The following is a 115343-nucleotide window of genomic DNA, read 5'->3' as shown; positions in this document are numbered from 1 at the left end:
ACCGATGCGGTGCGGTTCTATTTCGACTTCCACCGCCACTACGACCAGGGCTATCTCGCGCATATGCACGACCCGTTCGCAGCCGCCGTAGCGCTCGATCCCGCGCTGGCGCGCCTGCGGCCCGCGACGGTCGATGTCGAACTGACCGGCGCCCTGACCCGCGCGACCACGGTCGCGGACTGGGCGGGCATGTGGGGCCGGGAACCTAACGCGGACATAGTGATCGGCACCGATCCAGCTGAATTCTTCGACCGGATGATCACCAGAGTCGGCGACTTCGCCATGGAAGTCTACCCACCAGCGGCACCAAAGGATGCGTGAATGACCAGCACCAACATAGACGACAACAGCTACCTCGCCGACTTCCGGACGCGACTCGAGCTGCCCGGAATCATCGACGTACACACACACTTCATGCCGGATCAGGTGATGCGCAAGGTGTGGGCGTACTTCGATTCCGCCGGCCCGCTGATCGGCAGGTCCTGGCCGATCGCCTACCGCGAGGATGAGCAGGTCCGGCTGAAGACATTGCGCGACTTCGGTGTTCGCGCCTTCACCTCTCTGGTCTATCCACACAAGCCGGACATGGCGGCCTGGCTCAATGAATGGACCGCCGAGTTCGCCGAGCGCACGCCGGAGTGCCTGCATACCGCGACCTTCTACCCCGAGCCACACGCCGCGAGTTATGTCGAGGCGGCGATCGAGCGGGGCGCCCGGATCTTCAAGGTGCACATTCAGGTCGGTGGCTTCCATCCCGGAAACCCGCTACTCGACTCGGTGTGGGGGATGATCGAGGACGCGCAGATCCCCGTCGTCATCCACTGCGGGTCGGGTCCGGCACCCGGCGAATACACCGGCCCTGAGCCCATTGCCGCTCTGCTGCAACGCTTCCCGCGCTTGCAACTCGTCATCGCGCACATGGGCACCCCTGAATACTCCCAATTCCTCGATCTCACACAGGCCCACGACGGAGTCCGTCTCGACACCACTATGGTGTGGACCGACTTCAGCGAGGCCGACGCACCCTTTCCCACCACCGAGTACGCCAGACTGATCGACCTCGGCGACCGCATACTCTTCGGCAGCGATTTCCCGAATATCCCGTACTCCTATGGTCATTCGATCCAAGCCTTGGAACGGCTCGAACTCGGTGACGCCTGGTTACGCCAGGTCTGCTATCACAATGCCGCACGGCTGTTCGATATTGGATAACGGCTCCCGCAGTCACACCGAGTCGGATCGGCCAGCGCCCGGTCGATCCGCTCATTGGAACGGCGAGAAGATTCGCGGCACCTCACATGGCCACTATCGCGGGTGTACGACTCGCACTGACCGGTCTGCGACATCGTCGTGGGGTGGAGCCCACGACGATATCGGCTCAGTTGTCGTCGAAGGCGCGCAACAGTTCTTCCGCGGCCAGCGCCGCGGTCAGCGTGCCTTCACGAACCTGCTTTTCCACCTGCGCGCGAATAGCTTTCACGTTCGGGTTGTCGGCGAGACGGCGCAACAACTGATCGTGAACCATGGTCCAGGTCCAGTCGATCTGCTGACGGCGGCGCTTCTCGTCGAATTCACCCGCGTCGGTGAGGACTCGGCGATGTTCGAGGACCGTGTCCCAAAACTTGTCCAGGCCATGGCCTTCCAGCCCGCTCATGGTGAGAACCGGTGGGCGCCACAGCGCGTCGCGCGGATGGATGAGGCGCAAGGCACCGGCCAGTTCACGGGCCGCGGCCTTGGCCTCGATCTCGTACTTGCCGTCGGCCTTGTTCACCGCGACCAGATCCGCCAGCTCGAGCACACCCTTTTTGATGCCCTGCAGTTGATCTCCGGTGCGGGCCAGGGTGAGGAAGCAGAAGACATCGACCATATCGGCGACCGTCACCTCGGACTGGCCGACGCCGACGGTCTCCACCAGGATTACGTCGTAGCCCGCGGCCTCGAGCAGCACCATGGTTTCGCGAGTCGCCTTGGCGACCCCGCCCAGCGTGCCCGCGGTCGGAGACGGCCGGATAAAAGCATTGCGCTCCAAGGACAGTCGCGCCATACGGGTCTTGTCGCCGAGGATCGAGCCGCCGGTTCGCGTGGAGGACGGGTCCACGGCGAGTACCGCGACGCGATGCCCATTGCGGAGCAGATCCATGCCTAGCGCGTCGATGAATGTCGACTTGCCGACACCCGGAACACCGGTTATCCCAACACGATTAGACACCGTGGCGTTGTCGGTGTCCGCATCGGGAGTCAGCCGGAGCAACAGTTGCTGCGCCAGGTCCCGATGGTCGGCCCGGGTCGACTCGACCAGCGTGATCGCCCGCGCCAAGGCGGCCCGCTCGTTCTTGCGGACCGACTCGGCGAGCGCGTCTACATCGATGACGCGTTTGTTCATTCGGCGCTGGCTGCATCCACCGTGCCGACGCCGATCTCGTGACCGAGGTCGGAGGCCAGCTTCTTCAGCAAATCGATCGCCGCGTCGGCGATGACAGTGCCGGGCGGGAAGATCGCCGCCGCGCCCGCCGCGTAGAGCTCGTCGAAGTCACCGGGCGGGACGACACCGCCCACGATGACCATGATGTCGGGTCGTCCGACATCGGCCAGCGCCTGCCGAAGGGCGGGCACCAGCGTGAGGTGACCCGCCGCCAGCGAGGACACACCGACAACATGCACGTCGTTGTCGGCCGCCTGCTGCGCCACCTCTTCCGGGGTCTGGAACAGCGGGCCCACGTCCACGTCGAAGCCGAGGTCGGCGAAGGCCGTGGCGATCACCTTCTGTCCTCGGTCGTGACCGTCCTGGCCCATCTTGGCGACGAGGATGCGGGGACGACGGCCTTCCGCGTCGGCGAATTCCTCGACGAGATCGATCGCCTTGCTGATGTTGGTCACCTTCCCGGCCTCATCGCGGTACACACCGGACAGCGTACGGATCTCGGCCTGGTGGCGGCCGTACACCTTCTCCAGCGCGGCGGAGATCTCGCCGACAGTGGCCTTGGCGCGCGCGGCATCGATGGCGAGCGCGAGCAGATTGTTCTGCATCCCACCCTCCGAAGAGGCTGCGGCGCGGGTCAATTCGGCGAGCGCGCGTTCGACCTCGGCCGAATCACGTTCGGCGCGAAGCCTTTGCAGCTTCTCGATCTGCTCGGCGCGCACGCGCGAGTTCTCGACCTTGAGAACCTCGACCTGCTGGTCCTCTTCGACCTGGTACTTGTTGACGCCGATGACCGGCTGCTGGCCGGTATCGATGCGCGCCTGGGTACGGGCGGCGGCCTCCTCGATGCGCAGCTTCGGGATGCCCTCGCCGATCGCCTGCGCCATACCGCCGTGGGCTTCCACCTCGGCGATGTGCGCGCGAGCGCGGTTGGCCAGCTGGTGGGTAAGCCATTCGACGTAGTAGGAACCGCCCCACGGGTCGATCGGCCGGGTCGTATTGGACTCCTGCTGAATCAGCAGCTGGGTGTTGCGCGCGATGCGGGCGGAGAAGTCGGTCGGCAGTGCGAGCGCTTCGTCGAGGGCATTGGTGTGCAACGACTGAGTGTGGCCCTGAGTCGCCGCCATCGCCTCGATGCAGGTACGCGCCACGTTGTTATAGGCGTCCTGCGCGGTGAGCGACCAGCCTGACGTCTGTGAATGGGTACGCAGCGACAGCGATTTCGCGCTCTTGGGCTCGAACTTCGCGACCAGCTCACTCCAGAGCAGCCTGCCCGCTCGCAGTTTCGCGACCTCCATGAAGAAGTTCATGCCGATCGCCCAGAAGAACGACAGCCGCGGCGCGAACTTGTCGACCTCCATACCCGCGTCGATGCCGGCGCGAATGTACTCGACACCATCGGCGAGGGTGTAGGCCAGCTCCAGGTCGGCGGTCGCACCGGCTTCCTGAATGTGGTAGCCGGAGATGGAGATCGAGTTGAACTTCGGCATCTTCGAGCTGGTGTAGGCGAAAATGTCGGAGATGATCCGCATCGAAGGCTTGGGCGGATAGATGTAGGTATTGCGGACCATGAACTCTTTCAGAATGTCATTCTGAATGGTTCCGGCCAGCTGCTCCGGCGCGACGCCCTGCTCTTCTGCCGCAACGACATACAGCGCGAGGATCGGCAGCACCGCGCCGTTCATCGTCATCGACACGCTGACCTGGTCGAGCGGGATGTGGTCGAACAGTTGGCGCATATCGAGAATGGAATCGATGGCGACACCGGCCATTCCGACGTCACCCTGCACGCGCGGATGATCGGAATCGTAGCCGCGGTGGGTGGCCAGGTCGAAGGCGACCGAGAGTCCCTTCTGGCCGGCCTGCAGGTTGCGGCGGTAGAAGGCATTCGAGTCCGCGGCCGTGGAGAAGCCCGCGTACTGGCGAATCGTCCACGGCTGGTTGACATACATCGTCGGGTACGGGCCGCGCACGAACGGCGCGATACCCGGCACGCTGTCGAGCGGATACCCTTCGGCGGCAACGGCATCCCGGTCAGCCTTGGTGAATACCGGTGGCACGTCGATGCCTTCGGGCGTCGACCAGACCAGCTGCTCAGGTGTGTAGGTATTGGCCTCGGCGGCCGCGCGCACATAGGCGTCGACCTGCGCGGCATCCACCGCGGCGGGTTCCGCCGGACGCTCGGCCAGCGGCACGTCGGCGAAACTGCCGATCACGTGCTCGGTTTCCTGGCGTTCGATTCCACTCAATGTCATCAGGCTCCCACCTTCTCCAGCAGGCCGGACAGGGCAGCGACCGCGTCGATGCGGGCCGCGAGATAACCGTCCGGGCGCTGCGCGCCACTCAACTCCGCGACCGCCTGCTCCGATCCGGCCAGCAGAACCGTCTCGATTCCGGCGGCGCGCAATGCGTCGACGGCCGCGCCCGCGTCGGTGCCGTAACGCTTGTCCGAGCCACACAGCACCGCGATAGTGGCACCGGATTCCGTTGCCGCCGTGCCGATCCCGGCCGCCTCCAGCGGACCGAGATTGATCGATTCGATACCACCGGACGCCAGCAGGTTGGCGATAAAAGTGACCCGCACATTGTGCTCGGCCACCGACCCCAGCGGCACCAGCAGCGCACGCGGCCGCGCGCCCTTTGCGGCCAGGTACGCGTCCGATCGATTGCGCAATGCCTCGAACCGCGCTCCGTAGCGCGCGATCGCCGCCTCCTGTCGCGCGGCTTCCGACAGCGGCGCTTCGGCCAGGTTCGGAAACTCGTTCACGCCGGTAACGGCCGTCTTGCGGTGTGCGACATCGGAATCCCGGGCCGCCCTGGTGGCAGCAATACGCTCGGCGAGCAGACCGGACTCCAGCGCCGACCGGTAGCCGCCCGCAGACTCGATCTCCTGCATGAACTCCCACGCCTTCACGGCGAGCGCGGCGGTGAGGTCTTCGACGTACCAGGAACCGGCGCCCGGGTCCTGAACGTGACCGAGGTGCGATTCCTCGAGCAGCAGCAATTGGGTGTTGCGAGCCATGCGGTCGGAGAAGGACTTCGAGACGTCGAGCTCACCCGCGGGCAGCGCCGAATCGAACGGCAGAACCGTCACCGTGTCCGCGCCGCCGACACCGGCGCCGAATGCCGCGAGGGTGGTGCGCAGCATGTTCACCCACGGGTCGCGCTGGGTCATCATGGCGGCCGAGGTCACGGCGTGCTGTGGCGCCCCGCCGAATGCGGGTGCACCGCACACGTGCGCGACGCGGGCCCAGAGTTGCCGGGCCGCACGGAATTTGGCGATGGTGGCGAACTGGTCGTCGGTCGCGGCGAAGCGGAACTCCACCTGTCCCAGCGCATCCGCGATATCGCGGCCGTCCTCGGTCAAAGCCCGCAGGTAGGCCAGTCCGGCGGCGACCGCCGCACCGAGCTCCTGGGCATCGGAGGCGCCGGCGTCATGGAAGACGGTGCCGTCCACAGTGATTGCCCGCACCGTCTCGGCCCGTGCGATCGCCGCTGCGGCGAGCGCGAGTGTTTGCGTCAGGTCGATGTCGTCGGCACCGGAGAAGCCGCTGGTGAACGGGGCCGCACCGAGCCCGACCTGAATATCCTTACGCACCGGCAGTTGATATCTGTCGAGGACGCCGAAAACCTGAGCCGCGGCCGCGGTGACGTCGCTACCCGCGTCCACCGTCAGCGGCGCCAACTCGAATAGCAGCCCGTTCAGCGCCGTGGGCACCTCGGCCACGGGGACACCTCGCGCACCTACGCCGAGCCGGACCGCGCTGATCCCGCTGTCCAGACCCGCCAGGATCTCCCGGTTCGCCGCCGCACCGTCGCTCGCGCCGACCGTGGCGCTCACATACCAGCCTTGGTGGACGTCGCGGGTCGCGTCACGACCCCGCACGAATGGAAAGGCGCCGGGCAGCGGCTGCTCGGGCCGCTCGTCGCGCCGGGTGTAGAGCGGGGCGATGGTCAGCCCGTCATACGTGGTTTCCGCGAGCAGCGTCTCGGGCTCCTCCGGAAGATCGGCCGCGTCGACCTTGCGGGCCTTCGCAAGCACCCCGGCCACACCTTTGCGCCACGCGGCGTACTCGGGCACCGGGCTCGCACCCGCGGGTCGCTCCGCGGGCTGCGCTCCGGCCGCCGTATCTGAAGCAATCTGCATAGCCGCTTGTCCTCTTCCACTCGATAGCCGTCGCATTCGCCCAGGTCAGCAAGCACTTAGGTTAACGAGCATTCGTCCCGTTTTCTTTTGATGCTAGCGGGAGGCCAATAGCTGGTTGCCCCTGGCCGCCACTACCAACCGGTAACCTGTCGCGGGTGACCAAGCTGATCCGTGACCCGCGTATCGTCGCCCTGCTCGTCGGCGGCGCGGCGCTGTTCGCCGTGGCCATGGTGGTCCCGCTGCCCAGCCCACAACAGACGCAGCAGTGGGCGATTTCGGTCGGCCCGCTCTTTCCGTTGCTGTTCTTCGTGATTCACGCGCTGGTCACGGTCGCGCCGGTGCCACGAACGGTGCTGACAGTGAGCGCGGGCGTGCTGTTCGGCCCGGCACTCGGGATCGCCCTCGCGGTATCGGCAACCACGGTCAGCGCGGCATTGGCGATCGCGCTCGTGCGCATGCTCGATCGAGACAAAGTCGCCGCGCACCTCACCCATCCTGCCGTGCGCTCGATCGACGAGCGACTCGAACGGCGAGGGTGGTTGGCGGTCGGATCGCTGCGCTTGATCGCGTTCGCGCCGTTCTCGGTGATCAACTACTGCTGCGGGCTGTCCTCGATTCGATTCTGGCCCTACCTCATCGCCACGATATTCGGCGTTCTGCCCGGCACCGTCGGGACGGTCATCCTTGGTGACGCGCTGACCGGAGGCACCCATCCGGGGATGCTGGTCGTGTCGGGTGTGTGCATCGCTGTCGGCATCATCGGCCTCGTCGTGGACGCGCGGTGGAGCCAGCAGCGGCCCGAACCGGCGACGGCCACTCCCGTCGCGTAGGTCATCAGCTCCCGGGTAGCCGCATTCGACCAACGAACAGCCGCTGCTCGGCGCCTGTCAGCTCGGAGCGTGTCAGCTCGGAGCGTCGGCCAGGTCGTCTTCGACAGCGGTGGCCGCGCGAGTGCTCGCGTACACGGCCAGCGCGCACATTGCCCCGAGCACGATCCATCGTGTCGGCACGGTCCCTACCGTGGCGAGCAGGTAGCCCGCGCCCAGCGCGCCCAGCGCGACCGCGCCGTCACACACCAGCGTCATGGTCGCGATCGCGCGCAGCAGTGTCTGTTCGGGGATCACCTCTACCCGGTAGATCGTCATCGCCACATTGGTCACAACACCGACCCCGCCGACTCCGCACCAGCACGCGGCCAGCACAAAGGGATTGTCGCTCAACGCAATAGGCGCGAGCAGCGCCGTCCACGCCCACAGCGCTCCCCGATAGACCAGCCGGGGCGAGACACGAGCGGTGAGCCACGACGCCGCCGCCGCGCCGAATAGTCCGCCGACCCCGGCCGCACCGAGCACAGCTCCCACGGTCCACGTGGGGTATCCACTGCCATCGAGCTCCACCAGGATCAGCAGCAGCACAACTTGAATGACGATGTTCGACAATCCGCTGATCATCGTCGACATCCGCAGGAACGGCTCGGCCCACACGACGCGCACGCCGTCGGAGACATCGCGTCGACCGGTTGCCTGTGTGGACGCCTGCGCATCAACCACATTCGAACGGATCAGCAATAGCGTGACCAGGCAATACAGGTAGGACACGGCGTTCGCGACGAAGGGCAGCCAGCGGGCCGCGCCGTAGATCGCCGCGCCGGTGGCTCGCCCGATCAGGATGGCGATCGGCTGCTCGGCTTCGAGGAACGAAAATGCCGCAGGCCGGTGCTCGGGTGCAACGACATCGCGGATAACGCCCAACTCGCACAATCCACCGAAGACGAACACGCTGCCCTCGATGAACGCCGCGGCCATGAGTATCAGCCACAGGCTCGGCAACTGCGCCGCGACCGCGATGGCCACCACACCGGTCGCGGCAAGCCCGAGGTACTGGCAGCGAATCAATGTCCGTACGCGGTGCGGGCCATCGGCGACCACGCCGGCGGGCAGTTGGAAGATCAACCCCGGCAGGCTCAGCGCGAACCCGATCCAACCGGCCGCGGCGGGCGAACCGGTGACCGCGAGAACCAGCAGCGGGTAGGCGATCCGCACGCCATGGAATCCGACCAGCGAGGTGGCGTTCCCCGACCACAGCAATAGGAAATTCCGGTTGGCATGCAGGCCGGAATTACTCATCGCGCCCCGAGGCGCTCAACAATTCGATATCCGCCCGGACGCGGACCTCGATATGCTGGATCAGTTTCAGCAGGTCGGCGCAATACACCGACGGATTGCGGAAGCCATTGTCCTCGCTGTAACGGTGGGCATAGTGCCCGCCACCGCATACGGTCCGCACCGGGCAGGCGAGGCAGGTGTCGCTCAGCGCGTCCGCGCCGATCTGCCTGGCCGCCATCCCGGGTTCCCGCAGGGCCAGGTCCAGGGGGTTCCCCTCCCCCTCCGTCCGAAGTTTGGTCGCGCCCGCGAAGGTCGACTTCAGTTCGTCGACCTGCTCGAGAGTGCCATCGGTCTCGATGACGGCCAGTCGAATGGGGCCGAGCCCAACGGTCTCAGAGGTAGGTTCGCCGCCGAGGATCAAATCGATGATGTCGCCGAAGAGCCGTACGTTGGTTTCCGAAACGGGTGCGTTGTACCAGCGATCGAAAACCGCGATCAGCCAATCGGCGTGCGGTGTGGTGCCGTCGTGGATGCCCGAAGCGGGCGGTGGAGTCGTCCAATTCCCGTGCGGCAGTAAGAAATCCACGGCCGGTGGCGCGAACTTCGCGAGTGCCTCGTAGGTTTGCACCGGGTCGTTGTCCACGTCGATCGTGCACAGCAGACCGGAGAACAGGTGACGGTGCTCGTCGGTGGTCAGCCGCGCCAGGCCCTCCGCGACTCGCGCGTAGCTGCCCATCCCACGCCGATCGCGCCGATGACGATCGTTCCCGGTTTCGTCGCCATCGATGCTGACGCCGACTTGAATGTTCCATTGATCGCAGATGCGCAGAAATTCATCGTCGAGCAGCACACCATTGGTCTGCATACCCAGGCCGACCTCGACGATGGGCTCGAGCAATTCTCTGGCCCGGCGGGCGAAATACTCCAGGTCTCGATGCCCGACCATCAGCGGCTCACCACCGTGGAATACGAGATCGACGGCGGGCAGCGCGAAGATGCGGGCATGGTCGCCGATCATTCGGCAGGCGTCGTCAAAAACATTGCGGCTCATTGTTTTCGGCTGATCGCGCCAACTCTGGTCGGCCATTTCGTAGATGTAACAGTAATCACATGCCAGATTGCATCGGCTGTGGATCTTGACAATAAATTCCGTGAAGGGCAGCGGTTCCCAGCCGCCGCGACGCAATTCGGCGACATCCAATCCAACCGCAGGCCAGGAGATCGGCTCGCGGAAGCGACCCAACGACAGCGAAACCGGTTCCATATTCCCGCTCCCTAGAGCTGTGCGAAACCACGGGTGACCCCATCCCGGCAGCCACCCGTGGTCGATACTTTTCGCGCCCGATTACTTACCGGAGGCGATGAACGAGTTGAAGTTGTTTCGGTTACGTCCGGCCCCATCGAGCCGACGCTCGAGTGCCGCGCGCAGTGCCGGGCTCACGTCCGCCAGCTGCTGCGGGCCCATCGTGGCGAATTCGGGAAGATTACTCATACTGATACCTCCTGATATCTCGGATCGGATTACTTACCGGAGCTGATAAACGAGTTGAAGTTGTTTCGGTTACGTCCGGCGTGCTCCAGCCGACGCTGGAGCGCGGCGCGCAGCGCGGGGCTCACGTCCGCCAACTGCTGCGGACTCATCGTGGCGAATTGCGGAAGATTACTCATGAAGGTACCTCCTGATTTCCCTCCCGTGATGAGCCCACGCAGCACCCCGCCGCAGTGCCGAATCGGCGTACGACAGTTTCTGAGTATTGGCTCGGGAGATTCTCTGTACCGTGTGACACGTCGTCACTGCGGCCCCTGAAGTGTATTGCGACACAACACAATTCCTCCTCTCAAACATCCCCAAAAATGGGAAACGCGAGCTCGCTCGGCGCGTCGCAGAAGCTAGTGCCGCGTCCAGATAGGTTGCTGCTGTAACCGGGTGTCGGCTCGCCCTCGCGTCCGGTGGCATCGATGCGTGAGCAGGCCACCGAAGACCGATCGAGCGACGCGTGATCGGATCTGTCAGATCGCCGGGTGCTGCCCCCGCATCCTGGCGCGGTCGATTTCGTCGAACGATCGATTCGCTGGTCGAGCCGAACGGTTCAATCTGTCCGAGGGGCAATGATGTTGGCGGCTATAGCTGGCTGAGTTCGCGGATATCGTCGGCGAGCAGGCAACTGAGGCCAGAACGTCACCGGCCTATTGGCCATGACTACGGTTGCTCGATGCCAGGCTATGGTTCGCACGGCCGAGAGGCCGGAGGTTTCGAGCCACTGCGCCAAGTGGACTTCGCGAGCTGCGGTTGTGTGCCGGCCGAGACGTCCGATCCGGTCGACAACCCGGCCGGCAGTGTATAAATGGCTTTCTCGCTGAACCGCAAGTGATGCGTACTATTTTGACCGAAGTCAGGTCCGCTTCGCCTGTAACGCGGCGCGGTGTAGCGGCAGCATCCAGGCGTACAGCACCATCTCCAACACGAAACCGGCGTAGCCAAGCATCTCCAGCTGAGGCCAATGAACGATAACGAACCCGAGAGTCCCGCCCACTGCCGCACCGAGGATCGGCCAGAAGCGGCGGCCTATGAGGAGAATCTGGGCGCCAGCCATGAGGAGTATCGCGCTGAACGCAAAGCCTTTCATTGCAGCCTGCTTATGATCCGGATCAAATATCGCCCAGCTGCTGACAACAAGCAATCCGAAACCGGATGCTGCCAAAACCTCAGCGGCGTGAACCAGAAAGGCATTGACCAGTCCGGTGCGGTAGCGAATTGCCGAACGACCATGCTTCGCCTCGGCCTGCCGCTCACTCTGTTTCGCTCGTGCCGAGCTATCGGCCTGCCGCAGCAGCCGTGCCATCGTGGCGACCTCAACAATGGCATCTGCGGAATCGCGGACGCGCGGGGACGGACCGCCATCATCGGTGTACGTATCGCCCTCGCGATACCTGGTGAACTGGTCGAGGCCGTAGGACAGGTCTTCTCGCTCGGCTTCGGAGAGCAGCCAGGACACACCGGTCACGATCAGGAGAACTATTCCGCTTCCGTTACCCCATTGCACGCGAATGTCGTCGTCGCCGACCTTACCGTGGACGGCCCCACCGAACACCTCCTGCACGAGGTGGTTGATCACGACCCCTTCACTCCGCATCGCCGCGGCCGCCTGCACCAAGACGGAATGAGGGGCTTCCTGCCCAGCGACCAGACACAGCCGAACTACCGGCTGCCCCGCGTCCTCGCCGAGGAACCACTGACGCATGATCTCCGACGGGTGCGGCAGATCGCCGGTGAAAGTCCGCCATAGTCGGCTTAGCCTCACTGCGGCATCGTGCTCGATACTCTCGAGTGTCGGCATCACTTCCCTCCCGATGTGCATGAAAATATACGGGGCACGGTGGAAATCCGCAGTGCTACTGGATAACTGGGACTCGGCCAGAGCTCGCACCTCCGGGCGTATTCATCGACTCGATGACGGGGGGTGACTGCGACACGGCTGGCCAGTGCCTCGTCACGCAGCGTTCGGTAGGTAATCGGGATAGCGGATCTCGGAGCCGGCGGCGAAGTCGCGGACCGGGCCAGCGTGCAGGTTGCGCCAGCGGATGTAGCCGGCGATGGCGGCGTCCTGCTGGCCGTGGCTGCGGTGGCCGGTGCCGTTGAGTGCGAAGTACCGCAGCGTCGCGAACTCGCACTCGCACTCGATGCGGTTGAGCCAGGATAAATACGTCGGCAGGAACACCAGTTCCACCTCATGGGCACCGCACCAGTCACGGACCTCGCGGCGCTTGCGGACGGAGTAGTGCCCCGCTCCATTTTAGGTCCGACGCACCGAACCCGATCTCGTTGAAGTCGTGAACCACTTGCCGCACATAGCTTTCGGATATCTGCATCAGCTTCGCGACCAACCCCACCGGCTGGCGCTGCGCCGAGGCCCATCACCACGATCGCCCGCCGCATCCGCACCGGCCGCGTGCCGATCTTCGTCGCGATCTGCCGGACACGACGTCCCTCTTCCGGGGACAACCGCCGCACGAACACATCCAGCTTCCGAGCCACACGGCACTAGCCGGACGATCGAGCTTCGCGATTCGGTCACCCAGGCCCGCTCACCCACCCGAACGGCTACCGTGGAGTAGCAAAGAGAGACCTGCGAGAATGTGGTGCGGTAGTGAGACTGTTACTCACCGGAGCGTTCGGCAATATCGGCTCGCATGTGCTCGCCGAATTGTTACGGCGCAAACATGAGGTTCGGTGCCTCGCGGCCCGGACACCCGCCGACGAACGCCGCGCGGCGCGGTTCACGTCGGTGACGGATGTCCGCTGGGCCGACATACGTGACGCGGACGCCGTCGCCGACGCGGTGTCAGGTGTCGAGACGGTGCTGCATTTCGCGGCGGTGATTCCCCCGGCAAGCGATGACGATCCCGACTACGCCAGGCAGGTGAACGTCGACGGCACGGCGAACGTGATCGCCGCCTGCCGAGCCCAGCCGCAGCCGCCCCGGTTGATCTTCGCATCCACCTTCGACGTACACGGTCGCACCCTGGACAAGCCGCCGCCGCGTCGGATCGGCGATCCACTCGAGGCCATCGATGCCTACAGCCGCCATAAGATCGAGGGCGAGGCGCTGGTGCGACGCAGCGAATTGAGCTGGTTCATCCCACGTTTCGCCGATGTGCCGATCATCGGCCTGCGCCGGGCGGAGCCGATCATGTTCGAAATCGGCCTGGACAATCGTATCGAGGTGCTCCATCCCGCCGATGCCGCGCTTGCCATGGCCAACGCGCTGGAAACCGAATTAGTTTGGGGCACCACGATGTTCATCGGTGGCGGTAGTTCATGCCAGGTCACCTACCGGGAATTCGTCGCCGGACTACTCGGCGCGATGGGACTGCGAATGCTGCCGGATAACGCGTTCAGTGACAAGGTCTACGCCACCGACTGGCTCGATACCGAAGAAAGCCAGCGACTGCTCTGGTACCAGCGCTGCGAGTTCGACACCATTACCGCCGACATCGCGGCAACCCTCGGCTGGCGGCGACACCTGCTCCCGTTGACCCGCCCATTCGTGGAGCGCGCGATGCTGCGCCTGTCGCCGTATTACGCGAACGCCGCACGGTGACCGCTACGCCACCCACTACCTCGGATTACATACGCTCGTCGCCGCATTGACCTGCTCCAGTATGTGTGTTGCCTCGATTCGCTCCGCCAGCCGGACGAACGGTGCCCACTCCCCCACCTCGAACGTGGACGGCGGCGCCGGGTTGTGCCCAGGTGCTCCAGCGCGGCGGCGAGCTGAACGAGACTGGCGCCACTCGGTTTACGGCGACACTGAAGCACGATCGTCCGCTTCTGAACGAGGTGTTCTGGCTCAATTTGATTGAGGTGCTCGCCGAGATCACAGCGCCCACCCTGATCGTCCACGGGAAGGCTGACTCTTTGGTCACCTGAAATCTGGAAGAACAACCCGGACGCTACTGCCCGTTGATCCGCCATCGGAGACCGTTTGTACGTGCTGCCGAATCGCGCCTCGAACAAGTGTGTCCGGGGCACGATTCGGCAGCACTGCGACGCTGAGGCGAGTGGCCCTTGACGCCCCGTCAGATACTCGGTCCGGCGACGTAGGTGAAACCACCTGTGGCGGTGACGCTTCCGCCGCTTGTGGTGACCACGATGTCGACCGCACCAGCGGCACCCGGCGGGGTAACTGCGACAACCTGCGTGTCGGAGACGACTGTGAACGACGCCACGACACCACCGAACGTGACCGACTGAGTGGTCGTCAGACCGGTGCCGGTGAGGGTGACGCTGGTGCCGCCCACCAATGGACCGGCAGTCGGATTGACCGAGATCAGGGTAGGGACCGCGATGTAGCTGTAGAACAGCCCATTGCTGGTACCACCCACCGTAGTGACAGTGACCTGCACTGTTCCCGTCCCAGCCGGAGCCACCGCGGTAATCTGCGTAGCAGAATTCACCGTAAACGACGTCGCCGCCGTCGCACCGAACAAAACCGCAGTAGCGCCAGTGAGATTGGTGCCGATAAGAGTCACCGTGGTCCCACCAGCCAACGGGCCGGCAGTTGGACTGATCAAGATCAGAGCAGGGACCGCGATGTAATCGTAGAGGACCCCGTTACTCGTACCACCGGGCCCAACAACAGTAACCAAAACCGTACCCACCCCAGCCGGAACCACCGCAGTAATCTGCGTACCAGAATTCACCGTAAACGACGACGCCGCCACCCCACCAAACAAAACCGCAGTAACCCCCGTGAGATTAGCACCAGTAAGAACCACCGTATTCCCACCAGCCGCCGGCCCCGAAGCCGGACTAACCGAAACCAAACTAGGCACCGCAATATACGTGTAAGAAACCCCATTACTCGTACCACCCGCTGTAGAAACAGTGACCTGCACCGTTCCTGTTCCCGGCGGGGCGATAGCCGTAATCTGCGTAGCAGAATTCACCGTAAACGACGACGCCGCCACCCCACCGAACGAAACCGCAGTGGCCCCAGCAAGATTAGTACCAGTAAGAACCACCGTGGTCCCACCAGCGGCGGACCCTTGATTCGGGCTGACCGAGGTCAACGTCGGGACCGCGGAGTAGGTGTAAGAAACCCCGTTACTCGTACCACCCGCTGTAGAAACAGTGACCTGCACCGTTCCTGTTCCCGGCGGGGCGATAGCCGTAATCTGCGTAGCAGAGTTCACCGTGAACGACGTCGCCACCGCGCCGAACTTCACGTTTGTGACACCAACGAACCCGGTCCCGGTGAGGATGACCGTGGTACCTCCCGCTGCGGGCCCTTGATTGGGGCTGACCGAGGTCAACGTCGGGATCACGATATAGGTGTAGGAAACCCCGTTACTCGTACCACCCGGAGTGGTGACAGTGACCTGCACCGTTCCCGCCCCGGCCGGAGCCACAGCCGTAATCTGCGTAGCAGAGTTCACCGTAAAAGACGTCGCAGCGGTCGCACCGAACGAAACCGCAGTGGCCCCGGCGAGATTGGTACCGGTGAGAGTCACCGTGTTCCCTCCGGTGGAAGTCCCTTGATTGGGACTCACGCTGCTCAGAACAGGAACCGCCTGGTAGGTATAGGGAACCCCGTTGCTGGTACCACTCGTGGCACTCACGGTGACCTGCACCGTTCCCGTGCCCGGCGGAGCGATAGCCGTAATCTGCGTGGGCGAGTGCACCGTGAACGACGCCGCCACCGCGCCGAACTTCACGTTTGTGACGATGCTGACGAACCCCGTCCCGGTGATCGTGACGCTGGTATTCCCGGAGACGGGCCCCGAGGTCGGTGAGATCGAAGTGATGGTCGGGCTCATGCGCATGCTCCTTTGAAAGTAGGTCGGAGCCCCGGATCGACCGTGGGATAAGACCGGGGCAGGTTTGTGACGCTGCGGGGCGCCGGACCCGGGCAGGGAAACGAGTTACCTGCCCGAGACCCGGCGCGGCATCATTCGGTCACCGGGCGTCACCCGCCCGGTCGCCCGATCAGATACCCGGTCCAGCGATGTAGGTGAAACCACCGACGGAGGTGACACTTCCGCCGCTGGTGGTGACCACGATGTCGACCGCACCAGCAACCCCCGGCGGAGTAACCGCGACAACCTCCGTGTCGGAGATGACCGCGAACGGCGCCACGACACCACCGAAGGTGACGAACGCAGTGGTCGCCAGACCGGTACCGGGGAGGGTCACCGAGGTGCCGCCGGAAGCCGGGCCGGAGGCAGGCGTCGGGGTGCCGAGGGTGGGCACGTCGACGTAGGCGTAGGACAGGCCGTTGCTGGTGCCGCCCGCTGTGGTGACGCTTACGCCCACCGACCCCGCTGCCGCACCCGCGGGCACGACAACGGTCAGCACGCCGTCGTTGACCACGGTCGGTATCGCGGAGTTGGCACCGAAGGAAACCGAGGTGGCGGTGGACAGACCGGTTCCGGTGACGGTCACAGTATTGCCGCCGGCGGTGGCACCCGAGACCGGGGACAGGCCGGTCTTGAACGGCGGGCCGACGTAGAAGAACGACAGCGGGTTACTGGTCCCGCCCACGGTGGTCACGGTGACATCGACCACGCCGGCCCCGGACGGGGAAATGGTCGTGACCGACGTGGCCGTGTTGCCCGTGATGGTGGCCAGCTTGGAACCGAAGTGCACAGCGGTGGCGCCGCCGAGGTTCGTGCCGGTGATCACGACGGTCGTCCCGCCTCCGGTCGACCCTTGGTTGGGAGAGATTGGCATAGTTCTTTCTCCTTGTTGATGTAATGCGGGCATGACAAATCGAGGCCGGGCGGCCACGTGTGCCGCCGAGCGCGAAGTGGTTGTCCGGTGGAGTCCTCGGTCGATGCGTCTGCCGGTGGTAGCCGGGCCGTCAGCAGTGCGGCCGACGCCGCTGTCTTGAAGCGACGCGGTCGCCCGAGGTGCTGTTTGCCGTACAGGCATGCGGGCACGCCGCTGAAGTCGGCGTGGATGCCGCCGTCAATTGCAGCTTGCTCATTGACGATGCCGGGCGGTCGGTAATGCGATCACTATCTCCGGTGATCGAGCGGTATTTCGAGTAGCGACGTCGCAGGTTTCGCTCTGTCGGCTACCTCATGAGCGAGTCGAATCTTCTACATTGTGCCTCACAGAATTTCGCCGGAATTGAACCCGTCTCCAAAGATACGTCGCCGAAAACACTTGCGCCATAACGTATCCGAATTGCAATCACAAGTCGCGACGGAACAAACATCCAGACCAGACGGCTTTTCGTGAATTCCGACAGCATTCTTTCATGAATTTCGACGGCGTTTATCGCAAATTCCGACGGCGTTTTTCCATGAATTCCGACAGCGCTCCCGGGCCGAGTTGCTCGTGAATTACTACAACGGCATCGGAGAGGGGCCTTATATGGATTCGGGACGTCGGCTCCAGTCGCACACGATCCGAGCCACCCGATGGACCGGAAGTGGCCGGTCCCAATGAATAAGACCGATCGGTATTAGAGTCCTGTTGGCCATGACCAGGGCCGGAAGCGACGATAGCGATCATCGCTGGTCGACAGCGGCATTCCGCAGAGGAGATCGTGCGGAAGCTACGCCGCGCAGACGAGCTCGCCGCAGCAGGCAGCACCGGAGAACAGATCGCCGCGCAGCTGGGAGTGTCGACGGCGCCGCTGTACAACTGGCTCCGACAGTTCGGTGGGATCGACACCGACGCCGCGAAGGAGCTCGAGGGACCGCGCGAGCAGAACGCGCGTTTGAAGCGGCTGCTGGCCGACAATGTAAGTGGCTGACGTATCGCCAAGCGCAGCCACCACATGCCCGCCCTCGGTGTACCCGATCCGGTGCGCGGATTCGGCCGAATCCGCTGCGGCGAAACGCTTTTCCCAGTCGCTACCGGTCGGCCACGCCGACGTCACTCGCGATCTCCGCGGCGTGTCGGTCAGGCACATGACGCGGCTATCTTGTCGCCGACGCGGTGTTTGATTCGTGGACTGTCCCTGCGTAGCGCCTGGTGAACGACGTGCCGTCGTCAGCCGTGACGACGACGTCATAGCGGCCCTGCGCGGTGGGCCATCGGACGCTCACTCGTCGGTCCGGTCCGACCTCGCAGAGACGCGATTCCCCACCGAAGTCATATGGTGCGATCGCGAAAGACAGCGGTGTGGCACCGTGGTTCGCCAGCACCAGCTCGACCCACGCATCCGTCGGCCCGCTGCCGTGCAGCACCGCCCTGACATCGGGTACGGCCGCGTGGTCGGTCAGTGGCAGGGTGCCCGCGGCGTGACAGAGGAATCCGTCGGCGCCGTAGACGGTGTAGTCGTAGCGACCGGCCGTGCGGACAGTGTCCCACTCGTAGACGGCCGTGTCGTGTGGCTCGACTGTGAACGGAGTCCCGGCGAATGGCCGGTTCGTGTTCGGGAACACCGTGTAATGGAACGCCACGCTCCCCTCGTTCGTCAGCTCAGCTCGGACCCTGCCGGTGGCGCGATCCACCACGACGTCGGCCCAGGGCCGGTACTGCAACGGGCGGTGTGGACGATTCCGTGGCTCCTGGGTCGGCATGATTTGGTCGCCCGGGCCGGGGAGCGGCACCGGGGGCAGGTCCACGGCCGCGTCGGCGGCTGCCATCAGCACGTTCGTGTCCGGCAGTTCGGGGACGGAGTAGTCGGGGTTGCCGAAGTCGAAGCAGCTCGTCAGATCGCCGCAGACCGCTCGTCGCCACGCACTGATGTTGGGCTCGTGCACCCCGGTGACCAGTTCCAGGAAGCGCAGCACCGAGGTGTGGTCGAACACCTGGGAGTTCACCCAGCCGCCGCGCGACCACGGGGAGACCACCAGCAAAGGCACCCGGTTGCCGAGCCCGATCGGCTGACCATCGACGAACTCCTCGGGCGTCCCCTGCGGCGGGAAGGGCGGTACGACGTGGTCGAAGTAGCCATCGTTCTCGTCGTACATGAGGAGAAACGCGGTGTGCCGCCACACGTTTGGGTTGGCGAACAGCGATTGGAGGGCGGTGTCGACCCAGTGGGCGCCGTACGCGGGGCTGGCGTTCGGGTGCTCGCAGAACAGGTACGGCGACACGAGCCAGGACACCGTGGGCAGCGTCCCATCCTTGCAGTGTGCGTCGAAGTCCGTCAGGTCCCACCTGGTCATCGCGTTGATGTACCGGGGATCGTCCCGATCGAAGCCGTGGAACTGGGGGAAGTACTCGAGGGCGTTGTCCTCGTAGTTGCCGTCCCGCTCGTCCAGTCCGGGTGTGTGGTACACGCGCCAGGAGACGCCGGCGTCGGAGAGACGCTCGGCATACGTCGTCCAGTCGCACACCGGGCTCTCCGGTAGCGGCGTGTTGTCGATCCACGGCCCGGTCGTGCCGTCGCGGCCCGGTCCTACTGTCCCGGTCCAGAGGTAGAGCCGGTTGGGGCTGGTAGGGCCGGCCATCGAGCAGAAGTACGCGTCGCCGATCGTGAACGCGTCGGCAAGCGCGTACTGATACGGGATGTCCTCCCGGGTGAGATATCCCATGCTCTGCTCGCCCTTGGCCGAGGTCCAGCGGTTCATCGCGCCCCGGTTGATCGCATCGTGACCGCTTTCCCAGTCGTGCGGCAGACCCTCCGCGTTCTGGGCGTTGTACCGAGTGGAGTCCATTCGGTACGGCAGCAGGACACCACCCTCGCCGCGGGACAGCGCGGGCTGCCGAAAGACGCTGCCGCCGTCAGGGAAGGTCAGGGCCTGGCGGTCGTCGAACCCGCGGGCTCCGCCGAGCGTGCCGAAGTAGTGGTCGAAGCTGCGGTTCTCCTGCATCAGGATCACCACGTGGCGGATATCGTCCATGCTCAGGACCTTTCGACCGGGTGCAACATGGAGGCGAGGAAGCGGACGTCGACCCACTCGAGCGAGTCCAGGATCGTTCGGCCCGGCGCTGGGGGGACCATGACGGAGGGAACCACCAGTACGGTGCACCCCGCGGCCTCGGCCGCCGCCGCACCCACCGGCGTGTCTTCGACCGCGACGCACGCATGCGGGTCTACATCGAGGGCTGCGGCGGCCGCCAGGTAGGGGTCCGGTGCGGGCTTGGACCGGACCGTGTCCTCGACAGCGATCGTCGTTGCGAATCGCTGCGCGCCCAGCCTCTCGCGCACCAGGTCGACGACACGTCGAGGCGACGCCGACACGATCGCTGTGGGGATCCGCGCCCCGACCAGTTCGTCGAGCAGTGCCAGCACTCCGGGTCGCGGAACGACGTCGTCGGCGACGAGCGCGACGAATGTCTCGTCGAGCTCGCGGGCAAGCACATCCTGGTCGGGCGCTTCCGACCCGAGTGCCCGGCACAGATGGGCCGCGGTGTGACCGGAGGGTCGACCCAGGACAGCCGGCGCATCGGCTGACGACAAGGGACGTCCGATCCGTGCGGCGACCTGCTCGACGGCGTCCCACCAGAGTCGCTCGGTGTCGACGAGCGTCCCGTCCATGTCGAAGAGGACGGCTGCCGGGGCTCCGGGGCGGGTGTCATGACTCATCGGACGCGCCTCCAGGATCGGCGAGTGGTCGAAATTGATTGCTGCACTTCGCTTCTCACCGGTTCCACGGCTTTGCGTGGGCGATCCACGAGCACCGGACGCTCCGGCAACGAGAGGGTCACGGCAGTGCCCGCGCCGAGCGCGGTGGCCACGGCGGTAGACACGTCCGCGATCGCCTCGCGTCCGTCCAGCAGCTGCACCGTCAGACGAGTGCTGGCGCCGCGGAACGTCGCGGCGGCGATGCGGGACGTTCCATCGTCGGCCGCCGTGACGCCGAGGGCCTCTGGGCGCACGAGCACGTCGACGTCGCGGACGTCACTTCCGGACGGTGCGGCCCCCGGAAGCTCCCCATGGACCGGCAGATCGCGGCCGAGGACGTGCACGGTGCGCCCGCCCGCCGCGAGTTGCCCGGGTATCCGGCTCATGACCCCGACGAACTCAGCGACGAACGCCGTCGCAGGACGCTGGTAGAGCTCGGCCGGAAGTGCACACTGCTCCATCTGCCCAGACCGCATGACAGCGACCCGGTCGGCCATGGTGAGGGCCTCCTCCTGGTCGTGGGTCACAAACAGCGTCGTGATGCCCAACTGCTGTTGCAGTCGGCGGATTTCTTCCCGGAGGTTCTGTCGCACCTGCGCATCGAGTGCCGACAGCGGCTCGTCCAGCAGCAGGACCCGCGGACGCAGTGCGAGGGCACGCGCCAACGCGATCCGCTGCTGCTGGCCACCGGAGAGCTGGCTCGGGTACCGCTCGGAGTGCTGCGACAGCCCGACGAGCTCCAGGAGTTCCAGCGCGCGGGCGCGCCGGGCGTGCTTACGCGTCCCCCGCATCCGCAGACCGAATGCGACGTTGTCGACGGCGTTCAGATGAGGGAAGAGGCTGTAGGACTGGAACACCATGCCCGCATCGCGCCGGTTCGCCGGCACCCGCGTGATGTCCTCGCCATCCATGAGCACCATGCCCGCGTCGGGTCGTTCGAAGCCGGCAACGGTCCGCAGCGCGGTTGTTTTGCCGCATCCGGACGGGCCGAGCAGGGCCAGCAGTTCACCTGGGCGGATCTCCAGGTCCAGCCCGTCCAGTGCCGTGGTGGAACCGAATATTCGGCGCAGTCCGCGGAACTCTACGGTGGAACCGGTACCCGCGGTGCGGTCGGCCATCCGATCGGTCAGAAACTCGGTCATGAGGCCTCCCTGAGGCGTCGAGTGCGGCCCGCCGCGGCGACCATCATGAGCAGAGCCCAGGTGCCGACCAGACCGACAATTGATACAGCCACCGACATCTGTGCCTGGGAACCGCTGATCACGACGGTCCACACCGCGAACGGCTGGTATCCGAGGAGTGCGGCGACGGCGTATTCGCCGAGGACGAGCGCGAGAGTCAGGAAGGCTGCGTTGAGAAGGGCGCCACGCAGATTCGGCAGCACTACGTGGATGAGGGTGCGCGGCCATGAGGACCCGCACGACCGCGCGGCTTCGACGATGACCCGCAGGTCGAGCGCCGACAGGCCGGCTTCGAGCGTGCTGTAGGCGAGCGGCAGGGCCATCACCGCGTAGGCGAGCACCAGGATCACGGGAAACTCGGGGTCCTGCAACGCAATCAGACCGTCGAACAGCGGCGTGCCGTAATAGCGGTCCGCGCCCCACCGCAGCAGCGTGGTGATACCTGCGCCCAGAGCGACAGCCGGAACGACCAACGGCAGCAGGCACACAACCTGTAGGACCGTACGTAGACGAGGTGCGGCGAGCCGCACGGCCAGCAGCGCCGGTACCAGTAAACCGAGTACGACGGCGATCGTCGCCACGGCCACTTTCAGCGTCAACACGAGGCTGCCTGCCAGGCCCTCCGCACCGCCGATACCGGTGTATGCATCGAGACTGACCTGCTGACGGGGCGATCCGATGCCCACACTGAAGGCGAACGCGCACGCGATCGGAACGAGGAAGTAGAGGCCGGCGAGCAGAAGTACGACCCAGCGACCGTAGCCGGGCCTGGTCGTCGTCAGGCCAGCCATCGGGCGCTCCTTCGCTGCAGCGGTAGGTAGATAGCCATGACGATCGCCGCGACCAGCACCATGTCCAGGCCGAGGGCGAGGGCAATATTGCCCTGCCCCACGAGCACATCACCGGACAAGCCCGCGGCGATCTGAACGGTGACCAGTTGCACGGTGCTCCCGGCAATCGCCGCGGCAGTGGCGTAGGCGCTGAAGGCCGTCCCGAACAGCAGGACGAATCCGCCGAGCAGCGAAGGCAGCAGGATCGGTAACGCCACGTGCCGCCAGTACTGCACCACACTCGCGCGATTGTTCGCGGCCGCCTCGCGCCACTGCTGGCGCAGACCTGCCAGTGCCGGGGTGAGGGTCAAGACCATCATCGGGATGAGGAAGTAGAGGTAGACGACGGTCAGTCCCCGGGAGTCGTAGAGACTCCATCCGAGCTCGTCGAGGTGGAAGGCGCTGGTCAGGACGCCCGCGTTGCCTAGGGTCGCCACGAACGCGAAGGCCAAGGGGACTCCGCCGAAGTTCGCCAGGACGCCGGCCGCCGCCAAGACCGCCTCGCGGAGTGCCCGGAACCGCGAGGTCACGATTGCGTGAGCGATCGGCAGGCCGACGACCGCCCCGATCGCGGCGGCGATCGCCGAGAGCCGGATGCTGCCGATCAAGCTTGACAGGTAGGGGTCCTGCATCGTCGCGCTCACGTTGGCCGTGGTCAGCCCGCCCTCGACGGAACTCGTCGAGGGCGTGGTGAACGCGCCGATCACCATCGTCGCGACGGGCAGGCCCAACGCGACCGCCGCGAACAGAAGCAGCGGAAGGACGCCGAGCCAGCCCCCCGCCGCGACCCGGTAGCCGCGACGACGAGGGGCGCGACGACGAGGGGCGCGACGACGAGGGGCGCGACGACGAGGGGCTGCAAGGGTGTCATCGGCGGTGCCGGGCGGCATGATGCGACTACCGGCCGCAGTCATCTGGACACTCATTTGGCGAGCACGCCGCCCCAGCCGCGGCCGACTACTTCCTTGGCCTTCGTCGACTGCTCCTCGGCCGGGAAGACCGGGGCGACAGCGTCGACCGCCGGCAGCCGGGCCGCGGCAGTGGCGTCGAGCGTCCCCGCCTTCTCCATCGCGGGCATGAGAGCCGGACGGGCGTAGCCCTTCAACCAGAGGTTTTGGCCCTCGGGGCTGTAGAGGAACTCCTGCCAGAGCCGCGCCGCAGCCGGGTGCGGCGCCCACTTCACGATTGCCTGCGAGTAGAACTGGGCGAACAAGCCGTCGGCCGGGATGGCGACCTGCCAATCGACCCCCTTGTCGCGCAACGAGTCGTTGTAGCCGGCGTTGAGGTAGTCCCAGTTGATGCTGATGGGGGTCTCGCCCTTCTGGATGGTTGCGGGCGTCGACTCGACCGGGTTGAAGTTGCCGACCGCACTGAGCTTGGCGAAGTAGTCCAGACCCGGCTGGATGTTGTCGAAGGAGCCGCCGTTGGCGAGAGCGGCCGCGTAGACGGCGGCGAACGCGGAGCCGGACTGCGTGGGGTTGCCGGTCAGCGCGACCATGCCCTTGTACTGCGGGTCGAGCAGATCGGCAAAAGTCTTCGGGCACTTCACAACCCGAGCGTTACAGCCGATCGAGACGTAGCCGCCCATGTCGTTGTACCAGCGCGCGGCGCCGTCCTTCTGCGCCTCGGGGATGTCGTCGAACGCCTGCACTCGGTACGGCGCCAGCAGGCCCTGCTCAGCAGCGCTGATTCCGAAGGTGTGGCCCACGTCGAGGACATCCGGCGATCGGTCCTGTCCCTTGCGCGATGTCGCGGCGTTGATCTCGTCCTGACTGGACGCGTCCGGATTCTCCACCTCGACGTCGACTCCGTACTTCGCCTCGAAGGTGTCGATGATCTCGCCGTAGTTGGCCCAGTCACGAGGGAGGGCGATGGCGTTCAGCTTGCCCTCCTGCTTGGCGGCGGCAATGAGGCCGTCCATACCTCCGAAGTCCGCGACCGAGGTGGCGGTCGAGGCCTTGCCGGTGTCAATGTCTGCCTTCGTGCTGGTCAGTCCGCAACCCGCGAGGGTCGACAGGGCGATCGCCAGCGAACAAGCAAGGCTCGCCTGGCGAAGGTTGTGCACTCGCATGGTGTCTCCCTGTTGATCAATGTTGGCTATACAACTTGCATCATTTCGCCAGAGCGATGTGGCCAAGAGGTGAACGATTCGCAATCGAGCCATGACGATTGATCGGACACGAACCATCACGTCCTCACAGGGGGACGCCTGTGACCAGTGGGAAAATTTGTGAGAGCTACGATCGGATCAAAGGTGACCGGGTGCCGGAAGGAGACGAACATTGGCCGAGTCGGGGGGCAAACGTCCACGCGCCGAATACCGAAGGTTGGCAGCCGAGTTGCGAGAGGCGATCACATCGGGAGAGTTCGGTTCCGGGGACCGGCTACCCAGCGAGGAGAGCCTCGCCGGACAGTACGGAGTCTCCCGCGGCACAGTCCGCCAGGCCCTCGCGGTACTGCGCGCGAACGGATTGGTCACCTCGCGGCGTGGCACGCGCCGAGTCATTCTCGGCACGGCGCGTACGCAGAGCTTCTTCGAGTTACTCAGCTTCACCGGCTGGGCGCGCTCGATCGGCGAGGATCCCGGAAGCCGAACGGTCGAAATGGAGCACCGGGCGGCTACGTCACTCGAGTGCGAGCTACTCCAGCTCGCACCGGGATCACACATCTACCGGGTGGTACGCCTACGGACCCTCTCGCGCGTTCCTGTCATGCTCGAGCGCGCCATCTACCCCGAGCAGATCGGACAGCTGATTGCCGCCCTGCCGACGGATGCCCCCTCGCACGCGTACCCTCTGCTCGGCGAGGGTGTGGTGTTCGCCGATGCCGATCACACCATCGACCTCGTCGACGCAGACGCGGACGACGCCCGTCTGCTGGGTTGTGGGGAAGGCTCGCCCCTGCTCCGCGAGCGCCGGCGCGTCACCGACCCCGCCAGCACCCCTTTGCTGTGGTCCGACGACCGTTTCCTTCCCGGCACGGTCTCGTTCAACGTGCACAACTCGATGGCTACAACGGCCCTGTCACGTCGTCGTGGCTAGCCCCAGGTGGGCGGCCACGTTTCCTGCCCAAACCGGATCCGGAGGCTTCCTTGTGACCGATTTCGACGACGCCCACGACGCCACCACGCAGGTCGGGCACGCCGGGCCATCCCTGCCGGAGCTGCGGCTCAGCCTCGCGTCGGTCGAGCACAACGTCGAACTCATGGCGGCGTGGTGCCGCGACCGCGGCGTCGAGTTGTGCCCACACATCAAGACGACGATGACACGCCCCATCGTCGAGAGGCAGCTGCGCGCGGGTGCATGGGGTGTCACGGTCGCCACCGTTCGCCAAGCATCCGTTGCCCTCGAATGGGGGACGCGGCGCATCCTCATCGCAAACCAGGTGATCCATCGTCCCGACCTCGAGACGCTGCGTAGGTGGCTGGACGCCCACCGCACACTCGAGCTCTACCTGCTGGTGGACTCGACGGTTGGCCTGAGTCTGGCAGCGTCGGCCATGCGGGGCGCCGCCAATCCCCTGAAGGTCCTCATCGACGTCGGGGCCCCGGGCGGACGAAGCGGCGTCCGGGAGGCCGCAGCGGCACTGAGCCTCGCCCGGGAGTGCGAGAACAAGCCAGGAATCGTTCTCGCGGGCGTCGCAGGTTACGAGGGTGTCCGACCCAACCGACGCGACGCGGACATCATCGCCCAGGTCGATGAGCATTGCCGGGAGACGGTGGCGGCCTTCCGCGCCGTAGCACCATGGATCCAGGCCGAACAGCCCGTGTTCAGCATGGGTGGCTCAGCCTTCCCGGACCGGGTCATCGCCGCCATCGCGGAGCTACCGGACTGCGTCGGTCGAACCGGCAGGACCCCAGTTCGTGTCCTGCGATCAGGTTGCTACGTGACGCACGACCACGGTACATACGCGGAGACGTCGCCGGTTCCGGGTCTGCGCCCAGCACTGACGGTCCGAGCTGTGGTCCTGTCCGCGCCAGAGCCGGGGCGGATCGTGGTCGGCGCCGGAAAGCGCGAGCTGCCCTACGACGCGGGCCTGCCGGTCCTGCTGTCTGCCACCGATGCCCAAGGAATCCCCCGCAGGGCGGCGAAGGCGACAGCAACCCAGATCTACGACCACCACCTCGTCCTCACCGAGTCCGAGGGGCTGGATGTCGGTGACCTCGTAGATCTCGGCATCTCCCACCCATGTTCAGCCTTCGACCGCTGGCCCGACATCACAGTGTTCGAGGACGGCCGTGTGAAAGCGGTGTGGCACCCGCAGTTCCGCTGAGCCGGGAGCGGTCGATCTTGGCTCGTTGCGCCTGCTCTTCGACCGGCGCCGATTACCGCGACCGAACGTGTGGAGCGGGAAACGGAATTCTGCGAAGTCATTCCAGAATCTTCCGGCCGATCCGTAGACCTATGCGGTATTGCGATCACCGAGAATCAGTGGGGTGACGCGGAATTCCGGGATTCCGCCGCGACGAACGACGGCATTACCGAGACATGGATTCCCGTTCGGAAGACGGCTTGGCCGAATCGATGGGCACGGCATGCGCCATTTTCACCAGCACTCCGTGCAGCATTTTCGCCAGCTGTCCCGCCTTCGCCCTACGCAATTCGACCTCGGTGAATCCGTCGACCAGTGCGGCGCCGGGGTCGAGCAGAGCGTGTTCGAAACTTCCTCCGCCACGCAGACTCTCGGCGATCAATACTCGCTGCGCCTCTTGACGCGCGCGGAAGTTGCCAGCGGCGTCCAGTGCTCGGCCGAATTCGCGAACGATCATCACGTACACCGGCCGGTCGGCATAGGGGTGCCTATTGCGCCGTCTCCAGGCCATCGGCCTTGCCGGGCCCGGTGGTGGGTCCGAGTTCGTGATCGCGGCGCGGTCGAGGACCAGCCACGGTGCCGGTGGCCCTGGTTGTCCTTGCCGCGCCGCGCCGGTCAGCGACCGGCCGGGTGCCGCACCATCACGCGACTCGGCGATCTCGATGCCGCGCAACGGAATCGAGTATTTCGCCAGCAGGTCATCGACGGCCCCGGCGATCTCGCGGACAGTATCTTCGTCGACGCCCGCTGTGTCGAAACCGATGATCTCGAGATCATGCTTGGCCGCCATCTCGTGCGCGATCCGCATGATTTCGGTGCCGGACTGCGGTCGAGCGGCGATCGGTCGAGCGGCCGCGGCCGGAGGCATCGTGAGTGGAGCAGCCACGGTCGACTCGGACGCTGTTTCATCACCCGGCAAATGACCACCCGACCGAGGACCACCCGCCGAAGGATCAGCAACCCGAGGACCACCGGTCGTAGGACCACCCGCCCGAGGACCGGACTCTGTGGAACCACCCGCGGTAGGAGCACTCGCCGTAGGACCGAATGCTGTGGAACCGCCCACCGGCGGGCCAGCTCCCACCGACTCGAACGCTGTTGGTCCACAACCTGTTCGACCAGTCGACGTCGGCGTGGATGCGGTCGGACCGGCCATTGTCGACCGGCGATGCATCGGCGCACTTCTGATGGTTGGCACGGTGCTCTGCGGGCGAAGAACATGCACTCTGGGTTGCGCTTCGGGCACCGGCGCATTCGTCGCGGCCGCGCGTCTCGACCATGGCGTGGACGGCGGCTTTCGTGACCACGGCGTTCGGATCGGATTTCGGTCGACGGCCGTGGTGCGTCCGGTCCGATGGTTCGCGACACCGGGATTTCTGCTCGTGACCGATGGCCCGGCCGAGACCTGAGCAGCGGCGGTATCAGAATCGGCCTGGCAAACGTCCATGCCACTGCCGGAGCGCGCCTGCGCGGCCGCGATGGCGGCCTTCAATTCGATGACGGTATGCGATGCCTCCGCGATGAGACGCTCCAGCGTCGAAACCAACGCGTGTAGTTCGCTTGAATCGTCCGGCAACGACTGACTCACCGATGTCTCCTGCGTGTCATCGCGGTGGCCGGGTTTGCCGAGTCCGCCTGCGTGCACCGGCATCACGTTCTCACGGTGGTGCGTCGGCTGATTGTCACCCAACCGGCGCGACTGGACTCCGGTCGGCGCCTCCCAATGGCGGGAAGGTCCCACAATATGGGGTCGGTGGTGACGCGTGCACGATCGAACAGCCAGCTACTTCAGGGCCATGCTCGTCGAGCCACATTTGGATCATCGAGAATCAATTGGGTGACATGCCATTTCAATGGCCGATCGAATACCGCCGCACGCGGTTTCCATCGGTGCGGCTCTAGAATTCGCTCATGTCTTTCACCGTTCCCGATCTCACCGGCGACCGGCCCGCGCAGTATCGCGAACTCGTCGCGCAATCCGAAGCGCTGGTAGCGGGCGAGACCGACCGGGTGGCCAATGCCGCCAACCTCGCGGCGCTGGTCTTCCACGCGCTGCCGGATCTGAACTGGGTCGGATTCTATTTCTATGACGGCCGAGAATTGGTCGTCGGCCCATTCCAGGGCAAACCGGCGTGCATCCGTATCGCGCTGGGAAAAGGTGTCTGCGGAACCGCCGCCGACTCACGCAAGACGCAATTAGTCCCCGATGTCCATGCATTCGACGGTCATATTGCCTGCGATGGCGATACCCGTTCGGAAATCGTGGTACCTCTGGTGCGCGACGGCGAACTCATCGGCGTCTTCGATCTCGACAGTCCCCGGCCGGACCGCTTCGACGCCATCGATCAGTACGGCCTGGAAGCTGTCGCGCGGGTCTTTCTGGCCACGCACTGAGCCCTGATGACCGATGTGATGGACCTCGCCGGATCAACGTGAATGCGCTGGCCGACATCGCGGACCACGGCGTCGAATCCGGCCGCCTTCAGCCAGCCGACCAATCACCCTTCCTCGTACCGAATGTCGTACGAGGCGGCGATCGGATTGATCTTCACCGGATCCAGGACTCCGTCGGTGAGAACAGCGGGCCCGGCTTCGAAAAGGTCCTCCAGGTAGTGCTCCCAGCCGCCGGGCGAGGAGATCTGCAGGACCCGAGGCGGTGGCGTCGAGACGCAGCGCAGCGCGTGTGGGATGCCGCGCGGCAACAGCGCGAAGGTCCCTTTCCCCGCCGTGTAGTCGCGGTCGTCGAAATCGATCCCGAGTTCGCCTTCCAGAACGTAAATGCCCTCGTCGGCGGCGTGATGGGTATGGCGCGGAATGTCCCTGGCGACAACCACTTCGAGTAAGGAGAAACGTCCATCGGTATCGGCGGTCATCGCCTTGACCGCGAACGCGGGCGGCATCGGCACCCGCCCCGGGCGCATCTCGCCGGGCCCCAGCAGGATGAATCGGTTTTCTGACATGGGAATCTGCTCTCCCTCATGAAATACTGGAATCGGAATCCGCTTCCGGTTTCCATTAACTCGGAGGAGCACACCCGTTGTCAACCCCCTCGACGCCCGAGCGAAAATCACGTACGGACGCGCAGCGCAACCGATTACGGGTATTGGAGACCGCGCGCGCGATGTTCGCCGAACGCGGCGACGAGGTGCAGATGCCCGAACTGGCCCGAGCGGCGGGCGTGGGCGTCGGCACCGTGTATCGCCACTTCCCCACCCGCGGAGATCTCATCGAAGCCGCGGCCGAGCACCGCTTCGCCGAACTCGCGGAATACGCACGCACCGAATGCCGCGCCCAACCCGAAACCGGCCGCGCGGTCGAGCTCTACCTGACCCGCGTCGGCGAGATGCTGGCCGGTGACCGCGGCCTGTCCTCGGCCATCGAGACCGCGCGCGGGAGCTCGGAAACCGAACCGCGTGGTGCGGCGCGGACCGAGCTCGAAGCCGAGGTGCGCGAATTGCTGAGCGCCGATCAGGCCGCCGGTACGCTCCGCAACGACGTCACCGTCGCGGACGTCTACATGCTCGTCGGGGCGCTGTCGGCGACCATCCGCACCGGCAGCGGCGACTGGCGCCGACTACTCGTTCTCACCATGAACGGACTACGCACGCGGTGAATCCACCACTGCGACAAAGCGAACCGCCCCGGAGTTCGGAAACTCCCGGGCGGTTCGGCGCGACTACTGCGAGTAGCTGCCCGGCGGCTGCCAGGGGCGACCGTGCGGATCGTCGGGGCCCTGCTGGGCCGGTGGTTTGTGGGTAGGAACCACCGGCGGGGCGGGAGAACGGGTCGAAATCGGGGGCGTCAAACCCTCGATCGACGTGCGGGCATCGGCTTCCGCTGCGCGGACGGCCTTTTCGATGGCCGGATCGCGGGCGGTATCGAACCAGCCCGCCACGTCGGAATCGTCCTCCGGCTTGATCGGGGTCTCGTCGACCGGCGCGGGCTCATAACGGAATACGCCGTCCTCACCCTTGGTAGCGAAGTTCTGTGCGAAGCCCTCTAGTGCCTTACCGAAATCGCTCGGCACCAGCCACACCTTGTTCGCGTCGCCGCGCGCGACCAGCGGCAAGGTCTGCATGTATTGGTAGGCAAGCAATTCCGGTGTCGGCTTGCCGGATTTGATTGCGGCGAAGACCTTTTCGATCGCCTTGGCCTGCCCCTGTGCCTGTAGGTAGGACGCGGCGCGCTCACCCTGAGCACGCAAGATACGGCTCTGACGTTCACCCTCGGCCGACAGAATCGCGGACTGCTTGGCACCCTCCGCGGACAGAATCTGCGCCTGCTTCGACCCCTCGGCAGTCTTGATCTGCGACTCCCGCGTACCTTCCGCGGTCAGGATCATCGCGCGCTTCTCGCGATCGGCCTTCATCTGCTTTTCCATCGACTCCTGAATCGACGGCGGCGGATCGATGCTCTTGAGCTCGACCCGCGCCACCCGCAGACCCCAGCGGCCGGTGGCCTCGTCCAGCACACCGCGCAACTGGCCGTTGATCTGATCGCGGGAGGTCAGCGTCTGCTCGAGCGTCATACCGCCGACCACGTTGCGCAATGTGGTCACGGTCAACTGCTCGACCGCGGCGATGTAATTGCTGATCTCGTAGACAGCTGCCTGCGGACTGGTCACCTGGAAGTACACGACGGTGTCGATGTGCAGTGTCAGGTTGTCCTCAGTGATCACCGGCTGGGGTGGGAAGGACACCACCCGCTCGCGCAGATCAACCTTCGCTCTGATCCGATCGGCGAACGGCACCAGAAACGTCAGCTGACCGGACACGGTGCGCGAATACCGCCCCAGCCGCTCGATAACCGCCGCCTCGGCCTGCGGCACCAGGGCGATGGACTTGAAGACCACCACCGCGACCAACAGCACGAGGACGGCGGCAACGATCAGTACAGCCATTACGGCCCCTTCCAGACGACGGCGGTGGCGCCATCGATCTTCATCACGTACACCTTGGTCCCCTCCGGATATTCTTCGGTCGGATCCAACGGGCGCGCGGTCCACTCCTCGCCACCCAATTTCACGAGTCCGCTGTGCTCGCCGACCGTTTCGAGCACCAGCGCGGGCTTGCCGCTCAACGCGTCCACATTCGTCGGCGTCAGCGGCGGTTTCCCGAAGTGCCGCAAGAGAACCGGCCGCACTCCCAGCAACAACACGACCGATACCACCGCGAAAATAACCGCGTCCCCGACCACTGATGTGTCTGCCGCGAAGCTGATTCCGGCGGTGATGAGCGCCCCGCCACCCAACATCAGCAGAGTGAGATCCCCGGTGAGCATTTCCGCCGCCGCGAGCAGGAGCCCCGCGACCAGCCAAACAATTGCGGCCACTATTCCACTCTAGTGGCATGGCCCACATCTCGGGGGGAAGGAAGCAGGTTACCCGCCGCGCCGGGCACACATCGCGCACAAGCGAACGCGGGCACGGTAGCTTCGGGCAGGTGAGTTCGCGTGACATATATGGCGGCAACATCTTCTCCGGGCACTCGCGCAAGCAGAAGCAGGCGGTGCCGCAAGTGACCGCGGAGCGTGACCTGGTCGTGGAGGATGCCGCGACCGGGTTCTGCGGCGCCGTAGTCGGATTCGACCGCAGCTACGACGGCGAGTTCGTGAAGCTGGAGGACGGGCGCGGTGCCGTGCGACTGTTCGCGATGCGCGAGGCCGCGTTCCTCATCGATGGCAGGCCGGTCACGCTGGTCCGGCCGAACGCGTCGGCCCCCAAGAAGCCGACACGTTCGGCATCCGGTTCCACCCGGGTCGAGGGTTTGCGCGCCCGCGTCGCCAGGACCAGCCGTATCTGGGTGGAGGGCGTGCACGACGCCGCGCTCGTCGAACGGGTCTGGGGCCACGACCTGCGGGTCGAGGGCGTTGTCGTCGAGCATCTGGAAGGTCTGGACAATCTCGGCGAGCGCTTGACCGAGTTCGACCCGGGCCCCGGTCGCCGCGTCGGCGTTCTCGTCGACCATCTGGTCACCGGCTCGAAAGAATCCCACCTGACCACCGGGCTCGGGCCGCACGTTCTGGTCACCGGCCACCCCTACATCGACGTCTGGCAGGCAGTTCGCCCGGCCACCGTCGGCATCGAGGCGTGGCCCGATGTGCCGCGCGGCGAGGACTGGAAAACCGGCATCTGCCGGCGCCTGAACTGGGGCACCCCGCAGGAAGGCTGGCGGCGGGTCTACAACGCCGTCGAATCCTTCCGAGACCTGGAGCCACCGCTGATCGGTGCCGTCGAGCGGCTCATCGACTTCGTTACCGAACCCGAATAGACCCGCAGCCGAGTGGTCATCGGCCACCGCGCCCGGAGGTCGATGGGACCGATCGGGCGCCTTCTGCAAGACTCGACGGGTGACCAATCCTCGTGACGCGGACGCAACCCGGTTTGCTACGGCCTCGCTAGCCGATGGCGATCCGACCGGATGGTTCGAGCCGCTCTACGCCGCCGCAGAAGCGGGCTCCGCAGTAGTCCCGTGGGATACCGACTCGCCCAATCCCCTCCTGGTGGACTGGACCGAACGGCATGAGCCCGCCGGTGTCGGCGGACGCGCACTCGTAGTCGGCAGCGGACTCGGACGCGACTCGGAACACGTTGCGCGACAGGGATTTCGCACGATCGCCTTCGATATCTCCGAAACCGCCGTCCGCACCACTCGGGAGCGCTTCCCGAACTCACCGGTGGATTATGTGGTGGCCGATCTACTCGACCCGCCCGCCGAATGGACCGGTGCGTTCGACCTTGTGGTGGAGTCGATCACGGTGCAGTCCATGCCATTGTCCGTGCGCACCACCGCGATCGCGAATATCGCGCGAATGGTGGCGCCCGACGGTGAGCTGCTGGTGATCTCGGGCATCCGAGTCGAGGGCGAGCACGTTGCTGGGCCACCGTGGCCGCTGACCCGTGCGGAAGTCGAGGCATTCGCTCTCGACGGGCTGGTCGCGACCCGTATCGAGAAGGTATCGCTGCCGACCAGGCCGGACGCCTACTGGTGGCGCGCGTGGTTCCGGCGGCGCTGACGTCCTCGATGCGCGCAGCTCACCGGGGTATCCGGCATGGATGCCCCCGAGCAGCGCCCACCCTTTATGCTCGATGATTATGTGCTCTCCTAGTGCCTCGCTGACAGTGTGGGCCGGCTCATGGCTGGCCGGGTGTAGCGCGCCTGATGACATTTTGGAGGCCTTGTCCGCCTGGGCACCCCGGCACACCATTGCCGCGGGCGACCCGGTGACCGGCGGTCGAAACGACCTGCCGTGGTCCTCACGCGGGAATCTGCCCGGCACCGGAGTCATGGCGTTGCTCAAGGTCATTCGCGAAACCATGGCGCAGCCGGGCGCCCAGTTGCGACTGGTGTTGCCGGTACCCGGCGATGTGCGGGGCCTGCCGCCCGGCACCGCGTTCGCCGCTGATGCCATCGAGGCGGGTGAAGGCATCCTCATCGGTGTCCCTGGAACCGAGGCCACCGGCCTGATTCCGCAGTGGGCCGACGACGACACATTGCAGTGGACTATCTACAGCACCCCCATTCCGCCGGCACCCGGCCCCGACCTGTCGCTGGGCGACGCCGAATACACGATGCGTGAGGCGGTTCGCGATGCTGCCGACGCCCTTATGCAACTGCACACCACCTCCGTCGGTGCGGCCGATTCCGACCCGCGCGAGCTCATCGAAGCCGAACTCGCCGACTACTCCCGCCACGACTACCCCGAGTCGATTCCGCTGCGCGCCAGGAGGATTCTCGACACCGCCGATCACGTCGCCGCCATTCTCACAGTGGCGCAACGGGAACCGGCCTCGTCCCCCACCTCCTCGACCTCCATCGGCGCCCAGGAGTCGCTACTGCGGCCGCTGTGGGACGCCATCCGCGCGGCCAGACTCGTCGCGGTGCACGCTGCCGCTCGCGGCGTTTCCTGACCCGACCCCACTACACGAATCCAAGGCGGTGCGCCCATGCTCCACACCCGTCGCGGCGCCGTGGCACTCGCCGCCACATTGATCGGGCTCGGCCTGCCAACCGCCGCGCCCGCCACAGCGATCGTCGGGGGAAACACCGTCGGCGCGGCGGCCTACCCGTGGCTCGGCGCGGTCGGCAGCCCGCTTTTCCTCACTCGGCCCTCGGGGCAATTCTGTGGCGGCACGCTGATCGGGCCGGATCGGGTGCTCACGGCGGCACACTGCGTCGAAGTCGCCCAGTTCTTGCCGCAGGCGCTCACCGTGACTTTCGGCCGCAGCGAGCTGAATTCCGACGACGGTGTCAGCGTGCGCGTCAAGGACATTCATATCCATCCCGATTTTCGCAATACGGATTTCGACGGCGATAGCGTGCACCACAACGACGTCGCGATCCTCACCATCGAACGGCCGCAGCCGGGGCCGTTCGCCGAAATCGGTGCACCGCATGGTGATTCAGGCAAGGTGCTGGGATGGGGTGCCACCGCCGAAGGCGACTCGTCGAACAGCGTGTTGCGCGCTGCCACCGTCCCGCTGGTCGCCGAGGAAACCTGCGCCACTGTCTACGGCACCGCCTTCGACCGCCACGACATGTTCTGCGCGGGCTCCACAGCGGCCGACAGCGGCGAATTCGACAGCGGCGGACCATTGCTCGTCGATGGGCGCGTCGCCGGGCTCACCTCATGGGCCAAAGGCAGCGCTCGGCCCGGCTATCCCGGCGTGTACTCACGCATCACCGAGCTGAACTTCTGATACCGCTCGACCGTGGACCGTCGATGGCGTGGTGGCCGCGAACCGCTCTGGAAGTACCCGGCGAACGCTGCCCTATCCGCGCGCGGGCGCGGCGCAGCAGCCCGGCGTGCAGGGCGTTCCGTTGCGAGTGCAGCCGTATTGGGGGGCCTTGCCCAGACGGCGTGGCGATGTGCCGGTCAGGTGTTCGTTGATCAGTTCGACAACCAATCGAGCGAAACGAGGGTCGGCGCCAGGAGTCGCCGCCCTCGCGAACGCCATATCCAGTTCGGCCGCCTTGTCTTTCGCCTCACTGTCCAGATCCCAGATCACCTCGAGATGATCGGAGACGAAGCCGACCGGACACACCACCACGGCGTCGACGCCCTTGCCGGACAGGTCCTCCAGATGGTCGACGATATCCGGATCCAGCCACGGCACCCGCGGCGGACCGGAACGCGATTGCCACACCAGATCGTAATCGGTGAACCCCGTTGCGGCGGCACACAGTCGGGCCGCCTCGGCCACTTGACGACTGTAGAGCCGCCCACCGTCGCCGGGCGGGCCGGCAGCGAGGTCCGCGCTGACCGGCACCGAGTGCGCGGTGAACACCAGCCGGGCGCGATCGCGACGGCCGGCCGGAAGTTCTTGCCGCGCGGCCCGAATCGCGTCCGCGAACGATTCGATCAGCAGCGGATGGTCGAAGTACTGGCGCAGTTTCACCAATTCCGGCGCGCCCGCACCGAAAGCCGCACGCGCTCTTGCGATGTCCTCGTGATACTGCAAGCAGCCCGAATACCCGCCCCACGCCGAGGTCGGGAACACCAGTGCGGAGCGCACGCCGTCGGCCGCCATCCGCGCCACGGTGTCCTCGACCATCGGAGTCCAGTTCCGGTTGCCGAAGTAGACCGGCAGATCGATTCCGGCTGTAGCCAATTCGGCTTCGGTCGCCGCGATGATGCCGCGATTGAGCGCGTTGATCGGCGAGACACCGCCGAAATGCAGGTAGTGCCGCGCGACTTCATCGAGTCGTTCGCGCGGCACTCCCCTGCCCCGAGTGACGTTCTCCAGGAACGGGATCACATCCTCGGGGCCTTCGGGGCCGCCGAAGGACAGCAGCAGCAATGCGTCGGCCGCGCGGGCCACCATGTCTCCTTCGTCCGCCTGCTCAGTTGAAGGACGTATTCTCCGGGAACCAGGTGTTGTGGCTGGCCCCGCCATCGACGTAGATGATCGACCCGGTGGTGCCCGGCAGCCAGTCCGACAGCAACGCGACGATCGACTTCGCGACAACCGTCGGGTCATCGACGTCCCAGCCGATCGGCGACGCACCATCCCAGTAGGTGTTGAGCTGGTTGAGCTGCGCGGCATCGTCGGTCGCGGTGCCCGCGATCGCCTTGGCGGCCAGCGTCTTGATCGGCCCCGCGGCGATCAGGTTCGAACGAATCTTCTTGGCAGCGCCGACTTCCCGCGCCACATAGCGATTGACCGACTCCAGCGCGGCCTTGGCGACACCCATCCAGTTGTAGAACGGCATCGCGGTGCGCGGATCGAAGTCCATGCCGACGATCGATCCGTTCTCGTTCATCACCGGCAACACCGCGCGCGAGAGCGACGCGTAGCTCCAGGCCGAGATCTCGAACGCCTTCGCGGCATCAGGACCGGGACCGTCGAGGAACGGCAGCGCCTCCGGCCCCATCAGTGTGCGCGGCGCGAAGGCGATCGAGTGCAGCACACCATCGATCCCTTCGGGCGCGAGTTCGCGCAGCTTGTCCGCCAGCTCGGCGAGGTTCTCCTCGCTGGTGATGTCGAGCCCGATGGCCGGGGAAACTTCCTGGGGCAGGCGCTTGGCGATCCGATCGATCAACCGCAGCCGGTCCGGAATTCCGGTGATGATCACCTTCGCACCCTGCTCCTGCGCGACGGCCGCAGCGTGGAACGCGATCGACGAATCGGTGATGATGCCGGTGACCAGAATGGTCTTGCCTTCGAGCAGTCCGCCCATGAGTTCTCGGTTCTCCTGAAAGTCGTGTGTAGGTTGCTTACGGCCACCAAAGATGTCGGCGCCGTGCGGATTTCCGTTAGCTCAGTGGCCCATACCCATGCCGCCGTCGACCGGAATGACGGCACCGGAGACGTAGCGGGAGTCCTCGGAGGCCAGGAAGCTGATCACGGCCGCGATGTCTTCGGGCTGACCCAAACGCTGCAGCGGAATGATTTTCTTGGCCATATCGCGCAGGTCATCGGGCAGGTCCGCGGTCATGTCGGTTTCGATGAAGCCCGGGGCGACAACGTTGGCGGTGATCGACCGCGAGCCGAGCTCACGAGTGATCGAACGTGCCAGGCCGATGACGCCAGCTTTGGAGGCGGCGTAGTTGATCTGACCGGCTTGACCGCTGAGGCCGACCACCGAACCGAGGAAGATCATCCGGCCCCAGCGCGCCCGCAGCATGGCCCGGTTGGCGCGCTTGGCGCAGCGGAACGCGCCGGTCAGGTTCGCGTCGATGACCTTGGTGAACTGTTCCTCGGTCATCCGCATCAGCAGCGTGTCATCGGTGATGCCCGCATTGGCGACGAGCACCTCGACCGGGCCTTGGTGCTGCTCCACCTCGGTGAAGGCCGCATCCACCGAGTCCGAGTCCGTCACATCGCATTTCACGCCGAACAGCCCGTCGGGCACTCCCGAGCCACGGTGGGTGACGGCGACCTTGTGGCCGTCGGCGGCCAGACGCTGGGCGACTGCGAGTCCGATACCGCGATTACCGCCTGTCACCAGCACGGACCTGGATGTGATGTTCGACATGAAGACCAACCTATCTGTTCGAATTCGTGCGCCGCGTCCGGGCACACACATTCGTGTGATGCCACGGTCACGTCGCCCAACGAGCACTCCTCGGACGGAGTCCGTCATAAATCTTGCGCTTGTGCGAGCGCGGCCGAAGACACCGCCTACGGTAGGCGTTGACGATAAAGGAGACCGGTTACGACGCCGGCGGAGATCAGCAGCATGCCGAGCAACAGCCATGGCCTACTCACGTCGCCGCGGGTCATTTCATAGCCGATTTGCTCTTCGAGGGTGTCGTAGACGGCGGTGAGCTCGGTCAGGCTCGAAGCCGTATAGAAGTCTCCGCCGGAGAGTTTGGCGATTTCGCGCAGTGAGTCGTCGTCGACGGGCACCTTCACCTTTTGCGGCGAGCCCTTGCCTTCCGGGTCGGGAATCTCCACCGAACCCCACTGGGTGCCGAAGGAAATGGTCGACACCGGAACGCCCTTGCTTTTGGCCAGACGTGCGGCGGTGAACCCGTGCCGGGGGTTGTCGACGTCCTTGTCGTCGGGCACGGTCTGCTTGCCGTCCGACATCAGCACGATGCGGGCCGGCGGTGGCGTACTGGCGCCGCCGAGCACCTGCGAGAGCGTCTCGATCGACTGTATCGCGGTAAGAATGCCCTCACCGGTGGCCGTGCGCTCGGCGAGTTTGATGTTGTCGATCGCCGCCTTGACCGCCTCGCGGTTGGTCGTCGGCGGCTGCATCACCGACGCGGTACCGGCGAAGGTGATGAAACCGAGGTTGATACCGGGGGTGAGCCCGTCGACGAATTCCTTGCCCGCCTTCTGCGCGACCTGTAGCCGGCTCGGCTGCACGTCGGTGGCCTCCATGGACAGCGAAACGTCCATCACCAGAACGACTGTCGCACGGTTGCGTGGCACCTTCTTGACCGCCGTCGGCCCGGCGGCGGCAATGGTGAGGAACACGAGCCCGACCAACATCAGCGCGATCGGCACGTGCCGCACCGGACTCGGCCGCGATGGGGCGACCTCCTCCAGCAGTTCCATATTGCTGAACTGCAGCATGTGCTTGTGCTTGCTGCGCTGTACCAGGATGTAGCCGAGCGCGATCAGGCCGATGACCGCGAGGAAGCCCAACCAGGCCACTGCGGTGAAATGCGAAATACTCACTGGCGCACCATCTTCCCGGTCGGCGCACCCAGGGCATGGCGCCGGGTGGACACGAACCGGACAACGTCGGAAATCCAATCGCGATCGGTCTGTAGCGTCAGCACCGGCGCGCCGCAGCTGCGCAGAGCCTGCTCGACCTGCTCACGATGGCGCTGCGCGGCCGCCGCGAAATCGGCGCGCAGCGTGGGCGTCACGCTGAATTCTCTGGTCCGGCCGGTTTCCGGATCGTGCAGCACCACATCACCCATATCGGGCAGCGAAAGGTCGCGCGGGTCGAGCACCTCCACCGCAAGCAGATCGTGGCGCGCGGAGATGGCGCGCAGCGAGCGCTGCCAATCGATGTCACCGAGGAAATCGCTGATGACCACCGCGAGTCCACGTTTGCGCTGCGGACGGCGCAGCGACTCGATACCGGCCTTCAGATCACCGCGCACACCGTCGGGGGCATGCGGAGTCGTCGCGATGCTGCGCAGCAGCGACTGCGCGTGCACCCGGCTGCTGCGCGCGGGAATCCGAATCAGCTGCTCGCCAGTGGCGACGACGGCGCCGATCCGGTTACCGCCGCCGCTGGTGAGATGGGTGATCGCGGCGGCGGCGGCGATCGCGAGATCGCGCTTCTGGCAGAAGGCGGTACCGAAGTCCAGGCTCGCTGACAGATCGACGACCATCCAGGTTTCCAATTCCCGGTCGGCGATCGACTGCCGCACGTGCGGATGGGTGGTGCGGGCGGTGACCGACCAATCCATTTGCCGCACATCGTCACCCGGCTGATAGGTGCGCGCCTCGCCGGGCTCCGAGCCGGGGCCGGGAATCAACCCGAGGTGGTCGCCGTGCAGCACGCCGTCGAGCCTGCGGCGCACGGTGAGCTCGAGCGTTTTCAGTGCCGCCGACAGCTTCGGATCGGTCAGCTCTCCCGCTCGGAACGAAGGCGGTGCGTGTGATGACATCGACACTGGTGGAACCGGACCAGGTACTCGGGTCACTTGGGCTGGTTATTGCCGGCGGCCTGCGACATCTGCCCGACGGGCTGTTGCGGCGGGACCGGCGGCTGCGGAATCGGCTGTTGCGGCGGCGCGTCTTGCGGGGCGGCCGCGGGCATGGCGGCTGGAGCGGGGGCCTGCGGCGCGCCGGGTGCGACCGCCTGCGGCGCCACCTGGGGCAGGCCGATGGTTTGCAGCACACGCTTGATCACGTCGTCCGGGCTGACCTCGTCGGCCAGTGCGTCGTAGGACAGCACCAGGCGGTGGCGCAGCACATCCGGAATGACCTCGACGACGTCCTGCGGCACCACGTAGTCACGGCCGCGGATCAGCGCGACGGCGCGAGCCGCGGCGATGATGCCGAGGCTGGCGCGCGGCGACGCACCATAGGAGATCCAGCTCGCCACATCCCGCATGCCGAACTCGGCGGGCGTGCGAGTCGCGGCGATGACGCGAACCACGTAGTCGACCAGCGCGTGGTGCACGAAAGTGCCCGCAGCCAGCTTCTGCAGCCGGATCAGCTCGTCGGGTCCGAGAATCGGCTTGGCTTCCGGCGGGGTGACACCCATCCGGTAGATGATCTCGCGCTCCTCTTCGACCGAGGGGTAGTCGACGACGACCTTGAACAGGAAGCGGTCGCGCTGCGCCTCGGGCAGCGGGTACACGCCCTCGCTCTCGATCGGGTTCTGCGTCGCCATGACGAGGAACGGATCGGGCATCGGGTAGGTCTTGCCGCCGATCGACACGTGCCGCTCGGCCATCACCTCGAGCAATGCGGACTGCACCTTCGCGGGCGCGCGGTTGATCTCGTCGGCGAGCAGGAAGTTCGCGACGACCGGACCGAGCTCGGTATCGAACTCTTCGCGGCCCTGCCGGTAGATGCGGGTACCGATGAGGTCGGTTGGTACCAGGTCAGGGGTGAACTGCACCCGGGAGAACGAGCCGCCGACCACCCTGGCGAACGTTTCCACCGCAAGAGTCTTCGCGATACCCGGCACACCTTCGAGCAGCACGTGACCACGCGCGAGCACACCGACGAGCAGCCGTTCGACGAGCCGGTCCTGACCGACAATGACCCGCTTGACCTCGTAGATCGCTTTTTCCAGGGTCTGGACGTCACGCTCCAGGGTGCTCGGTGCGGGCGCAGGCGATTCCTTCGCCAAATTTGCCCCGCTCACACTGTCCGTCGAAGTCACCAACATCCCCGCTTTCGCTTTGGTCCTGTGCGTGCCGCCACAACTATTCCAGGTAACAGCCGCATGCGCCGCAACCGGCTCCGACAGTACGGGAATCCCGGGTCGCCGCAACGCCACAACTACTCAGGAAACGATACGCACCGCGTACGGCATGATGCCGCCCTCGCGTACCGCGGCCACCCGAATGACCTTGCCGGATTCGGGCGCCTCCACCATCTTTCCGTCGCCCAGGTACAGCGCCACGTGCTGGCTACCGTTCGTGCCCCAGAACAGCATGTCGCCGCGGGCGCGCTCCGCGACGGGCACCCGGGTGCCCGCGTTGTATTGGTAGCCGCTGTAGTGCGGCAGTGAGACGCCGACGCCGGCGAACGCGTAAATCATCAGACCCGAGCAGTCGAAGCCGACCTTGTTGTAATCGCCGTAGCTGTCGGCGACGCCGCCGTCGTGGATACCGAGGGTCGGCCCGTCCTCGTCGCCGCCACCCCAGGCGTAGATGACACCGAGTTGGGACATGGCCCGGTCGACAACGGTCTCCACCGCGTCGGAGCCGGTGACCGACGGGGTACTCGGGGTCGAGCCCGATTTGGGTGTGCTCGCCCGTGGCGTGCTCTGTGGCGTGTCCTCGAGCTGAATATGTGGGCGCTTACCCTCGCCCGCCTGGGCCGCCCGCTCGCGTGCGGCCGCATCCGCCGCGGCGCGCGCGGCGGCGGCCGCGGCCGCTGCTCGAATCGCGGCTTCCTCGGCCTTGCGCTGTTCGTCCCAGGCCAGGAACGCTTCGCGCTGTCCTTGCAGCCCAGCGACATTCATGCGGGCATCGTCGAGGCGGGTTTGCGCGGCGGTCCGCTCACGCATGATGTTGTCGCGCTGCACGGTCTGCTGATCCAGTGCGGCTTTGGCGGCGGCCACCGCGCTTGCCGCATCCGCCTTCTTCTGCTCGGCCACCGCCGCGGCGGCGTCGGCGTCGGATTTCGCTTGGCGCGCATCGGAGTTCCTGTTGGCCTGCTCGATCTGAGCGCGGCGCAGACTGTCGAGCACCTGCTGCTGGTTCTTCGACACCAGGTTCAGCACCTGCGCACGGTCGAGGGCGCGATCGGGGGTCGCGGCGGCGAGGTAGGTGACCATGGAGCTCGAGCCCGGCCTGGTGTACGCCTGGGTGGCGAACTTGTCGAAGTCGCGGCGCGCATCGCCGACTTTGGTTCCGGCGTCGAGGAGTTCGCGCTGGGTGTCGGTGACCGCCACCGCGGCGGCGTCCACGGCGTCACGCGCGTTCTGCAGGTCGACCAGCGCCTTGTTGACCTCTTCGCGCTTGCTCGCCACCACGTCGTCGAGCTGCTGCAGTTGCTGATCGGCGGCGGCGACCTGGTTGATCAGCGTGCCGACCTCGGACACTCCCGCGTCCACTTGCGCCCCGGCATCGGCGATCTGACCATCGCTCGGGTTCGGTGGGGCGGGCGGAACCGCTGCGGCGGCTCCCGCCGTCACGACCACGACAACCGAGACCAGCAACCCCATAGCGACCCAAAACGGCCGTCGAGCGCCGGCTTCACCGTTGCTCCGCATCGCACCTCCCAAGGACCCGACTACGGCTTCTCCTCACGAGCATCAGCCGAACCATCGGGCTCATTGGTCAGCAAATAGCTCTCTAAACACTTCTTCCCCATTCATGACCATTTGAACCGTACGACACATCCATCACCAAAGACACTCCGGCAACAGAATCACATTCGGGTAATTTGGGCATTGCCGGAAGATAGCCGGACAGGCGATAGGGTTTACCCTAAAGAAACAAACCGACCGTTAGGAAAATCAGCGCGGTGGCTACCCGCTAGTGCGCGACAGGTCGGCCACACCCAGATCCAACGACTCGACCGGGACGGATTACCGCGACGCTCGCCGGGACTTGATCCAGTACAGCCCACCGATCACAATGGCCGTCCCCACCAACAGCACACTGGTGATCACGGTCCAGGAGACGGCCTCGGGTCGCTCCAACTGATCCACGAACAGCCTGGCCGCCTGCGCGGGATGCGCCTGCTGACTCTTCGCGACGTCCTCGGCCCGCTCCAGCTTGACCCGGCTGATCGAATCGCTGTAGGTACCGACCCAGTCGTCACTGAGCACCACCACAGTTCCGTGCTCGGTCTTGCCGACGGCGGTGGCCAGGTCACGCAAATTGGAGTCGTGGCCCGGATTGCCGGGAATCACCACGACACTCAGTTCGATCCCATGGGATCGAGCGTCGGCGACGACCGCTTCGAGCCCCTGCTGATCCTCCCCCTTCGGGGTGGCCACATGGTTGTCGCCGATATCTTCCTTGATCGTGGCCAGGGCCTTGTCGTCGATACCTGGCGGCAGTTCGGCGCGCATGGGCGTGAAAACCGAGGTGTGCGAGACGGTCATCTTCCATCCGGTCTGTCGAGCCGCATCGGCACGCGAGGCGACGGGCATCCAACATTGCAGGGTGAGCAACGCTCTGAGCCGGTACATGCCCACCGGCCACCCCGACAACTCGAAAGCACAGTACGCGACGCGATAGTGCGAGACTGTTCTACGCCATGCAGTACGTCCCCCTAGCGTTTCACAGGACAAGCGTACTGTTAGACTCGAAGGTGCGAGGAGCCAGCGCCTTCCAGCGCTGGAGCCCTCCAAGACGTATAGAGCCACTGGCACAGCCCCGCCGGTGGCCACCCTCATAGACGAGCGGAGCTGACGTGACGCAAAGTATCGATACTTTCGGCGCCAAGGGCACCCTCGAGGTCGGAAGCAACTCTTACGAGATCTTCCGCCTCTCGGCCGTGCCCGGCACCGAGAAACTCCCCTACGCACTCAAGGTCCTCGCGGAGAATCTGCTCCGTACCGAGGACGGCGCCAACATCACCGCCGATCACGTTCGTGCCATTGCGAATTGGGATCCCTCGGCCCAGCCGAGCATCGAGATCCAGTTCACCCCGGCGCGCGTGATCATGCAGGACTTCACCGGCGTACCTTGCATCGTCGACTTGGCCACCATGCGCGAGGCTGTCGCGACCCTCGGTGGCGATCCGAACAAGGTCAACCCACTCGCGCCCGCCGAGATGGTCATCGACCACTCCGTCATCATCGACGTGTTCGGCCGCGCGGACGCCTTCGAGCGCAATGTCGACATCGAGTACTCCCGCAACGGCGAGCGCTACCAGTTCCTGCGCTGGGGTCAGGGCGCGTTCGACGATTTCAAGGTCGTCCCCCCGGGCACCGGCATCGTGCACCAGGTCAACATCGAGCACCTCGCGCGCACCGTCATGGTCCGCAACGGTCAGGCATACCCCGATACCTGTGTCGGCACCGACTCGCACACCACGATGGTCAACGGCCTCGGCGTATTGGGGTGGGGCGTCGGCGGCATCGAGGCCGAGGCCGCGATGCTCGGTCAGCCGGTCTCCATGCTGATCCCGCGCGTCGTCGGCTTCAAGCTGACCGGTGAGATCAAGCCGGGCGTCACCGCCACCGACGTGGTGCTCACCGTCACCGATATGCTGCGCAAGCACGGTGTGGTCGGCAAGTTCGTCGAGTTCTACGGCAAGGGCGTTGCTGAGGTTCCGCTCGCGAACCGCGCGACCCTGGGCAACATGAGCCCCGAATTCGGTTCCACCGCAGCGATCTTCCCCATCGACGAGGTGACGATCGACTACCTGCGCCTGACCGGGCGAAGCAACGACCAGCTGGCGCTGGTCGAGGCGTACGCCAAGGAACAGGGCATGTGGCACGACGCGGCCCACGAGCCCGCGTACTCGGAGTACCTGGAACTCGACCTCGGCGATGTGGTGCCGTCCATCGCGGGCCCGAAGCGCCCGCAGGACCGCATCCTGCTGAGCGATTCGAAGGTGGCTTTCCGCAAGGACATTCACAATTACACCAGCGATGCGGAGAGCGGCCCGGCCGCGAACACGCCGCACACCCATCTGGACGAGGCCATCGAGGAGTCCTTCCCGGCCAGCGATCCCGCGGTGCTGTCGTTCGCCGATGACGACGCGGTGCTGGTGCCGTCGGCCGCGAACGGCGCGACGGGTCGCCCGAGCAAGCCGGTCAAGATCTCCAGCGAGGAGTACGGCGACTTCGTGCTCGATCACGGCGCCGTGGTCGTCGCCTCGATCACCTCATGCACCAACACCTCCAACCCGTCGGTCATGCTCGGCGCGGCGCTGCTAGCACGCAACGCGGTCGAAAAGGGCCTGACCTCCAAGCCTTGGGTGAAGACCTCCATGGCGCCGGGCTCGCAGGTCGTCAACGATTACTACGACAAGTCGGGCCTGTGGCCCTACCTGGAGAAGCTTGGCTTCTTCCTGGTCGGCTACGGCTGCGCCACCTGCATCGGCAACACCGGCCCGCTGCCGGACGCCGTATCGAAGGCGATCAACGACAACGACCTGAGCGTCACCGCGGTGCTGTCGGGAAATCGCAACTTCGAAGGCCGCATCTCCCCCGACGTGAAGATGAACTACCTGGCCTCGCCGCCGCTGGTCATCGCCTACGCGCTGGCCGGAACGATGGACTTCGATTTCGAGGCCGACGCACTCGGCCAGGATTCCGATGGCAACGACGTCTTCCTGAAGGACATTTGGCCGTCCCCGAAGGAAATCCAGGACACCATCAATTCGGCCATCAGCCAGGACATGTTCGTCAAGTCCTACGCCGATGTGTTCAAGGGCGATGAGCGCTGGCGCAGCCTGCCCACCCCGGAGGGCAAGACCTTCGAGTGGGACGCCAAGTCCACCTACGTGCGCAAGCCTCCGTACTTCGACGGCATGCCGCAGACCCCGAGCCCGGTCACGGACATCAAGGGCGCGCGAGTGCTCGCGCTGCTGGGCGATTCGGTCACTACTGACCACATCTCTCCGGCTGGCAACATCAAGCCGGGCACCCCGGCCGCGCAGTACCTGGATGCCAATGGCGTCGAGCGCAAGGATTACAACTCCTACGGCTCGCGTCGCGGTAACCATGAGGTGATGATCCGCGGCACCTTCGCCAACATCCGGCTGCGCAATCAGCTGCTCGACGACGTCTCGGGTGGTTACACCCGCGACTTCACCCAGGATGGTGGCCCGCAGGCGTTCATCTACGACGCCTCGCAGAACTACCAGGCCGCGGGCATCCCGCTGGTCGTGCTCGGCGGCAAGGAGTACGGCTCGGGTTCCTCGCGTGACTGGGCCGCCAAGGGCACCAGCCTGCTTGGCGTCAAGGCCGTCATCACCGAGTCGTTCGAGCGCATCCACCGCTCGAACCTCATCGGCATGGGCGTCATCCCACTACAGTTCCCGGTTGGCGAGTCGGCCGCGTCGCTGAAGCTGGACGGCACCGAGACCTTCGATATCGAGGGCATCACCCAGCTGAACACGGGTGCGACGCCGCAGTCCTTGAAGGTCACCGCCACCAAGCCCAACGGTGACAAGATCACCTTCGACGCGGTGGTCCGGATCGACACCCCCGGTGAGGCCGACTACTACCGCAACGGTGGCATCCTGCAGTACGTGCTGCGCAACATGATTGGTGCAGGTGCATAATTGCGGCTGGCGCCGCGGGTTCGGAGCCTCGTAACCCCGCATCCGAGCGCTCGAGACTCGCGCCTTCGGCGCATGCGCTTCGAGCGTTCGGATGTGGGGCGGCCCCGAACGGGCTCGCAGGACTCGCCTCGTGCGGGTTGCGAGTGCAATCATGAACCCCTGCTCCGGGGCTTTGCCGGGGCGGGGGTTCGTTCTAACCCGCCGTTGGAGGAGCAGCCGTGCCCAAGGTCAGTGACGATCACCTCGCCGCCCGGCGGAGTCAGATTCTCGATGGGGCGCGGCGCTGCTTTGCCGAATACGGCTATGAAGGCGCCACCGTGCGCCGCCTCGAGGAAGAGATCGGTCTGTCGCGTGGCGCGATCTTCCACCACTTCCGCGACAAGGACGCGCTGTTTCTCGCGCTGGCTCAGGAAGACGCCGAGCGCATGGCCGATGTCGCTGCCAACCAGGGCATCGTGCAGGTAATGCGCGATATGCTCGCCCATCCCGAGCAATTCAATTGGCTCGGTACGCGTTTGGAGATCGCGCGCCGACTGCGCACCGATCCGGAATTCCGTGCGGGCTGGACGCAACGCTCGGCCGAGCTGACCGCCGCCACTTTGGCGCGACTGGAACGGCGCAAGGCCGCGGGCGCCCTGCGCGACGACGTCCCCACCGATGTCCTGCTCGGCTACCTCGACTTGGTGCTCGACGGCCTGATCGCCCGCATCGCCTCCGGCCACACCAATGAAAACCTCACCGCGGTACTGGATCTCGTCGAAGCCTCGGTGCGCCGCCGGGACAACTAGCACCTCACCCGTCGCGTTCGAGGCTCTCCAGTAGCCGTCGCGCGATCCGATCGAGTTCGCGGCGGTCCTTTCCCGAAAGTACCGACAGGATCCGGGTTTCGTTCTCGGTGTGCGCGACAACGACGGTGTCGATCAGCGCCCGGCCCGGCTCGGTGAGGGCGACCCGCACGGCGCGGCGATCTTCGGTATCGGCGATGCGCCGGACCAGGCCCGCGGATTCGAGACGGTCGAGCCGTCCGGTCATGCCTGCTCGCGACAGCATCAGGGTGTCGGCGAGCACCGAGGGGTTGAGCTCGAACGGTTCACCTGAACGGCGCAGTGCCGCAAGCACATCGAACTCACCGCGCTGCAACCCGTGTGTGGTGAAGACCGCCTCTATCTCCTGCTGCGCAATGGTGAACAGCCTGCCGAGGCGTCCGATCACGGCCATCGCGTCGAGCTCGAGGTCGGGTCGTTCACGCTGCCACTGCGCCACGATCGCGTCGACGGAGTCTGATTTCATCTCGGTCATGGACAACATTCTATTCGACGGCATATAGTTCGATAGAGAATAATTAACCATCGAATCAAATTCGGAGGACACCGTGACCAGCACGACCGCTCGCTACGCCATTCGCCAACCGCAAGATGCCGAGACCTTGACGACCGGCGCGGTCACCGCGCGACTGCTGATCGACTCGAACGAGGCGGGCGGCGCGGTGAGCCATCTCGAGGTCAGCATGGACACCGGCGCCGATGGGGCGGCACCGCATTTCCATACCAAGTCCGACGAGCTGTTCTACGTCGCGGACGGCGAGCTGCAAGTCCTGGCGGGCGATGAGATCGTCACGGTCGGCGCGGGCGGATCAATCGTGGTCCCCAGGCTCATGCCGCATGCCTTCGGCGCGACCCCGAATAGCTCGGCACGAATCCTGATCGCCCTGATGCCGGCGGTGGAACGCTTCGGATACTTCAGATTGCTGGACCGACTGGCCAGAGGTGACGCAACCTTCGAAGACCTCGTGGCGTCCCAGGACAAATTCGACAACCATTTCGTTGACGCACCGACCTGGTGGCAGGAGCGCAATGCGAACAGGCGTTGAATGTGGCACTCACATCATCGAATTCGGGAACGATCCCGACGCGGGCATACGTCCGCCATGACATGACCTTCTCCGTTCCCGTCGTTGCGCGCGGCTATGAGCTCGATACGCTCGACCACCTCAACCTGGCCGTATACCTGCAATACACCGAGCGCGCCCGCTGAAAGTGCCACGGGTGGCCGGCCTCGACCAGGAGACCGAGGACCGGTGCCGGACCGGTCATACTCGAGACAACCATCAAGTATCGGCACGAGTTGCGCGCGGAGTACGAAATCACTGTCAGCTGCGAATTCGATTGATAGCCGGGCAAATTCTTCGCATCCGGCAGGAGATTCACAAGCTCGACGACACCCTATCCGCGGAGATTTCCCGCGTCAGCGGAGTCTTGGACCTCACCGCACGTAAGCTAATCGACTCCCCTGGTGAGCGTTTCCGCAGCCTCGCCGACCTACCGGAGCTACTGAATCTGTAGATCCGGCGGGTTCACGAACCGGTTCGACATCAATGCTTCGGCCGTCCACCGGATGGGACAAAATGCACGGCCGCCAACCTCGAGCAATACGTCACGGCGATTCATTAGCCGGACGATTGCTAGATGTTGTACCTTCATGTGCCGAAAATCTTTTGGCTCAAGCGCATCCCGGGCCTTATCCGGTTTGCCAGCAGTCACGAAATCTGCCGATCCGGGCCGCCAGAAGCCCGTTGCACGGTATGCTGCAGACCACGCTCGGGGGCCCTGGCAAATCGCGAGCAGATCGGAGAACCCCATGACCGACGCCATCCATCTTCCCGGTACCGCGCCGACTGATGACCGCGTCCCCGCATTGCAGGGCCTGCTGGTGGCCGAGTCGGAGCGCGATATCAGCGTGCGGGTCACCGAGGGGACATGGACGTTCCATCGGGATGATGTGCTGCGCGTCCTGCCTGATGGGCATGCCGCCGGTTCCGACGGTCGCCCGGTTCTGGTCGACATCCGCCCCGGCGCCACCGCCGACTTCACCCGGCGCCTGCGCATCGAGCTCGTCGAACGACCGATGACCCTGGCCGCCGAACCGTCGCTCGCGCTGGGAGATGAACTGCTGCAACAACTCACCGCGTCGTGGTCCGATTCACTCGAACTCGTCGACTCCGCCGGCCCGGGCAGCGCCACGTTCACCTACTGCCAGACCAAATCGCTCTATAGCAGCGACGACGGCATCAACTGCGACAGTCTCGACTGAACGGGACTGTCGCATGGCGACGCGCCGCACCGGCTCGGTTCTAATCGTTTCCGAATCCGATGACCTACACGCCGCCGCGATGGCGGCGACATTACGAGAACACCACGGGCTCAGCCCAATCCAGCTAGACCTGCGCGATTTTCCGAGCGAATCCGGTAGCTTCCGGCTCGACAGTTTCGGCACGGCACGCTCGATGTCGCATGTGATCGGCCTCGACGATGTCCGGTCGGTGTGGTGGCGACGCCCGCACCCGGCGCGAGTGCCGGCCGGGGTGCGCGCCGACGACGACGCCTACCGTCAAGCCGAATGCGATGGATTCATCCAGGGCATGCTCTGGTCAATTCCGGCGAATTGGATCAACGATCCAGGCGCCGACCGCATGGCCGCGCGCAAGATCGTGCAACTACAGACCGCGCAGCGGGCCGGATTCGCGATTCCGGAGACGCTGATCACCAACGATCCGGACGAGGCCCGCAGTTTCGTCGAATCCCGTTCGGGCGCAGTCGTTTATAAGCGCACCGGCACCGGGCGTGCCGAGTTCGCCGAGACCAGGATCATCACCAGGACCGACTTCGGCAGGCTCCCGAGTATCCGCTCTTCACCGACCACCTTCCAGGACTACGTGGAGGCCGTATACGACCTGCGTGTCGTCTGGGTCGACGGTGTCGCATGGACGGTGCGCATCGACTCTCAGGCCGGCGTCGGACGCGTCGACTCGCGCCTTGACACCAGCGTCGACTTCGTTCCCGACAGCCTGCCCGCCTCGGTCAGCAAGTCGATGGCCATGCTGATGGGCGCGCTCGGCCTGAGCTTCGGCGTGCTGGATCTGCGATTGGGGATCGACGGCGAGTACTACTTCCTCGAGGTCAACCCGCAGGGGCAGTTCGCCTACCTGGAGATCAAGACCGGATTGCCGATCTTCCGAAGCCTGGGCAACCTGCTGATGCACGCAGACGGCGCGGTCCTCGGTTATTGAGCGCTACTGAGCCTTGCGCCGATTCGCGCCCCCCCGGCCACGGAGTTGCACATGCGACTCCACCAGCACGTTGTGAATGAAGCCGTAGGAGCGGCCGGTGGACCGGGCCAGCGAACGAATGCTGGCACCAGCCTCGTACTGCTTCTTCAATTGGCTCTGTAGCCGATCGCGTGACTTTCCCGTGACGCGTGTGCCCTTACCCAATGGGGCCTTTACTTGTGTGGGCCTGTCGCTCATGGCTTCCTCCGAGTCGCCGAGCCGCGTCATTCAAGGCTAAGCACTCAACGAGCCGTGATCAACAGGTCCGTGTGATGAAACTCACGCAAGCTGAATAAGTTCCAAATATTCCTGCGACCAGTGGTCCTCGGTGCCGTCCGGCAGCAGGATTACCCGCTCTGGATTCAGCGCCTCGGCAGCGCCCGGATCGTGGGTCACGAGCACCACAGCACCCGCGTAACTGCGCAATGCGTCCAGTACCTGCTCACGCGATACCGGATCCAAGTTGTTGGTCGGCTCGTCCAGCAGCAACACGTTCGCCGCCGAGGAGACCAGACCGGCAAGCGCGAGACGGGTCTTCTCACCACCGGACAGGGTGCCAGCGGGCTGATCGAGTTGCGGGCCGGTGAACATGAAGGCACCGAGCAGGCTACGTAGTTCCTGTTCGCCGGCATCCGGGGAGGCGTGCCGGATGTTCTCCCAGACCGACGCGTTGTCGTCGAGGGTGTCGTGTTCCTGGGCGAAGTACCCGACCTTCAGGCCACGCCCCGTTTCGAGACCACCCGAATCCGGTGTTTCGACACCCGCGAGCAGCCGCAGCAGCGTCGTCTTACCGGCACCGTTGAGACCGAGCACGACGACTCGGCTGCCCTTATCGATAGCGAACTCGACACCGGTGAAGATCTCGAGCGAGCCGTACACCTTGGTCAGGCTGTTCACCATGAGTGGCGTCTTGCCGCAGGGCGCGGGCTCGGGGAACTTGATCCGCGCCACCTTGTCGGCGACGCGCACGTCATCCAGTTCAGCGATCAATCGGTCGGCGCGCTTGGCCATATTTTGTGCCGCAGTGGCTTTGGTGGCCTTCGCACCGAGCTTGGCGGCCTGCACACGCAGTGCGCTCGCCTTCTTCTCGGCGTTGGCACGCTCCCGGCGGCGGCGCTGCTCGTCGGTGGCGCGCGCGTCGAGATACTTCTTCCAGCCCATGTTGTAGATATCGGCCTCGCCGCGCACCGCGTCCAGGAACCACACCTTGTTGACCACGTCGCCGAGCAGCTCGGCATCGTGGCTGATCACGATGAGCCCGCCGTCATGGTTCTGGAGGAAACCGCGCAGCCAGGTGATGGAATCGGCGTCGAGGTGGTTGGTCGGCTCATCGAGCAGCAGAATCGTGTCGGAGCGACCACCGCTGCCATCGGAGGCGGCAAAAAGGATGCGCGCCAACTCGATTCGGCGCCGCTGACCACCGGAGAGGGTGCGCAGCGGCTGTCCGAGTACCCGGTCGGGCAGGCCGAGGCTATTGCAGATGCGGGCCGCCTCGCTTTCGGCGACGTAACCGCCGAGCGCCGAGAACCGCTCCTCGAGGCGTCCGTATTTGCGTACCGCGCGGTCGCGTTCGGTGTCGTCGGCGACCTCGGCCATCAACGCCTGCTGCTTCTCCATATCACGCAGCAGGGCATCGAGTCCGCGAGCGGAGAGAACACGGTCGCGGGCGAGCACGTCCAGGTTGCCCTCGCGTGGATCCTGCGGCAGATAACCGATATCGGTGGAGCGCAGGATCTTCCCGGCGTAGGGCTCCCCCTCGCCGGCGAGGATGCGCAATGTCGTGGTCTTGCCCGCGCCATTGCGCCCGACCAGTCCGATCCGGTCGCCGGCCTGTACCCGAAACGCCGGCCCCGGGGCCGACAGCAGGGTGCGGACTCCGGCCCGGACCTCCAGGTCCGTCGCGGTGATCACAGGCTTCTCCTCGGATACATGGTGCTGATCGGCTGCTGACTCGATTGCGCGATGCGATACGCACAAGAACCGCCGATTTTACCTGGCCCGCGCGACGCCCCCGACACCGAGCAAGCCAGGTGTGACGACGGTAACGTCGCACCCGACGCTCGAGACCTGAATGATGCGACCGCTGCCTTGTTCGCGCGGGATCGCGATCACCGCCTGGGTGACCGGGAGCGGCCCCGAACCCGTAGGTATCGAACTGCGGCGAAGTTCGTCCCGGCTCGCCCACATTCGCCCCAGCGCCGTTCAGGACACGGCCCGATGCTGCCGACCACCCGAACGACTGTTTCGACGGTGCCTGACCGTAGCGGAATGCGCGGCAGGCGTTCGTGCGACGACGAAGTATTTTCGTTCAGCTTCATATGCGATTCGACTTCTCGAGCTTTACGGCCGATCCGCAATTCTCTTGTTGCCACGTCCAGGAGAGCGGTATTGCCGAATTCGCAAGACAGAACGCAAATCTTCCGGTGAGACAATTCGCGACGAAATAATAGGCGAACCGAGCAGTTGCATTTCGTCACGCGGCCTCGGCGCCGGCATACCGGACTCGCGGAGCGGAGTGGTCCGCGCGCAACACCGGCACGTTGGGCTACCCTCAGCGTCGTGGAGGTGGAGATTTATACCGATGGTGCCTGTAGTCCGAATCCTGGTCCGGGTGGTTGGGGGGCGGTGCTCCGTTATGGTCGGCACGAAAAGGACATGTACGGCAGCGATTCGGGGCCCACGACCAATAATCGGATGGAGCTGACGGCGCCGATCCGGGCGCTGGAGAGTCTCACGCGACCGTCCGCGGTGCGAATCTACACCGACAGCACCTATGTTCGCGACGGCATTACGGCATGGCTGCCGAAGTGGCGGGCCAATGGCTGGCTGACGTCGAAGAAGGAGCCGGTCAAGAACGCCGATCTGTGGCAGGAACTCGCCGCGGCGTGCGCGCCACACGAGATCGAGTGGAAATGGGTGAAAGGGCACGCCGGGCACCCGGAAAACGAGCGGGCCGATCAGTTGGCCGTTCGCGGATCGCGGGAAGCGGGCGGCGCGCACGAGCAGCCCGGAAAACCCGCCGTGCGCGACCGCGCCGTCCGGACGTGAGGCTCGAACTTCTTCGCTATCTCCACGTCGCCGCCGAGATGGATATCTCTCGTGCCTGCGCATCAGCGGACCACCCCGTACACGCCCTGGCGCAACGGGAAAGCGGAGAGGTGCAACCGGATCCTGACCGAGGAGTTCCTCATTACGCGCGCGAATGGACCTCTGAGGAGGCGGCGGCTGTCGATTGCGCGGGGGTCGCAGTGTCCAGGATCGGGCGCGGACGCGGGTCGATGTAGCGTGCCATCACATGAGTACCGATCTGTTGGGCAAGAGTGCACTGGTCACCGGCGCGAGCCGAGGCATCGGCAAGGCTGTGGCAGCCGAGTTGCTGAGCCGCGGAGCGAACGTGCTGATCACCGCTCGCAAGCAGGAACCACTGGACGAGACGGCGGGTGAGTTGCGTGCCCTCGGTCATCAGGGTGAGGTCGTCGCGCTGGCGGGCAATTCCGGTGACGCCAATAGCCGCACGGCGGCGGTCGCTCGCGCGGTCACCGAATTCGGCTCGCTGGACATTCTGATCAATAACACCGGCATCAACCCGGCCTACGGCTCGCTGATGGACGCCGACCTCGATGCCGTCCGCAAGATCTTCGACGTCAATGTCGTTGCCGCGCTTGGTTATGTACAGGAGGCATACAGGGCGTGGATGCGTGATAACGGCGGCGCGGTGGTAAATGTCGCCAGCGTCGCGGGCATCCGATCCTCCGGTGTGATCGCGGCGTACGGCGCGTCGAAGGCCGCGCTGATCCGGCTCACCGACGAACTGGCCTGGCAGCTGGGCCCCAAGATACGGGTCAACGCGGTCGCGCCCGGCGTGATCAAGACGAAGTTCGCCGACGCGCTGTACTCCGCGGACGAGGACGCCGCCGCACAGGTGTACCCGTTGAAGCGGCTCGGCGCGCCGGAGGACGTGGCGAAGCTGATCGGGTTCCTGGTCTCGGATGAGGCCGCGTGGATCACGGGCGAGACCGTCCGCGTCGACGGCGGACTGTTGTCCACCGGCGGGATCTGAGCTCTACCGACCAACCGAGGGCCGCGCGGCGAATGCCACACGGCCCTCGATCTTTTCGTACCGTCAGACCCGGGCCGGCCGAGGTCGGATTTCCTCGCCGGAGACAGTCGGCGCGGCCCCACCTTCATTGAATCCGAAGCGCTCGTGCAGCTTTTCGAGCGGTCCTGGCGCCCACCAGTTCCAGTCGCCGAGCACTTTCATCACGGCAGGCAGCAGGAAACCACGCACCAACGTTGCATCGACGAGCACGGCCAGCGGGAGGCCGATGCCGAATGCCTTCATGAAGGTGATGTCGGAGGCCAGGAATCCGAGGAATACCAACGAGATCAGCACCGCGGCGGCCGTGACGATCCGGCCGATCCGTTCCAGGCCGAAGGCCACAGCGGCGTCGTTCTTGCCGGTGCGTTCGTACTCCTCGAGAATGCGCGACAGCAGGAACACCTGATAGTCCATGGCCAGGCCGAAGGCGACACCGAACAACATGACCGGCACCGTCGGGGGCAGATCGCCGGTGACGGTGAAACCGAGCAACCCGGCGAAGTGCCCGTCCTGGAAGACCCAGACCAGCGCGCCGAAGGTCGCGGTCAGGCTCAATACGCTCAACACGATCGCGACCAGCGGCAACACCACACTGCCGGTCAGCAGGAACAGCACGATCAACATCACGATGACCACGAAGCCGAGCGCGATCGGCAGTGCCGCCGTCACCGAATCCAGGGCATCGGCGTTGGCCGCGGCGATGCCGCCGACCAGCACCCGTGACGGCGACGCGACGGCACGTACATCGCTCGCCACTCGATCCAGCGTGCCCGGATCAGCGGTATCCGGCAGCACTGACAGATACGCGGCATCGGACATGCCGAACCGCTTGTGCTGCTCGTTCGGCGCAACGAGCAGGCCGCCGTGGGAATAGCTACCGGTGGCGGTGTCGACGCGCGCGACATTGTCGACCTGCGAGAGCTCGCGTGCGTAGTCGTCGAGTCCGGACGCGCTGTCGGGCAGCACCGCGAACAGGGCGTTGGAATCGGTCGCGGTGAAATCGTGCTGAATGATCTCGGTGACCTGCCGGTTGTTCATCGACTCCGGCAGCGCCCGCTCGTCGGGGAAGCCGAGCTTGACGCCGAGGAACGGGGTTCCGAGCAGTAGCAGCAAAGCCGTGACGGCCAATCCGATCGGTATCGGCTTTCGCATGACGAACAGCGCGAGCCGATGCCAAAAGCCCTCGCCGGGAGCGGGTCTCGGCGCCCGGAGGAACCAGCCGAGCTGTCCGCTGTCGATGCGGGTGCCGACCAGGAACAGGATCGCGGGCAATACCGTCAGCGCGACGGTCGCCGCGATAACGGCGACCGCGAGCCCCGCGTAGCCCATCGACCGGACCGCGAGCAAGGGGAAGAACAGCAGCCCGGATAGCGCGACACCGACTGTGACGGCGGAGAAGGCCACGGTCCGGCCCGCCGAACGCATGGTGGCGGTGACAGCGGGACCCGGTTGCGCGCCCGCGGCCAATTCGTCGCGGAACCGGTTGATGATCAGCAGGCTGTAGTCGATCGCCAGGCCCAGCCCGAGCAGCGTCGCGACATTGGTCGCGGTCGCGGCGAGGTCGGTGACCAGGGTGATCAGCCACAGCGCCCCCATGGTGATCATCACGGTGATCAGGGCAACGACCAGCGGAAGGCTTGCGGCGACCAGCCCACCGAATACGAACAGCAGCGCGATCAGGGTGATCGGGAAGGCGATCGATTCGCCGACCACGGCGTCCTTCTCGCTCTGTTTCACGGTCTCGTGCAACAGCATCGCGTATCCGCCGACGCGGACGTCGAGGACACCGTGGTTACCGCCGTAGGTGTCGGCGAGCCCGCCGACCTGCCGGTCCACATCGGCCTCGGCGCCCAGGATGCTGGCGACGATCAGTCCCCTGGTGCCGTCGGTGCTCAGCAACGCGGATGGGTTGCCGTCGGCCCAGTAGGACGCGACGCCGGAAACGTTGGGCTCGCTGCGCAGCCGTTTGGTCAACTCGGTTGCGGCGGTGACCGTTTCCGGATCGTCGACCGGCTTCGACGGCTGCACCAGCAGCACAAAGTTGGGTGACGCCTGACCGAAGGTGTCACGCAAAATCTCGGTGGCCTGGCTGGATTCGCCATCGGGGTCGGAGTATCCGCCGCCCTGCACCCGGTCGAACAGCGTCGAGCTGAGAATGCCCAGCACCAATGCCGCTACCGCGAACACGCCCAGGATCTGCCGGCTACGCCGCCGGGTCCGTTCGAACACTGCCATTCCCCTAACTCCTTATGCCGCAGCGCATCCTGCGACACCACGCCCGGCGGTCGCCTGGCCGTGAACACGCCTCGGACACCCGACCTCGGCGAACCAGCGCGCCGATCATCGCGGATTCGCCACGACACCGGGCAGCCGATACGCCTGATGGTTCGGGCGCTGGCATCGGCGCACCGAGATCCTAACAACCCGATCAGCAAACCCGGTGAGCGAGAACACAATTCCCGGACAACACCGCGACTGCCTCCGCTCCAGCCGTCGAAACCGGTCACTGCCTGGAGGTTTCGGATCGAACTCGCCAGGGACCCACGACGGATCGGTTCCGCGTCGCCGAGACTTATGAAAAGGATCACCGCCGGTTCGGCGAACTGTTACCGGACGCAGGCGACAGGCGTGGCCGGAACTAGACTCGGCGGCAACGCACCCGACGAAAGGCAGTGAGGCGCACGGATGCGGCGACCACTTTGGCGGTGTACGACGCGAGGCACGGCGTGACCGCGGATGTCATTGTGTGCGGGCTCGGTCCCGCAGGACGAGCGCTGGCACATCGCTGCCTCGCCCATGGCCTTTCGGTCACGGCTATCGATCCATTCCCGGATCGGTACTGGACGGCGACCTACGGTGCGTGGGAGGACGAGCTGCCGGGATGGCTGGACCCGGCGGCGGTGGCGGTGGCGGTGGATCGGCCGACCGCCTGGGGCAGTGATTCGCATCGGATCGAACGCAGGTACACCGTGCTCGACACTATGCGGCTGCACGATTGCCTCGGCGTCGACGGTGCTCGAGTGATCGCCGATCGGGTCATCGGTATCGATCGTGGCTCGGTGCGACTGCGCTCCGGCGCGCAGGTGCGCGGTGCGCGGATCATCGACGCGCGTGGCATCGGCCGCTCGCCCGCGCTGGCCGAACAGACCGCCTATGGTGTCATAGTCGCGGCCGACCGCAGCGAAACACTGTTCATGGATTGGCGCCCGGACAATGGCGCACACCCGGACGCGCCGCCGTCATTTCTGTACGCGGTGCCCTTGGGTGGCGACGCGATGCTGCTGGAGGAGACCTGTCTGGCCGGGCGGCCCGCGCTTGACGGCGCGGTACTGCAAGACCGGCTCGAACACCGATTGCGGTCGCGTGGCATCGAACTCAGCGGCAGCGAACCGGTCGAGCGGGTGCGCTTCCCGGTGCAGGGCGGGCGGCCCGGACGTAGCAGGTTCGGCGCGGCGGGCGGTTTCACCCATCCCGCCACCGGATACAGCGTCGCCGCGGCGCTCGCGGCCGCCGATACCGTCGCGGCGGGAGCGTCGGCGTGGCCGGTGACCGCGCGTGCGGTGCGGGCGCTGCGAATTGCCGGACTACGCGCACTACTCGACCTTCCACCCGTTGATATTCGGCTCTTCTTCGACGCATTCTTCGCGTTGCCTCCGGAGCTGCAGCACGCCTATCTATCCGGCCGAACCGATCTGCGCGGCACCGTCGATGCGATGCGAACACTCTTCGCCGGACTGCCCCCGCGATTGCGGCGCCGAATCGCCGCCGCAACGCTGCGAATTCCCCTTCGCTCACAACTTCGAATGGCTTCCGCCATCATTGGGTGATGCGATCGATCCGCAAATGGGTTCACTAGTGACCCACACAAGACACCATCGCCTCGACGAGGTCGCATATAAAACCCGCAGGTAGACGGCGAATATCTAACGGCCCCGCCGCGGGCCTGCACCACGTTCGACAATTCCTCCGTAACCACAGACCGTCCACAGAACGTCCGCGTCATACCTCTGTCGAGTCAGACCGTGAACGGGCGGTGGACATATCGCGAGCAAGTCAGCCACACCGGCGACAGACAGTTGACGAGTCACCCCGCCCGGTCACCTGCGGGACGTTACGGGGTAGCGAACCCCGCCCACGAACCGCTGCGAATAGATAAGTCGACGGTTCAGTCCTGTCTGTCGCGATGTCGATTACTCCGGCCATGCGCTGTTGCGGATGATGTCGACGAAATCCTGGCGGACGAAGGTCGGATCGAAATGAGCCAGGACGTCGTCGTTCATCGTTCCGAATGTCGTATCGGGACGGTCGGCCATCCCTCGATTGAAGGCCCGCAGGATCTTGTTCTTGAAGTCCGGTCGCGGATGCGCCGCCAGCACCTCGGCTCGCTGCGCATCGGTGATCTCGTCGAGACCCAAACCCAGAACATCGGTTTCGACGCCCAGCGTCACCACCGCAACCTCCGGTGCGAGATGGTGCGGCACTTCGGGAGTGGTGTGCAATGCGATCGCCAGCCAGACGTCGCGGACCTCCTGCTCCGAACGACCGTGGCGGAGAAGGAAACTCCGTGCCGCCTCGGCGCCGTCGAGCTCGAATCTCCGGGTCTTGTCGGCGTAGGTCGACACCAGTCCGAGGTCGTGGAAAAGACTTCCCACGTAAGCCAGTTCGGGATCGAGATCCAGTCCGCGTGCGGCAACCTTCAATGAACCCCACAGATACACCCGGCGTGAGTGGTTGTAGAGCGTCTCGTCGGCGGCCTGCAGGACGATTTCAGTCGCGTCGTGCACGAGGTCAGTCTCGGGGATGAGCACCCCGGCAATGAATTCTGACATTCGCAACTCCTGGTCCATCTGTCCAATTGACAGCTCCCAGTGTTGTCGCCGAATTCACCGGTGGACACCACTCAGACCGACCGGTACCCCACGGATCCGGACCTGTGGATGTCAGTCCTCCAAGGTGCCGTGAGGCCGTGAGCCGACATCGGCGGTGCCGAATCGGTCGCGATACTGGCTGGGTGAGACACCGAAACGTGCCACAAAGATACGGCGCATAGTCTCGGAACTACCGAATCCTGCCGCGCGAGCAGCTGCCGACACGGTGTGGCCGGCGTCCAGCAGCACCTTGGCGTGGTCGAGGCGCACTCGCTCGACATACCGTGCCGGAGTGGTGTCCAGCTCGCCGGCGAACAGCCTCGCCAGATGCCGTGGTCCGACGCCCACACGGGCGGCCAGTGAGTTGATGCTGTGGTCGAGCGCGGGCTGCGCCGAGATCAGATCGACAACGGTCCGCAGGGCCGGGGTCCGCGGGGGCCGGACCTGCAGCGGCGCGGAGAACTGCGACTGGCTCCCGGGCCGTTGCATGAACATGACCAGGTTGCGTGCGACGTCGCGAGCGAGGTCCGCGCCGTGGTCGCGCTCGACCAGTGCGAGCGCGAGGTCCATGCCGGCCGTCACGCCGGCCGAGGTGAAGACACCGTTATCCTCAATAAACAGTGCGTCGGGTTGCACCTGGACATCGGGGTAGGTCCGAGCCAGCAGCCCCGCATGGCGCCAGTGAGTGGTGGCCCGGCGGCCCGACAGCACTCCGGCCGCTGCGAGCGCGAACGACCCGGTACAGATGGACACCATTCGCCGGGTGTGGGGCCGTAGGTGCTCGATCGCGGCGATCAGAGGGGGCGGGACAGGACGCTCGACGAGACAGTCCCCGCCGGCGACCACCACGGAATCGGAATCCCCGCAGTCGGCGACCGCATCGGCGGCAACCTCCATCCCGTTCGACGTGACCACCGGGCCGCCCGAAATGGACACATACGCCAGGCTGTACACGCCGCCGAGGAGGTTCGCCTCGGCGAAGACCTCCGCGGGTCCGGTCACATCCAACATCTTCATGCCGTCGAACATCACGAACACCACGCGCCGATCACCTGCCATAGATCCTCCTCCGCGTATGAGACCCTGAACCAGGCCTCACTCGCGGCCTGAAACCACAACAACCCGCGAGTCAATCAGATCCGGGGCAGTCCCGATCCATACCCAAGCCCTCCTGGCCCTAGCTCGGCGTCTCGTCGACGTGTTGTGGGCGTTGCTGCGCGACGGTCGTGAATTCACCCTCGACAACCCGGTTCCAGTCGCTGCCGCGGCTTGACACGGTCATTGAGAGTCCTTTCGTGGCCCGGTGGCGGGTGTGATCATGCGACCGGTGGCAGAAGCTTGTCGTCGATGAGGGACTGGAGCGCGCCACGGAACGCGTCCTCGGTGTCGAGGGTGCGACTGAATCCGGCCTGACGCAGTTTGATGGTGCTGACGAACGCCACGGGACCAGCGGGAGCACCGTAGGCAACGACGAAGTCCAAGTGCTGGTCCCCCAGGCCGACCAGCTCGTACAGGTCGCGGGACCGCAGGCCGTACTTCTCGACGATCTGGTCCCATACGCCGACGTTCTCGGCGATATAAGCGGCGACACTGGTCGGCTCGTCCGGACCGGTTGTGGCGCCGAGCGTTTCGGCCAGACCCGGCCAGAGGTTGCGCCACTCGAAGACGTCGCCGTTGGTGATGTTGAAGGCCTCGTTCGCGGCTGCCGGTGCCGTCGCTGCCCACACCATGGCGTCGGCGACCAGGCTCGCGTCCGCGGCCTCCCACACGAAGGACGGGCCGCCGGGAAAGGCGAACGGTTCGCCCTTCTCGCGGCGGATGGCGGCGTAGACGCCGATCGCCGGGATCACGTTCAGCGCACCGGGAGTCGGGCCGGTCACCAGCTGCGGACGCAGCGCGGTGTAAGTGAAGCCGTGCTCCTTGCCCATCCGCGCGACCAGCTCTTCGTGGTCGAAGAAGAAGTTCGGGTGGTCGTGCCGGGCGTCGCGCTCGCGGGCCGGGATCGGGATGGGATGCAGGTGGACGCCGTAGATCTTCGTGCCCTGCAAGATGCTGATGTGCCGAAAACTACTGGCGGCGTGGATGATCGGGTCGAGCACGTTGCTCAGCATCGCGTTGTTGGTGGCTATCTGGTCGGTGCTCGACCAGCCCTGGACCAGCTCATGCTTCTCGTAGATGGCGGTGTAGGCGATGTGGGTGACATCGGTGAGCTGCCTGAACGCGGCGTGGGACGCCTGCCTGTCACGCAGGTCGACCGGCAGGAACTGGATGTCCCTGCCGCTGGGCAGCTTCGGGCGGCGGCGGGAGACGCCGATGACATCCCATCCGGCGTCGAGGAACTTCTCGACCGCCGCCACTCCCAGCAGACCGCTGGCACCGGTCACGAGCACCTTATTCTTCGGCATACTTTTTCTCCTCTTCCTTCCCGTAGATCGATAGCGCTGGTGCTGAACGGGTTTCGGGTTACTGCTGGTACGCCAGGTCGGCGGCGGTCAGGCCTTCGAGTGCCATGCCGTAGGGCACGCCCTCGACGATCCGGCGCAGCAGGCGCTGGTTGAGGGTCTGCTTCTGCAGCGACCGGTACAGGCGCGGCTTGCCGGCCAGGCTGCGGGCGAGCTCGAGACCGCGGACGTATGCCCGGTCGTGGGTCACGACCTCGTTGACCACACCCCACTGCTGGGCAGTGGCGGCGTCGATGGTCTCGCCGGTCCACAGCAGCCACTTGGTGCGGGCGGTGCCCACGGCCTCCTCCCAGACGACCTGAAGGCCGTCGCCGGCGGTGATGCCGAACGCGTGGTGCGGGTAGTCATCGTAGGTGGCCCGCTCGGATGCGACGTGGATGTCGGTGAGCAGCAAGTACTCCGAGTGCACCGTCGCCGGCCCGTTGGCCACGCCGATCACTGGCATGGGCAGCGACAGCAGCCGCTGCAGGACGTTCAGACCCTCCGCCCGGGCCTTCTCCCACGCCTGCGGCTTGAAGATCTCGCCGAGGCTCGGGCCGTCGATCTGGTTCATGAACACGTCACTGGTGCCGACGAGGACCATCGCCTTGTTGTCGGGGTCCAGTGCGATCTCCTCCAGGGCGTGCGGAAGGTCCTCGTGTGTCTGCCCGGTGAAGACGATCGGGCCGCCGTCGGTATGGAAACGCATCGTCAGGATGCCGTCGTCGGTGCGGTCGAATGCCAGGTTCTCGTACTTGCCGAAATAGGCCGGAGTAGTCATGATCGGTCCTCCTTGTCGGTGTTCTCAGGATGTGTCGCCTGCTATCCGGCGGACGGGTGGACTGTGGTCAGAAGCCGGGGAAGAGGGCGTGCAGGTCGTCAAGGGTGATCGGGCCGGTAGCGGCGACTTCGTCGTCCGGGCGGCTGCGGCCGTAGACCAGGCACCTCGGCGGGTCCGCGCAGCGTCGAGGTCGGGTCGGCGGGCTCGGCGCGTTCACCTTCGCGCCGCCGGACTGGTCGCAGCCGATCCCCGACACCTGGTTCCCGCTCGCCGGGAACCCCCTCATCCGCAGAACATGGGCCAGCTGGCGGGCCAGCTCCCACCGCCGCGACTTGGCCCGTCTCGTCGGCGCACTCGACCACGGCTGAGAACACGGCCCGTCCTAGACCGCGGCCGCGATCTAGGACGGCTGACGGATTTCGGTGACGATCGTGTACAACTCGATGATCACTCCGCCCTCGGTGCGGGCGATGTCCATGCCGCTAACCACCGGCGGTTCACCGATGGGCCCATAGTGGAAGGCGAGTTGGCCGATGTCGTCGAGTTCCACGGCAGGGCCCGCGGTCCGGAATGCCCAGTCCGGATTCTCGGCCCGCAACTCCTCGGCGCGACGTTCGAGGTCTTTGCGCCCGTGCACCTTTCGGTCCGGTTCGTGCCACACCACATTCTCGGCATAGGTCTCGGCGGCAGCCGTAGCGCGACGAACCGAGTCCGGCTCGTTGAAGACATCGAGAAGATTGCGCCGCATGAGCTCGGCTGGAGAACTGGTCACAGCTGATCCTTTCGGGCAAGTCGCCTCTGGAGTTCATGCTGAGAGTTCCGGACAGCAGCACCCTAACGTCTTGCTTCAACCGGCTCAAACAGTTCGGTGACATGGCCACTCGTTATGCAAAGCGTACTGCCCACCTTTTCAGGCCGAACTCACCATCGCCGCGATTGTCCGCTGGCCCCGATGACTGACAGGTACAGCCCCGAGATGCGTCCTTGTCATACCGATCGCAATGGTAAGCGGACTGACGACCGCGACCTCGATCAGCGGGCAGCGGTCGCGCACACGGCGCTGGCCAGTCCCGTCGAGATGAAAGATACTGGACTGCAATCGCTTCTGGAAAGAGACTCCGTGGGAACGTGGAATTCACCGCAAAGGCTACCTATGTTAGATGTCATCGAACACATGGTTTAGCCAAATCTGCCGTACCGAAGGGTTCAAGTTCCCTCTCGCGCATTACTCGAGCACGTATTCGCATCAAATTTGATGCGAATACGTGCTCGATCACCCACTCGTTCCCCTCCGGACTCGCCCGCAACCACCCTGTCGTGGCGTACATGCACCGGAAGCGCCCCTCGCAGCACACATCTACGCCATAAATGACGCTCCCGCGTGTTCGAGTGAACTTCGCCCAGTGCTCTACCACGCACAATCGGCGCAACTGAGCCATCCGCGTGCACGAGGGCTTCCTCACACACCCTCTGACACAGGGTCTTTACACAGTTCAGCAACACGGAATGTTTGCTGGATAACGTCGAGGACCATGGACATCCTGATCGAGCCAGGGCGGAGATCCTTCCATCCAGCAGGTAGGAATCGCGCAACCCGGCGGACAGAACGTGAGGACAGCCGAACAGTGGCGATCCCTCGCCGACTGGCGCCGCCTGTCGTCGACACCGCCACATCTCTGAGTTCCATTCCGAGGTAAGCCACCTGGACCGAACTCCTCGCGGGCACTCGCCTCACCGCCCAGACGTTGGGCGCATCCGCTTCGCCACCACGGACGACTGGATTACCCTCCAGACGAGAAGAAGGGTGACCGATCCATCGGCGACTTCCTGGTGTGGCACCAGACCATGCAGGAAGCCAAGCGGCGCAACAAGCAGGTACTGCTGATCACCAATGAGATGAAGCCGGACTGGGTGCACCGCAACGGCAAGGTGGTGGGGCCTCGACCTGAGCTGGTGCAGGAGATGGCCAGAGACGCCGGGCAGGGTTTTCATCTGGTCGACGTGCGCACGTTCTTGACGTTGGCCAGCCAGTTCTTGGAGGCCGAGGTCAGTCAGCGAAGCCACCGTCGATGAAGCCAACCGTTTGAGTGAGGATGCCGCTGTCAACGCGGTGGTGGCCGAGGAGTGCAGTCGCGCGCATCCGCCGATTGTGACGGGCTCCGATATAGGTCCCGGGTTGCAGTCTCTGGTGGCGGATGCGTTGGCACAGGGCAATTCGAGCGCGCCGTGGGCGTGGCTGCAGCGGGTGGAGGCGTTGCCGTCCTGGTCGCCCGAGCTGAGATCGGTGCTCAACGTGCTCGCGGACAATCCGGGCCTGGTCACGAGGTTGGCCATGTTGAAGAGATCGGACATCGTCCCGCCTGGGTCTGTCGCGATCGACCCGGGCATGTGGCCGGGCGGGGACGAGCTACAGGACAACGACGGTGAAGACGGCCCGCACACGCCGTAGCGGCTGGCTTACGGGTCGCGTCCCGTTCGGCGGTGTGAGGGGTCACCGCGAGCCGTGGATGGTGGCATATGCTGCAGGTTCACCCGACCGATCGTTCTCGCCGGAACGTACGCGCGCTAACGGATCACGATGCGCCTGTCTCACCGTGCCCAGACCAAACCAAACAGCGCGGGTCGCGACAACACGGTGCGTCGGCGAGAGCTGTTGTCCGCTTCGGCGCTACCTCACGTCGGCCTCCGGTATCACTCCGAATGGCTGACGCACGTCGATGCCGCTCCAGACATCTAGGGCAGCTGACCAGGCACGAACGACAATTTGAGGTGTCATACACAAAGTCTTGGGCCGAAACTTCACACATCTGGCCCACGTGCGAAGTTTCTTTCCATATGCCTTTAGCCCGTGGGTTCGGTCCTGACCAGCAGTTCCAGGAACTCGCGGTTGATGAACAACCGGTCGCGACCGATCTTCAGGTCTTGAAGCAGGCCTGCCGTCACGAGATCCTGAAGCCAAGCGGTCGCGGTCGGTCGTGAGACTTTGCAGCGCTCGACCACGGTCTTGATCCGGCAGTAAGGCTGCTCAAACAGGATCAACTGCAACTCCGAGTTGGAACCGCCCTTCGAGGCTTCACGGGCCTGCTTGTTGAAATCATCCTGGAGCGAGCGAATGTCTTCGATCTTCCGCAGAGTCGAGCGCGACGTCCGCTCGATTCCGGTCAGGATGTACAGAATCCACTCTTCCCAGGCGCCCTCGGCGGTCACACTGCGCAGGAGCCGGTAGTAGTCCTGTTTGGTGTCGATGATGTATCGGGACAGGTACAGCACGGGCAGCCGCAGCAGCCCCGCCTCTACCAGCATGAGCACGTTGAGGATTCGGCCCGCCCTGCCATTGCCGTCGCTGAATGGGTGGATCGCCTCGAATTGGTAATGCGCCACCGCCATACGGACAAGGGCGTCCATCCCATCATCAGCGTGGACGAACCGCTCCCACTCGCTGAGCTTCTCGATGATCAGATCTTGGCCTTCTGGCGGACTGTAGGCGACAGTTCCCGTAGCCGTGTTACCGATCCGTGTTCCCGGCATCGCACGGACCTTCATCTCTCGGTCCTTGATCGTGCTGCACACCGCCACGGCCGTGGTAGCGGTGAGGCCACGATCGAGAGTCGTCTCGAATCCGACCCGCAACGCAGTTCGGTAGCGCAATGTCTCCCGCGTTGCCGGGTCCGCACCCGCGTCGTCCTCCAGATGCCGGAACAGCGCGTCGGTCGTCGTCACGATGTTCTCGATCTCGGAACTTGCCTGTGCTTCCAACAAGGGGATGGTGTTGATCAGCACTGTGGGGTTCGGGATCGACACAACAGCTTGGTCAAGCTGAGCCAGTGCCGCGTTCGCACCGATCGCCGCCTTGAGCACGGCTTTCGTCTCGAGTTCATCCGCCGTGGGTGGGGGCGGAAGTTCGTTGTATGGGACCTCGGGGCTCCAATTGACCATGACGTGAACCATCGCACAGAACCATTGTCATGTAAAGAAATGGCAGAAAATATTACAAGTCATCGGGATAGGTGAAGTTTCTTAGTTGGTCGCGTGAGAGACCAGCTCAGCAGCTGTGCACAGCCCGAGCATCGAACGAGATGTTGCGGCTCCGGTGCTGCAGCCTCTACCCAAGTTGGGGCAGTCCACTCGCCGAGGACGCACCCAGCATTGCACGCCTAGGACCGCTATCAGCAGGTCGAGCTACTTGCCGCCGGGAGGAGGAGACCCTTCGGGGCAGCTGACCAAGAGTGCGCGAAGCGAACCGAGATGACGCGCCCGAGGCGCTAGCAGAGAGCGTGTCGGGTATCAAGACGGTGCCAGGAACCGACCGGACGTCGCATCCGCAGGATGCGGTGGGCGCTATGACCTGGCCACTCATCGGAACGCCATACAGAACATCCCAGATGTACTCGACGGTCGACGCCAGCGACGCCTCAGTGCTTCGATCCGCCGGTCCGTTGCACTACCCCTCGATCCGAGGTCGGGCTCGGTTGACGATTCCTCAAGGTTGTCGCTGTTCAACTGAGCCCGATCCATCTTGGACTTGGCCAGACTCCCAATCATCAGACCATCGGCAACTCGAATCCTTCTCCGCCGCAGGATCTGTCAGTGATCTTGTGGGCGGGACGGTGATCGGAGAGGCTGAGGCGACCTGTCTCAGCGGAAGGGATCATCGTGTCGGAGAAGTCGGTCCCGGCGGCCGAGGAGTCGTCGGTGACGGACGGTCTGGATGTCCGGATTGCCCAGGAATTGGTGGATAGAGCCCGGAAAGAAGGGGTATCGCTGGCAGGCCCGGGTGGTTTGCTGTCGCAGATCACGAAAACTGTTCCGGAAGCGGCACTGAACGCTGAAATGGACGAACACCTGGGATATTCCAAAGGCGACCCGACCGTCGGTGGAGACGGGAACCACCGCAACGGCCGGTCACAGAACACGGTGCACACCGATGTCGGCTCGGTGCGTATCGATGTGCCGCGAGATCGGAAATCGGAATTCGAACCGGTTATGGTTCCGAAGCATTCCCGGCGAGTGGAGGGTTTCGATGAGTCGATCATCTCGCTGTATGCGAGGGGTTTGACGACCGGGGAGATCCAGAAGCATTTATCGGAAATCTACGATATGGAGGTGTCGCGTGAGTTGATTTCGAAGATAACCGCAGGGTTGTCGGCGAAATGAATGAATGGCAGTCACGGCCGCTGGAACGTGTGTATCCGGTTGTGCTGATCGATGCAATCTTCGGTGAAGGGTATTTCCCTTTTCATCGTGCCGAAGATCCTCCTTCACCCCGACGGCACGCTGGACGAGCGAAACGATGTTTCGCTGGTGGGGCTCAACCACAAGATGGGCAATCGTGGAACTACCAATGCGCTGTTGAACTTCGGCGAGGGAGCGCACCACCCCGTGGTGCGAGTGGCGCGATCGGCTACCTCGTTGGGGAGCCCCATCGCGGTCTGGCCTACATGTTCCACATGATGAACGAGGCCCGCATCGGAGTTGGCTTCCTTGCGACCGCCATCGGCTACGCCGGCTACCGTCAGGCCGTCGACTACGCTACGACCCGAACCCAAGGTCGTGGGGTGGGCGACCGAAACCCGGATTCGAAACCGGTGCCGATCGTTCAACATGCGGACGTCAAGCGAATGTTGCTCGCCCAGAAGTCGTATGTCGAAGGCGCGCTCGCACTCGGGCTATTCTGTGCGAACCTAGCCAACGAACAGGAAACAACGGACGATGTCGAACACCGGCACCAGGTTGGGCTACTGCTGGATGTGCTGACTCCAATCGCGAAGAGTTGGCCCTCTCAGTGGTGCCTTCGTGCCAACGACCTCGCGATTCAGGTTCATGGCGGATACGGCTACACCCGCGACTACGATGTCGAGCAGTTCTACCGCGACAACCGCCTGAACCAGATTCATGAGGGAACACACGGAATCCAAGGCCTCGACCTGCTTGGTCGCAAGATGGCCATGCAGAACGGTGCGGGACTTCGTCTGCTGATCGGCACAATCCACTCAACCATCGACGCCGCTCGCATCCGAGGCGGGGAACTCGCTCAGCTTGGCGACCAGCTCGACAACTCCGACGCAACCCCTTGAGTCGGTCACGCAACTACTTCTCGATGCAGGTAAGCGGGAAGAGGGCCTGGCCAACGCGTCGATCTACCTTGAAGCCGTGGGGCATGTCGTCATCGCGTGGATGTGGATCGAGCAGCTACTCGCGGCCGGAGGCAAAGCTGGCGACTTCTACGAGGGCAAACGACAGGCCGCCCGGTACTTCTACAATTACGAGCTACCGACCACCACCACACAGTTCGAACTCTTGAAGAGTTTGGACAGAACGACAGTCGAGATGCGCTCGTCCTGGTTTTGACGAACACGCAAACAGATGCGAAGCGACTTCGGGTGCTGCCCCGGCAAGGGCTGATATCCGAGATCAATCTCTTTCGATAGGAATCATGACGCGTGAAGCCGTCATCGTAGATGCTGTCCGCTCCCCCGTCGGCAAGCGAAACGGCGGACTGGCCAGTGTGCACCCCGCAGACTTGTCCGCCTACGTCCTGCAAGCCCTCGTCGAGCGGACCGGACTCGATCCCGGTCTCGTCGACGACGTGATCTGGGGATGCGTCAGCCAGATCGGCGAGCAGAGCTTCGACATCGCCAGGACGGCCGCCCTCTCGGCCGGCTGGCCCATCCGGTCCGCTGTGGCGAATGGGTAGAGATCAGTTCGCGCGACCCTTTTCCAAGGTCAGACTGCTGAGATCGCTCCCGACAGTGACCTCCCCCGAGTATCCGGCTCGGGCAATTTGTGTCCACTTTTCGACGTCCACCTCACCGGTGAAATCGCCGATGTGTGACAACACCGTTCGTGGCACATCCGCTTCGTGCGCGATGCTACCGATCTCCGATACCAGGGTGTGAGACTTCAGCATGTGATCGCGAATCGGGGCAGGCAGGCCGATTTCCGCTGGATCGCTGATCGCTTCGTGTACGAGCACCCTGCTCCCGCGGGCGAGATCGATGAGATTCTGGGACCTCTTCGTATCTCCCGAGAACGTTACCGAGCCATGATCGGTGTCGAAGCGAAAAGCGAACGAGGGGAACACCGGTCCGTGCGGCACCAGAGTTGCCGTCACCTTGACTCGATCATCTTCCATCACCGTGAAGGGGACGACGCGAGGGGCAGTCTCACCGACGGCGGAGGCGTTGGCGGGTACTGCGATCTCGTGGGGTTCGATCAGCGTACGCGGATCGCGCATGTCGGCGTCACGCATGAAGATGTTGTGGCTGTAGGCGTATGCCTGGTGACAGTGGTCGGTGAGCTCGGTGATTCCGGGCGTCGGCTGGGGAAGGCCGATCGTGGGGACCTCCTTCCCGCCGAAAGCTGCCGGAAGCGCTCCGGCCGGACCCGGGCCGTATGCCCTCACGCGCTCGGGGATCACGTCCAGATACGGCAGGCCGGTGACCGCACCGAGCATGATCATGTTGTAATAATCCGCGACATGATCAGCGTGCAGGTGTGTGATGAAGATATTGCGCAGAGCCTGCCGTTTCAGGCCGGCGCGTTGATACTGCATCGCGGAGGCATACCCACAGTCGATGACGTATGCGGCGCCGTCCACGACGAGGACCGAAGAAATGCCCGCGCGGTCCGGTCCGGGTGGTAATCCGCCCCGGGTGCCGAGTAGGACCAGGTGAACACCTGTGTCGGGTATCGGGGTCATCCTGCTGGCCTCGGAGGGGCCGGTGGTGTTCGCAGATCCACAACTGGCAAGGAGTCCGGCACCTGCGGCGCCGACCCCGCCGATCACGCTCGTGCGTAACAGCTGTCGTCGGGCCATTCCCGGCCGACGACCCGAGTCCAGCACCGGAGCAGTTTCCGCATTGCTGCAGCACGACTGGTGGAGGGAGTCGTCGCAGACCTTGCCCGGCGTCGTTTCGATGGGGCGATCTATCCCCTCTTTCCTTCTGGTTTTTCTCCCGCGCAAGCCTGGAAACGCGGACGGGCGGGACCGTTGTTCGGCCATGATCTGATTTCCCTACTGTCGCTGCCGATGTCGGCGATGTATCTGCTGAAGAGTGCGATCGGGGATGCCCACGATCGCACCCACTCCGGCATCCGGAAGCCGTCGTCAGGCAGCCGCCGCCAGAGAACTACGCCCGGTGACAGTGGCCAGCAGTGCTCGCACGTCCTCCGGCAGTCGGTCACCTCGCCAGGCGACGTGACCGTCGGGGCGGACCAGCACCAGATCACGCTCATAGATCTTTCGCGCCGTCTGATCCTGGAGGTCGAACACCCGCAGGGAGAGCCCTGCTTCCGCGGCCACCGCCTGCAGCTCCTGGGTTACCTCGGCGCCGGCAAAGCTCACCAGGGTGAAGGTATCGCGATAAGTATCCAGCAGCGAGGAACCGTCCGGGAGACGCGCGTGCGGAGCACGAGCACCGGGAACGGTTGTCGGAACGTAGGTGGACACATCGGGGTCGGGACTCTCTTCACCGTCGTCGGCGACCACCAGGGAGTGGTACCGATAGCCCATCTCAACTCCGTAGCTCTCGTGTTCGCCGGTGTTGGCGGCGAAGTACTCGGCGAGGACCCGGCGGTGGGCTTCGGCAGCGGGAGTGTCGGATTCGATGAGTTCCCTATCGGCCAATTCCTGAGCCTTGACGTGAACATTCAAATGCCGGAAGGACCAGTCCCGGGCCAGCAGGGCGACCGGGCGCCGTTCGGCCTCGTAACTGTCGAGGAGACCGTCACCGCCGAATCCGTTGATCACCGCGGCGAGTTTCCAGCCCAGGTTCACCGCGTCCGCGATACCGGTGTTCAAACCGTATCCGCCGGTCGGAATGACTTCATGGGCGGCATCGCCGGCCACGAACAACCGCCCGAGGCGGTAGCGGTCGGCTACCAGGACATTGGCCTGCCAGACGCTGCTCTGCAGGACCTCATCGACCTCCAAGTGCTTACCGCAGACCGCATCCAGCAGTTGCTGCTTGTCGATGTCCTCGGTGCGCACGCCGTCGGTGATAGCGCTGGTTTGCAGGGTCCAGGTGTCGCGCTCGTCCTGGGCGATAATGGCCCCGACTCCGCCACCAACGAAGAATGTGTGCCAGAACTGGCCGTGGGCGTGCAGGGTCGCCAGGTCGCGGGACTTGAAGTGGACCTGGCAGAAGGTGATCACTCCGCGTTCGCCCTCCATCTGCAGGCCCATGGCCCGCCGGACGACCGAACCGGCGCCGTCGCAGCCGATTAGGTAGTCCGCTTCGAGGGTGTGGTCGGCGCCGCCGACGGGCGAGACGATCCTGACCGTGGCACCGTCATCGCCGTGGGCGACCTCGCTGACTCGCCACGGACGGAGGACCTCGATGTTGTCGTCGGCGAGACAGCGCCGCATGAGCAGCTTCTCGACCTCGATCTGGGTTACTCGCTGCCAGGCGTGTGCCGGAGTGGTGCCGTCGTTGCGGGAGGCGATCCAGTCGGACATCCGGTCCACACTGGGATAGCTCCACCGGCCCACCTCGCGGCCGGCCATCGAAGTGCAGAACACGACGTCGTGGGAGTAGGTCGCGCCTACTCCGGCCGTCCGGATCTCCTCGGTCAATCCGAGGCGGGCCAGCAGTTCCATGCTGCGCGCGTTGGTCAGGTCCATCTTGGGAAAGCGCGTGGTCTGCGGGTTCTGCTCGACGAGGGTGGTCTTGACCCCATGCAGGCTGAGTTCGAGCGCGAGGACCATGCCCACCGGCCCCGCCCCCGAGATCAGTACCGAACGCCGGTAGGAGGTGTCGACCTTCTCGTCGAGGTTCTCCGGTGCAGGCTGGGTGCCGGTGACGCTGGGGTCCAGCGGACGGCCGGTGGGGTGGGTCATGATGCTCCGTTCGAAAAGAATGTGCCGTGGTTCTACGACCCGTGGGCGACAGGATCAGCGGGGTCGGTTTTCGGGCCGCAACGGCAGGTGTCGTGGGCAGTGGCCGGCCTCGACCGGCGAGGAGGGGTATTCGCCGGTCAGCGACCGGCGGTGACCGGGCTGGGGTCCATGAAGATCAGGTATTCGGTGACCTTCCCGTTCTCGATTCGAGTGCGGGTTACGGCGGGAAGGGTGAACTCGGTGCCGTCGTTCATGGTGTAGGTGACCGCGACACGCAGAGCGGTCACCGCTCCATCGGGCCACTCCTCGATGATCGAATGGCTCATTCCGGCGACCGCCCCGAGATACATGGCAACCCAGTCCTGGATGGCCGAGCGGCCCCGGACTGTGTCGTTGTTGCCCATGCGGAAGGTGCAGTCCTCGGAGAAATAACCGAAGAATCGTGCGAAATCGGTATCGGCGGCTTCGAGCAGGTTACGGGTGATCTCGAGTTCGCTGGGAAAGGTGCTGGTGCTGCTGGTCATGGTGAGCTCGCTCAGGGGTGTCGATGGTGTGGCCGACAGGCCGGACGATGTCGCAGCCGGGCCCGGCGGCCGGGGGTCAGGCCCAGTCGATCGCTTCGCGGGGGTCGATCCGCGGAAGGCGTTCGAACCAAGGTTTTGGGCCGGGGTGGCCGATGTTGACGACGAGGATCGAACGCCAGGTGGTGCCGGCGAAGAATTCGGCGTCGATCCCGTTGTTGTCGAATCCGGCCATCGGTCCCGCTGCCAGCCCTGCGGCACGCACGGCGAGAATGAAATAGCCCGCCTGTAGAGCGGCATTAAAATGCGCTGTCTTCGTGCGTAATTCGTCGTCGGCGTCGAATACTTCGCGCATTTCGGGGCGAAAGGGCAGTAAATGTGGCAGGCGCTGGTGGAAATCGGTGTCCAGCGCGAGGATTGCGGTGGCCGGCGCCGACCGTGTCTTGTCCTGATTGCCCTCGCTCAGATGCGGAATCAGCCGCTGTCTGGCTTCGGCGGTCCTGACGAACAGCACGCGCATCGGCTGGCAGTTGGCGGCAGTGGGCGCCCACCGGGTGTGGTGCCAGATCGTGCTGAGTTCCTCATCGCTCACCGGGGTGGGCGCGAAGCTGTTGGCCGTACGCGCATCGGTGAACAGAACCGATATGGCCTGCTCGTCCAAGCCGCCGACGGTGGGAACGGTCATCGTTGTCCTCGTTCGATTCGTGCTCGGACGGTCACAGCAGTGGGTCGGAGACGGGCAGGTCCAGGGTGAACCGGCCCATGGTCTCGGCGGCTGTGTCGATGTCGAGGAAGGCGTGGACACCCAGAACATTCAGATCGCGGTGGAAGCGCTGGATCGGGGAGGAGGTCCGGAATCCGTCGCCGCCGATGCCGCGGACGATGTCGTTGAGCGAGTTGCGGCACAGATCGGTGATGAAGGCGGCCTTGAGTTTCATCTCGGCGCGGTCGAAGGGTTCGGCGCGCTCGGGCCGTTCGCTGGTCAGCCGCTCGAAGAACGAGTGCAGCAGGGTCTCCGCGGTGTCCGCGGCGGCCAGTGCCCGGCCCAGGCGCATCTGCGCGGCCTGCTTGCCGGAAGCCTTCTCCTGACTGAGGGTGCCCTGGCGGGCCTTGGTGCGTTCGACGAAGGCTTCGGCGGCGCCCCGCATCGCGCCGACCACGACCGGGGTGACTTCGGCCATCGCGAACGGCAGGAACGGCAAGTGATACATCGGGTTGTCGTGCAGCAGCTGACCGGGGGCTTTGCCGGCCAGGGCGAGCGCGAACGGGCCGGTGCGGTACGCCGGCACGAACACATTGTCCACCGATACATCGTTGCTGCCGGTGCCCGACATCCCGAAGATGTACCAGGTGTCGAGGATCTTGACATCGGAACGGGGGACGAGGAACCACAACGGCGCCGGATTGCCCGACTCGTCGGTGCCCAGGCCCGCGAAGGTGAACCATTCGGCGTGAACCGAACCGGAGTTCCAGGCGGTCTGGCCGGTGATGCGGTAGCCGCCGTCGACCTGCTCGACCTGCTTCAACGGGGCGGCGGTGCCGGCGGTGAGGGTGTAGGGCTTGTCGGCGAAGACCTCGCGCTGGGCCTGCTCGGTGAAGATGTTCAACCGCCACGCCGCGCCGATGTAGAAGGAGGTGACCCAGCCCGTCGAGGGACATGCCGCGCTGAGGGTGCGGACGATATCGGCCGCGACGTCCAGGCCGAACTCGAGTCCGCCGTACTGCTTCGGTGTAAGGGTCGCCAGGACTCCCGACTCGATCAGGTCGGTGATCGTCTCGTCCAGCGGCGCCCGGTTCTCTTCGGTCTTCTGAGCGCGCTCGGCGATAGCCGGTACCAGGTCACGGACGCGGTTCAGCAGCTCATTCGGGGTGATCGTCATGGCTTCCTTGCCTTCTGATGTGGTGGATGAAACGAAGTTGCGCCGGGAGAGTTCGGCTCCACCGGCCCATGCGCGAGGAGCGCGATCGGGCCGGTCCGGCAACGAGCCGACGAGATGATCGACTAGTAGGTCGCCGAAGACACCAGGGTCATGCCGTATCGGGCGGCGATCAGTTCGGCGTCTCCGGCATGCGCGAGATCGGTAGCATCCTCGATCCCTTCGAGATCGGCGAAAAGCGCACCCGAGAACTCGGGATGCGCCGCGTCGGTGAGTGCGAGAGCCACCGCGGCCGGAGCGTGACGCCCTTGGTAGGCGTCAGGATTGACGCGCACCGGGACCAGGTGCCCGGGTCTGCTGAGGTCGTCCGGTTTCGAGGCCGGGTCGGCGAGCACTCGCGCGGTGCGCGCCCGATCGGCGCCCGAGATCCCGGTGGTGACACCGACGGCGGCATCGACGGCGACGCACTGGCCGTGGCAGGGAGAAACGATGTCGCGGGTGCTCGGCGTCGCCTCCGGCAGAAGCAGCCGATCGCAGTCACTTTCGTGCAGCGCGACCTGCAAGAAACCGGTGCTGTGGCGGATGAGGAAGGCAACTTGCAGTGTCGTTGCCGTACCCGCGCATCCAACGAGCACGAACCGTCCGTCGTGGTGCAGGATGACCAGTTCACCGGCCCCGAGAGCGCAGACGCCGTCGACGAGGGTCGACCACGTCGCTGGACCGGTGGCCCGAGGCTTGAACGACGTTGTCATAGCGAGCCTTTCTGCAGGTGTGGTTGTGCTGAGCCGGGTGGGTATTGCTGCGGACACTTCGCGGTTGCGACGAGGTGGGTGCAGCGGGCCGGCTATACGGTGGTGAAGGAGGAATGCGTGCCGAAAGTGCGGAGGCGGTAGGTCAGGGGATCACAGTCGCGGTGCTCGGCGGCGATAGCTGCACCCAGCATGATCACGTGGTCACCGCCTTCGACGAAACGTTCCGAGCGGCACGCGACCCAGCCGGCGGCATCGTGTAACCGTGGCAAGCCGTGGTCGAGGTCCCAGCCGATACCTTCGAATTTGCCGGTGCCGCCCTTCTTCGCGAAGGCAAGAGCGGTGTCCTGCTGTGCACAGGCGAGCACATTCAGTCCGAACATATCCGTGCTCGTGATGTGAGCCAGGGTTTCCGATCCCCTGTCCAGCGCCACCAGGACCATCGGCGGATTCATCGACAACGACGTGAACGCACTGACGGTGGTACCCGCGGGCAATACACCGTTCATGGAGGTCACGACGGCAACCGGGGCCGCCACACTTGCCATCACATCCTTGAAAGTCTGCTGTACCGAACTCAAAGGGCACCTTCTTCTATCGAACCGCGGCACACGCCATCAGCCATGGGAAAGGAGTCGAATGCCGGCGGGTGTCACGTCGGCTGCTGCCGCATCACCGCCTGGCTGTGTCCTACACCACAAGTAGAACGCAGTAGTGGCCCGGATCGCACTGGTGCCCGGCACAGTCTTCGCACCGGATTCTGGTCTGTGAACCAACCGCCGCGCAGACGAACGAAGTGGCCGAGCCCGCTACCGCGGCTCGGACGAGGGCCGGTGCATCCAATCATGCATACTCAATGCGGCGCGCAGATTCGTCGTCGACGACCTTCTGTGACCGCACAGCGCCAGCGCTTGATGCACCCGGTAGGTCACTGTGTTCTTCGAGATGTGCTCCGCCGCGGCGACGCGGGCCAAACCGTGGTCCATGTCGAGGTAGCGACGCAGTGTCGAGCGCAGATCGGCCATGCGGGTGTCTTCAGCAGCCAGTGGACCGAGAACCCGCTCGACAAATCGAGTGGCGGCCTCGGGGTCGGCGAGCAGCAGCACTTCCAGGGCGACGTCTTCATGGGCGGTCACGGCGCCGCGGCGCCGCTCACGCATTCGCACGAGTCGCTCGACCGCGCGGGCTTCCTGGTGGCTCCAACGAAATCCGTCGATACCCGAAGCGAGCTCTCCGGTCACCACCCAGGTCTCCTCGAGGTCGGGCACCGAAGGATTCAGCGGACGCAAGGGATCCGGTACGACCGAGCCCCACGCCCAGCGCCTGCACACCCACCGGAATAACCAGAGTGGCGGTCGGCGTTCCCCAGCGCCGGAGCACAGGCTCGACAACACTGCGCAGATCGTGGCGGGAATGCGGGGCGCTCCAGGCGATCATCGCCAAGTGTTCGCCACCGACGGGATAGCCCAGTACCTGGGATGCGCGAGCCGGGTCGACCGCCTCGCCGTTGATGATCTTGGTTGCCAGTTCCAGGCGCGCGGCCGATACGCCGGCTGCCCACGAGCTCTGCTCCTCGACGAATGCCGAGGCCGCAACACCTGTGAAGTCGTCGAGCTCTTCGAACAGCAAGATCGAGATGCGCCGGAGCTCGGCGCCGCTGCGGTCCTTCGGAAGCAGTTCGGAAGCACCGTCCAACAGCGCGGAGGCAAGCACCGCGTACCCCACGCGAATCGCGCGCAGTAAATCGTTGAGCTCCATGCCGCGGCGTACGAACTCCCCGGCGATCTCGGTCACCTCCCGGCTGGCCAGGGTGGTGTCCTGCTCGCCCATACCGGCGACCAGCGTAAGGGCTTGCAGGGCGGTCGAGGTCGTGGCACGCAGCACCGCCTCGACCGCAGAAGCGCCCTCGCGCAGCGTCGGCAGTGCCTGCGCGATTCTGGCGGTGATGTTCTCGCCGACCTCCACCGCCCACTGCACGGCACCGGGCCCGAGCGTGGCCCGGACTCGCTCAGCTTCGGGACCGAACCACTCCGGCTCGGGTCCGCCTGCGCGGCTCGGACCCAATCCGCACGTCCAATGCGGCACTTCACACCTTTCACCCAGCTCCCCTTCGAGTGTCCGCGTTTGGTCTGCAGACCAATGTTTCTGGCCTTTCCTGGTTCGCAGCCAGTGGCGACTCGGAGGGAGATCGGCTGGAATTGTGACAGCGCTTACGTGATGCACACCACAACCTGACGTGGTGGACGTTATCACATATAGCGGTGAGGTCGCATCGACGATGCTGCGTCGCACACCGCGAAGCGGTGGCGCACAACGACGTGCGCAACCGCGTCCTGATTCGCAAAGGAGCTCATCGATGACCGCCACACCGAAGTTCGCGCACGTCGTGCTGCAGACCAGCCGACTCGAAGAAATGCGCGATTGGTACTGCACCGTTCTGGACGCGCACGTGGTGCACGAGGGACACGGGCTGTGCTTCATCACTTTCGACGAGGAGCACCACCGCATCGCGCTTCTCGGTGCCCCGGTGCAGCTCGAGCCCAGGAATCCCGGGGCAGCCGGCATGCACCACACCGCCTACACCTTCGACACCCTCGGCGATCTACTCGACCGGTACGACTCGCTCAAGGCCAAGGGCATCGAGCCGAAGGTGCCGATCCAGCACGGTGTGACTACCTCGCTGTACTACCAGGACCCCGACGGCAACTTCGTCGAGCTGCAGATCGACAATTTCGCGACTCCGGACCAGGCCACGGCTTACATGAACGGCCCGGAATACGCCGACAATCCCATCGGGGTCTCGTTCGCCCCGGAACTGATGCGTACCGCGCTCGCCGAGGGCACCCCGGTCCGGCAGATCACCACACACGCCTGGGCACTGCGGACCAGCCCGGACCTGCCGGACCCGATGGCAACGCTGACCAGCTGAGCCGTACGCGCGTGCCGACAGTTTTCAGTCTCGATCCTGCGAAGGACACCTCATGCGTGTAGCAAACCAATCCGGCCGCCTCAAACTCGTCCTGGGCGACACCGTCGTCGACGTCGAGGCCGCCAGCGGCGGGCGCTTCTCGTCGCAGCCTCAGGAGATCTTCGATCGGTGGGAGGAGTTCCTCGCCTGGGCGCGGACTGCCGATACCACCGAGGCGAGCCCCCTGCAGCCGTCCGAGCTGGGCCCTCCGGTCCCGCGGCCGGGCCAGATATTCGCCGTGGGGGTCAACTACGCCGACCACGTCGAGGAGTCCGGGCTGACCCTGCCCGACACACCGTTCGTGTTCACGAAGTTTCCCGCCTCGATCACCGGCCCGTACGACACCATCGAGCACCCCGGCGGATCGGTGGACTTCGAAGTCGAACTCGTCGCGGTCATCGGCAAGCACGCTCGTCATACACCCGTCGACCTGGGCTGGGACCATATCGCCGGCCTCACATTGGGCCAGGACCTCTCCGAACGAGACCTGCAGTTGTCCGGCCCGCCGCCTCAGCAGTTCAACCTCGGTAAATCCTTCTCCGGTTTCGCCCCCATCGGGCCGATGCTGGTAACCCCCGAAGAGTTCCCCGACCGGGACGATATCGGGGTCTCGACGGTCCTGTCGGGCGAACTAATGCAGAGCTCCCGCACTCGACACCTGATCTTCTCGGTGCCGGCGCTGGTCGCCTTTCTGTCCTCGATCGTGGCATTGCGCCCTGGTGACCTGATCTTCACCGGAACACCGGCCGGAATCGGTTTCACCCGCGAGCCGCGACGACTGATCGGCCTCGACGACGAGCTCATCAGCCGCGCCGAGGTCATCGGCGAGATGCGGCACCGGTTCACCCCCACGCAACGACCGCACCCCATCACTGCCGCTGAGAAAGCGGATAACCATGTCTGAAATCAACGTTCCCGTCCTCGTCATCGGTGGCGGTGGGTGCGGCCTCACCACGTCGATCCTGTTGTCCGAACACGGCATCGAACACCATCTCGTCGAACGCCACGCCGACACCTCCCACCTGCCCAAGGCGCACTATCTCAACCAGCGCACGATGGAGGTGCTGCGTCAGGTCGACGTCGCCGACTCGGTCTACGCCGTGGGCACCCCGCCGCAGAACATGGGCAAAACCAGGTGGGTGACCTCGCTCGGCGGTGACGGCGAACTCGACGGCCGCACCCTTTTCACGCTGGATTCCTTCGGCGGGGGCCGGCTCGACAGCGAGTACGCCGTCGACAGCCCGTGCCCGTCGACCAACTACCCACAGATCCGGCTCGAACCGCTGCTGCGTGAGCACGCCGAGAAGCGGGCGCCGAACTCGCTGCACTTCGGCCATGAACTGGTCTCGTTCGAACAGGACGACGACGGTGTCCACGCGGTGATCCTCGATCGGAACGCACAGCAGACCTACACCGTCCATGCCCAGTACATGGTGGCCGCCGACGGCGGCAAGACCGTGGGCCCCGAACTCGGTGTGGAGATGCAGGGCCCCACCGGGATCCTCGATATGGTCAGCACCCACTTCACCGCCGACTTGTCCGAGTGGTGGGAAGACGACGTGCTGATCACCTGGCTGCTCAACCCCGAAGGTGCCGGATCCTGGAACAGCGGCGCGATGGCCGCGATGGGCCCCACCTGGGGCAGGCACTCCGAAGAGTTCGTCCTGCACTTCACCTTCCGGCCCGACGATCCCGCCCGATTCGACGAAGATGCCATCGTTCCCCGTATTCGGGACCTGCTCAAACTGCCCGACCTCGACATGACGGTCCACAAGGTGAGCCATTGGATCCTCGAAGGTGTGCTGGCCGAGAAATATCAGGTCGGGCGAGTCTTCCTCGCCGGCGATGCCGCTCACCGGCACCCGCCGACCACCGGCCTGGGCCTGAACACCGCCATTCAGGACGCGCACAATCTCGCCTGGAAGCTGGCCGCGGTGCTGAAGGGCGTGGCGGGACCGGCATTGCTGGACACCTACGAGTCCGAGCGCCGCCTGGTCGGGATGCGCAACGTCGACTGGGCAATGTTCACCTTCCTCAATCACATGGTCATCGACGCCGGGCTGGGTCTGGTCCCCGGGCAACCGCTGGAAGCGCAGATCCAAGTATTCCGAGATTTCTTCTCCGACACTCCGATGGGCGAGACCCGCCGGGCCCGCGCTATGGAAGTGGTCAACACCCAGCGCACCGAGTTCCAGGCCCACGACCTCGAGATCGGCTTCGCTTACCATGAGGGTGCCCTGGTTCCGGACGGCACCGATGCGCCGCCGCGGGACCCGATGGGCAGGATCTACCAGCCGACCACCCGTCCCGGGCACCGGCTGCCGCACACCTGGATCGAGCACAACAGCCGACGGCTCTCGACGCACGATCTCACCGAGAACAACGCCTGCTTCGTGGTCATCGTCGCCGAGGAAGGTGACCGGTGGGCCGAACCCGCCGCGCTGGCCTCCGAGAAATTCGGTATCCGGATCAAGGTCGTCAAGATCGGCGGCGGCTCGGACTATCAGGATCCGCAAGGAGAATGGAGCACGCTGCGCGAGATCCAGGACGCCGGCGCCATCCTGGTTCGCCCGGACAACCACGTCGCCTGGCGCAGCACCGAGGCCGTAACCGACCCCTCCCTCACGCTCGTCCAGGCGCTCGACACCGTGCTGTGCCGCTGAGCCCTCACTGATCCGGTCACCGCCTGAGGGCAGCACTCAGCGAATGCGCTGCCTCGGGTACGACACGGCGGAAAGGAAAACCGAGAATGACTGGGGCCGACCGAGAAGTCCTGTGGACCCCGACGCCGGATCGTGTCGCGGCCGCCCGCATGACCCACTACCAGCGGTGGCTGGCGGTCGAAAAAGACGTGCACACCGAGGACTTCGCCTCACTGTGGCGGTGGTCGGTCAACGACCTCGAAGGGTTCTGGTCCTCGATCTGGGACTACTTCGACGTGCTGGCCTCCGTGCCACCGCAGGCCGTGCTCACCGACGACGCCATGCCCGGCGCGGCATGGTTCGCCGGTAGCCGCCTGAACTGGGCAGATAACTTGCTGCGGTACGCCGACGCGCCCGGCCCGGCCATCATCTCGGTCGACGAAACCGGCACCACCGCGCAACTCTCCCGTGCCGAGCTGGTCTCCCAGGTCGCCAACCTCGCCGCCCACTTCCGTGCGATCGGCATCCGGCCCGGCGACCGGATCGCCGCCGTCCTGCCGAACATCGGCGCCGCTGTCGTCTCGGTCCTGGCCGCGGCGAGCGTCGGCGCCGTATGGTCCTGCTGTGCACCAGATTTCGGCGTCAAAGGCCTGGCCGACCGGTTCGCGCAGATCGAACCGACGGTACTGATCGGAGTGGACGGCTACCGGTTCAACGGTAAGCAGATCGACCGGCGCCAAAATCTGGCCGAACTGCGCCGGCACCTGCCGACGGTGCGCGAAACCATCCTGGTCACCAACCTCGGGCTCGGTCCCGGTGACGAACTGGTCGACGCACTCGACTACGCCGACCTCGTGACCGGCGATGCCCGGCCACACTACGAACAGGTACCGTTCGACCATCCCCTGTGGATCCTCTACAGCTCCGGCACCACCGGCCTGCCCAAAGGCATCGTCCACTCCCACGGCGGGATCCTGCTCGAAGCCCTCAAAGCCAATGCGCTGCACTATGACCTGGGCGCCGGCGATCGGGTGTTCATCGCCGCCAGCACCGCATGGGTCGTGTGGAACATGCTGGTCGATGCGATGGCGACGGGCGCCACCATCCTCACCTACGACGGCAGCCCCACCTACCAGCGCACCGACCACCTGTTCGAGATCTGCGCCCGCTCCGGCGTGACCCGTTTCGGTACCGGTGCGGCGTATCTGACGCTGTGCGAGAAGGCCGGGTCCCGGCCCGGGGCCGACTTCGACCTGGGCGGGCTGCGATCGGTCATGTCGACCGGCTCCCCGCTTCCCGATACCACCTGGCGGTGGATCTACCGATCCGTCGGCGCCGATGTGCACGTGGGATCCGACAGCGGCGGCACCGATGTCGCGACCGCCTTCGTCGGCGCCAACCCGCTCAGCCCGGTCGTCACCGGCACCCTGCAGGGTCCCTGCCTCGGCGTAAACATCCAGGCCTGGAACGACGCCGGGCAATCGGTCATCGACGAGGTCGGGGAAATGGTGATCACCGCCCCGATGCCGTCGATGCCGATCTCGTTCTGGAACGATCCCGGGGGCGACCGGTACCGCGACGCCTACTTCGACCACTATCCAGGTGTGTGGCGCCACGGCGACTGGATCACGATGAAATCCGACGGCTCCTGCATCGTGCACGGCCGCTCGGACTCCACCATCAACCGCGGCGGGGTCCGCATGGGCTCGGCCGACATCTACCAGGCTGTCGAGGCCCTACCCGAAATCGCCGACGCCCTCGTCATCGGCGCCGAACTGCCGGACGGCGGCTACCACATGCCGCTGTTTATCGTCCTACGCGCCGGCTACCACTTCGACGACACCCTGGCCGACAAGATCCGCACCGCGATCCGGCACGAAGTCTCCCCTCGCCACGTCCCCGACGAAATCCTCGAAGTCCCCGCGGTCCCGACCACCCGCACCGGCAAACGCCTCGAAATCCCGATCAAGAAACTGATCCAAGGCGTATCCGCCGACACCGCGGTCAACCGGGCCACCGTCGCCGACGTCACCGCTCTGGACTGGTACATCCGCTACGCCGAACGCTTCCACAACCATCCGTTCGATACGCCGGCCACATCCTGACCCGCACCAAGTCGACCGAGGCCGAGTGGAGGAACACAATCTGATCGCGGTGCTCAAGGCCATGAAGAGAGACCCGACCGCCGCACGCAGAGGCCGGTGTCGTCGCCGGCCAGATGTGGCTGTCGGCGCGCCATCAGCCAGGGCACAATTTTCGCCGGACCAAGTAGCAGCGGCGCCAGGATACGGACGCCGCAGACGTCTTCGACTACGGCGCAATGGGATCCAAGGCACGCACGGCGATCCGCTCGTTGTCCGCCAGGTGCTTGCGGGTCGCGGCAGCGACCTTGCGTGCGTCGCAAGTACGCGTGGCCAGCAGCAGTTCGTGATGGGCGCACCAGCGGCGATGCGGTTCGTCTGGGTCGCTGTCACGTCCGGCGAACGCCAGCCGCACATACCGCTCGGCGGCATGCCAGAGCCTTTCGAGGATGCGGACGTCCCAGGTGGTGGCGGCAGGGCGCAGCAGTTCCAGATGGAACGCGTGGTGGGCCTCGTAGATCTCGTCGATACCCGAGGCCGCGTCGGCGAGCATCGCGAGGTGTCCCTCGATGCGAGCGAAATCCTCGTCCCGCAGCAGTGCGGCGGCGCGCCCGGCGAGTTCGGGTTCGATCCGGCGACGCAGCCGGTAGATCCCGTGCACATCGTCATGCGACAGCGGTGCGACCATCGCGCTCTTGCCGGGGCTGGTGATGACCAGTCCTTGTGCCTCGAGGTCGCGCAGGGCTTCCCGGACCGGTATGAAGCTGACGCCGAGTTGCGCGGCGATCTCGCGCAGGGAGAAGGACTGGCCGGGTCGTAGCCGGCCCGCCAGGATCGAGCGCCGGATTTCCTTGGCGACCTGCTCCGGCACCGACGTCGGTGTCAGCGGTCGCACGATTTCGCCCCCGGCCGTCACGCTCATGACCCACTCCCTGTCCCGCTACAACGTCCGATCCGCGGTCAGCCTGATGTTATAACAGCTGCTCGGCCGTCATGAAGGCCCGTCCTCAGCGAACGAGGGATCATCAGAGAAGCTGCCGCGCCAACTGCCCGGTGCGATAGTCGACCATCCGGCGCATCACCAGGGCCGTATTGGTCCGCCTCACCCCCTTGATGCCGAGAATGTCCCCGGCCACGCGATAAAGGTCTTCGGCATCGCGCGCGACCACCTGAATCAGCAGGTCGGCCACACCGCTGAGCCCGAGCACCTCGAGCACCTCGGGGATCTCGTCGAGCGCGGCGGCGACCTCGACGAGTTTTCGCTGGGTGACGTTGGTCAGGATGTAAGCCTGCAACGGATAACCCAGCACCGCCGGATCAATACGCCGCTCGAAGGACTGCAACGCGCCGGATTCCTCGAGTTTGGCCAGCCGCGCCTGAACCGTGTTGCGCGACAGCTTGGCCGTGTCGGCCAGGGCGATCGCGGTGGCCCGCGGCGCCTGCGACAGCGCCAGCAGCAATCGGGCGTCGATCTCGTCCGCCTGGTGCGTGGTTGTCATGATGCCCACCGTTCTTCTCGGTCCTTCGCCGCTCGTGTGCAATCTGCTCACGCCGGGCCTCGGGTATTGCGCAGCCCTGAACCGCCTGCTCAACTGTTATAACACCTTGGCAGATCGGGGTCGCTGACACCGCGCATCGGTTCACCCACCCCGCCCCACCCGTCGCATCGGGCCCACCGGTTCCGCCGCACAGGTGATTCACACACCCCGCCGCAGTCGCATGCTGCGCCGACGCAGCATCCTGCACGCAAGGAGAGGTCCATGAACCACACGCCCGTTGCCCCCGAGATCAGCTCCGTGGCCTCCGGCACTGCCGCCGATCCGGACTTCGACGCCCTTGAGTCGATCGAGCGCCGGCTGCTGTGGCTTTCCACCTCGATCATCCACCACGCCAACCGCGTACGCCCCAACCCGACCGGCCTGAAAGTCGGCGGCCATCAGGCCTCGTGCGCCTCGATGGTCTCGATCATGACCGCGCTGTGGTTCGAACAGCTGCGCCCCGGTGATCGGGTCTCGGTCAAACCGCACGCCTCACCCGTCCTGCACGGGATCAACTACCTGCTGGGCGAACTCGACGAAAAGTATCTGACGACACTGCGCGAGTTCGGAGGCCTGCAGTCCTACCCCAGCCGCACCAAAGACCCCGATACCGTCGACTACTCCACCGGATCGGTCGGCATCGGAGCGACCGCACCGATCTGGGGAGCGATGGCACGCCGCTATGTCGACACCCATCTCGGCGCGACCGGCTCCGGTCGCCAGTACTCCTTGGTCGGGGACGCCGAACTCGACGAGGGCGCGGTTTGGGAGGCGATCCTCGATCCCGGAATCACCGAACTGGGCGAGGTCGTGTGGATCGTCGACCTCAACCGCCAATCCCTGGACCGGGTGGTGCCCAATATCGCCGCGCGCCGGCTCGAGAAGATGTTCGATGCCGCGGGTTGGCAGGTCATCACCGTCAAGTTCGGCCGACTGCTCGAATCGCTGTTCGCCCGCCCCGGCGGCGACGCGCTGCGCACCCGCATCCTCGAGATGGCCAACCCGGAGTACCAGCGGCTGCTGCGATGCAGCGCCGAAGAAGTGCGCACCCGGCTGCCCGGCACTGGGACCGGCAGTGATCAGATCGCCACGCTCATCGCCGATCTGGACGACGAGACCCTCACCGCCGCAATCCGCAACCTGGGCGGCCACGATCTGCCCGCGCTGATCCAGGCCTACCGGCAGATCGACGACACCCGCCCGACCGTGATCATCGCCTACACCATCAAGGGTTACGGCCTGCCCACCCAGGGCCACCCGCAGAATCATTCCGCGCTGCTCACCGTCGACGAGTACACCCGGTTCGCCGAGGGAATCGGACACGACCCGCGCAATCAGTGGCAGCGGTTCCCGGCCGATTCCGCGGCCGGGCAGGTGTGTGAGACAACCGCGGCGTGGCTGCACCGCGATCCGGTGCCCGCGCTGCCCGATATCACAATCCCCACCGAATTCGGCCGTATCCCCAAAGGCACCTCCACCACCCAGGCCGCGCTGGGACGGGCCCTGCTGGATCTGACCCGCGCCGCCCCCGAGGCCGCACAGCGCGTCGTGACCGTCAGCCCCGATGTCAGCTCGACCACCAACCTAGGTGGCTGGGTCAACAAAGTGGGGGTGTGGTCGCCCGACGAACGGCACAACTGGTTCGCCGACGACGCCGAAACCATCATGCACTGGAATGAACGGCCCACCGGCCAGCATATGGAGCTCGGCATCGCCGAAACCAACCTCGTCGGCCTGATCGGTGAACTCGGCGCCACCTGGAGCCGATGGGGACAGCCGCTGTTCCCGATCGGTGTGCTCTACGACCCGTTCGTCGAGCGTGCACTCGAACCCTGGTCCTACGGTATCTACGCCGGCGGTCAGTCCATCCTGGTCGGCACCCCCTCCGGTGTCACCCTCGCCGCCGAGGGCGGAGCCCATCAGTCGATCAAAACGCCCTCCATCGGCCTCGAACAGCCCGGCTGTATCAGCTATGACCTGGCCTTCGCCATCGACGTGGAATGGACCCTGCTCGCCAGCCTGGCGCAGATGGGGCGCCCCGACGGCAGCTCCGCCTACCTGCGGCTGTCCACTCGCCCCGTCGACCAGACCCTGGCGGACGTGCCCGCTGATCCGGCGGCCCGGGAACGGCGCAGGCGGCAGGTCGTGGCCGGCGGTTACCCGCTGATCCGGCGCGAAGGCGCCCAGCTGACCATCGTCGCTATGGGTGCGCTGATGCCCGAAGCCCTCGCCGCCGCAGAGCGTTTGGCGCAGGCCGGAGTGCCCGCCGACGTCGTGTGCATCACCAGCCCCGGGCTGCTGTTCGAAGCTCTGCAGGCCCGGCAGGGCCGCGGCGCCGGTGCGAGCTGGATCCTCGACCAGCTCTTCCCCGCCGACCGTGCGACTCCGATGGTCACCGTCCTGGACGGCCACCCTCACACACTCGCGTTCCTCGCCGGAATCAACCAGGTGCGCAGCACTGCCCTCGGCGTCAGCAAGTTCGGGCAGGTCGGCTCGCTCGACGACGTCTACGGCTATCACGGCATCGACACCGACAGCATCGTGCGCGCCGCGCTCGACATCCTGCCCTGATCCGGACCGACCCAGGAGCCCGCTACCCCCATGACCACCGACCAGATCGCAGCCGCTACCACGGTGCACATGCCCGCCCTCGGCGAGAGCATCGAGGAAGGCACCATCACCCGCTGGCTCAAAGCACCCGGCGACCGTGTCGAGGCCGAGGAACCCCTGCTGGAAGTCGCGACCGACAAGGTCGACACCGAGATCCCCGCTCCGGTCGGCGGAGTACTCGACCAAATCCTCGTCGAGGAGGACAGTGTCGTCGCGGTCGGCACAGCACTCGCCACCATCGCGACGGACTCCGGCGCCGCCTCGCCCTCACCGGCCCTACCGGCCCCACCTCCGCCGCACCTTCCGGCGACCGCACCGGAACCACCGCCTCGGTCTCCGACTCCCGATCCCGCACCCGAGGTGAACTCACCGCCGCCCCCGGCCACGCCGGATCCTGCCCAGCCCGTCGCCGCCGTGTCCGGCGCCACGGCCGAAAAGCTGCCTCGGATCCGCCGGACCATCGCCCAGCGCATGGTCGAGTCACTGCAGATATCCGCGCAGCTCACCAGCGTTCTCGAGGTCGACGTCACCGCCATCGCCGCCCTGCGCGCGCAACACAAGAACGAGTTCCTCGCCCGCACCGGCGTGAAGCTGTCCTTCCTGCCGTTCTTCGCCAAGGCGGCGGTCGAAGCGCTCGCCACCCACCGGATGCTCAACGCTTCGCTCAACCCCGAGATCACCGAGGTCACCTACTTCAACCACGTGCACCTCGGAATGGCCGTCGACAGCGACAAGGGCCTGATGGTGCCGGTCATCCGCGATGCCCACACCCTGACCATCGCCGGGCTCGCGCAGGCGATCGCGGACAAGGCGGACAAGGTGCGCACCGCCACGATTACCCCGGACGAGCTGGGCGGCGGCACCTTCACCCTCACCAACACCGGAAGCCGCGGCGCACTGTTCGACACCCCGATCATCAACCAGCCCCAGACCGGGATCCTCGGAACCGGCGCCGTGGTCGAACGCCTGGTCCCGTCCCGCCGCGACGGGAATCTGACCATCAACGTCCGATCCATGGCCTACCTCTCGGTCTCCTACGACCACCGTATCGTCGACGGCGCCGACGCCGCCCGCTATCTCACCGCAGTCAAGCACAAGCTGGAAAACGGTTTCAACGCACACGATTTGATTTGACCCGATGGGAAGCGAGCGAATCGCCCATGACTCCGGACGAACACTCGATGCTGGAGTTCGCCACACGGTGGCACCGGTTCGACGGCGGCGACGAATACATTCGCCCCACGTTCGGAATCACTCCGCCTGTCTTCTACCAACGCCTGCTCTGGCTGCTCAACACCAGCACAGACCACGGTCTCGACCAGCCGACCTGCCGCCTGGTGCGCCAGCTCTGTTTCGCAAGCTCGCCGTGCACCAACCCGAGAACGACAAGCACTCAGCGAGACGCTGAACCCACACCACCCACATCGAAAAGCGACTGCGCACAACGCTATCCGCCGCGCCACCACGAGCCCGATGCGCCACCCCCGCATCCGGCCCACCCGTGCTGCTGGGCCGACGCCCGCACCCGCACGAACTACAGCTCACGAGGCTCCCGACTACCAGTCACCGCCACCGAATCCGCCGCGGCCGCTCCCGGCACCCGCGGAACGGTCGACTACTGAGGTATTCACGTGAGTCACACTCTGTCCCATCACCGGCCACGGTCCGCCGAGGCTTCGCACCGGCCACTCACGCCGCCGGCACCGGCGCCACCTCTCGGCCCCGCTCATCAAGGTCTCGAAAAGTTGACCGGCGCCCAGGCCGTCGTCCGGTCGCTGGAAGAACTGAGCGTCGAGGTGGTATTCGGCATTCCCGGCGGTGCGATTCTTCCCGTCTACGACCCACTGCCACAGCAGTAGACCAGATTGTCGAGGCGCGGGGTGCCCAGTATCGACGGGAGGTCGATCATGCCCACGTCCGCATCACTGTGGACCTGGCCCCGGCCCGGGTGGTGGGACTCCATCTCTCCTGCGGTGTGGAGTCGCCGGCTGGCAGACTGGTGACCGCGTAGACGGTCTCGCGGGTCCTCTTGCGGGTCTTGCGGTTGACGCGGGTGCGGGTCACGCGCAACGCCTGCACCGCACCGGGGAACCCGATGCCGGCGGCAATCTCGGTTGTCTTCAGGGTGCGGGTGTCGCGGCGGCCGTGGGTGGTGCTTGGTGGCGGTGGCAGCGACGGGGACGTCGCCGACACCCTGCGGTACTTGATCCATCATGCCAACCTCGCCCGCGGCACCGACTCCGCCGCGGCCATCGTGAACCCGGCCACCGCCGGACCGTTGATCACCGCGTTCCGCCCTCCAACTTCGGCCGCACGCGGGGATGTCCCAGCCCACCGGCTCAGCCAGGACACCGACCTTGCACCAACGCCGCTCAGTCTGCCCCTCGAAGGAGGTCGAGGACGATGTCGACAATCATGTCCTCCTGACCACCGACCATGCCGCGTCGCCCTACCTCAACGAGAATGTCTCGCGTGTCGATCCCATACTGTGCCGACACTCGCTCGGCGTGCCGAAGGAAGCTGGAATAGACACCGGAGTATCCCAGTGTCAGTGTCTCCCGATCAACACGAACCGGGCGGTCTTGGAGCGGGCGGACGATATCGTCCGCAGCGTCCTGTAGCGCGAACAAATCGCAACCGTGCCGCCACCGGAGGATGTTCGCAACAGCGATGAATGCTTCGATAGGGCAGTTTCCGGCCCCTGCACCATGCCCCGCGAGCGACGCGTCGACGCGAGTTACGCCCTCCTCCACTGCCACAATCGAGTTAGCTACGGACAGCGACAGGTTCTCGTGGGCGTGGATCCTGATCTGGGTCCCAGGGTCGAGAACATCCCGGACGGATGATCTTCATCATCAGGTCGGATCCGATGTTTCCCGATCCGACTATCGCGACCTTCGTCGTCATTTCGTCAATCCTCCGCACAGTGAATGCTGTGGACGGATCGCTCATAGCCGGTACATCCGGCCCACAAAATCCGACCGACACAGTTCCGAGTCCGTCCAACGATGCGGTGTAAATGCCACCTGAGACCGCTGGGACCATCGGTCCCAGCGCACCGGACAACACGACCTCACCAGCTCGCAGGGGTGCTCCGAAGTCCTGGCACGTTCGAGCGAGCCACAACACTGCGGTGACTGGATCGCCCAAGCAATCGGCCCCACTCCCCTGGCTCACCACGGCCCCGTTGCCGTCGACCAGCTTCATGCCGACCTCGGCAAGGTCGAGGTCGTCCAGCAGGACGGGCGCTTGTCCGAGCACGTAGAGTCCGCTCGAGGCATTGTCCGATACAGTGTCGACAAAGGTGATGTCCCAGCCCGCGATTCGGCTGTCCACGATCTCCAATGCCGCAACCACATGATCAGTCGCGGCACGAACTGCTTCCTCATCGAGGCCCGGCCCGGACAGATCGGCCCTCAGGACGAATGCGACCTCGGCCTCCACCTTCGGCTGCAAGAGCCGTCCGAGGTCGACCATCGCCCCGTCGGCCACCGCCATGTCGTCGAAAGGCACTCCGAAGTCGGGCTGATCGACTCCGAGCTGGTTCTGGACCGCAGGCGAGGTCAGTCCGACCTTGCGGCCCACAATCCGACGTCCTTCGGCCAGAGAAGCCCGTGTGAGGATGTTCTGAACTGCATAGCAGGTCGCGGCGCTCCCGTCCGGAAGGACGTCGCGGACAGGAGCGCACGGCACACGGGTACGAGCCGACTCGAGCAGCTACTTCGGTAGCTCTGTATCCGGCATGGACATTCCTCTGTTGTCACGAACTGGTCAGCCGCGCTTGATCAGCGGCAACTCGGGCCGGCGATCGGATACGCCCGCCTTGTCGGCGAGCTCACCCGAGACTGTCCCGGTAGCGAAAAACTCGGCAAATATCGGATTGAAGATGTCCGGACGGTCCGTCTGTCCCTGATGGCCACAATCATCCGGGTAGAAGAACTGCACGTTAGGAAGGTGATCCTCCTGCAAGTACCCCCACTCGACGGGAGTGAGGATGTCCTGACGTCCGTACAGGTAGATTCCGGGGATGTTGATCCGGTCCAGTCGTCCCTTGGTGGTCAACCGGGCCGCTCGGTTCTCATCAGTCCACGGAATAATGTGTCGGTACTGGAGCAGAGTCGGCCAGAACAGGGCATGCGCTTCGAGGCGCTTGCTGGCCGACAGGTAGCGCATCTCGACCAGGTCGTCACTGATGGCATCGGTGCGATGGATGATCGCCTCCATCATCGATCGCATGCCGTCGCGGGTCCCGTCATACGCAGTCATGTGGAACTGCCCCTTAGGAGGCGCAATCTCCTCTGGCACAACGTTTCCCACGTCTCCAGCAATCAGAGCGAAGCTTGCGACCCGATCGGGCCGCGACACCATGTAGTTGACGGTGTTCATGCATCCCATCGAGTTACCGGCCAGGTGGAACCGGTCAAGACATAGAGCGTCCACGAACTGGGCGATGAAGTCGACAAAACTCTCCATGCCGTTCGGCCAGTACTCCCTCCGCAAATCCGACAGACCGAACGCCGGCATATCAGGGCAGTAAACGCGGAAGCCTTTCTCGGCGAGGTACGGCGCCATATAACGCCAACCGGCCAGACCTGAAGACCCGGGAAGTCCACCGTGGAGCAACACAACCGAAGGGCCGTTGTCGCCGGCTGTCATGTAGTGGGCCTGGGATCCGTCGGCAAGTCGCACCCAGCGGCTCGCCATACCTGGCACGCCAACCAGGTTCTCGTCAGTCAGAGGCATGAGGGTCACATCCTTTGGTCACGTTGAGTAGGTACTTCACATCTCGTCCATGAGCCCGAGAAACTCGAGCGCATTGATGGCGAGCGCATAGGGGCCGGCTTCCGCCGGAAGTACACCGGATTTCCGGGCCTTGTCGATGGAAGCCATCGACTTGCGCATCTGGTCAGGAAAGAAAGGTGCGTCGCTTCCCAGTACCAGTCGATTCACCCCGAACCGGTGGACGAGAAGCCGCAGATGTTCATCGTCGAAGACAAGTGTGTCCGCATAGAGGCGCCGCACCAGCCGATCCCACACCGCTGGGTCGCCTACAGAGTGCATGGCGGCCGCCGTCCGCAACCTCGGATAGGCCCAGGGGAAGGCGCCGCACCCGTGTGCAAGCGCCACTCTGAGGTGCGGATATCGCTCGAGTACTCCGCCGAAGACCAGCGCTGACGCTGCAATCGCGGTGTCGGCCAGCATGCCAAGGCCGAGATCGAATGGCTGCCCTGACCTGCGGACAACCCCCTGACCGCCGAAGACCGGATGCACGAATATCGCCGCACCGAGGCGATCGCACGCTGCCCACAACGGGTCGAGTTCTGGCGAATCCAGATCGAAATCACCGATCCTCGTACCGATTTCGATCCCGCGCAAACCAAGCTTCAAGCACCGACTAAGCTCTGCAACTGCCTCCTCCGCATCCGCCAGCGGTAGGCAGCCGAGGCCCCGCAGCCGTCCACCGGACCTGTTGCACGCTGCCGCTATCGAGTCGTTCACTCGCCCTGCATAACCGGGCTCGGCATCAGCCCGCCACGCGTGCTCCATCACGACCGGCACCGGCGAGATCACCTGATGGGAGAGACTGGCCTCATCCATCCGACGCAGCCGCTCGTCGACATCCCACAGCTCTCGCTGGACGACGCGGAATATCTTGTCGCCAAGCATGATTCGACCACCTTCGTCGGTGTCGACGACCAGTCGCGGAGCATCATGGTCGCAATCCGTTACATCCGAAAGGTCGACCCCCAGGTAGTGCGCGTGGACGTCGACTGCCGTCGCAGGGGGCATAAGACTTCTTTCGGTTGAAGGTGCATTTGGCGTGGTCACGCTTTCCTTGACGGACGCTAACCATTGTTATGCGCCGATGTGGGCCTGGTTTCAGTGGCCGGAACTGGCAAACTCGGCTGCACACTTTGTGCGCTGCATCGGGCTATCATGATGTGCTGCAATGTCGCAAGCTGCTGTTCGCCGCTGAACAGCGAGGGGATACTGGTGAGTTCCATGTACGAGCAACTGTCGGACACCGATGATCAGCCTGCGTCGATCCTGTCGAAAGCGTTCAACGTTCTCAGTGTTTTCAATGCCGACCAACGAGTACTCACGTTGACGGAGATCGCACGAGCGAGCGGCTTACCGAAGTCGACGACTCACCGGCTTCTTCGTCGACTGATCCCTCTGGGCGTCATCGAGTCGCACGGTCAGGGCTTCAAAATCGGCTTACCAATGCGACGGCTCGCGTCCGCTATGCCGATCGAAAGTCTTCGCGAGTCCGCTCTGCCGCACCTCGGATCGCTACACCGATGGTCCGGCCGGCATGTACACCTGGGCGGCTTACGAGGCGATCGAGTAGTCTTCGTGGAGCGCTTCCTCGTTCCCGGACACAAACTTCCATCAGCAAGCCCTGGAATGGACCTGCCAGCGCACGCCAGCGCACTGGGGAAATCGATGCTCGCGTTCGTCACTGATCAAGAGTTGGAAGCGGTCCTGGCGAAGCCCCTGGCAGCCCTCGCGCCTAATACGGTCACTGATCCGAAAGACCTACTCACCGAGCTTCAGAACGTGCGAAGTCGACGGGTTTCCGTGGCACGTGGCGAATCCCACGTTGATGTGACCTGTGTTGCGGCACCTATTCTGATTAGGGGTCGAGCCGTTGGGGCAATATCGGTATCGACCACAGCAAACGACAATGCAGTCGATCGTGCGCTGATAGATGCGGTTCGCGTAACCGCTGACAGGATAAGCCGAGACAATCAACGCATTCTGGCCCAAGGAAACGAGATCTGGTTCCCCGGAATCGACTGATGCACAGGGAAGCCGGCCGGAGCCGGCCGGCTTCCCGCTCCGGCCGGCTTCCCGCTCCGGCCGGTGCCAGCGGCGAAAGGCGCACAGCCGGATCGCCACATCAGCCGCTGTAAACGGCGAAGGGCTTATTGGAGTTGAATACGCTCGTGGTGACGAGCGTCGACCACTCCCGCTCCAGCCCAAGCTCCTGTATAGCACCGATCAAGCAGAACCAATTCAGAATTTCGTGCTGGCCAGATTCGATCACCTCAACGGTCGTCGTCGAGGTGAGCTCCTCGTACCGTTCCTCAACGAGAAGCTTGTAAAGTCGCTCGTCCGCCGGGGTGTCGGGCCGGATATGCCAGAGCGAGTCGGCAAGAAACGCATGCGACCAACTCGATGACGCGACAAAAGCTACCCGCAAGTCGCTGTCCTTGAAAAATCTCGCGATGGCACGCCCGACTGCCACGCACCGAGCCGGAGTCGGACCAGATGGATCGAGTGTTTCGTTACGAATATCAGCGAAGCGAGCCAGGCCACCCTTCCGGGCAATTGCGTGTTGGCCGTAGCAGTTCACCGTCACCGGCAGTAAACGGTAGGGGAACTCCGCGCCGGCGTGGTCATAGTCCAAGAACAGTTGCGTGTTCAGTATTGCGTGCGGAAAGTGCGCCCCCGCACGCTTGCGATATGAGTAAGCCATGTCGACGCCGTCGCGAATCAGTCCATCAGTGAGCGCGCGGGCACAATCCGCATCTCCACGTAGGGTTATCTCGAAGTCGTCGGGAAGGCCCCAGACGTTTGGGCTTCCGCGGTCGTTCATTACCTCGAACGCTGGTACCTGAAGATCGTCGTAGGCGAGTACACAGAACGGCGGAATCACTTCTTCGCGGAAGTTCTCGTACTGATCATCTCCCCATACCACGATCACGTCGGGTTGGAATTCGTCAATTGCTGCGCGGCATTTGCGCAGACCTTCCAGAAGGCGAGCACGATGCACTGCAGCAGATCCTCTCCCCTGGTCTTCCCCCCATTCTTCACGCATCGATTCCGGCCAGTTTTCCAGATCCTTTTCAGCCTGAGGGATATCGGGGTCGGTCAGCGTCCAACGGAGCAACCCCGCCATATGATCGTCGGTGCCCGCAAGCAACGGGTAATGGGTCATGCCGATACCGAGAAACTGGCTCACCTGTGTACCTCTCCGTGGAAGGGCGGGGAAGCAGGTTCGGCCGGAGACCGGCCAAGCAATGCCTCGCCATGTGAAACGGGCATCACCACAACGTTCGAGGTGCCGAAGTGCGTCCAGCGGACCCCGTCATCGTCGGGTTCACGCGGAAGGATTTCAATTGTCGTGAACGGTACCCCGTTGGGGTCGTGCGTCCCGACGATGATGTTGACGTCGCAGCCCACCGACCGGATATGGAGGATCTTGTCCGGGCCATCGGGTGTGTCGTGGTCAACGATGCGCATCTGCACTCCGTGACTGTGAGGCGTGTCCGAGGCCTGGGGGACCCCGCTCCGCGTGAAATGGGAAACGAAGTGCCGACGCTAGTGCCCTCGAGCGGCTCGCGCGTAGATCGTTCCGCTGCCTGGAACCCCGAGTGGAAATGGGGGCGCAGCGTCACTCGGTTCCGGCGGCTGGAACCACGTCCCACGACAGCTCTCTGGCCTCCTACTGTCGGTGCACTGCCGAGCATTCTCTGCGCTCGGCGAGGACACAAGAGGGCAGATACATGAGCTCGCCAACGACGGCGCCCACCGATCGTCGGACTGACCAATGTGCCGTTGATTTCGGGAACCGATGCTGCGTCGGCAATGTCGATCCCAAAGGAATCCCGCGTCAAGAGGGGGCGGCCACAGCGGAACCTCCGGCTGGTGACAGCCATCCCGAACTCCGCAAAGCCGCAGCATGTTGATACTGCACCAGCCATGACGTTCGCCGGCGACAGCGCCTTGGCAGCCGCCACGCCTTGAACCCCACCCGCCCGGGCCGCGAGCGCGGCCCGTACCTCCGAATGAAGGGAGTCGACGTCGTGCCCACACCATACGTAATCGACAACCGCAGGGATTCACTGTTCCAGATCGACAGGGAGGTTTTTACCTCACAGGAGATCTTCGAAAAGGAACGCGACCTGATCTTCGCCGATGCCTGGCTGTATGTGGGTCATGAATCGGAAGTCCCCAACAACAACGACTTCCGGACCCGGGATGTCGGAGGACGTTCGGTGATCTTCAATCGCGATCGGCACGGAAGTGTCCGGGTACTGCTCAATACCTGTCTGCACCGCGGTGCCTCGGTCTGCCGGCACCCGCGAGGCAATCAGAAGATCTTCACTTGCTTCTATCACGGGTGGGCCTACCGCAACTCGGGGGAATTGGTCAATGTCCCGGCCGGAGAGGACTACGCGACCGCACCGGCCGACGTCTACGGTGGACTGCGGTCACCGCGGATCGACTCGTACCGGGGTTTCTGGTTTTTGAACTTCTCCGATAGTGCACCTGATCTGCGCACATGGCTGGGAACTTCCGCATATCTACTGGACCTGGCAGTCGACCAATCCGAGGACGGCATCGAGATCCTCGAGGGCTCGCACAACTACACCATCAACGCCAACTGGAAACTCCTCGTAGAGAACAGCGTTGACGGGTACCACGCGAAGTCGGTACACCACACGTACTTCGAGATGATGATGGAGCTCGGGCAAACTCCACCGATGCTCGGCGACGGCACGATCAACGGCATACCCCCGGCCGGCGTCGGTACTGAGTTCGGCAACGGACACGCAACACTGCTCTACCCGGGTAACGGTCTGCCGCTGGCCAACGAGAAGGTCGCGCAGAACCTTGCCGAATTGCGAGGCAAGGCGGTGGCCAAACACGGCGAGTCGTATGCCTCCGCACTGTTCAACATTGCACGCAATTCGATCTTCTTCCCGAACTTCGTGCTCATCGATCTGAACTTCGGCATGGTCGTCCGAACCATCATGCCGCTGGGCCCCAATCGCACGCACGTGACCAGCTGGCATGTCGCGCCGCGTGGCTTGGACCAGGAGTCGCTGCAGTACCGCATCGACAACGCGCTCACCTTCTGGGGCCCTGCGGGCCTAGCCACGCCGGACGACGTCGAAGCCCTCGAGCAGGCACAGCGGGGATTCAGCACCCGACGAGAGGTTCCTTTGTCCGACATCTCCAAGGGCATGGGTAAGGCACGGCCCGCTGCCAACGACGAACTTCAGATGCGGGCGTGGTGGCGGCAATGGAACTACGTCATGACAGGCGAACAGCTCCCATGCGAGGTCGACGAGCTCGTCCCGTTCGAAACCCGCGAGAGCCAGGAGGCATAGGCGCATGACGACCACAGAATCAGTGATCACTGCAGTGCGACCAGTCAGCACAATCACGCGCTCCGAGGTAGAGGAATTCCTCTACCTCGAGGCAGCACTGCTCGATGACTGGCGCCTCGAGGAATGGGTGGAGCTGTTCACACTCGACTGCATCTATGAGGTACCGGCAACCGACTCCCCCAACTCCGACCCGGGTCTGACCTGGTCGCTGATCCATGACCGGCGGACCATGCTCGAGCAAAGAATCATTCGGCTCAAGAAGCCCGAAGCACACGCAGAGTTTCCGCACTCACAAACCAGCCGAATCGTCGGCAACGTACGGATTACTGATCGGCTCGAGCAGTCGTTACTTGTCGCGGCGAACTTCATCGTTTCGCGCATGAAAGCAGGAAAGTTCGATCAGTATGTCGGCCGGCACTACTACGAACTTGTGCCGGCTGCAGAGGGTTTCCTGATCCGGCGAAAGAAAAGTGTTCTCGCACACGATCGGTTGGATCCTCAGGGAAAGATCTCCTTCGTCCTGTAGGGCCGACCACACGCCACAAGAATGAGAGGAGAGAACACGATGGGTCAGGAATCTGCTGTGACACAACGGATGTTCGCCTGCGAGGTAGACGACCTCGATGACGGCGACAGTATGACCGTCAGGACCGACGGCGAACCCGTTGCCCTTTACAGGATCGGCAACGAGTTCTACGCGACCGCGGACACCTGTACACACGAAAAATGGTCGCTGGGCGAGGAAGGTGATCTCGATGGATTCGAAGTCACTTGCACGCTGCACAATGCCCGGTTCGACGTCCGCAACGGTAAGGCACTGTGCTTCCCAGCGACCGTCAACCTCGCGCGCTATGCGGCGACGATCGAGGACGGCAAGGTGTATATCTACCCAGCGGATGTGTCGGCATGACCGGAGAACGATTCATCAACAGGGTTGCCGTCGTCACTGGCGGTGCGAGCCCGATCGGCTTCGGAATCGCTGAGAGACTTGCGGCCGAAGGCTCTCAGGTCGTACTTGGTGATTTCGACGAAGGCCGGCTGAGGGTGCTCGGCGCCAAGCTGGAGGCCGGCGCACCCGGCCGAGTACACGCAGTGCTCGGGGATCTGAGTGATCGTCCGGACGCATCGGCGCTCGTCGACGCCGCAACCGAACGTTTCGGACGGCTCGACATACTGGTCAACTGCGCCGGGGGTGGGGTCATCCGCCGAACCTCTGAGCACACCGAGCAGACACTGCGCGCGACGATCGACCGCAATCTCTGGACAACCTTGTACTGCACCCTCGCGGCTCTACCAGTCATGGCCGCGAGCAGGTACGGACGGATCGTCAATGTCGGCGCAGAATCCGTCCGTAACGGTCTGTACCGGCATGCCATCTACAACGCGGCAAAGGGCGGCGTGCACGCCTTGGCGACAGGGCTGGCTCGGGAGTACGCCGAACAGGGCATCACCGTCAATGTCGTTGCGCCAGCATGGATCACCACACCCGAGGCCGATGCGCGAATCGCGGCGGCGTCCGAAACCGAGCAGGCAGATTGGATCGCATTCACAGACCAGATGCGCGAGACAATCCCGATGCGTCGGCCGGGCACTGTTGCCGAGGTGGCTGCGACCGTCGCTTTCCTCGCCTCGGAGGAGGCATCGTATATCACCGGTCAGACACTCAGCGTCAATGGCGGCAGTTCGATGCTCTGAATACCTCCCCCACAATTCAGCACCCAGATCACTCACAAGGAGGTTTCGTGTCTTCCGCCGACTCGATCCGCACGGTCACTGTTGTCGGGGGCGGGCTCGCGGGCTTCACAGTCGCCCGTGAGCTTCGATCTCGCGGCTTCGACGGTGTGTTGCGCATCGTCGACCCGCAGGGCATCCCCTACGACCGTCCGCCTCTGTCCAAAGCTTATCTCGACGGTCAGGCGAATGCGGACGCCCTCCACCTTGCCCCGGTGGATTGGTTCGCCGAGAACGCGGTGGAGATCGTCGACGATTCCGCGGTTAAGCTCTTCGCCAGCCGTAGGTCGGTCATGCTGGCATCCGGCGGCGAGTTGGCCAGCGACGCGTTGGTCTTGTCAACGGGTGGGCAAGCCCGCAGGTTGGCGATCCCCGGCGGTGACCTGCCGGGGGTGGTGACGCTGCGCACGCGAGAGGACGCCGATCTGATTCGCACCGCGTTGCGCCCAGGCTGTGCGCTGGTCATCGTCGGCGCTGGCCTGATCGGCGCGGAGGTTGCAGCTACAGCGACGAAGGCCGGGGCGAGAGTCACCTTGATCGATCCTATCCCCGTTCCTTTGGTACCCGCAGTCGGCGAGGAGCTAGCCGAGGCCCTGCATAGCATGCATGCCGCCAATGGGGTCGACATCATCGTGGGCACTCCCACTCGTGTGGTGTCCGATGGGCAGAGCCTGCTGGTTGATATCGAACGTCAGGGCGGGTTCAGCCGGGTAGCTGCTGACATGGTTCTGGTTGCGATCGGAATCGAAGTGGACACGGCCTTGGCCGACTCGGCGGAGCTCGTGGTCGACACCGGTATCGAGGTCAACGCATCCGGCGAGACCTCCAACCCCGCTATCTGGGCTGCGGGTGACGGAATCAGGGTCCGAGACGCTGATGGCACGCTGCGCCGGCGTAGCGAGCATTGGGAGGCAGCAATTATCAGCGGAACCGCTGCGGCGTGCGGGATCGTCGGCGAGCACCCGGCCGAGCGACCGCCGGCATGGTTCTGGAGCGATCGGTACGGCGTGCACGTAGAAGCTGTCGGATCGATGAATATCCCTGGTTTCACTGTAGTGAGAGAGTACGAGGGCGCTGTTCGGGTTGCGTTCCGTGTGGACACGAAAGGGGTTCTTGTCGGGTGCGCCGCCATCGATGAGGGCAGAGTTCTGCGGGCGGCGAAGCGACTTATCGCCCAGGGTGCCCGACTCGAGCCTGACTACTTGACAGATCCGAAAGTGGATCTTCGAAAGATTGGCAAAGAACTAAAGAACTACAGTTAAGCGCAGCTCGCGCGGTGAATGGGCCGATCTGCAAGGGAGATCGGCCCATTCGACGTTCAAACCTCGCTCGGCAAATGGTATCGAGAATTCTTCGCTATGACTGCCGTCCCTCCCAGTGCCACGAGGACCAGACAACTTAGTAGCACGGGGTAGCTCGCGACCCCCGAAAGTAGCGCCAGAACCGTGGGTAGCAAGAAGCCCACATAAGCCAGCGCGTAGTACACGCCGGTCAACGCGGCCAGCTCGTGTGGCCGTGCCAGCCGCTGCACTTCCATCAGCCCGGACACCATCGCAGTCCCGTAGGCCAAACCGAGCAGAATCGCGGCAATCAAAGCGACGACCGGCGATCGATCCACGGCCGCGACTGCGCTCGCCGCGAGCCCGCCTGACATGATCACCATGGCGAAAACGACGGCTCTAGCGCTGGTCGCCTGATCCAGGTTCTTGGCGAAAGGTTGGACGAGTGCGCCGGCTCCGAGTGTGCAAACGGTCAGCAGCGTCGAGTAGATAAGACCCCAATTGGCGACCTTATCGCCGACGAGCTGCGGCATGATCGCGTATGCCACTCCCGCCGAACCGAAGATCCACGGTGCCATCGGCATAATGACTCGGACAAATCGCGGGTGGCGGGCAGGTGCGAAACGCAAACCGGTACCGCGCTGAGCCGACTTGGTGCGCGTCTCTGGCAGCCGGAACAAATAGAATAGGGCAACCACCGCCAAAACCATGTGTACCACGTAAGGCAATGCAGTGGGATACGGCGCCCATTGAGCAAGCACGCCAGCGACCCCCGCCCCCAGTCCGAACCCCAGTGTGAGCCACAGCGCTCCACGTCGTGCTCCGGTTCCCCGGTCCGCTCCGGCCGCGACCGAAAGTTCCATGATGCAAGTCGACCCGACTGCCATCGCTGTCGCCACAGCAAGGCCCGTCATGAATCGGCCGACGGCGATCCAGCCAACACTGTGTGTCGCAATCAGAACACTGGCCAGCAGGCCGAGTACGGTACCGGTGATCAGCACAGGTTTACGCCCATACCGTTCCGATAGCGTCCCCGCTAGCAGAAGACCTGGAACGAGGCCGACGACGTACGCACCCAGCAGTGCGTCCACCGTCACGACCGACAGGCCGGACTGCCGGTACAGCACCAGAAGCGGGGTGAACTGGTTGCCGCCCCAGCCACATACGAACACTGCGGCCGCAGCCGCTTTCCAGGAGTTTTTCATCGCCGATGGGTCCCGTCGAGGTGTGAGCGCAGGGCGCGTGCGAAGTGGCCAGCGTCGCCGGCCTCGATAGTCGAGATCAGTTCCCTGTGCTGGCGAATCACCTCGGGTATCTGCTGCGGGCTCAGCCCGAGGGCGTGCACGCTCATCCGCCGTTGCCGGTCGGCCAGCGAAGCATAGAACCGAATTGTCAGCGCGTTGCGGCCAGCCGCAACGATCGACCGGTGAAATGTCTCATCTGCTTCTGCGAAAGCAGTGAGGTCGCCGTCATCGACGTGTCCGCACTGAGCGTCCAGCGCCTCCCGCAGTGCGGTGATGGCAGCTGGGACAAGTTCTGGCCGCCGCAACAACCGACGAACCGCAGCGATCTCGATCGCCTCGCGCGCATCCAGGATGTCCTCCGCCTCGCCCGGGGACACCGGCTTGACGACCGCGCCGCGCTTCGGGATAAGTGTCAAGAATTCCTCAGCTTGTAAACGTAGAAACGCGTCGTGGACCGGAGTGCGGCTGACTCCGAGACGTTCGGCGATCTCACCTTCCGACAGGAGATGACCACCTGGAAATTCCCCGTTCAGAACAAGCCTCTTGGTCAGGATGTAGGCGCGAATTGCTGCTGGTTCGTCGGGCATTCGGCGACACTATTTGTTCCATGCATGGTTGTGTTCATATGTTCCGAACCCCGGAACTCGACGTGTTCGGCGCGAATCGTGGTGGCAGAAGTCGAGGGCCGGTTCGTTGAGAACCGGCCCTCGGTTGGTTGGTCGTGAATTTCAAGTACGGATGGGTCCAGGTCGACCGCCTTCAGGAGCTGGTAGGCAGCAAAGCCTTCGAGCCCGAGCTCAGGACCCAATCCACTCGATTTGATCCCGCCGATCCGCAGCTCAACCCATATAAACGTGAACTAGTCGGCGACCCCAACTGTCGAACCCGGGCACACCACCAGGCAGCAACCGCCGCCGGGGCGAACAACCACGCCATCACCCGACAAAACCCGCACGTCAAAATCGCCGGTGAATGTTTGCGTTCCAGCCACCGGAAAAGCACCTGCGATGTGACGACAAGCACATCTAGGTTCAACCCGCGGCACACGAATGTCAGGGCGGCCGTAGCCTGCAACAACCGGAAAGGCCCATCATGGGAGAGTTGACCGATGATGCACAGCAACCCTCGTCGAGGAGGTTGGCCCGGGTAGTCACAGCCGGCTTCCTCGGAACAACTGTCGAGTACTACGACTTCTTCATCTATGGAACGGCAGCCGCACTGGTCTTCCCAAAGGTGTTCTTTCCAGAACTGGGCTCGGCAGCAGGGACCGCTGCCTCATTTGCCACCTTCGGAGTAGCATTCATCGCTCGTCCTGTCGGCGGCGTGGTCTTCGGCCACATCGGGGACCGGGTGGGAAGAAAAACCACGCTGATAGCTACTCTTCTCCTGATGGGCATCGCAACCGTATCGATCGGTGCGATTCCCGATGGCCGAGCTATCGGCATCTGGGCACCGATCCTCCTAGTAGTACTTCGTTTCGTCCAGGGCTTCGCTATCGGGGGTGAGTGGGCTAGCGCCGCCCTCTTCGTCGGCGAATACGCGCCGACGAAGAAACGCGCGCTGTTCGCGTTGTCTCCGACATTGGGTACCTCGGCCGGACTACTCCTCGCAACACTGACCTTCCTGCTCACAGGGTTGTCGATGAGCACAGAAACCTTCCTCGACTGGGGCTGGAGGTTGCCTTTCATCGCCAGTATCGTGCTGGTTCTTGTCGGGCTCTTTGTACGACTCGGCATTGCGGAGACCCCGGTCTTCCGCGCGGCCGCGCAGCGGCAGGCCGAAACGAGGGCGGCGAAGTCTCCGTTCAGCGAGATGCTCCGACACCAGTGGCGTGAGGTGATCCTCGCCTCTGGTGCGGTCATCATGTGGCTCGCCTTCTTCTACATGGGCGCTGTATACCTGACGAATTACGGAACCGGGCACCTCGGGTTCAGCCGAAACGCCATGCTGACGATCAACCTGATCGGCGTCTTCTTCAACATCGTAGGCAGCGTGGCCGGTGCACTACTCGCCGATCATTTCGGGCGACGAAAGGTCATCGGCGCAGCCAACGGATTTGCGATTGTATGGGCATTCGTTATGTTCCCACTCGCTGACACAGGCGGCGCGGCCGCGATGGTCCTTGCGGTCGGGATCACGCTGTTCGTGGTGGGTATCGCCAGTGGAACGACGACAGCCTTTCTCCCGGAGATCTTCCGCACGTCGTACCGTTCCACTGCGACAGGAGTGTCGTACAACATCGGTAGCGTGATCGGCGGCGCGATCCCTCCAATCCTCGCCGCGCCGATCCTCGCAGCGCACGGGAGTGTGGGGCTGTCCATCATGATGGCAGTGATTGCCGTCGTTGCCGCTCTGAGCGTGTATGCGCTTCGCGAGACAGCAGGGGTCTCGCTCGACGATGACGAGAAATCCGCGACTATCGGTGAAACTCCAGTGGCGCACAGCTAACCCGGGGCTTTCACGGTGGTGTGGGGTGAGTGGCGGGCCGTGAACGGAGATTGGAGCTCTGAGCTGCGATACGTCGGCGTCGATCCTGGCCACGATCATGCGCAACGTCTTCTCGCGGGGCCGTCGCAACGAAATCTCCAACTGGGCCAGGATCTCCTGCGGCGCGGTCCTCACCCACGTCGCGACGCCGGCTACCGACCGCATCCCCGCGGCGGTAGCCAGGATCGCGATCGCCAACAACCCCCACAACGGGTACGGCAGGGGCGGGCGAACGTGAGTGAACCCCGATGATGTCTCGTTATGTCGAGCCCTGGAGATGGGAAGTTTTGCCGGTTGAGGAGGTGGAGGCCGCAGTTGGCGCTGAGGGCGGTGCTGCGGCAGGCTTCGGCGATGTTGGTGGCTCCGTGGTTTTGCGCCATATGAAGGGTTCGGGTTCTCGTTCCAGTTGGTGATCCAGGCGCGGACGTCTTTCTCCAGTGCGGCAACGCTTTTGTGGACGCCGCGGCGTAGGAGTTGGTCGGTGAGGAACCCGAACCAGCGTTCGGCCTGGTTCATCCATGAGGATCCGGTCGGGGTGAAGTGCATGTGGAAGCGGGGGTGTTTGGCGAGCCAGGCGTTGATGGCCGGGGTTTTGTGGGTGGCGAGGTTGTCGCAGACCAGATGCACGTCCAACTCGGTGGGTACGGCTTTGTCGATCGCGACCAGGAACTTCTTGAACTCGGTGGCGCGGTGCTGCGGGTAGAGCTTCGAGATCACGGTGCCATCAGCGATGTTGAACGCTGCGAACACCTCACTCACGCCGTGACGTTGATAGTCATGGCTGCGACGTTCGGGCATGCCGGGCATCATCGGTAGCACCGGCTGCGAGCGGTCGAGGGCCTGCATACCGGATTTCTCGTCCACGCACAACACGACCGCCCGCTCCGGCGGATTGTGGTAGAGACCGACGACGTCGACGACCTTGTCCACGAATCGCGGATCGGTCGACAGCTTGAACCCGTCGACCAGGTGTGGTTTCAACTCGAACTTGCCCCAGATTCGTCCGATCGTCGTGCGCGACAAGCCAGTTCGCTTCGCCATCGACGACCTCGTCCAGTGCGTGGCGTTCGGTGGCGAGAGTTCCAGCGTGGTGATCAGCACGTCTTCGACCTGATCGAGCAGGATCGACGGCGGCCGCCCGGGACGGGGCTCGTCGACCAAGCCCGCGAGACGTTGCTCGACGAACCGGCGCCGCCACCGGGCCACAGTGCTCTCGGTCACCCGCAGATCAGCGGCCACCTGCTTGTTCGAACCTCCCGCAGCACAGGCCAGCACGATTTTGGACCGCAACACCAACGCCTGCGCGGTCTTCGCCCGACGCGACCAGCGCGTCAACTGCTCGCGCTCGTCATCGCTCAACACCAACTCCGCTTTCGGCCGCCCCGCCCGCTGGCCGTCGCTCAATCCATCCAGCCGTGATTCACGAAACCGCTTGCGCCACTTGCCCACCGTCATCGCGGTCACACCGAGATCGGCGGCCAACCGCTCATACACCACGCCGGGTTCAGCGCACCCGAGCACAATCCGCGCCCGCACCGCCACCCGCTCCGACCCCGCCCGCGACCACGCGACAAGCTGCTCCCGTTCATCATCGGTCAGCACGAACTCGACATCGTCACACCCGGAACCCACCACCCCAACACCATAGATAATTAGAACTCGAATTTCAGGACCGGCACACTAGCGACGCACAATAGAAGTACTCGTGCACACATCTGCACCAATATTGTTGCGGCTCCGTGATCGATTCCCCCCTCGCGCACGATTTTCTGTCATCGCTGACAAATTTCGCGACCGCGTGGTTGGGCGCACGCGGCACGCCAACCGCTGGACCAAGACTCGTCAGTTTGGCGCTGGCACGGCGATCACCAAAGGCTTCGGGTCCGCCAACTTCCCGGCTGGGTAATCAGCTTCGATCACCAACCGCCCACCCGAAATCCGCAGGGCATCCCCATTCCCATGTTCGACACGTCCCGACAGTCGAACAAATATGGGACAACCTCGAGCAGTCAACCGCCGATGACCAGCAGCTTCTGCCGGTGCAACGCGTGAGCACCATGGTCATATCCCCTCCAAACACAGACAATTGAGTGCACGGACAACGGGCCTTCGGCGCACGCCCGTCTGCCCTGACGTCACCTGTAAGCACGAAATGCAGGCCGCCTACCGGACATCCACAGGACGTCGCAGGTCCACAAACAGCATCGAACAATAACCGACAACACGCGTCAAAAACCACAAACCCTCAGGTCACGCCGGTTCACCGGACAAAACCGACTGGTCGAAAGTAGCATCGTGGAATGCGAGCTATATGGAAAGGCTCGATTGCATTCGGGCTGGTCAATGTCCCCGTAAAGGTTTACACCGCGACCGAGGACCACGACATCCGGTTCCATCAGGTGCACGCCAAGGACGGCGGGCGGATCAAATACGACCGGGTGTGCACGGTATGCGAAAAGTCCGTGCAGTACGCGGATATCGATAAGGCGTACGAATCCCCCGAAGGCGACAAGATCATTCTCACCGATCAGGACTTCGCGAAGCTGCCCGCGGCCGAGAAGCACGAGATCCCGGTGCTGCAGTTCGTGCCGTCGGATCAGATCGACCCGATCCTGTTCGACAAGAGCTATTATCTCGAGCCCGATTCGAATACGCCGAAGGCGTATGTGCTGCTGGCGACCACGCTGGAAGACATCGATCGCACTGCACTGGTGCACTTCACGCTGCGACAGAAGACCCGGCTCGCGGCATTACGGGTCCGCGACGGTGTTCTCGTGCTGCAAACGCTGCTGTGGCCCGACGAGGTCCGCGCTGCCGAGTTCGAATCCCTCGACGGTGTCGCCGCGCCCAAACCGCAGGAAATCAAGATGGCGGAAACGCTCGTCGAATCCATGTCCGACGATTTCGATCCCAGCGAGTACACCGACGAATACCAGCTCGAACTCGAGCGCCTGCTGAACGAGGCGATTGCCAGTGGCACCGGCAAAGTGCCCGCCCAGCCCGAGGCGGAACCCGCCGAAATGGATGCCGAAGTGGTGGACCTGGTCGCCGCGTTGCAGCGCAGCCTAGAAGCTAGTGGCCGTCGTACCGGCACATCCAGCCAAAGCAGCGATGGGCAGGACGGCGCCAAGAAGGCGGCCTCGGCGAAAAAGGCCACCGAGGCAGCGGCGAAGAGCACCGATCAGCCCGTCAAGAAGCCCGCGAAGAAGACGCCCGCCCGCAAGGGCGCGTGAACGGCTATACCTCCTGGTCGCTGACCAGCGTGGCCGAACACCTCGACAGCCCCGATGATGCGTGCTGGGTTGCCCTCGATTCCGATCAGGTCGTCGGATTCGTGCTCGGCTCAATGGAATTCGAGCACCGTGACGACTGGGGCTACCTCGAATGGATTGCCGTCGCGCCGGATATGCAGGGCCATGGCATTGCCCGGCGCCTGGTCGATGTCTGCTCGGAGGCACTGTTCGCGCGGGGCGCGCGCCGCATCGTCACCGACGTCGAGAACCGCAATGCCGCCTCATCGGCGCTGATGACTCGCAGCGGCTTCAGCGCGGCGGCCACCGTCACCTTGTTCGTGCGACCGAACCCCGACGCCCCCGAGCCGGATCCCGATAGTCCGCTGCCCGCGGTGGCGCCCGGAACCAAACGGGCACTCATTCGACGCGGCCGGCTCGCGGGCGGCGGCCGAGGCATGCACTGAGCACGTCGCGCCGATCAATCGGCCGCCGCCAGCGCCCGGCCTTCCTCGAAGAACGCCAACAGACCGGCCGTGGTATTCACCTCGTCGCGCGCACGCAGCGCACCGAAGGAGACATTCCAGAACGCACCGGTGCGCGCGGTCCACGGTCCCACGTACGCGTAGGGCCCCGAATGCGCGTCATCGCCCGGCGACACCCCGAAATTGACCTCGCCGATGGTGCTGGACAGATCGAAATGCTCCGGCCACAACACGGGCGTGACATCGGCCGCCAAACACCGCAGTGCCGAATCACCGAGAGCGAACCAGTCCGCGATCACCGTGGCCGCCGCCGCATCGATTCCGATCGCGTCGTCGGGATCGACGCCGGTGGTGTCCTGATACACCCCAGTGGGCGCCTCCGGTTCGAAACCCGCCGCCGCCGCAACCTCACGATAGGTCCCGGCGAGCGGCACCCGCATTCGCGCCGAAAGCAGATCGGTCCCGATCACCGACACCGGCCATCGCACACCGCCGAATCCGCCGGGCACCGGCCGTAGCCTGATCGTCCCGAAGTTCCGATACTGCGGTCCGGCGATCAGCAACTCTCCCGCTGCGTGCAGCGCCAGCCGGGTCATCCGATACGTCGCGTCGTCCACCCGGAAATCATCTCCATTGACGGCGCGCTCCGCACAGATTTCGCAGCCACCAGCCGAATCCGAACACCCGTCCGGATCGGGCCCTCACTTGCGGAACCTGGTTTCCAATTCCGCGAGTGTGGCGGTAGGTCGGCGGGGTCGTGGCCGCATCGTTCGGGATCGCGCGGAGCGTGAAGCAGAATCTCGTCACCGTCGATCCCGGCGTCACGTTTCTGGGCAACTTCCTCGCTCGAAAGGTATTGCGACGCTGAATTGTTCGAATCAGCTCAGCTCGCTGTAGGTGGCCGCGATGGTGAAGGCATGATCGCCGACCTCGCAGGTGACGGTGCCCTGGTAGCCGATGCCACAGGTGGTGTTCTGGAGGGTGATCTTGTGGCCCTCGGGGAGAATCTTCGCATTCGGGTAGCTGAATGTCGGGTTAGCGGCGCTCAGGAAATGCGCGGGCTCGATGACCGCTACGCGGACCTGGTTCGACCCCGAAGGCGCATCGATCGGCACTGCATCGCAGCCCGCGGGGCCACTGTTGTAAAGGATTCCACAGGCCCGCCCGTCGGGGGTCGTGAAGTAGACGTTGCCGTAGGCGTTGGAGTCGGAGACCTGATATTCGGTGAATTCGACCGGCGTGTACGGGTCGAGTACGGAGTCGGCCACGGCGGGGGTAGCAGTGGCGATCGCTACGCCGATGGCGACCGGCAACATCGCCGGTAGGAACGACTTCGATCGGATGTGCATGCGGTTGCATCCTTTGTTGTCGGTGCGGGGACGCCAGACATGTCCACGGCGCATCGGCAAACGATACCCGGCAATATGTCGGCGCGTCCGAACCCGTTCCAGCATCGGCACATTCGCCAAATCATGTTCACAGGCCTCGACCCCGGTACCGGAAGCGAATCCGGGTACCGGGGTCGAGGAGAACTGTTAGACCGTGAAGCCGAGGGCGCGCAACTGCTCGCGGCCGTCTTCGGTGATCTTGTCCGGGCCCCACGGCGGCATCCAGACCCAGTTGATCTTCAGGTCGTCCACCAGACCGCTGCGTACCAGGGCGTTGCGAGACTGGTCCTCGATGACGTCGGTGAGCGGGCAGGCCGCCGAGGTAAGCGTCATGTCGAGCACGGCGACCTCGTCTTCGATCGACAGGCCATAGACCAGGCCCAGGTCGACCACATTGATGCCGAGTTCGGGGTCGACGACATCACGCATGGCCTCTTCGAGATCTTCCAGGCGCTTGATGTCCTCTTCGGACAGCTGAGGCTGCTCGGTGGTTTCGGTAACCGGTGTCTCACTCATGGCGTTCCCCATTCGTCGGCAGATCACTGCCCATCGCAGGCTTGGCTTCTTCCGCTGCTGATACCCGGACCACCGCGTCCTTGAACGCCAGCCAGCCCAACAGCGCGCATTTCACCCGCGCCGGGTACTTCGCGACACCGGCGAAGGCGATGCCATCGCCGATCATGTCCTCGTCGCCCTCAACGGTGCCGCGGCTGGCGATCATCTCGTTGAACGAGTCGACCACCTTCAACGCCTGCTGTACGGGCAGGCCGATGACCTGATCGGTCAGCACCGAGGTGGAAGCCTGACTGATCGAGCAGCCCTGACCGTCGTAGGAGACGTCGGTGACATCGCCATTGGCGTCGATCTGGACGCGCAGCGTCACCTCGTCACCGCAGGTCGGGTTGACATGGTGCACTTCGGCACCGAACGGCTCCCGCAGCCCGCGGTGATGCGGGCGTTTGTAGTGGTCCAGGATCACTTCCTGGTACATCTGCTCCATGCGCATGTTCTATGCAACTCCAGTGTGCACATCGTCGGCGTTCGCTGCGTTCACACCGAAGAAACTCTGAGCCTTCCGCACCGCCGCTACCAGCGCGTCTACCTCGTCGAGGGTGTTGTAGACCGCGAAGGAGGCGCGGGCGGTGGCGGGCACGCCGAGGCGGCGCATCAGCGGCCACGCGCAGTGGTGGCCGACCCGGATGGCGACGCCTTCGTCGTCGAGAATCTGACCGACATCGTGCGCGTGGATACCGTCGACCACGAACGACACGGCACCGCCGCGCTCCACATTCTCGACCGGGCCGACAATTCGCACACCGTCGATCGCGCCGAGCCCTTCCAGCGTCGCACCGACGAGCGAATGCTCATGTGCCGCAACAGCATCCATACCGATCGCCTCGAGATACCGCACCGCGGCACCGAGCCCGACCACCTGCGAGGTCATCGGCACCCCGGCCTCGAACCGTTGCGGCGGCGGGGCGTAGGTGGTGAGTTCCATGGTGACGGTTTCGATCATCGAGCCACCGGTGATGAACGGCGGGGTCTCCTCCAGCAGCGCGCGGCGGCCGAACAGCACACCGACGCCGGACGGACCGAGCATCTTGTGCCCGGAGAACGCGGCGAAGTCGACACCGAGCTCTCGGAAGTTCACCGGCATATGCGGCACCGACTGGCAGGCGTCCAGCACCGTCAACGCGCCGACTTCCTTTGCCCGGCGCACCAATTCGGCGACCGGCGAGACCGCACCGGTGACATTCGACTGGTGGGTGAAGGCGACAACCTTGGTGGCGGGCGACAATTCGAGGGAATCGAGGTCGATGCGGCCGTCGTCGGTGATGCCATACCACTTGAGTGTGGCGCCGGTGCGGCGCGCGAGCTCCTGCCACGGCACCAGATTCGCGTGGTGTTCGAGCTCGGTGATCACGATCTCGTCACCGGGGCCGACGTGGTACGGGAACCGATCGTCGGCGAAGGAGTACGTCACCAGGTTCAGCGATTCGGTGGCGTTCTTCGTGAACACGATCTCACCGGCGTCGACGCCGACGAACCTGGCGATATCGGCCCTGGCGTCCTCGTAGGCGTCGGTCGCCTCCTCGGCGAGCTGATGCGCGCCGCGGTGCACCGCCGAATTGCGCTGCACCAGGAAGTCGCGCTCCGCGTCGAGCACCGCGACAGGTCGTTGCGAGGTCGCGCCGGAGTCCAGGTACACCAACGGTTTCCCCTCCCGGACCGTGCGGCTCAGGATCGGGAAATCGGCCCGGATGCGGGCCACGTCGAGTGCGGGGACCGTGGCGGTCATATCAGGCTCCTGCGGTAGCAGACTGGGTGAAGCGGACGTAGCCGTTGGCATCGAGTTCCTCGGCGAGTTCGGCGCCACCCTCGGCGACGATCCGGCCGCCGACGAACACGTGCACGAACTCGGGCTTTATGTAGCGCAGGATGCGGGTGTAGTGCGTGATCAGCAGCACGCCACCGTTCCCACGCTCCTTGTAGCGGTTCACGCCCTCGGAGACGATCCGCAGCGCGTCGACATCCAAACCCGAGTCGGTCTCGTCCAGAATGGCGATCTTCGGCGCGAGCAGGCCGAGCTGCAGGATCTCGTGACGCTTCTTCTCACCGCCGGAGAAGCCCTCGTTCACGCTGCGATCGGCGAAGGCGGCGTCGATCTCCAGCTCGCTCATCGACTCCTTCACCTCCTTGACCCAGGTGCGCAGCTTGGGCGCTTCGCCGCGCACGGCGGTGGCGGCGGTGCGCAGGAAGTTCGACATCGAGACGCCGGGAACCTCGACCGGGTACTGCATGGCCAGGAACAGACCCGCGCGGGCGCGCTCGTCGACCGACATCGACAGGACGTCCTCGCCGTCGAGGGTGATCGAGCCGGAGGTCACCGTGTACTTCGGGTGGCCGGCGATCGCGTACGACAGGGTCGACTTGCCGGAGCCGTTGGGGCCCATGATGGCGTGCGTCTCACCCGAATTGATGGTGAGGTTCACGCCCTTGAGGATCTTGATGGGCTCGCCCGACTCGTCGGGGTTGGCAACCTCGACGTGCAGGTCCTTGATTTCCAGGGTGGTCATCGAATTCGAATTCCTTTGCGAGATAGAAGAAGAGGAGTCGGAAGGCGGCGCTCAGACACCGATGGCGGCGAGTTCGGCCTCGATGGCCGCCTCCAGCCGCTCCCGGATCTGCGGGACCGCGATCTTCTGGATGATTTCGTGGAAGAAGCCGCGCACCACCAGTCGTCGCGCCACGTCCTCCGGGATACCGCGGGCACGCAGGTAGAACAGCTGCTCGTCGTCGAAACGACCGGTGGCACTCGCGTGTCCGGCCCCGATGATCTCGCCGGTCTCGATCTCCAGGTTCGGCACCGAGTCGGCGCGGGCGCCATCGGTGAGCACCAGGTTGCGGTTCACCTCGAAGGTGTCGGTGCCTTCGGCGGCCGCGCGGATCAGCACATCTCCGACCCAGACGGTGCGGGCATCGCCCTTCGCGGAATGCGGATCGCCCTGCAGCGCACCCTTGTACAGCACATTGGACTTGCAGTTCGCGACCGCGTGGTCGACGAGCAGCCGCTGCTCGAAATGCTGTCCCGCGTCGGCGAAGTAGAGGCCGAGCAGTTCGGCGTCGCCGCCGGGGCCGTCGTAGCGAACGGTCGCGGTGAAGCGCACCAGATCACCGCCGAGGGTGACCGCGATGTGGCGCAGCGTGGCGTCGCGGCCGAGCTTCGCGTGATGCGCGGCCGCGTTCACCGCGTCATCGGCCCAGTCCTGGACCGCGACGACGGTTAGCTTGGCGCTGTCACCGAGCACGAATTCCACGTTCTCGGCGTAGGTTCCGCTGCCACGCTGGTCGATCACCACGGTGGCCACGGCGAAATTACCGAGCCGAATCTGCAGGTGACCGTAGGCGGTCTTGCCCTCGCCAGGACCGGTGACCGTGATGACAACCGGCTCGGCGATCTCGATCTCCGACCCGACCGACACGACCGTCGCTGATTCGAAACCCGAATATGCCTGGGCGGCAACACGATCGGCGGGCACACCAGCGGTGCCGAGCCTGGCGTCGGCCCGATCCACCGTCTCGACGGTCACCCCCTCGACCGAGCTGACCTCGACCGTGGCGTTGCCGTCGCGCACCGCGGTGCCGTCCTGCAGACCACGCAGGCGGCGCAGCGGAGTGAACCGCCACGCCTCATCGTGCGAGGAGGGCACCTCGAAGGCGTTCACATCGAACGAAGTGAATACCTCACCCTTGTTGGTCGCCGCGCCCGCGCCCGGATTCTGTATCAGCTTGGCCGTAGGGTTCTCGCCCTCGACGGCTCCGACCACACCAGTCGCCATCAGCCGACGGCCCCTTCCATTTGCAGCTCGATGAGCCGGTTCAGTTCCAACGCGTATTCCATCGGCAGTTCCTTGGCGATGGGCTCGACGAAGCCGCGCACCACCATGGCCATGGCCTCGTCCTCGGTCATGCCACGGCTCATCAGGTAGAACAGTTGGTCCTCGGACACCTTGGAGACGGTGGCCTCATGGCCCATCGTCACGTCGTCCTCGCGGATGTCGACGTAAGGGTAGGTGTCGGAGCGGCTGATCGTATCGACAAGCAGCGCATCACATTTCACTGTCGACTTGGAACCGTGCGCGCCCTTGTTCACCTGGACCAGACCACGGTAGGAAGCCCGGCCACCGGCGCGCGCCACCGACTTGCTGATGATGGTCGATGAGGTGTGCGGCGCCAGGTGCAGCATCTTGGCACCGGTGTCCTGGTGCTGTCCGGCACCGGCGAACGCCACCGAGAGCACCTCGCCACGGGCGTACTCACCGGTCATCCAGACCGCCGGGTACTTCATGGTGACCTTGGAGCCGATATTGCCGTCGACCCATTCCA

General features: G+C 64.7%; 108 protein-coding genes and 7 pseudogenes (2 of these 115 cut by a window edge). 45 read left to right on the top strand and 70 right to left on the bottom strand.

What is annotated here, in order from left to right; all coding sequences use genetic code 11:
• Nucleotides 1-321, top strand: partial view of a nucleoside hydrolase gene (locus tag LKE06_RS23380; RefSeq protein WP_228001537.1) — the 3' portion only. It extends 714 nt beyond the left edge of the window; 321 of the gene's 1035 nt are visible here — the last part of the coding sequence; its start codon lies off the left edge, out of view; the stop codon is at nucleotides 319-321.
• A complete protein-coding gene (locus LKE06_RS23375) occupies nucleotides 322-1212 on the top strand; it encodes an amidohydrolase family protein (protein ID WP_228001502.1) in 891 nt (296 codons plus the stop codon).
• A 166-nt stretch (nucleotides 1213-1378) separates the two neighbouring features.
• Here the strand turns inward: LKE06_RS23375 and meaB are convergent, their stop codons facing one another.
• From meaB to LKE06_RS23360, 3 genes are read right to left on the bottom strand one after another with little or no spacing between them, the layout of a single operon-like run.
• Complete coding sequence (gene meaB, locus LKE06_RS23370; RefSeq protein ID WP_228001501.1) at nucleotides 1379-2383, bottom strand: methylmalonyl Co-A mutase-associated GTPase MeaB; 1005 nt, start codon at nucleotides 2381-2383, stop codon at nucleotides 1379-1381.
• The gene (gene scpA, locus LKE06_RS23365) at nucleotides 2380-4674 is read right to left on the bottom strand and encodes a methylmalonyl-CoA mutase (RefSeq protein ID WP_255649634.1); all 2295 of its coding nucleotides are present in this window, start codon (nucleotides 4672-4674) and stop codon (nucleotides 2380-2382) included. The genes meaB and scpA overlap by 4 nt, the downstream gene beginning before the upstream one ends.
• Nucleotides 4674-6566: a methylmalonyl-CoA mutase family protein gene (locus LKE06_RS23360; RefSeq protein ID WP_228001500.1), complete on the bottom strand. Its 1893-nt coding sequence runs from the start codon at nucleotides 6564-6566 to the stop codon at nucleotides 4674-4676. The genes scpA and LKE06_RS23360 overlap by 1 nt, the downstream gene beginning before the upstream one ends.
• A gap of 155 nt (nucleotides 6567-6721) precedes the next feature.
• On the opposite strand from LKE06_RS23360, the gene LKE06_RS23355 reads away from it, so the two are divergent.
• Entirely contained in the window at nucleotides 6722-7396 is a 675-nt protein-coding gene (locus tag LKE06_RS23355) for a TVP38/TMEM64 family protein (RefSeq protein ID WP_228001499.1), read from the top strand.
• 72 nt (nucleotides 7397-7468) lie between these two features.
• On the opposite strand, the gene LKE06_RS23350 is transcribed toward LKE06_RS23355, so the two are convergent.
• The 6 genes from LKE06_RS23350 to LKE06_RS23325 all read right to left on the bottom strand — a co-directional run bounded on the left by LKE06_RS23350 (nucleotide 7469) and on the right by LKE06_RS23325 (nucleotide 12399).
• On the bottom strand, nucleotides 7469-8692 hold the full coding sequence (locus LKE06_RS23350) for an MFS transporter (protein ID WP_228001498.1): 1224 nt from the start codon (nucleotides 8690-8692) through the stop codon (nucleotides 7469-7471).
• Nucleotides 8685-9935 carry an FxsB family cyclophane-forming radical SAM/SPASM peptide maturase gene (locus LKE06_RS23345; protein WP_228001497.1) on the bottom strand — a complete coding sequence of 417 codons (1251 nt, stop codon included), beginning with the start codon at nucleotides 9933-9935 and terminating at the stop codon, nucleotides 8685-8687. Before LKE06_RS23345 ends, LKE06_RS23350 begins: the two co-directional genes overlap by 8 nt.
• Nucleotides 9936-10016: 81 nt before the next feature.
• Nucleotides 10017-10163 carry a hypothetical protein gene (locus LKE06_RS23340; RefSeq protein ID WP_228001496.1) on the bottom strand — a complete coding sequence of 49 codons (147 nt, stop codon included), beginning with the start codon at nucleotides 10161-10163 and terminating at the stop codon, nucleotides 10017-10019.
• A gap of 29 nt (nucleotides 10164-10192) precedes the next feature.
• Nucleotides 10193-10339 (bottom strand): hypothetical protein, encoded by a 147-nt coding sequence (locus LKE06_RS23335; RefSeq protein WP_228001495.1) that lies wholly within the window; start codon nucleotides 10337-10339, stop codon nucleotides 10193-10195.
• Nucleotides 10340-11064: 725 nt separating this feature from the next.
• Nucleotides 11065-11973, bottom strand: a complete 909-nt coding sequence (locus tag LKE06_RS23330; RefSeq protein WP_228001494.1) for a hypothetical protein — start codon at nucleotides 11971-11973, stop codon at nucleotides 11065-11067.
• 189 nt (nucleotides 11974-12162) lie between these two features.
• Nucleotides 12163-12399, bottom strand: coding sequence for a hypothetical protein (locus LKE06_RS23325; RefSeq protein ID WP_228001493.1), 237 nt, complete (start codon nucleotides 12397-12399; stop codon nucleotides 12163-12165).
• A 420-nt stretch (nucleotides 12400-12819) separates the two neighbouring features.
• Between LKE06_RS23325 and LKE06_RS23320 the strand changes: the two genes are divergently transcribed.
• Together LKE06_RS23320 and LKE06_RS23315 are read left to right on the top strand one after the other, a co-directional pair.
• On the top strand, nucleotides 12820-13773 hold the full coding sequence (locus LKE06_RS23320; RefSeq protein ID WP_228001492.1) for an NAD-dependent epimerase/dehydratase family protein: 954 nt from the start codon (nucleotides 12820-12822) through the stop codon (nucleotides 13771-13773).
• 152 nt (nucleotides 13774-13925) lie between these two features.
• The gene (locus LKE06_RS23315; protein WP_228001491.1) at nucleotides 13926-14102 is read left to right on the top strand and encodes a hypothetical protein; all 177 of its coding nucleotides are present in this window, start codon (nucleotides 13926-13928) and stop codon (nucleotides 14100-14102) included.
• A 149-nt stretch (nucleotides 14103-14251) separates the two neighbouring features.
• Here LKE06_RS23315 and LKE06_RS23310 read toward each other — a convergent pair whose 3' ends face one another.
• On the bottom strand, nucleotides 14252-15991 hold the full coding sequence (locus tag LKE06_RS23310) for a beta strand repeat-containing protein (RefSeq protein WP_228001490.1): 1740 nt from the start codon (nucleotides 15989-15991) through the stop codon (nucleotides 14252-14254).
• 169 nt (nucleotides 15992-16160) lie between these two features.
• Nucleotides 16161-16904, bottom strand: coding sequence for an IPT/TIG domain-containing protein (locus LKE06_RS23305; protein WP_228001489.1), 744 nt, complete (start codon nucleotides 16902-16904; stop codon nucleotides 16161-16163).
• 778 nt (nucleotides 16905-17682) lie between these two features.
• On the opposite strand from LKE06_RS23305, the gene LKE06_RS23300 reads away from it, so the two are divergent.
• Nucleotides 17683-17937 carry a transposase gene (locus tag LKE06_RS23300; RefSeq protein ID WP_308188422.1) on the top strand — a complete coding sequence of 85 codons (255 nt, stop codon included), beginning with the start codon at nucleotides 17683-17685 and terminating at the stop codon, nucleotides 17935-17937.
• 166 nt (nucleotides 17938-18103) lie between these two features.
• Here LKE06_RS23300 and LKE06_RS23295 read toward each other — a convergent pair whose 3' ends face one another.
• From LKE06_RS23295 to LKE06_RS23265, 6 genes are read right to left on the bottom strand one after another with little or no spacing between them, the layout of a single operon-like run.
• The gene (locus LKE06_RS23295) at nucleotides 18104-19978 is read right to left on the bottom strand and encodes a phosphocholine-specific phospholipase C (protein WP_228001488.1); all 1875 of its coding nucleotides are present in this window, start codon (nucleotides 19976-19978) and stop codon (nucleotides 18104-18106) included.
• Between the two features lie 2 nt (nucleotides 19979-19980).
• Nucleotides 19981-20664, bottom strand: coding sequence for an HAD family hydrolase (locus LKE06_RS23290; RefSeq protein ID WP_228001487.1), 684 nt, complete (start codon nucleotides 20662-20664; stop codon nucleotides 19981-19983).
• Entirely contained in the window at nucleotides 20661-21845 is a 1185-nt protein-coding gene (locus LKE06_RS23285) for an ABC transporter ATP-binding protein (protein WP_228001486.1), read from the bottom strand. Before LKE06_RS23285 ends, LKE06_RS23290 begins: the two co-directional genes overlap by 4 nt.
• On the bottom strand, nucleotides 21842-22675 hold the full coding sequence (locus LKE06_RS23280) for an ABC transporter permease (RefSeq protein ID WP_255649633.1): 834 nt from the start codon (nucleotides 22673-22675) through the stop codon (nucleotides 21842-21844). The genes LKE06_RS23285 and LKE06_RS23280 overlap by 4 nt, the downstream gene beginning before the upstream one ends.
• Nucleotides 22663-23628: an ABC transporter permease gene (locus LKE06_RS23270; RefSeq protein WP_228001485.1), complete on the bottom strand. Its 966-nt coding sequence runs from the start codon at nucleotides 23626-23628 to the stop codon at nucleotides 22663-22665. Before LKE06_RS23270 ends, LKE06_RS23280 begins: the two co-directional genes overlap by 13 nt.
• 8 nt (nucleotides 23629-23636) lie before the next feature.
• On the bottom strand, nucleotides 23637-24785 hold the full coding sequence (locus LKE06_RS23265; protein ID WP_228001484.1) for an ABC transporter substrate-binding protein: 1149 nt from the start codon (nucleotides 24783-24785) through the stop codon (nucleotides 23637-23639).
• Between the two features lie 211 nt (nucleotides 24786-24996).
• On the opposite strand from LKE06_RS23265, the gene LKE06_RS23260 reads away from it, so the two are divergent.
• Both LKE06_RS23260 and LKE06_RS23255 read left to right on the top strand, forming a co-directional pair.
• On the top strand, nucleotides 24997-25755 hold the full coding sequence (locus LKE06_RS23260) for a GntR family transcriptional regulator (protein ID WP_228001483.1): 759 nt from the start codon (nucleotides 24997-24999) through the stop codon (nucleotides 25753-25755).
• A gap of 52 nt (nucleotides 25756-25807) precedes the next feature.
• Nucleotides 25808-26986: an alanine racemase gene (locus LKE06_RS23255; protein WP_228001482.1), complete on the top strand. Its 1179-nt coding sequence runs from the start codon at nucleotides 25808-25810 to the stop codon at nucleotides 26984-26986.
• Nucleotides 26987-27191: 205 nt separating this feature from the next.
• Here the strand turns inward: LKE06_RS23255 and LKE06_RS23250 are convergent, their stop codons facing one another.
• Nucleotides 27192-27911, bottom strand: a complete 720-nt coding sequence (locus LKE06_RS23250) for a hypothetical protein (RefSeq protein ID WP_228001481.1) — start codon at nucleotides 27909-27911, stop codon at nucleotides 27192-27194.
• 1025 nt (nucleotides 27912-28936) lie between these two features.
• On the opposite strand from LKE06_RS23250, the gene msrC reads away from it, so the two are divergent.
• A complete protein-coding gene (gene msrC / locus LKE06_RS23245; protein WP_228001480.1) occupies nucleotides 28937-29419 on the top strand; it encodes a free L-methionine (R)-S-oxide reductase MsrC in 483 nt (160 codons plus the stop codon).
• A gap of 104 nt (nucleotides 29420-29523) precedes the next feature.
• On the opposite strand, the gene LKE06_RS23240 is transcribed toward msrC, so the two are convergent.
• Nucleotides 29524-29985 (bottom strand): cupin domain-containing protein, encoded by a 462-nt coding sequence (locus LKE06_RS23240; protein WP_228001479.1) that lies wholly within the window; start codon nucleotides 29983-29985, stop codon nucleotides 29524-29526.
• A gap of 77 nt (nucleotides 29986-30062) precedes the next feature.
• Here LKE06_RS23240 and LKE06_RS23235 point away from each other — a divergent pair, with 77 nt between their 5' ends.
• On the top strand, nucleotides 30063-30638 hold the full coding sequence (locus LKE06_RS23235) for a TetR/AcrR family transcriptional regulator (RefSeq protein WP_228001478.1): 576 nt from the start codon (nucleotides 30063-30065) through the stop codon (nucleotides 30636-30638).
• Between the two features lie 63 nt (nucleotides 30639-30701).
• Here LKE06_RS23235 and LKE06_RS23230 read toward each other — a convergent pair whose 3' ends face one another.
• Nucleotides 30702-31925, bottom strand: coding sequence for an SPFH domain-containing protein (locus LKE06_RS23230; protein ID WP_228001477.1), 1224 nt, complete (start codon nucleotides 31923-31925; stop codon nucleotides 30702-30704).
• Entirely contained in the window at nucleotides 31925-32356 is a 432-nt protein-coding gene (locus LKE06_RS23225; protein ID WP_228001476.1) for an NfeD family protein, read from the bottom strand. The genes LKE06_RS23230 and LKE06_RS23225 overlap by 1 nt, the downstream gene beginning before the upstream one ends.
• Before the next feature lie 110 nt (nucleotides 32357-32466).
• Here LKE06_RS23225 and LKE06_RS23220 point away from each other — a divergent pair, with 110 nt between their 5' ends.
• The 4 genes from LKE06_RS23220 (at nucleotide 32467) to LKE06_RS23205 (ending at nucleotide 35723) form a co-directional block, all read left to right on the top strand.
• Nucleotides 32467-33294, top strand: coding sequence for a DUF3097 domain-containing protein (locus LKE06_RS23220; protein WP_228001475.1), 828 nt, complete (start codon nucleotides 32467-32469; stop codon nucleotides 33292-33294).
• Nucleotides 33295-33373: 79 nt separating this feature from the next.
• Nucleotides 33374-34039, top strand: a complete 666-nt coding sequence (locus LKE06_RS23215) for a class I SAM-dependent methyltransferase (protein WP_228001474.1) — start codon at nucleotides 33374-33376, stop codon at nucleotides 34037-34039.
• Nucleotides 34040-34118: 79 nt separating this feature from the next.
• On the top strand, nucleotides 34119-34934 hold the full coding sequence (locus LKE06_RS23210) for an Rv1486c family protein (protein ID WP_228001473.1): 816 nt from the start codon (nucleotides 34119-34121) through the stop codon (nucleotides 34932-34934).
• Nucleotides 34935-34970: 36 nt separating this feature from the next.
• Nucleotides 34971-35723 carry a S1 family peptidase gene (locus LKE06_RS23205; RefSeq protein WP_228001472.1) on the top strand — a complete coding sequence of 251 codons (753 nt, stop codon included), beginning with the start codon at nucleotides 34971-34973 and terminating at the stop codon, nucleotides 35721-35723.
• A 72-nt stretch (nucleotides 35724-35795) separates the two neighbouring features.
• On the opposite strand, the gene LKE06_RS23200 is transcribed toward LKE06_RS23205, so the two are convergent.
• The 8 genes from LKE06_RS23200 to LKE06_RS23165 all read right to left on the bottom strand — a co-directional run bounded on the left by LKE06_RS23200 (nucleotide 35796) and on the right by LKE06_RS23165 (nucleotide 44232).
• Nucleotides 35796-36845 carry a ferrochelatase gene (locus LKE06_RS23200; protein WP_228001471.1) on the bottom strand — a complete coding sequence of 350 codons (1050 nt, stop codon included), beginning with the start codon at nucleotides 36843-36845 and terminating at the stop codon, nucleotides 35796-35798.
• Nucleotides 36846-36867: 22 nt separating this feature from the next.
• On the bottom strand, nucleotides 36868-37704 hold the full coding sequence (inhA, locus tag LKE06_RS23195; RefSeq protein ID WP_228001470.1) for an NADH-dependent enoyl-ACP reductase InhA: 837 nt from the start codon (nucleotides 37702-37704) through the stop codon (nucleotides 36868-36870).
• Between the two features lie 81 nt (nucleotides 37705-37785).
• Entirely contained in the window at nucleotides 37786-38502 is a 717-nt protein-coding gene (fabG1, locus tag LKE06_RS23190) for a 3-oxoacyl-ACP reductase FabG1 (protein WP_228001469.1), read from the bottom strand.
• A 146-nt stretch (nucleotides 38503-38648) separates the two neighbouring features.
• Complete coding sequence (locus LKE06_RS23185) at nucleotides 38649-39656, bottom strand: VWA domain-containing protein (RefSeq protein ID WP_228001468.1); 1008 nt, start codon at nucleotides 39654-39656, stop codon at nucleotides 38649-38651.
• Nucleotides 39653-40603 carry a DUF58 domain-containing protein gene (locus tag LKE06_RS23180; protein WP_228001467.1) on the bottom strand — a complete coding sequence of 317 codons (951 nt, stop codon included), beginning with the start codon at nucleotides 40601-40603 and terminating at the stop codon, nucleotides 39653-39655. The genes LKE06_RS23185 and LKE06_RS23180 overlap by 4 nt, the downstream gene beginning before the upstream one ends.
• A gap of 32 nt (nucleotides 40604-40635) precedes the next feature.
• A complete protein-coding gene (locus tag LKE06_RS23175) occupies nucleotides 40636-41838 on the bottom strand; it encodes an AAA family ATPase (protein WP_228001466.1) in 1203 nt (400 codons plus the stop codon).
• A 117-nt stretch (nucleotides 41839-41955) separates the two neighbouring features.
• Nucleotides 41956-43392, bottom strand: coding sequence for an NlpC/P60 family protein (locus tag LKE06_RS23170; RefSeq protein ID WP_228001465.1), 1437 nt, complete (start codon nucleotides 43390-43392; stop codon nucleotides 41956-41958).
• Nucleotides 43393-43710: 318 nt separating this feature from the next.
• Nucleotides 43711-44232 carry an Rv1476 family membrane protein gene (locus LKE06_RS23165; RefSeq protein WP_228001464.1) on the bottom strand — a complete coding sequence of 174 codons (522 nt, stop codon included), beginning with the start codon at nucleotides 44230-44232 and terminating at the stop codon, nucleotides 43711-43713.
• A gap of 311 nt (nucleotides 44233-44543) precedes the next feature.
• Here LKE06_RS23165 and LKE06_RS23160 point away from each other — a divergent pair, with 311 nt between their 5' ends.
• Entirely contained in the window at nucleotides 44544-47369 is a 2826-nt protein-coding gene (locus LKE06_RS23160; protein WP_228001463.1) for an aconitate hydratase, read from the top strand.
• A gap of 218 nt (nucleotides 47370-47587) precedes the next feature.
• Complete coding sequence (locus LKE06_RS23155) at nucleotides 47588-48157, top strand: TetR/AcrR family transcriptional regulator (protein WP_228001462.1); 570 nt, start codon at nucleotides 47588-47590, stop codon at nucleotides 48155-48157.
• A 4-nt stretch (nucleotides 48158-48161) separates the two neighbouring features.
• On the opposite strand, the gene LKE06_RS23150 is transcribed toward LKE06_RS23155, so the two are convergent.
• Nucleotides 48162-48668 carry a MarR family winged helix-turn-helix transcriptional regulator gene (locus LKE06_RS23150; RefSeq protein WP_228001461.1) on the bottom strand — a complete coding sequence of 169 codons (507 nt, stop codon included), beginning with the start codon at nucleotides 48666-48668 and terminating at the stop codon, nucleotides 48162-48164.
• A 157-nt stretch (nucleotides 48669-48825) separates the two neighbouring features.
• Here LKE06_RS23150 and LKE06_RS23145 point away from each other — a divergent pair, with 157 nt between their 5' ends.
• The 4 genes from LKE06_RS23145 to LKE06_RS23130 all read left to right on the top strand — a co-directional run bounded on the left by LKE06_RS23145 (nucleotide 48826) and on the right by LKE06_RS23130 (nucleotide 51435).
• Nucleotides 48826-49239, top strand: a complete 414-nt coding sequence (locus tag LKE06_RS23145; RefSeq protein WP_228001533.1) for a cupin domain-containing protein — start codon at nucleotides 48826-48828, stop codon at nucleotides 49237-49239.
• A 2-nt stretch (nucleotides 49240-49241) separates the two neighbouring features.
• Entirely contained in the window at nucleotides 49242-49403 is a 162-nt protein-coding gene (locus LKE06_RS23140; protein WP_228001460.1) for an acyl-CoA thioesterase family protein, read from the top strand.
• A gap of 603 nt (nucleotides 49404-50006) precedes the next feature.
• Complete coding sequence (locus LKE06_RS23135; RefSeq protein WP_228001459.1) at nucleotides 50007-50459, top strand: hypothetical protein; 453 nt, start codon at nucleotides 50007-50009, stop codon at nucleotides 50457-50459.
• Nucleotides 50460-50472: 13 nt separating this feature from the next.
• Entirely contained in the window at nucleotides 50473-51435 is a 963-nt protein-coding gene (locus tag LKE06_RS23130; RefSeq protein WP_228001458.1) for an MvdC/MvdD family ATP grasp protein, read from the top strand.
• Between the two features lie 3 nt (nucleotides 51436-51438).
• Here LKE06_RS23130 and LKE06_RS23125 read toward each other — a convergent pair whose 3' ends face one another.
• Entirely contained in the window at nucleotides 51439-51672 is a 234-nt protein-coding gene (locus LKE06_RS23125; RefSeq protein ID WP_228001457.1) for a helix-turn-helix domain-containing protein, read from the bottom strand.
• 81 nt (nucleotides 51673-51753) lie between these two features.
• Nucleotides 51754-53385 (bottom strand): ABC-F family ATP-binding cassette domain-containing protein, encoded by a 1632-nt coding sequence (locus tag LKE06_RS23120; protein WP_228001456.1) that lies wholly within the window; start codon nucleotides 53383-53385, stop codon nucleotides 51754-51756.
• 648 nt (nucleotides 53386-54033) lie between these two features.
• Between LKE06_RS23120 and rnhA the strand changes: the two genes are divergently transcribed.
• Nucleotides 54034-54522 carry a ribonuclease HI gene (gene rnhA / locus LKE06_RS23115; protein WP_228001455.1) on the top strand — a complete coding sequence of 163 codons (489 nt, stop codon included), beginning with the start codon at nucleotides 54034-54036 and terminating at the stop codon, nucleotides 54520-54522.
• A 247-nt stretch (nucleotides 54523-54769) separates the two neighbouring features.
• Entirely contained in the window at nucleotides 54770-55534 is a 765-nt protein-coding gene (locus LKE06_RS23110) for an SDR family oxidoreductase (protein ID WP_228001454.1), read from the top strand.
• Between the two features lie 63 nt (nucleotides 55535-55597).
• Here the strand turns inward: LKE06_RS23110 and LKE06_RS23105 are convergent, their stop codons facing one another.
• Complete coding sequence (locus LKE06_RS23105) at nucleotides 55598-57808, bottom strand: MMPL family transporter (protein WP_228001453.1); 2211 nt, start codon at nucleotides 57806-57808, stop codon at nucleotides 55598-55600.
• A 437-nt stretch (nucleotides 57809-58245) separates the two neighbouring features.
• Between LKE06_RS23105 and LKE06_RS23100 the strand changes: the two genes are divergently transcribed.
• A complete protein-coding gene (locus tag LKE06_RS23100; RefSeq protein WP_228001452.1) occupies nucleotides 58246-59400 on the top strand; it encodes a lycopene cyclase family protein in 1155 nt (384 codons plus the stop codon).
• 363 nt (nucleotides 59401-59763) lie between these two features.
• Here LKE06_RS23100 and LKE06_RS23095 read toward each other — a convergent pair whose 3' ends face one another.
• The 6 genes from LKE06_RS23095 to LKE06_RS23070 all read right to left on the bottom strand — a co-directional run bounded on the left by LKE06_RS23095 (nucleotide 59764) and on the right by LKE06_RS23070 (nucleotide 64435).
• The gene (locus tag LKE06_RS23095) at nucleotides 59764-60402 is read right to left on the bottom strand and encodes an HD domain-containing protein (RefSeq protein ID WP_228001451.1); all 639 of its coding nucleotides are present in this window, start codon (nucleotides 60400-60402) and stop codon (nucleotides 59764-59766) included.
• A gap of 111 nt (nucleotides 60403-60513) precedes the next feature.
• Nucleotides 60514-61500, bottom strand: coding sequence for a GlxA family transcriptional regulator (locus LKE06_RS23090; RefSeq protein ID WP_228001450.1), 987 nt, complete (start codon nucleotides 61498-61500; stop codon nucleotides 60514-60516).
• A gap of 257 nt (nucleotides 61501-61757) precedes the next feature.
• On the bottom strand, nucleotides 61758-62846 hold the full coding sequence (locus LKE06_RS23085; protein WP_228001449.1) for an NAD-dependent epimerase/dehydratase family protein: 1089 nt from the start codon (nucleotides 62844-62846) through the stop codon (nucleotides 61758-61760).
• Nucleotides 62847-62904: 58 nt separating this feature from the next.
• Nucleotides 62905-63663: an enoyl-CoA hydratase/isomerase family protein gene (locus tag LKE06_RS23080; RefSeq protein WP_228001448.1), complete on the bottom strand. Its 759-nt coding sequence runs from the start codon at nucleotides 63661-63663 to the stop codon at nucleotides 62905-62907.
• 67 nt (nucleotides 63664-63730) lie between these two features.
• On the bottom strand, nucleotides 63731-63949 hold the full coding sequence (locus tag LKE06_RS23075) for a hypothetical protein (protein WP_228001447.1): 219 nt from the start codon (nucleotides 63947-63949) through the stop codon (nucleotides 63731-63733).
• A gap of 114 nt (nucleotides 63950-64063) precedes the next feature.
• Entirely contained in the window at nucleotides 64064-64435 is a 372-nt protein-coding gene (locus LKE06_RS23070) for a nuclear transport factor 2 family protein (RefSeq protein WP_228001446.1), read from the bottom strand.
• Nucleotides 64436-65439: 1004 nt separating this feature from the next.
• Here LKE06_RS23070 and LKE06_RS23065 point away from each other — a divergent pair.
• Both LKE06_RS23065 and LKE06_RS23060 read left to right on the top strand, forming a co-directional pair.
• Complete coding sequence (locus tag LKE06_RS23065) at nucleotides 65440-65736, top strand: PIN-like domain-containing protein (RefSeq protein ID WP_228001532.1); 297 nt, start codon at nucleotides 65440-65442, stop codon at nucleotides 65734-65736.
• Between the two features lie 10 nt (nucleotides 65737-65746).
• The gene (locus LKE06_RS23060; RefSeq protein ID WP_228001445.1) at nucleotides 65747-66112 is read left to right on the top strand and encodes a hypothetical protein; all 366 of its coding nucleotides are present in this window, start codon (nucleotides 65747-65749) and stop codon (nucleotides 66110-66112) included.
• A 392-nt stretch (nucleotides 66113-66504) separates the two neighbouring features.
• Here LKE06_RS23060 and LKE06_RS23055 read toward each other — a convergent pair whose 3' ends face one another.
• Nucleotides 66505-67599 carry a Fic family protein gene (locus LKE06_RS23055; RefSeq protein WP_228001444.1) on the bottom strand — a complete coding sequence of 365 codons (1095 nt, stop codon included), beginning with the start codon at nucleotides 67597-67599 and terminating at the stop codon, nucleotides 66505-66507.
• Between the two features lie 717 nt (nucleotides 67600-68316).
• Here LKE06_RS23055 and LKE06_RS23050 point away from each other — a divergent pair.
• The 3 pseudogenes from LKE06_RS23050 to LKE06_RS23040 all read left to right on the top strand — a co-directional run.
• Nucleotides 68317-68879: pseudogene (locus tag LKE06_RS23050) on the top strand (transposase); the annotation flags it as partial.
• A gap of 1 nt (nucleotide 68880) precedes the next feature.
• A pseudogene (locus LKE06_RS23045) lies at nucleotides 68881-70011 on the top strand (acyl-CoA dehydrogenase family protein); the annotation flags it as partial.
• 85 nt (nucleotides 70012-70096) lie between these two features.
• Nucleotides 70097-70330: pseudogene (locus LKE06_RS23040) on the top strand (thiolase family protein); the annotation flags it as partial.
• 30 nt (nucleotides 70331-70360) lie between these two features.
• Here the strand turns inward: LKE06_RS23040 and LKE06_RS23035 are convergent.
• From LKE06_RS23035 to LKE06_RS22995, 9 genes are all read right to left on the bottom strand, one after another.
• A complete protein-coding gene (locus LKE06_RS23035; protein ID WP_228001442.1) occupies nucleotides 70361-71506 on the bottom strand; it encodes an MBL fold metallo-hydrolase in 1146 nt (381 codons plus the stop codon).
• 264 nt (nucleotides 71507-71770) lie between these two features.
• Entirely contained in the window at nucleotides 71771-73501 is a 1731-nt protein-coding gene (locus LKE06_RS23030; RefSeq protein ID WP_228001441.1) for an FAD-dependent monooxygenase, read from the bottom strand.
• Between the two features lie 137 nt (nucleotides 73502-73638).
• Nucleotides 73639-74025 carry a nuclear transport factor 2 family protein gene (locus LKE06_RS23025; protein WP_228001440.1) on the bottom strand — a complete coding sequence of 129 codons (387 nt, stop codon included), beginning with the start codon at nucleotides 74023-74025 and terminating at the stop codon, nucleotides 73639-73641.
• 76 nt (nucleotides 74026-74101) lie between these two features.
• The gene (locus tag LKE06_RS23020; RefSeq protein WP_228001439.1) at nucleotides 74102-74707 is read right to left on the bottom strand and encodes a malonic semialdehyde reductase; all 606 of its coding nucleotides are present in this window, start codon (nucleotides 74705-74707) and stop codon (nucleotides 74102-74104) included.
• A 31-nt stretch (nucleotides 74708-74738) separates the two neighbouring features.
• Entirely contained in the window at nucleotides 74739-75902 is a 1164-nt protein-coding gene (locus LKE06_RS23015) for an acyl-CoA dehydrogenase family protein (protein WP_228001438.1), read from the bottom strand.
• A gap of 122 nt (nucleotides 75903-76024) precedes the next feature.
• The gene (locus LKE06_RS23010; protein ID WP_228001437.1) at nucleotides 76025-76651 is read right to left on the bottom strand and encodes a 3,4-dihydroxy-2-butanone-4-phosphate synthase; all 627 of its coding nucleotides are present in this window, start codon (nucleotides 76649-76651) and stop codon (nucleotides 76025-76027) included.
• Nucleotides 76652-76743: 92 nt separating this feature from the next.
• Complete coding sequence (locus LKE06_RS23005; RefSeq protein ID WP_228001531.1) at nucleotides 76744-77196, bottom strand: flavin reductase family protein; 453 nt, start codon at nucleotides 77194-77196, stop codon at nucleotides 76744-76746.
• A 261-nt stretch (nucleotides 77197-77457) separates the two neighbouring features.
• Nucleotides 77458-77808, bottom strand: a complete 351-nt coding sequence (locus LKE06_RS23000) for a helix-turn-helix domain-containing protein (RefSeq protein WP_228001436.1) — start codon at nucleotides 77806-77808, stop codon at nucleotides 77458-77460.
• Complete coding sequence (locus LKE06_RS22995; RefSeq protein WP_228001435.1) at nucleotides 77801-78733, bottom strand: RsbRD N-terminal domain-containing protein; 933 nt, start codon at nucleotides 78731-78733, stop codon at nucleotides 77801-77803. Before LKE06_RS22995 ends, LKE06_RS23000 begins: the two co-directional genes overlap by 8 nt.
• Before the next feature lie 271 nt (nucleotides 78734-79004).
• Here LKE06_RS22995 and LKE06_RS22990 point away from each other — a divergent pair, with 271 nt between their 5' ends.
• The 4 genes from LKE06_RS22990 (at nucleotide 79005) to LKE06_RS22975 (ending at nucleotide 84363) form a co-directional block, all read left to right on the top strand.
• Nucleotides 79005-79577, top strand: coding sequence for a VOC family protein (locus LKE06_RS22990; protein WP_228001434.1), 573 nt, complete (start codon nucleotides 79005-79007; stop codon nucleotides 79575-79577).
• 52 nt (nucleotides 79578-79629) lie between these two features.
• Nucleotides 79630-80520 carry a fumarylacetoacetate hydrolase family protein gene (locus tag LKE06_RS22985; RefSeq protein ID WP_228001433.1) on the top strand — a complete coding sequence of 297 codons (891 nt, stop codon included), beginning with the start codon at nucleotides 79630-79632 and terminating at the stop codon, nucleotides 80518-80520.
• Nucleotides 80513-82279, top strand: coding sequence for an FAD-dependent oxidoreductase (locus LKE06_RS22980; RefSeq protein ID WP_228001432.1), 1767 nt, complete (start codon nucleotides 80513-80515; stop codon nucleotides 82277-82279). The genes LKE06_RS22985 and LKE06_RS22980 overlap by 8 nt, the downstream gene beginning before the upstream one ends.
• A gap of 86 nt (nucleotides 82280-82365) precedes the next feature.
• The gene (locus LKE06_RS22975; protein ID WP_228001431.1) at nucleotides 82366-84363 is read left to right on the top strand and encodes an acetoacetate--CoA ligase; all 1998 of its coding nucleotides are present in this window, start codon (nucleotides 82366-82368) and stop codon (nucleotides 84361-84363) included.
• Between the two features lie 205 nt (nucleotides 84364-84568).
• Here LKE06_RS22975 and LKE06_RS22970 read toward each other — a convergent pair whose 3' ends face one another.
• Complete coding sequence (locus tag LKE06_RS22970) at nucleotides 84569-85261, bottom strand: GntR family transcriptional regulator (protein WP_228001430.1); 693 nt, start codon at nucleotides 85259-85261, stop codon at nucleotides 84569-84571.
• Nucleotides 85262-85364: 103 nt separating this feature from the next.
• Complete coding sequence (locus tag LKE06_RS22965) at nucleotides 85365-85838, bottom strand: Lrp/AsnC family transcriptional regulator (protein WP_228001530.1); 474 nt, start codon at nucleotides 85836-85838, stop codon at nucleotides 85365-85367.
• Nucleotides 85839-86099: 261 nt separating this feature from the next.
• On the opposite strand from LKE06_RS22965, the gene LKE06_RS22960 reads away from it, so the two are divergent.
• The 4 genes and pseudogenes from LKE06_RS22960 to LKE06_RS33300 form a co-directional block, all read left to right on the top strand.
• Entirely contained in the window at nucleotides 86100-88448 is a 2349-nt protein-coding gene (locus LKE06_RS22960; protein WP_228001429.1) for a thiamine pyrophosphate-binding protein, read from the top strand.
• A gap of 30 nt (nucleotides 88449-88478) precedes the next feature.
• Nucleotides 88479-89621: a 2-oxo acid dehydrogenase subunit E2 gene (locus tag LKE06_RS22955; protein WP_228001428.1), complete on the top strand. Its 1143-nt coding sequence runs from the start codon at nucleotides 88479-88481 to the stop codon at nucleotides 89619-89621.
• A gap of 26 nt (nucleotides 89622-89647) precedes the next feature.
• Nucleotides 89648-90109, top strand: coding sequence for a DUF3263 domain-containing protein (locus tag LKE06_RS22950; RefSeq protein ID WP_228001427.1), 462 nt, complete (start codon nucleotides 89648-89650; stop codon nucleotides 90107-90109).
• Between the two features lie 21 nt (nucleotides 90110-90130).
• Nucleotides 90131-90334 (top strand): annotated as a pseudogene (locus tag LKE06_RS33300) (acetolactate synthase large subunit); the annotation flags it as partial.
• Between the two features lie 58 nt (nucleotides 90335-90392).
• Here LKE06_RS33300 and LKE06_RS22940 read toward each other — a convergent pair.
• The 5 genes and pseudogenes from LKE06_RS22940 to LKE06_RS22920 form a co-directional block, all read right to left on the bottom strand.
• A complete protein-coding gene (locus tag LKE06_RS22940; protein WP_228001426.1) occupies nucleotides 90393-90680 on the bottom strand; it encodes a hypothetical protein in 288 nt (95 codons plus the stop codon).
• Nucleotides 90681-90859: 179 nt separating this feature from the next.
• Nucleotides 90860-91324: pseudogene (locus LKE06_RS22935) on the bottom strand (4-hydroxy-2-oxovalerate aldolase family protein); the annotation flags it as partial.
• Nucleotides 91254-92000, bottom strand: coding sequence for a 2-keto-4-pentenoate hydratase (locus LKE06_RS22930; RefSeq protein ID WP_372477418.1), 747 nt, complete (start codon nucleotides 91998-92000; stop codon nucleotides 91254-91256). The pseudogene LKE06_RS22935 and the gene LKE06_RS22930, both read right to left, overlap by 71 nt.
• A 258-nt stretch (nucleotides 92001-92258) precedes the next feature.
• Entirely contained in the window at nucleotides 92259-93230 is a 972-nt protein-coding gene (locus LKE06_RS22925; protein WP_228001425.1) for an alpha/beta fold hydrolase, read from the bottom strand.
• A gap of 36 nt (nucleotides 93231-93266) precedes the next feature.
• A complete protein-coding gene (locus LKE06_RS22920) occupies nucleotides 93267-94277 on the bottom strand; it encodes an amidohydrolase family protein (RefSeq protein WP_228001424.1) in 1011 nt (336 codons plus the stop codon).
• 213 nt (nucleotides 94278-94490) lie between these two features.
• Here LKE06_RS22920 and LKE06_RS22915 point away from each other — a divergent pair, with 213 nt between their 5' ends.
• Nucleotides 94491-95291: an IclR family transcriptional regulator gene (locus LKE06_RS22915; RefSeq protein WP_228001423.1), complete on the top strand. Its 801-nt coding sequence runs from the start codon at nucleotides 94491-94493 to the stop codon at nucleotides 95289-95291.
• 100 nt (nucleotides 95292-95391) lie between these two features.
• Here the strand turns inward: LKE06_RS22915 and LKE06_RS22910 are convergent, their stop codons facing one another.
• Together LKE06_RS22910 and LKE06_RS22905 are read right to left on the bottom strand one after the other, a co-directional pair.
• Complete coding sequence (locus LKE06_RS22910; protein WP_228001422.1) at nucleotides 95392-96456, bottom strand: DODA-type extradiol aromatic ring-opening family dioxygenase; 1065 nt, start codon at nucleotides 96454-96456, stop codon at nucleotides 95392-95394.
• The gene (locus LKE06_RS22905; protein WP_228001421.1) at nucleotides 96453-96737 is read right to left on the bottom strand and encodes a hypothetical protein; all 285 of its coding nucleotides are present in this window, start codon (nucleotides 96735-96737) and stop codon (nucleotides 96453-96455) included. Before LKE06_RS22905 ends, LKE06_RS22910 begins: the two co-directional genes overlap by 4 nt.
• Before the next feature lie 563 nt (nucleotides 96738-97300).
• On the opposite strand from LKE06_RS22905, the gene LKE06_RS22900 reads away from it, so the two are divergent.
• The 5 genes from LKE06_RS22900 to LKE06_RS22880 are packed head-to-tail and all read left to right on the top strand — an operon-like array spanning nucleotide 97301 to nucleotide 101604.
• A complete protein-coding gene (locus LKE06_RS22900; RefSeq protein ID WP_228001420.1) occupies nucleotides 97301-98611 on the top strand; it encodes an aromatic ring-hydroxylating oxygenase subunit alpha in 1311 nt (436 codons plus the stop codon).
• A gap of 4 nt (nucleotides 98612-98615) precedes the next feature.
• Complete coding sequence (locus LKE06_RS22895) at nucleotides 98616-99137, top strand: aromatic-ring-hydroxylating dioxygenase subunit beta (protein ID WP_228001419.1); 522 nt, start codon at nucleotides 98616-98618, stop codon at nucleotides 99135-99137.
• 39 nt (nucleotides 99138-99176) lie between these two features.
• Nucleotides 99177-99521, top strand: a complete 345-nt coding sequence (locus LKE06_RS22890) for a non-heme iron oxygenase ferredoxin subunit (RefSeq protein ID WP_228001418.1) — start codon at nucleotides 99177-99179, stop codon at nucleotides 99519-99521.
• Complete coding sequence (locus LKE06_RS22885; RefSeq protein WP_228001417.1) at nucleotides 99518-100306, top strand: SDR family oxidoreductase; 789 nt, start codon at nucleotides 99518-99520, stop codon at nucleotides 100304-100306. Before LKE06_RS22890 ends, LKE06_RS22885 begins: the two co-directional genes overlap by 4 nt.
• A gap of 47 nt (nucleotides 100307-100353) precedes the next feature.
• Nucleotides 100354-101604 carry an NAD(P)/FAD-dependent oxidoreductase gene (locus LKE06_RS22880; RefSeq protein WP_228001416.1) on the top strand — a complete coding sequence of 417 codons (1251 nt, stop codon included), beginning with the start codon at nucleotides 100354-100356 and terminating at the stop codon, nucleotides 101602-101604.
• 56 nt (nucleotides 101605-101660) lie between these two features.
• Here the strand turns inward: LKE06_RS22880 and LKE06_RS22875 are convergent, their stop codons facing one another.
• Nucleotides 101661-102827, bottom strand: a complete 1167-nt coding sequence (locus LKE06_RS22875) for an MFS transporter (RefSeq protein ID WP_228001415.1) — start codon at nucleotides 102825-102827, stop codon at nucleotides 101661-101663.
• Nucleotides 102824-103453 (bottom strand): GntR family transcriptional regulator, encoded by a 630-nt coding sequence (locus LKE06_RS22870; protein ID WP_228001414.1) that lies wholly within the window; start codon nucleotides 103451-103453, stop codon nucleotides 102824-102826. The genes LKE06_RS22875 and LKE06_RS22870 overlap by 4 nt, the downstream gene beginning before the upstream one ends.
• A 505-nt stretch (nucleotides 103454-103958) precedes the next feature.
• Here LKE06_RS22870 and LKE06_RS22865 point away from each other — a divergent pair.
• Complete coding sequence (locus LKE06_RS22865) at nucleotides 103959-105314, top strand: MFS transporter (RefSeq protein WP_372477415.1); 1356 nt, start codon at nucleotides 103959-103961, stop codon at nucleotides 105312-105314.
• 132 nt (nucleotides 105315-105446) lie between these two features.
• On the opposite strand, the pseudogene LKE06_RS33520 reads toward LKE06_RS22865, so the two are convergent.
• Nucleotides 105447-105509, bottom strand: a pseudogene (locus tag LKE06_RS33520) (hypothetical protein); the annotation flags it as partial.
• Nucleotides 105510-105612: 103 nt separating this feature from the next.
• A pseudogene (locus LKE06_RS22850) lies at nucleotides 105613-106988 on the bottom strand (IS630 family transposase).
• Between the two features lie 665 nt (nucleotides 106989-107653).
• On the opposite strand from LKE06_RS22850, the gene ku reads away from it, so the two are divergent.
• Both ku and LKE06_RS22840 read left to right on the top strand, forming a co-directional pair.
• A complete protein-coding gene (ku, locus tag LKE06_RS22845) occupies nucleotides 107654-108586 on the top strand; it encodes a non-homologous end joining protein Ku (protein WP_228001412.1) in 933 nt (310 codons plus the stop codon).
• On the top strand, nucleotides 108583-109050 hold the full coding sequence (locus LKE06_RS22840) for a GNAT family N-acetyltransferase (RefSeq protein WP_228001411.1): 468 nt from the start codon (nucleotides 108583-108585) through the stop codon (nucleotides 109048-109050). Before ku ends, LKE06_RS22840 begins: the two co-directional genes overlap by 4 nt.
• Before the next feature lie 14 nt (nucleotides 109051-109064).
• Here the strand turns inward: LKE06_RS22840 and LKE06_RS22835 are convergent, their stop codons facing one another.
• The 8 genes from LKE06_RS22835 to sufB all read right to left on the bottom strand — a co-directional run.
• Nucleotides 109065-109685, bottom strand: coding sequence for a hypothetical protein (locus tag LKE06_RS22835; protein WP_228001410.1), 621 nt, complete (start codon nucleotides 109683-109685; stop codon nucleotides 109065-109067).
• A 261-nt stretch (nucleotides 109686-109946) separates the two neighbouring features.
• On the bottom strand, nucleotides 109947-110417 hold the full coding sequence (locus LKE06_RS22830) for a hypothetical protein (RefSeq protein WP_228001409.1): 471 nt from the start codon (nucleotides 110415-110417) through the stop codon (nucleotides 109947-109949).
• A 186-nt stretch (nucleotides 110418-110603) separates the two neighbouring features.
• Nucleotides 110604-110972 carry a metal-sulfur cluster assembly factor gene (locus LKE06_RS22825; protein WP_228001408.1) on the bottom strand — a complete coding sequence of 123 codons (369 nt, stop codon included), beginning with the start codon at nucleotides 110970-110972 and terminating at the stop codon, nucleotides 110604-110606.
• Nucleotides 110965-111462, bottom strand: a complete 498-nt coding sequence (sufU, locus tag LKE06_RS22820) for a Fe-S cluster assembly sulfur transfer protein SufU (protein WP_228001407.1) — start codon at nucleotides 111460-111462, stop codon at nucleotides 110965-110967. The genes LKE06_RS22825 and sufU overlap by 8 nt, the downstream gene beginning before the upstream one ends.
• A 3-nt stretch (nucleotides 111463-111465) precedes the next feature.
• Nucleotides 111466-112755: a cysteine desulfurase gene (locus LKE06_RS22815; RefSeq protein WP_228001406.1), complete on the bottom strand. Its 1290-nt coding sequence runs from the start codon at nucleotides 112753-112755 to the stop codon at nucleotides 111466-111468.
• Nucleotide 112756: 1 nt separating this feature from the next.
• Nucleotides 112757-113533: a Fe-S cluster assembly ATPase SufC gene (sufC, locus tag LKE06_RS22810; protein ID WP_228001405.1), complete on the bottom strand. Its 777-nt coding sequence runs from the start codon at nucleotides 113531-113533 to the stop codon at nucleotides 112757-112759.
• A gap of 51 nt (nucleotides 113534-113584) precedes the next feature.
• Nucleotides 113585-114796 (bottom strand): Fe-S cluster assembly protein SufD, encoded by a 1212-nt coding sequence (gene sufD / locus LKE06_RS22805; protein ID WP_228001404.1) that lies wholly within the window; start codon nucleotides 114794-114796, stop codon nucleotides 113585-113587.
• Nucleotides 114796-115343: the end of a Fe-S cluster assembly protein SufB gene (gene sufB / locus LKE06_RS22800; RefSeq protein ID WP_228001403.1), read on the bottom strand. Its footprint extends 913 nt past the window's final position; 548 of the gene's 1461 nt are visible here — the last part of the coding sequence; its start codon lies beyond the right edge, outside the window — the gene reads right to left on this strand; the stop codon is at nucleotides 114796-114798. The genes sufD and sufB overlap by 1 nt, the downstream gene beginning before the upstream one ends.

This window comes from Nocardia australiensis (genome assembly GCF_020733705.1).
Lineage (GTDB): Bacteria > Actinomycetota > Actinomycetes > Mycobacteriales > Mycobacteriaceae > Nocardia > Nocardia australiensis.
Note: the sequence above shows the minus strand (reverse complement) of the source record. Positions and strands in the feature narration are given on the sequence as shown.

Bases quoted from the DNA above. Each gene is read 5' to 3' on its own strand.
- LKE06_RS23105 (WP_228001453.1), bottom strand. From the start codon at position 57,808: ATGGCAGTGTTCGAACGGACCCGGCGGCGTAGCCGGCAGATCCTGGGC.
- LKE06_RS23080 (WP_228001448.1), bottom strand. From the start codon at position 63,663: ATGACTACTCCGGCCTATTTCGGCAAGTACGAGAACCTGGCATTCGAC.
- scpA (WP_255649634.1), bottom strand. From the start codon at position 4,674: ATGACATTGAGTGGAATCGAACGCCAGGAAACCGAGCACGTGATCGGC.
- LKE06_RS23170 (WP_228001465.1), bottom strand. From the start codon at position 43,392: ATGCGGAGCAACGGTGAAGCCGGCGCTCGACGGCCGTTTTGGGTCGCT.
- sufC (WP_228001405.1), bottom strand. From the start codon at position 113,533: ATGACCACCCTGGAAATCAAGGACCTGCACGTCGAGGTTGCCAACCCC.
- LKE06_RS22870 (WP_228001414.1), bottom strand. From the start codon at position 103,453: ATGCCCGACGAACCAGCAGCAATTCGCGCCTACATCCTGACCAAGAGG.
- ku (WP_228001412.1), top strand. From the start codon at position 107,654: ATGCGAGCTATATGGAAAGGCTCGATTGCATTCGGGCTGGTCAATGTC.
- LKE06_RS23205 (WP_228001472.1), top strand. From the start codon at position 34,971: ATGCTCCACACCCGTCGCGGCGCCGTGGCACTCGCCGCCACATTGATC.
- LKE06_RS22915 (WP_228001423.1), top strand. From the start codon at position 94,491: ATGTACGAGCAACTGTCGGACACCGATGATCAGCCTGCGTCGATCCTG.
- LKE06_RS23265 (WP_228001484.1), bottom strand. From the start codon at position 24,785: ATGCGAGTGCACAACCTTCGCCAGGCGAGCCTTGCTTGTTCGCTGGCG.
- LKE06_RS23375 (WP_228001502.1), top strand. From the start codon at position 322: ATGACCAGCACCAACATAGACGACAACAGCTACCTCGCCGACTTCCGG.
- LKE06_RS23340 (WP_228001496.1), bottom strand. From the start codon at position 10,163: ATGAGTAATCTTCCCGAATTCGCCACGATGGGCCCGCAGCAGCTGGCG.
- LKE06_RS23030 (WP_228001441.1), bottom strand. From the start codon at position 73,501: ATGACCCACCCCACCGGCCGTCCGCTGGACCCCAGCGTCACCGGCACC.
- LKE06_RS23020 (WP_228001439.1), bottom strand. From the start codon at position 74,707: ATGACCGTTCCCACCGTCGGCGGCTTGGACGAGCAGGCCATATCGGTT.
- LKE06_RS23075 (WP_228001447.1), bottom strand. From the start codon at position 63,949: ATGAGGGGGTTCCCGGCGAGCGGGAACCAGGTGTCGGGGATCGGCTGC.
- LKE06_RS22885 (WP_228001417.1), top strand. From the start codon at position 99,518: ATGACCGGAGAACGATTCATCAACAGGGTTGCCGTCGTCACTGGCGGT.
- LKE06_RS23305 (WP_228001489.1), bottom strand. From the start codon at position 16,904: ATGCCAATCTCTCCCAACCAAGGGTCGACCGGAGGCGGGACGACCGTC.
- LKE06_RS22975 (WP_228001431.1), top strand. From the start codon at position 82,366: ATGACTGGGGCCGACCGAGAAGTCCTGTGGACCCCGACGCCGGATCGT.
- LKE06_RS23015 (WP_228001438.1), bottom strand. From the start codon at position 75,902: ATGACGATCACCCCGAATGAGCTGCTGAACCGCGTCCGTGACCTGGTA.
- LKE06_RS23125 (WP_228001457.1), bottom strand. From the start codon at position 51,672: ATGAGCGACAGGCCCACACAAGTAAAGGCCCCATTGGGTAAGGGCACA.
- LKE06_RS23285 (WP_228001486.1), bottom strand. From the start codon at position 21,845: ATGACCGAGTTTCTGACCGATCGGATGGCCGACCGCACCGCGGGTACC.
- LKE06_RS23240 (WP_228001479.1), bottom strand. From the start codon at position 29,985: ATGTCAGAAAACCGATTCATCCTGCTGGGGCCCGGCGAGATGCGCCCG.
- LKE06_RS23290 (WP_228001487.1), bottom strand. From the start codon at position 20,664: ATGAGTCATGACACCCGCCCCGGAGCCCCGGCAGCCGTCCTCTTCGAC.
- LKE06_RS23085 (WP_228001449.1), bottom strand. From the start codon at position 62,846: ATGCCGAAGAATAAGGTGCTCGTGACCGGTGCCAGCGGTCTGCTGGGA.
- LKE06_RS23295 (WP_228001488.1), bottom strand. From the start codon at position 19,978: ATGGACGATATCCGCCACGTGGTGATCCTGATGCAGGAGAACCGCAGC.
- LKE06_RS23175 (WP_228001466.1), bottom strand. From the start codon at position 41,838: ATGTTGGTGACTTCGACGGACAGTGTGAGCGGGGCAAATTTGGCGAAG.
- LKE06_RS22950 (WP_228001427.1), top strand. From the start codon at position 89,648: ATGACTCCGGACGAACACTCGATGCTGGAGTTCGCCACACGGTGGCAC.
- LKE06_RS22965 (WP_228001530.1), bottom strand. From the start codon at position 85,838: ATGACAACCACGCACCAGGCGGACGAGATCGACGCCCGATTGCTGCTG.
- sufU (WP_228001407.1), bottom strand. From the start codon at position 111,462: ATGCGCATGGAGCAGATGTACCAGGAAGTGATCCTGGACCACTACAAA.
- sufD (WP_228001404.1), bottom strand. From the start codon at position 114,796: ATGGCGACTGGTGTGGTCGGAGCCGTCGAGGGCGAGAACCCTACGGCC.
- LKE06_RS23130 (WP_228001458.1), top strand. From the start codon at position 50,473: ATGGCGACGCGCCGCACCGGCTCGGTTCTAATCGTTTCCGAATCCGAT.
- LKE06_RS22865 (WP_372477415.1), top strand. From the start codon at position 103,959: ATGGGAGAGTTGACCGATGATGCACAGCAACCCTCGTCGAGGAGGTTG.
- LKE06_RS23350 (WP_228001498.1), bottom strand. From the start codon at position 8,692: ATGAGTAATTCCGGCCTGCATGCCAACCGGAATTTCCTATTGCTGTGG.
- LKE06_RS22960 (WP_228001429.1), top strand. From the start codon at position 86,100: ATGAACCACACGCCCGTTGCCCCCGAGATCAGCTCCGTGGCCTCCGGC.
- LKE06_RS23345 (WP_228001497.1), bottom strand. From the start codon at position 9,935: ATGGAACCGGTTTCGCTGTCGTTGGGTCGCTTCCGCGAGCCGATCTCC.
- LKE06_RS22830 (WP_228001409.1), bottom strand. From the start codon at position 110,417: ATGCACATCCGATCGAAGTCGTTCCTACCGGCGATGTTGCCGGTCGCC.
- LKE06_RS22925 (WP_228001425.1), bottom strand. From the start codon at position 93,230: ATGCCTCTGACTGACGAGAACCTGGTTGGCGTGCCAGGTATGGCGAGC.
- LKE06_RS23230 (WP_228001477.1), bottom strand. From the start codon at position 31,925: ATGGCTGTACTGATCGTTGCCGCCGTCCTCGTGCTGTTGGTCGCGGTG.
- LKE06_RS23090 (WP_228001450.1), bottom strand. From the start codon at position 61,500: ATGGCAGGTGATCGGCGCGTGGTGTTCGTGATGTTCGACGGCATGAAG.
- LKE06_RS23270 (WP_228001485.1), bottom strand. From the start codon at position 23,628: ATGACTGCGGCCGGTAGTCGCATCATGCCGCCCGGCACCGCCGATGAC.
- LKE06_RS22825 (WP_228001408.1), bottom strand. From the start codon at position 110,972: ATGAGTGAGACACCGGTTACCGAAACCACCGAGCAGCCTCAGCTGTCC.
- LKE06_RS22985 (WP_228001433.1), top strand. From the start codon at position 79,630: ATGCGTGTAGCAAACCAATCCGGCCGCCTCAAACTCGTCCTGGGCGAC.
- LKE06_RS22990 (WP_228001434.1), top strand. From the start codon at position 79,005: ATGACCGCCACACCGAAGTTCGCGCACGTCGTGCTGCAGACCAGCCGA.
- LKE06_RS22980 (WP_228001432.1), top strand. From the start codon at position 80,513: ATGTCTGAAATCAACGTTCCCGTCCTCGTCATCGGTGGCGGTGGGTGC.
- LKE06_RS23010 (WP_228001437.1), bottom strand. From the start codon at position 76,651: ATGACAACGTCGTTCAAGCCTCGGGCCACCGGTCCAGCGACGTGGTCG.
- LKE06_RS22920 (WP_228001424.1), bottom strand. From the start codon at position 94,277: ATGCCCCCTGCGACGGCAGTCGACGTCCACGCGCACTACCTGGGGGTC.
- inhA (WP_228001470.1), bottom strand. From the start codon at position 37,704: ATGGGCGGACTGCTCGAAGGCAAGACCATTCTGGTCACCGGCATCATC.
- meaB (WP_228001501.1), bottom strand. From the start codon at position 2,383: ATGAACAAACGCGTCATCGATGTAGACGCGCTCGCCGAGTCGGTCCGC.
- fabG1 (WP_228001469.1), bottom strand. From the start codon at position 38,502: ATGTCGAACATCACATCCAGGTCCGTGCTGGTGACAGGCGGTAATCGC.
- LKE06_RS22895 (WP_228001419.1), top strand. From the start codon at position 98,616: ATGACGACCACAGAATCAGTGATCACTGCAGTGCGACCAGTCAGCACA.
- LKE06_RS23360 (WP_228001500.1), bottom strand. From the start codon at position 6,566: ATGCAGATTGCTTCAGATACGGCGGCCGGAGCGCAGCCCGCGGAGCGA.
- LKE06_RS23165 (WP_228001464.1), bottom strand. From the start codon at position 44,232: ATGACCGTCTCGCACACCTCGGTTTTCACGCCCATGCGCGCCGAACTG.
- LKE06_RS23025 (WP_228001440.1), bottom strand. From the start codon at position 74,025: ATGACCAGCAGCACCAGCACCTTTCCCAGCGAACTCGAGATCACCCGT.
- LKE06_RS23110 (WP_228001454.1), top strand. From the start codon at position 54,770: ATGAGTACCGATCTGTTGGGCAAGAGTGCACTGGTCACCGGCGCGAGC.
- LKE06_RS22955 (WP_228001428.1), top strand. From the start codon at position 88,479: ATGACCACCGACCAGATCGCAGCCGCTACCACGGTGCACATGCCCGCC.
- LKE06_RS23000 (WP_228001436.1), bottom strand. From the start codon at position 77,808: ATGCGTGAGCGGCGCCGCGGCGCCGTGACCGCCCATGAAGACGTCGCC.
- LKE06_RS23095 (WP_228001451.1), bottom strand. From the start codon at position 60,402: ATGTCAGAATTCATTGCCGGGGTGCTCATCCCCGAGACTGACCTCGTG.
- LKE06_RS23180 (WP_228001467.1), bottom strand. From the start codon at position 40,603: ATGTCATCACACGCACCGCCTTCGTTCCGAGCGGGAGAGCTGACCGAT.
- LKE06_RS22875 (WP_228001415.1), bottom strand. From the start codon at position 102,827: ATGAAAAACTCCTGGAAAGCGGCTGCGGCCGCAGTGTTCGTATGTGGC.
- LKE06_RS23310 (WP_228001490.1), bottom strand. From the start codon at position 15,991: ATGAGCCCGACCATCACTTCGATCTCACCGACCTCGGGGCCCGTCTCC.
- LKE06_RS23005 (WP_228001531.1), bottom strand. From the start codon at position 77,196: ATGGCAAGTGTGGCGGCCCCGGTTGCCGTCGTGACCTCCATGAACGGT.
- msrC (WP_228001480.1), top strand. From the start codon at position 28,937: ATGTCTTTCACCGTTCCCGATCTCACCGGCGACCGGCCCGCGCAGTAT.
- LKE06_RS23280 (WP_255649633.1), bottom strand. From the start codon at position 22,675: ATGGCTGGCCTGACGACGACCAGGCCCGGCTACGGTCGCTGGGTCGTA.
- LKE06_RS22890 (WP_228001418.1), top strand. From the start codon at position 99,177: ATGGGTCAGGAATCTGCTGTGACACAACGGATGTTCGCCTGCGAGGTA.
- LKE06_RS22905 (WP_228001421.1), bottom strand. From the start codon at position 96,737: ATGCGCATCGTTGACCACGACACACCCGATGGCCCGGACAAGATCCTC.
- LKE06_RS23335 (WP_228001495.1), bottom strand. From the start codon at position 10,339: ATGAGTAATCTTCCGCAATTCGCCACGATGAGTCCGCAGCAGTTGGCG.
- LKE06_RS23210 (WP_228001473.1), top strand. From the start codon at position 34,119: ATGTGCTCTCCTAGTGCCTCGCTGACAGTGTGGGCCGGCTCATGGCTG.
- LKE06_RS22815 (WP_228001406.1), bottom strand. From the start codon at position 112,755: ATGACCGCCACGGTCCCCGCACTCGACGTGGCCCGCATCCGGGCCGAT.
- LKE06_RS23135 (WP_228001459.1), top strand. From the start codon at position 50,007: ATGACCGACGCCATCCATCTTCCCGGTACCGCGCCGACTGATGACCGC.
- LKE06_RS22970 (WP_228001430.1), bottom strand. From the start codon at position 85,261: ATGAGCGTGACGGCCGGGGGCGAAATCGTGCGACCGCTGACACCGACG.
- LKE06_RS23055 (WP_228001444.1), bottom strand. From the start codon at position 67,599: ATGGTCAATTGGAGCCCCGAGGTCCCATACAACGAACTTCCGCCCCCA.
- LKE06_RS23150 (WP_228001461.1), bottom strand. From the start codon at position 48,668: ATGACCGAGATGAAATCAGACTCCGTCGACGCGATCGTGGCGCAGTGG.